Origin of the sequence: Croceicoccus mobilis, assembly GCF_001661965.1 — a bacterium.
Lineage (GTDB): Bacteria > Pseudomonadota > Alphaproteobacteria > Sphingomonadales > Sphingomonadaceae > Croceicoccus > Croceicoccus mobilis.
This window is the reverse complement of sequence record NZ_LYWZ01000022.1, coordinates 567695-680123: the sequence shown is the minus strand read 5'-3', so window position 1 is coordinate 680123 and position 112429 is coordinate 567695. Positions and strand designations below refer to the sequence as shown.

The following is a 112429-nucleotide window of genomic DNA, read 5'->3' as shown; positions in this document are numbered from 1 at the left end:
GGGCATGAGGAGGAGGCGAGGGCGAATGCCGACCTGCTCCTTGGCTTTGGCAAGATGACCTGGCCGCATCTGATGGTGCGCGCGATGCTGGCCGAACAGCTTTACCGCGCGACGACCATCGTTGCCGGTCATCCCTATCATCGGTCGGGATAGAGCCATGCGCCGCGCGCTTTATATCGTCTTGCCATTGGCGACGCTGGGTCTGCTGGTGCCGGCGGCGGCCCAAATGGGCGAGGCCATCAGCGCCGACAGCCTTGCTGAAGCCGAAGCGGCGCGTATCGCCGCGCAAAAGCGGGCAAGGGAACTCGCCGAGCGGGCGAAACGGATCGAGGATGACGCGCTGAAGGCCGAAGCCGAAGCCGAAGCCCTGTCTGCCGAAATCACCGAGACCGAGGCCCGTATCGAGGAGGCCCGCCAGCGCGAGACGCTGGCCGCCGACCGGCTGGGCCTGTTGCGTGAGCGGCTTGCGCGGCAGAGGGCACCACTCTCGCGCATGCTGGCGGCTTTGCAGCGACTGGCGCGCAGGCCGATGATCCTGCTGGTGCTGCGCCCCGCCTCGATCAAGGATTACGTGCGCACCCGCGCCATGATCTCCGCGCTCACCCCGCAGATCGCGCGGGAAACGGGCAGCCTGCGCTCCGATCTGGGCGAGGTTAAGCAGCTTGTCGCCAGCAGCGCGCAATCGCGTGCGCAGCGCGAACGGGCGAGCGAGGAGCTGGAACGCCGCCGCGCCGAATATCGCGCTAGCGGTGCGGAAAGCCGTCTTGCCGCGCGCGAGATGCAGACTGCGGCCGGAGAAGCGCGCCGCGAAGCCACCATCCGCGGAGTCGAGGCGCAAAGCATTGCCGCGCTCGTCACAAAGCAGGACGAGAACCGCCGGACAGGGGCGCGGCTGGCGGAATTCACCGGACCGCTGCTTCCTGAAAATCGCCCCCTTGCCTCTGCCCGGGTGCGGCCACAATTGCCCAGCACCGGCCGGATCGTCGCCGGTTTCGGCGAACGAGATGCCGCCGGGGGACGGGCGAGGGGGCTTACCATTGCGACCGCTCCTGCCGCGCCTGTCGCAGCGCCTCTGGCCGGAACGGTGGAATTCGCGCGCCAATGGCGCGGCTATGGCACGGTGGTCATCCTTCGCCATGCGGACGGCTATCTCTCGCTGGTCGCGGGCCTGGATGGCGCGCAGGTGAAACCGGGGCAAAAGGTGGCCAAGGGCGAAATGCTGGGCCGCACCGGACAGGCCAATCCGCGCCTTTTGTACGAGCTGCGCCGCAATGGCCGACCCGTGCACCCGCTGCTGGCGAACTAGGGACTGAAAAATTTGAAAAAATCGCCGCAATCTGGCGTTAAGCCGTGCTGCGCGATAGTATGAGCCGCAAATGAATGCATGGCAGGCACCGAATCCCGCCTGCCAGGAAAGGTCCGAACCCGAAAATGGCGATCCGTTTCGCACCCCTCATGCGCTCCGCCGCGCTTGTCACTGCACTGGCGCTGCTGCCTGCGACCACCGCAGGGCTGGCCGCGGTCGATGGCCGATCGGCACCCGAATTCGGTAAGCTCATGCTCGTCTATCAGCGGGTGCAGGCCTATTATGTAGACGATGTGGATGGCGACAAGCTGATCCGCGGCGCGATCGACGGCATGCTCGCCAGTCTCGACCCGCATTCGGCCTATCTCGACGGTACTGCGGCCGAAAGCCTGCGCACCCAGACCGAGGGGTCTTATGGCGGGCTTGGCCTGTCGGTCACGATGGAAGACGGCGTGGTCAAGGTGATCGCGCCGACCAAGAACACCCCTGCTGATCGCGCCGGGATCAAGGCGGGCGACTATATCACCCATCTCAATGGCAAGCTGCTTTATGGCGGCACGCTCGATGATGCCGTCGACCTGATGCGCGGACGTCCGGGCACGGCCATCGACATCACCATCTTCCGTCCGGGCCGTGACGAACCTTTCGACGTCAATGTCGAACGCGCCATCGTCGAGCTGACCCCGGTCGAATACAAGATCGATGGCAAGATCGGCATCATCTCGGTCTCCAGCTTCTCCGCCCATGTCGGGCGTGAGGTGCAGAAGGCGATGGCGGGCATCCGCACCGACCTTGGCGGACAGATGCCCGAAGGCATCGTGCTCGATTTCCGGTCGAACCCCGGCGGCCTGCTGGATGAGGCGGTGGCATTGTCCGACCTCTTCCTTGAAAAGGGGCAGATCGTGTCGCAGCGCGGGCGTTTCGCGCGCGACAATGAAAGCTATTCCGCGCGTCCCGGCGATATTGCCAAGGGTGTGCCGATCATCGTGCTGATCGACGCGGGCACCGCTTCGGCTTCGGAAATCGTGGCGGGCGCGCTGCAGGATCATCACCGCGCTCTCGTCATGGGCGAACGGAGCTTCGGCAAGGGCAGCGTGCAGACCGTCATCCAGATCAGCGCCGATAGCGCGCTGAAGCTGACGACCGCGCGCTATTACACGCCTTCGGGCCGTTCGGTGCAGGAAGGCGGGATCGAGCCCGATATCAAGGTGCCGCAGATGTCCGACCCCGATGCGCGCGCGCGTGCGAAAAGCGCGATCCGCGAATCGGACCTGCGCGGCCATCTCATCAACGAGATCGACCTCGACGACGAAGAGCTTGAGGAAGACAACGCCAAGGACCCGCGCTTCGACGTTACCGCCGAGGAGCTGGAAAAAGAGGGCATCGAGGATTTCCAGCTGCATTACGCGCTGCAGACGCTGCGCAATACGCGGCTGGCGCGCTTGACGGGTGGCAGCGCCGACTGACAATCAGCGAGCGATGACGACACCGAACACCCGTAATCTCGCGCTTGCGCGGGCGCTGGCCTTGCTTGTTCCGGCGGCACTGCTGGCGGGCGCCTATTTCTCGCAATATGTCGGCGGGCTCTACCCGTGTGAGATGTGCTGGTGGCAACGCTATGCCCATTTTGCCGCACTGGTGCCTGCGGTGCTGGCCTTTCTTGCGCCGGGCGCGCTTCGCCTGTGGCTGGTGCGGCTGGCGGGCGCCGCGATCCTTGTCGCCGCGCTGATCGGCGGCTTTCACGCAGGTGTCGAATATGGCTGGTGGGAAGGGATCACGACCTGCGCCACCACGGTGCAGGCCGGCGGCGACCCGCTGGAGGCGGTGCTGAACGCGCCCGTAATCCGCTGCGACGTCACGCCGTGGAGCCTTTTCGGCATATCGCTGGCGGGCTATAATTTCCTCATTTCCGGCGTGGCTGCTATCGCCGTCCTCGTGCTGTCGGCACGCAAATCACGCTAAAGCGTTAGGAAGCCATCATGGCCAAGGAAACCATCGAATCGATGATCCGCGTCGACCACGCGGGCGAATATGGCGCGACCCGGATCTATGCCGGGCAACTGGCCGTGATGGGCGACCGCGCCCCCGGTTCGGGCGAGATCGCCGCCATGGCGCTGCAAGAAGCCGAGCACCGCTCCAAATTCGACCAGCTGATCGCTGAACGCGGGGTGCGCCCCACCGTGCTGCAGCCGATCTGGGACCGCGCCGGTTTTGCGCTTGGCGCCGTGACCGCGCTGATCGGGCCGGAGGCCGCGATGGCCTGCACCGCTGCGATCGAGACCGAGATCGACCTGCATTACACCCAGCAGCTGGACGAGATCGGCGATAGCGATCCCGAACTTTCCGCCGTGGTCGAAAAATTCCGCGATGAAGAGCGTGAGCACCACGACACCGCGATCGAGCATGGGGCCGAGCGCGCGCCCGTTTATGGGCTGATGTATGGCGCGATCCGGCTGGGCTGCCGCGCCGCGATTGCTCTGTCCAAGCGGATCTGATCGCGGACAGCCGCTCAGAAACAAAATCCGCCTCTCCCGCGTTGATCTGGCGCAAGCAGGAAAAGCGCAGCGCGTGTTACCGAGTGTTGATACCCGATGATGCTCAGCAAGCGTTCACCTGCAATCGGGCCTAGGATAGCCCGTAGCCAGAGAGTAGGCTGGCCCTGAAATATTGGCCCTGAAATACTGGTCCTGACAGACCCGAAAGCGCTGGGAGGCGCTGCCATTATGATGAAGATCGCCCTTTTCGCCGCAGTCGCCCCGGTCCTCGGGATTGCCGCCGCCGTGACGCCCGCCCATGCGCAGGATGCGGATGGTGAGCGGGTGAACCAGGTCATCGTCTATGGCGACCAGCCTTGCCCCGAAGCCACCGACGACAAGGAAATCATCGTCTGCGTTCGGCAGGAAGATCCCTATCGCATCCCAACCGACCTGCGTCAGTCCGAGGACAAGGCGAACGAATCATGGGCCAGACGGGTCGAGGCCAATGCCGATGTCGGCAAGACGGGCGTCGGCAGCTGCAATAATGTGGGCGCGGCCGGACAGTCGGGCTGTTCGCTGAACGAGATCGACCGGGCCTATGCAGAAAAGCGCAATTCCGACACGGTCCGCATGGGCCAGCTCATCGCCGAGGAACGCGCCCGCAGGCTTGAGACCATCGACGCCGATGCCGACGCCGAACAGCAGCGGGTCGAGGCGTATGAAGACGAGTATCGCGCGCGCCAGCAGGAAGCGGGCGCGGCTCCTGCCCCGGCAACGGCAACTACAGCGGCACCGGCAGGCGATGCCGAAGTGGTCGCGGGCGAGGGGGAGTGACCGCCTTTACCGGCTGACGCGAACGGCCTGATTGCATGAATACGGCGCCGCGGGACCATGGGTCCGGCGGCGCTTTTCCATGGGGAGTCGGGCGCCGGGGGTGAAACCGGCGGGGGCTTGTCGCTGGCGGGGCACCTTTCGGCTTGTTGCGTTAACCTTTTCGATTTGCTCAAAGAAAAGACAAGTCGTTGAAAAGACGCGGCAAGATATGGCTGTCCGAACGTCGCAAAAGCATACCCTTTACGGTTAGGGCGAGGCGATAAGGCGTTATCAATCTTGAACTGCATCGCCTGCAGGGTCATTCTTCGCACTGCAACATGAGGGCGCACGCAATGTATCTCAACGCCAACAGCGGTCTGGCAACCGAAGCGGGAACGACCGATGCGCTGCCGCGCGTCGACGACAGGCGCATGCAGCGCCTGCGCTGTTATTTCACCCTGGCCCTGTCGGACCTCGTCTCGTTGGTGGTCGCCTTTATCGCGGCCAACACCATCTATCTGCAGGTCCCGGCCCATTCGCATGGCGTGACCCTTCTGGGCGTGATGGTGCCGATCTATTTCTGCTTTGCGGCCATCAACACCTCTTATGGCGGCGATGCGCTGCTGCGCTCTGAAAAGAGCTTCACCCGCTCGATGCAGGCGGTCGGCTTTGCCGGGGCTGCCGTGGCGCTGATCATCTATCTGATGAAGGCGGGGAATGATGTTTCGCGCGCGGTCTTCCTGATTGGCTGGGTCCTGTCCTTCGTGCTGCTGCCGCTGATGCGGCTGGCGATCGCCCGCCCGCTGCTCGCCCGCATGGGCGGCACGCCCTATTCCAAGGTCGTGATCGTCGATGGCGTCGATTACCACGAAGGCCCCGGTGAGATCGTGATTCCGGTCAACCACATCGGCTTCGATCCGACCTCGACCGATCCGCACGGGTTCCATGCGCTGGCCGCTGCCGTCACCAATGCCGACCGCATCGTCATTGCCACCGAACCGGTGCGCTATGCCGGCTGGTCCACCGCGTTGAAGGGCATTGCGGTCAAGGGTGAGATCCTGTCGCCGGGCGATGATCGTCTTGGCGTGGTCGGCGTCGGTCGCCACCAGAACCACCCGACCATGATCATCAGCCAGGGTCCGCTGACGCTGCGCGACCGCCTGATAAAGCGCGTGTTCGACCTTGTCGTCGCCAGCATCGGGCTTGTCTGCGCTTCGCCCATCCTGATCGCCACCGCCATCGCGATCAAGCTGGAGTCAAAGGGACCCGTATTGTTCATGCAAAAGCGGATCGGGCGCGACAACAAGATCTTTGAAATGCGCAAGTTCCGCAGCATGTACACCGACCGCTGCGACGCCAATGCATCGCAGCTGACGACGAAGAACGATCCGCGCGTGACCAAGGTCGGCGATTTCATCCGCCGGACCAGCATCGACGAACTGCCGCAGCTGATCAATGTGCTGCGCGGCGAGATGAGCATTGTCGGGCCCCGCCCCCATGCGATGAGCGCCAAGGCGGCAGATCAGCTCTATTGGGATGTCGATACCCGCTATCGCCATCGCCACTCGATGAAGCCGGGCCTGACCGGGCTTGCGCAGGTGCGCGGCTTCCGCGGTCCGACGGATCGCACCGAGGATCTGACGAACCGCCTTGCGGCCGATCTCGAATATGTCGATCGTTGGTCGCTATGGATGGATTTCTACCTGGTGATGCGCACGGCCACCGCCGTGGTGGGCAAGAACGCTTTCTGACCATTTCCGCCAATCGGCGGTCCCTTCTGATCGGATGCGCGGTGGGAACCCTTGCCGGGGTTTCCGCCGCGTGTGCGCAGTCGGGCAATAGTGCGGGCGATCCGCCATCCACTCCGTCCGATTGGCCCAACTGGGCTCCGGAACCCGCGCAATCATATCGTGTCATTGACCGGCTGAGCGGCGAGGCCGTGCAGTTGGCCGACTTTTTGGGCGGAGGCGACGACTGGGCGGCGGCGTTCGATGCAGCCATCGGCAGCGGGGCGAAGGCAATCGCCTTGCCATCCGGAAGGCCGATCCGCTTGCACCGCCAGGTCGCCATCGCGAATTCCATCGCCATTCTGGGCGCGGCGTCCGGGTCGGACATCGATTGGCGCGGCAGCGAGCACAGCGCCTTCCGCATAGAGCCGCCGCGTCAGGACCCCGACCTCTTCGTCAGCAATGTCGTGTTCGATCGTATCGCGATTTCCCGGCCAGCCGGGGAAGCGCCGGATGGCTTTCTGATTCACGCGGTCAATATTCGCGGGCTTACCGTGACCCGCTGCAAATCGGTCCGCATGAGCCTGGTGCATGTCGAACACATGCGCCAGCGGATGAAGCTCTATGACAGGCGCGGCGGCTCGATCGAGCGCGATCCCGCCGTGCTGGCCGGTTTCGCGGCGGATCATACCGACGATCTCAACGAAGATATCTCGATCATCGGCTGCGCGGTCGATTACACGGCTTACCAGGGCGCGATCATCCGCTTTGATTTTGCCAAGCGCGTTGCCGTTTATCGCTGCACCGGGCGATTTGCCAAGGTAAGCTGGTGGGGAGGCGGGGCGCGCGCTGCAGAAGGTGGCGACATTCGCCATCTGCGGCGCGTCCGCGATGTCTATGTCGCCGAGTGCGAGATGAGCGGCGCCAATGGCGGCGTTTACGGCAATAATGGGCAGAACTGCGTCGTCGCCCGCAACCGGGTTCGCGACATGCTGGATGTCGGCGTCGACTTCGAAGGCTGCCGCGACTGCATCGCCTATGGCAATGACGTCCGCAATGTCGGCAATTTCGCTTATGTCACATTCTATGCAGCGAAGAACATCGTGTTCCGCGACAATTACGCCGAACAGGATGGGTCTGCCTCCACGCTGAACCTGCGTTACGGGACCGGCAAATATGGCGCGATGCGCGGGATCTATTTTGCCGCCTTGCGCAGTTCGGGCTTCACGCGCGCCGATGGCTCGGTCGAGGTCGTATTCACCCGCAATCGCTTCATCTTCTCCGGCAAGGACCGGCTGGGCGCATGTGTGCCGAGCTATTTCACCAGCCTTGAATTCACCGATAACGAATTGATCAATGTCTGCTGCGATTGGCGCTATCGCGCAACAAAGACGATCCTGATCTCCGGCAACAGACTGCTTTTCGACCAGCCCGGCAACGAAGCGGTGACGCTTATGGCCGCCAGCGCGGTAGAAGGAACAATGACCGACAACCGGATCACCGTATCGACCGATCTGCCGGCGGGTTCGGTTGCAATCGGATATGATCTCACCTCACGCACTGGCCAGTGCCGGATCGAAGGGAACCGTGTCGATAATCGCGGCCATGCGCCGCTGCCGCTGACGGTTCAGACAGGAAAGGCATCGCTGGCCAAAGCGCAGATCACGAACAACACCGTCGATGCCATTGGTAACGACGGCGTCGGACAGTCGCTTTTGCGCCAATCGGGCAATCGCGGTCCCAATGGGCGCGGCCTGCATATGGGGCAGGGCGCTGCCATGCCGCGCTATCCGACAAAGCCCTGAATCGCGCAAAATTCGTCTACGCATCTTTTCAGCAAAGGCTGGCAGGTGCAAAGCGCATGGGTGATGGCAACCGTGTTCGTCCAGAAGTGAAGTCATTGACAACCGCGTTCGCACGCCGGTTCGAAGCCGGTGGGCTGCTGCATGGCATAAGCTGGTCGTTCGCCCTGCGCCTTATCGACGTGGGCCTTGCCTGGGTCCTTTCGGTGATGCTGGCCCGGTTCCTTGGTGTCGAGCAGTTCGGCCTCTACAGTTTTGCGCTCTCCGTGGTCGGCCTTCTCGCCTTGCCGGTCAATTTCGGGGTCCAGCCCCTGATCGTGCGCGAAACCGGGAGCGCCATGGCCGATGGCGAACCCGACCGGATTTTCGCATTGAAACGCTGGGCTTATACAAGGGTCATGGCGATCAGCCTGCCGATCGCGATCACGGCCGCGATCGTCATTCTTTTCGTACCGTCGCTGACGGATCCGTTCGAACGATCGATCCTGCTTGCAGGCCTTGCCCTGATCGTGGTCCAGCCCTTTGCCGAAATACGCTCCGCGCTGCTGCGGGGCATGAACCATATCGCCAAGAGCCAGCTTGCCAGTTCCATCGTGCGTCCCGGCGTAATGTTGCCGCTTGTCGGCGTGCTGATTGCGGGATGGGCCTATGGCTTTCGTCCGGGCGTCGAAGCAGGCGTTGCCGCCATGGCGCTCAATGTCGTCGCGGCGATCCTGGCATGGGCTGTGGGTGCAGCCTTGCTCGCCCGGGTGCTACGCGGCTGGACCCGGCCTGAATCGCCGCAAAAGCTCGACATATCTGGCTGGCGATCGAGCATGCTGTCCTTTGGCCTTGCCAACGGCATGTATGTGTTCGACAGCCAGATGGGCATTCTGCTTCTGGGGGTGTTCCTCGATGGCGCGGCGGTCGGCCCCTACAAGGTCGCGATGCAGGGCGCCGCACTTGTCGCGCTTGGCTATACCGCGACCAATACCCCGCTAACGCCCCAGATCGCGCGCGCATGGGCCGAAGGCAATCGTGAGAAGGTGAGGCGGCTCGTCAAGCGCGGCTCAAGCTTTGCCGTCCTGTTTGCCTTGCCCATCGCCATTGCCTTTCTTTTGGCGGGGCGGCCGCTGGTCCACCTGGTTTTCGGGGCAGACTTCGACGATGCGGTCATGCCGCTGATCATTCTGACCATGGGACAGCTGGTCAATTGCGCCTTTGGCGGCGCAACCGCGCTGCTGATCATGACCGGGCACGAACGCTACAACACCATCGCCTTTGCCGTGGCGCTGGGTTTCAACGTGGTGGCCGCGCTGATCTTGATCCCCGCCATGGGTGTCGTGGGTGCGGCGCTGGCCGCGGCGATGAGCGTGACCTTGCGCAACCTGCTGCTGTGGTGGTGCGCGCGGCGCGCCACGGGGATCGACACGGGCTTCTGGGCGCGGCTGAAGCCGTGACCCGTCAGTGGCTGCGGCCTAGCACCCGTTTCAACACCGCCTTCGCCTTAATGGCCCAGGTCCGCCAATAAAGCAGTCTTGCCCGTTCCAGCCGGGCGATCCTTTCCCGGACCTGCGCAATCGTCTCGATCCGCATCGGCGGAGTTGCAGGCGTTTCGAGCGGCACGCGGAAAAGCCCGCGCACATAGGGTGTGATCGCCACCGTCTCGAACCCATGTTTCGCCATGAGATTGCCGAGGCTTTCGGGCGTGAAGTGCCAGACATGGGCAAGCTGCAGCAGCCGCAGAACGTCTTTATTATACATCGTCGGCACGCTGGTCAGTCCGGGGACTTCGATAAACACCAGCGCTCCGGGCGATAGGCGCGCGCGCAGGGCGGCAAGCTCATCGTTAACGCCCACGATGTGCTCAAGCACCTGGACATAGCTGACAAGCACGGCTTCGCCCGCCTCGGCAAGGCCCGCAATGGTCGAGAGCCGGACGTCGAGACCGCGCGAGCGTGCATCGGCGGCATAATCCGCGTCAATTTCCAGGCCGATCCCAGTGTACCCGTTATCGACCAGCCCCTGCAGGAACCCGCCGGAGGCACAGCCGACATCGACGGCAAGGCCCGATGCCGGAACCCCGTTTTGCCGCAGCCAGCCCACCACCTCATGCGCAAGGCCGCGGCGCCCCTCGAACCGGGCGGTGGATGGCGATGTCGTGCCCCGGTGGAGGCGCGCGAAGATATTGGCGTAAAACCAGTCGAGCGATGATGCGTCGGGATAGGGATTGGTCTGCATCAATCCGCAATCGGTGCACACGCCCGTGGTGCAGGCGACGCCATATCGGTCGCGGGTCGCCACTGGCGACAGCGAACCGCCGCCGCATACCGGACAGTCGAGATGGACAAAGCGCATCTCGCCGGTCGCGATCCGGTCCTTCAGCTCGTCGAGAGCCTCGCGCTGGACCTTGCCGAGCGTGACGACAGATCGGTTGGATCGGGCGATGTCGAGCCGCGGCGTGAGCATGGCGCTTTGTCCTTCAGTCATGACGGCAATCCTATCCGGCTTCGCGCCCCGCAACCAATATCATCCCTCTAGCGACAATGCGGATTGCACGATGGTCCGGTTAAGGCATGTCTGGTCCCACAGGACCTGCCGCGCCGCTGCAATCGCTGCGCGCGTTGCGGTCAGGTCGCCCGCAATGGCATCGAATGCCGAACGCAGGCGTTCGCCGGTATCGTGATCTGTCAATTCAACGCCCCATTCGCGGTGTCCGATATCGTCAAGAAACCAGCCCAGCTTGTCATGCGCGATAAGCGAGAGGATCGGCGTTCCGAGACCGAAGGGGATCATTTGCGCGTGCCCACGCATGCCCGCGACCAGATCGACGCCAGCATAGAAATCGAGGATTTCGCTGGTGGGCGAGGATGCAAAATGCCTGACGCTCGCCTCGACGCCTGCGCGCTTCAGAAACGGCACGATCGCCTCGTCGTCATAGGAATGGCACGAGGCAATGATTTCCCATCCATTCGCCTTGGCGTGGGCCGCAAGCGAGGCGATCCCGCCCAGCGCATTTTCATATTGCCCCTGCAGCCGGTTGCCAAAGCGGTCGAAGGCTGCATTGATTACAAGCCGTTTGCGGCCATCGCCGGTTTCGCGCCGCGCAGGCGCCGCGCCCAGTTCGGTCAGCACGGTCGTGGGGCATGGCTGGAAATGGAGCTTGGCGCCAAGCTTTTCGGGAAGATAGGAGCGGAGTGCCGCGATACTGCCATGATTGCGGATGCCGACAAATGCCGCCTTTTCCACCAGCAGCTTCAGGCTATCGACAAAGGCCTGCGGAAATTCGCCCTGCCCGCGAAACCGGTTATAGCCCACCGCGAAGACGATGATGGGGACTTCGATCTCTCTTAGCGATTCAATCGGGCAAGGCCACTGCCAGCCCGATTTCGAACTGGAATCGAGATCCACGAGAAACAGCCCGCCGCCGCCGATGACCATGCCGCGCGATCGGTTGATCTCTTCTATCGTATCGGAGGTCACCGGCGCGCGAACGTCGCGCAGCACCCAGTCGCTCGAAGGCGAACCGTCGATGCACTGGCGCACGGTTTCGAACAGGACGAGATCGCCCGCGTTATCGGGCGCATGCACGCCGAAATGAACCAGCGAATGTTTCGCAATCACCGCCTTGCGGCGCAGGCGTGCAGCCTTGCGCGCATTGGCGAGACGGTGCCCGGCCAGCGGCGTTCCATGTCGTGTGCTGCGGGTCTGCCATGCGCCCGACAGCAACCTTTCCGGCATGGAGCGCAGTGCGCCTGCGCCTGACCACAGGGCGAGTTCGCCACGCCCGATGCTCCGACCGCGCATGGAACCGGGCGCGACCTTATAGGCCGCGATCCAGCATTCCTTGGCGAACAGATGCTGTTTCACGGCGGCAAAGCCTGCCGCTTTCAGCCGCCGGGAGGTGACCTTAACATATCGCGCCATTTGCGACATCGCCATGCCCGAGGTACCCGGACGGACCGTCAGCACCAGCATGCCATCGGAAGCGAGCATGTCCGACAGGCGCGCCAGTTCCTCTTCGCTGGGAACGACCGGCGGCAGGTCCTGCGACAGCAGCAGGTCGGGCTTTGCCGCTGCGTCGCCTTGCGCGCCGCCTGTCCGATAGGTTTCGGCGATGGCGGCATTCACATCCGCCATGCCGCCTGAAAACCCGACATCCCAGCCCAGACCGCTCAGCAATGGGAGCGGTGTCGCGAGCACGGGGTCGAACTCGATTGCCTTGCCCGGTTTGAAGGCCCGCTCACCCAAAAGCTCGCTCAGCGCTTCGAACCGCCAGACGGCCGAGAGTTGCGCGCGCTTGACCGTCTGAGGGCTATGAGCCTGCCCGTTCTGACCCTGCCCGCCCAGGGGCTTGGCAGAGAACGCAACGGGACTCGGTCGTGGATTGGCATTTTCGGGATTCATTGGAATGTCTGGGCTCATGTCCATCTGGCGCATCTTCAAGAGCGTTCGGTCAGTCGATCTGTCTTGGATAGACATGCACGCCCTGTCCTTCCAGATCGGGGCGCAGCGTGCCGGGATAGGCGTTGGAACGGTCTGCCCACTGCCGCTGCTGGCGCGCCATATTCCGCTCGGCAAATTGCGCGGTAAAGCGGTTATCCGCGCCAAAGGTGAAAAACACCGAATGGCGCGAGGCGATCCCGCGCAGCCGGTCATAGCCGGTCTTCAGCGCAAGGATCGAGGCGGGCTCGCCCGAGGGCCGTAATGCAGCGGGAAGCGACTTGCCGATGCGCGCGCCGATGCGGCTGGCCTTCTGCAGCGATTTCTCCACCCCGTCGCCGGGCCTGCCGCGGTGGGTGATGCGCACGTCGAACAGGATGACATCGCCGGCCTGCGAGGGGATCGCGACTGCATTGTCATTGCCGAGATCGTCTGCGAGGTGCGAGCCGGGCACGACGGATAGTCCGTTACCGTCGACATGATCCTGCAGATAGACCCCCATCTTGATCACGTTGCAGCCATCGGTGAAACAGTCTTCGGCGAAATAGCCATGACCGTGGCCGGTATCCTTGTGCCAGTCGCTGATCATGTCCTGATGGATGTCGCAGTGCCCGGTGAAGACGGGATTGTCGTCGCCGGTCGCGGCGCGAAAAGCCTCCACCACCTTTGGCGAAGAGATCAGGAAACCGATATCGGGGCAGACCATTGCTGCATTGGGCTGCGATTTGCCAAGATTATAGATCCGCCCGTTTCTCTCAAAGAAGCGGGCGAGTGTCAGGCGTAGCCGTTCGACTTCGTCGGTCGTCAGGAATCGCGGCAGGACGCAAAAGCCCTGCTCGACGATGTCCTGTCTGATTTGCGCACGATCCATCAAGGGACTGCTGGCAATTCCCCCTTGTCCGCTACCTCAGGCGGCAGCGGCGGGCTTGGGGCGGGGTCGCCATTTCAGCTTTTCGCGCTGGACCTTCTCGACGGGCAGGATTTCCTCGCCCTTGCAGCCCAGTGCCTTTTCGACATTGCGCAGGTCGCGGCACAGGCGGCGAAGCCCATCGGGTTCGAGCGAGGCGGCATGGTCGGTGCCCTTCCAGGTGCGGTCCAGCGTGAAGTGACGCTCGACCCAGGTCGCGCCCAGCGTCAGCGCCGCGACATCGGCCGCGATGCCAAGGTGATGGCCGGAAAAGGCGATCGCCTTGACCCGACCCTCGAACGCGTTCTTGAGCCGGGTGATTTCGCCAAGGCAGATATCCTGGAATTCGACCGGATAGCCCGAGGTGCACGAATAGATGACGAGATCCTTGGCCCGGCCATGCTCTTCGAAGAAGGAGACGATCTTCTCTTCCTCTTCATGCGTGGTCATGCCGAGCGAAAGATGGATCTCGCCGTCATAGTCCTTGGCCAGCACTTCCAGCATGTCGAAATGCAGATTGCATGCCGAGGGAACCTTGAGCAGCTTTGGCTTCAGCGTCGCCATGTCGCGCGCCGAGCTCGTGTCCCATACCGACGTCGAATATTCGATCCCGTTCTTTTCGCATTCGGCCATCAGCTCGCGGTGCTGCTCGAGCGAAAATTCGAGGAATTCGCGATGCTCGCCATAGGTTTCGCCATAGGAGTTGCGCGGATTGGGATGGGGCGCGTTATACTGCTCTTCGGTCAGCAGCTCGCGGTTGTTGCGCTTCTGGAACTTCACCACGTCGGCCTTCGCATAGACGGCGGCCACGCGAATATGTTCCTTCGCAATCTCCATATCGCCCTTGTGGTTGCAGCCAACCTCGGCGATTATCTTTACACCCATGAAAATGCTCCGAAAAAAGCGGATTTGATAAATTAGCCGCGTGGATATCACCGCTTGGGCCCTCTGCACAACCGCCACTGTCCCTCGCGTGGAAAGCTTGCGGGGGACTATGGCTTCAATGCGACGGTCCGAGCAGGGGCACCCTGTGAACGGCGGACCGCACCCCTTGCAAACAGGTTCCATGCATCTTAGCCATCCGCCTCAGGCTGTTGAAAGGCCTTGATCGCCCGGCTTGATCCGGCGACTGCAGCAGCCATTGGGATGAGACCGCGACCAGTCATGTCATCATCGGGTAGAGTTTACGATCCGACCGGCCGGTCGCAGTCCGACGCAATGTCCGGACGACACGGCGGTTCAAGGCGGCGCGGTCCGTCAAAGAGCGGTGGCCGGCGCGGCGGGCCGCGCAGATGGATGCCGACGGCGGATAATGCGCGCCTCGTCATGCTGGGCCTTGTCTTTGCCGCAATAGCCCTGTTCGGAGGCTCGGCGCGGCTCGACGTCAATCTTCTTCTCTTCCTGCGCCCGCTGTGCATGATCGCGATTGGGGTCCTTCTGGTCCTGCCGATCACCGCACCTGCTCGCCAGATGCGGGCGCCGACATTGTTGCTGGCCTTGCTGGCGCTTGCCATCGCGGTCCAGCTCGTGCCGCTTCCGCCATCGATCTGGACGTCGCTGCCCGGACATGAACGCTATGCCGAAGCGGCGCTTGCCGCCGGGCTCGATCAGCCATGGCGTCCCATTTCGCTGACCCCCTGGCGGACGTGGAACAGTCTTTTGACACTGCTTCCCGCCATTGCCCTGCTCATGTCCCTGCGCGGAATTTCGTATCGGCAGGAACCGCGGGTCATATACGGTTTTCTCGCCTTCCTCGCGATCTCGCTGGTGCTTGGCGTGTTTCAGGTGGGAGGGGTCATCGACGGCCCCCCGCTCCCCTATCGTTTCTTTGCCGAGGATTCGGTGGTGGGCTTTTTCGCCAATCGCAACCATGCCGCAGCCGTGCTGGCCACGGGCTTTCCGGTGTTGCGGATGTGGTCGCTGGCGCATGGCAAGAGCAAGCTGCCTTCCTCGCGTCGCCGCCTGATCGCCATGGTCAGCGCGCTGGTGCTGCTGGTGATGATCGTGGTGACCGGATCGCGAACGGGGATCGTGGTCGGCTTCGCTTCGCTGGCGGCATCGCTTGCCATGTCCCCGCTTGAGGAACTGGGCGCAGGCATGCGCAAATCCCACGCCAAATGGCTGCGCATCCTGGTGATCGCGGTGCCGACGCTGGTTGTCGCTCTCCTCGTTCTGTTCGGCAAGGCGCTGTCGATCGATCGCTTTGTCGGTGACGACCTGCTTGCGGAAAAGCGCCTGACTTTCCTGCCGGTCCTGCTCGACATCATTCGCGATTTCCTGCCTTTCGGATCGGGCTTCGGATCGTTCGATCCGGTCTTCCGCAGCTATGAGCCCGATTGGGGCCTTTCGCGGAAATATTTCAACAATGCCCATAACGACCTCATCGAGCTGGTCCTCACGGGAGGCATCCCGGCGCTGCTGGTCCTGCTGGGTTTTGTCGGATGGATTGGATGGCGCATCTGGCGCAGCTGGAAGAACGTGCCCAGCGGTGAGACGATCTCGACCCGTGCGGGTGCGATCATGGCCGGATCGCTGATGCTTGCCAGCCTGACCGATTATCCGCTGCGCACGCCGCTTGCCGGTGCGGTTCTGGTGTTCGCGACCTATCTGATGTCGCGCCCGATGCCATCCCACCGATCATCGACGGAGAAGAGTCGATGACGAAGAGGACGATTCCCAATCGCACGCGCTGGATTGCCGGCGGCGTGCTTGTCATCGCCGCAATCGGGCTGAGCGTGCCGGTCACCCTGCTGACCTTGCCCAATGTGCTGCCAGCCAAGATGCGGGCGAAGCTTGCCGACACGCCGATCGCATCAAGCCCGCCGGCCCGATCTTCCGCGGCAGCGCTGGCTTTTCAGGCCGATCAGTCGCCCCAGACCCTCGACAGGGTCGAAACGCTCGCCAGAGAAGCGATTTTGGACGATCCGCTGGAAGTGAGCGCGATCCGCTCGCTTTCCTTTGTAAAGGCGTATCGCGGCGACGGGGAAGGCGCCATGCGGCTGCTGCGCTATGGTGAGAACCTGTCGCGCCGCGATCTGATGACCGAACTCGCCCTTGCCATGGAGGCGAAGCGCATCGGCAATGGCGAGGAGATGATCCGGCATTACGGCCATGCCCTTGCCACCACCGGCCGCAGCTATGACCTTGTGGTAAGCCAGCTCATCGATGCTGCGGCAGACCCCGAAGTTGCGCGCGAATTGGGGCAGGCCATGGCCAGGGGGCCGGAGTGGCGAACCCGGCTCATGCCGCTGTTCGTAGTGCGCAACGAGGATAAGGCCAGTCTTTCGGCATGGGCCGAGGGCCTGTGGGGCAAAGGCGTACCCACTAAGGATCGCGCCAGCGCGGGCACTGTCGTCAACCAGCTCCTGAAGCTGGGGGCCAACGCCGAAGCGGCGCAGCTTATTCACGCGCTCGATGCCGGGGGTGACAAGGGCGCGGGGCGTACCCTCGTTCGCAATGGCGATTTCGAGGACAAGAACGTGGCGGCCCTTGGCTGGAGCTATCAATCGGGTGCGTCCTTATCGGCGATGCCGATGCCGGCGGAAGACGGCAAGGGACGCGTTCTCGAAATGCGTGCGGGGAGCGGCCATCTCGGTCAGGTCGCGCGGCAGGTCATGGCGCTGGGTGAGGGGCAATATGCCCTGTCGGCAAGGCTTTGGGCCAACAAGCAGGCCGACAAGGCCATGCCGCAGATCAGGCTCACCTGCGCTGGGACGGATAATGCGATCGCTGAGCTGAAACGTGACAGCGAACGCGAAATCGCTGCGGGCGAATTCACGATACCTGCAGATTGCGATGTCCAGTTTCTCGACGTGCGCTTCGGCTCATCCGTCTTCGTGACCGATAGCCGCGGCTATGCCGATGACATCGCGATCACGCCGCGTTAACTCTCCGAACCGGCTGAAGCGTGATCGTTTTCCCTGTCCCGGCGGGCTTTGCGAAAGCTGAAATACAGCCAGAGCATGGTCGGCCAGAACAGCGTGTTGAAAAGGTCCCCGGCGGTATCGTACCAGACCCAGTCATATTGGATCGGCCAGAAGTGATAGAGATCGGCAGCCTCTGTCAGCAAGGTCGCGGCCCATACGATCGCGAGCGGCAGCACGGATGCCGGGCCCCGGCGAAATAGCAATGTTGCCAAGAGCCACAGGGCCAGTCCGACATGGATGTGAATAAGCGCGCGCAGGTCTTCGCCCGGCGGGATATATTCCTGTTTGAGGTTTTCCCAGAAAGCGACAGCCGTTTCGATCATAGCGGGCCGCGCCCGGCTTTCAGCACGATGCCATCAATCGGCCAGCTCTGGCCATCGCGCGCGATCAGGCGGCGTCGCTTGGCGAACGGGCTTTACTGCGCCGCGCCGTGTCACGCGCGATCCTGCGTTTCCTTGCGACATGGAGCTCGAAAACAGCCAGGATCACGATCGGGACCAGCAGCAGGGCGCCTCCGATCAGAAATTCTTGCGACATTTATGTCTTTGCCTCGTGCTATTCACGTTTCGCGTAAATCACGGCTTTGCTTACGGACCTTTACGAACGGCGCAACCCCCGTAAGCCGAAAAACGCCCATCGTGCGGCGACACGAGTTGGAAATTTGATGCAGAACCTCTTGGATAATGCGGATGGAAGGGGCGTAATTGCCCTGGCCGGGGCGAGCGGGTCGCATCCGGCGCTCATCACCGCCATCGATCGCGCGCTCGGGGAATTGGAAGTGATGCGCTTCATTTTCGACCTGTCCGCATTCGATCGGCGCGGCAGTGCCGATTACGCGAAGCTGTCACCTGTCGAGCATGTCGAACCGGACGATGTCGGGTTGAGATCGAGGTTCACGACGGCAGCGCCCAATATCGTCATATCGGGGGGCATGCGCGCGTTCGCCCGGATGCAGCGGCATTTCGGCAAGATACTCGATGACAAGAATATCGGCGTCCTCATGCTCTGTCATCTCTGGGGCTATCCCGAGCAGGCACTGGCCAATGCCGCTCACAGCCGGGGCATTCCCGTTTTCCTTATCGACGAGGGACCGTTCAGCCTGCCGCTGCCGGGGGAAAAGGCGCTGGAAAGCTCACGCCTCGCCAATCGCATATTATTTGCCGGATTGCGGGCGCTCAAACTGCTGCCAAGGCGCGATCTTGGCGGCAAATCGGTCGATTTCGTCCTGTGCACCGCGCCGGGCCGGGTGGAACGGCTGGCCGCGCTCGGCATTCCGAAAGACAAGCTTATACCGGTTCCGCCGCCGCGTTTCGACGCGCTGGCGGTGACCGCGCAACAATGGCGGGAGCGCGAACATCGACAGGGGCCAAGGCGCATCCTCTGGCTGCACCAGCCTTTCGGACTGGACGGCAAGGTCGAGAAGGATGCGGTCGAGCAATCCGAACGGGTTCTGGCGCAAGCACTCTCGATCTGTGCCACGCGGCATGAAATCGCGGTCGTGCCGCGTATCCATCCGCGCGCCTCGCCGCAGGAGCGTATGCGGCTGGCGCAATTGCTTGCCGATCATGGGCTGACAGTGGCGGATGGCCTTGGCCCCCTGTACGACGATTTGCTCGCCTGCGATGCCGCCGTGGGTTTCTATTCGTCCGCCCTGCTTGAAGCGATGGTCTGTTCGATCCCGGTTGCGGCAAGCCTTATCGGGCGCGACAGCTTTCGCGAGGCGGCGGAAGCGGAGAAGGTCGAGCAGCTGGTCGCGCTTGGCATACCGGCATCGGACGATGCGGCGATATTGGCCCGCTATCTGGAACAGGGGCTGGAGATCGGCGTCGTCCCCGCGCCTGAAGGCCTGTTGCACGACGAGATCGGGATGATCGCCTCTGACGGTTCCTCGCAAGTGGCACAGCGGCTTATCGCGGCGTTACCCTAAGGTTTTATCGCGGCGAGCCTTTGTTCAAGTCCGGACATGCCGTGAACGACCGGCACCGGGTTCGCCTGCCAGCCCGATAGCGCGCGATGCATGCGCTCCAGCCCGAACAGGCGCGGCACGAACAGGCTGCGGTCGAACTGGCCAAGGTCGAGGAGCGCGGTCGAGGCGGCGGCGAGAAAACCGGCATAGCCATGCGCTTCGACATGCGGGGCGATGCCATGCGGCTGAGCGGCGATCTCCAGCCCGTCGATGGGGCCGATCATCGCGGTAAGTGCCGACGCATCCTCCCGCGGGTGGGGTAGATAGCAGGCAGGCACCGGCGAGGCGGCAGCGATTTTCGCCAGCCCTTCGGCTACGCGCGCGCGCGGCACGATGCCGTCCTCCGCCAGTGGAGAGCCGATGATCAGGATGCGATCCTCGGGCGGGGCGGGGTTCGGTTTCGGCAGCGAGAGGTCGCGGGCTTCGAACCGGTCACGCACGATCATCGCGGACCGGTCGGCGCGGCGGCGCATCGCGCCATGCGGATAAAAGCCGCTGGCGATCTGCACAGCCCCGCGCGCCGCATACCAGAGCGGGCTGGTGAGATCGACGTAATGCGAAAGCCCGTCTTCCCAAAGCTCCACCGGCCCTGCGAACCAGCGCACCAGCATGCGTTCCAGGGGTTCGCCTTCGAGGAACAGGATCAGCCGTTCGATCCCCAGCGGGGTGAGCATGCCGCGCACCGATGCGTAATAGCGGCTATTGGCGGCAAAGCGCGCAGGCAGCGCCAGCGGATTGCGCGGCGGGCGCTGTTCGCGGCCCAGCGGCACGCCCTTGCCCGGAAACAGCCGCTCAACCTGCCCTGCGATATGATCGTCGCGATAAAGGACATGGGTGACGCCCGGATCATTCGCGGCCAGTAGCTGGAGGTGCAGGCTAGAGCGGGGAAGGGCGGCGATGATCGTCATGGGCGCCGGATCAGCCGAGCGGCGCGATGCGGCCCGATGCGATCAGCAGGTCCGCCAGTTCACGGATCGCGCCGCGCCCGCCTTCGGCTTCGAGCACGAGATCGGCGGCGGAGCGTGCGGCTGGATGCGCATCGGCAGGGGCCACGGCGCAGCCCGCCGCTTCCATGCAGGGCAGGTCGTTGATGTCGTTCCCGATATAGAGCGCGTGTGCGGGATCAATGCCGCGCTCCTCCAGCCATTTGAGGAACAATGGCAGCTTGTCGTCGATGCCATGCGCGCATTCCAGCTTCAGCTTTTCGCAGCGCGTGGCGACGACCTTGTTCTGCTCCTTGGAAATGACGCACATGGCCAGCCCTGCCTTCCTCAGCAGTTCGATCCCCATGCCATCGCCGCGCGAACAGGCGACGCTCTCGACTCCTTCGGCCGACACGAAGACGCGGTCGTCGGTCAGTACCCCGTCGAAATCCATCACCAGCGCGGCGACGGTTTCGGGCAGGGCGGCATGGGCGGGCTGCGACCGGGCGAGCCGGGCCATGCGCTCCTCGGCGATGCGGAAATCGGCGGGGTCGTCGATCTCGTGCCAGTGCTCGACGGGGATCTCGTGCATGACGGTCTTGCCGAAAAAGCGAAACTTCGCCTCGCGAAAACCCTCGGCGCGCATCGCATAGACCGCGCCGGTTTCGACGAATTCCGGCTCCCTCTGCTGGCGCATCAGGCGAAAGCTCTTGTCATGGTTGATGCCGTTTGCCGCGCCATCGGCATCGGCGTGCCACAGGAAATAGTGGAAAGGCACCACGGCCAGCGCCGTGTCCGCGCCCTGTTCGTCCAGCGCGGCCAGCGTGCCGTCGATATCTTCAGGCGCGGTCAGCGGCGAGGTGCATTGGAGGAACGCGATCGCATCGGGCCGGTAGCCATCTTCTGCCAGCACATCCATCACATGCAGCAGCGCGTCTTCCGACCGGGCGACATCGCCCGCCAGATCATCGGGACGCATTACCACCTCTGCCCCGGCTTCGCGCGCGACATGGGCGATTTCGGCATCGTCGGTCGATACCACCACACGCCCGACGCGCCGTGCCGCCAGCGCCGCCAGGATCGTGTGCGCAATCAGGGGCTTTCCGCCCAGCGCCTTCACGTTCTTGCGCGGGATGCCCTTCGATCCGCCGCGTGCGGGGATGATCGCGAGTACTTCCATCAATCGTCCTTCAGGCCGCGCGCGATGCCAGCGCCCGTTCGTAGAGCACTTCGCGATAGCAATCGAGAATCGCGCGATTCATGCGTTCGCCGGTAAAGCGGGCGAGGAAATCATTGCGCCCTGCCTGCCCCATCTCGGCAAGCCTCTGCCGGTCCAGCTGTCGCAGCATGTCGGCAAGCGCCTGCGGATTTTCGGGCGGGAACAGCATGCCGGTCTGGCGATCCAGCACGACTTCGGGCAGCGCGTCGACAGCCGAAGCGATGACGGGCTTCGCCTGCCGCAACGCCTCGATCGCGGCAAGGCCGAAACCTTCCCAGCGCGAGGGGATGAGCACGGCATCGCACGCCTCGACAAAGCCCCAGATCGCCTCGCGCTTTTGCCAGCCGTAATGGGTGATATTGGGCAGACGGGTTTCACGGTGCCCTTCGCCGATCACGCTGGCGCCGATGACATGCAGGTGGATCGGCAGGCCCGTCAGCATCGACATCGCTTTTTCCGCGATATCCAGCCCCTTCTGCCGGTCCTTGCGCCCGATGAAGAGCAGGTTGATCCGGTCGCGCGGCATCGGCACCGGCGCGCTGGAGCCGGGGAAGACCCGCTCTGTCACGCCATTGTGCAGCACGGTCATGTTATGGGCCGGCATGCCGCGTTCGATCGCGCTGTCATGTTCATATTGCGAAATGCACACGACCCGGTCGGTCATGGTCGACAAATGGCGTTCGACCGCCGCGATCATGTCGCGCCTGCGGTTCGACCAGCGAATGTTGAAGGCCCACCCATGCGCGCAATAGACGACCGCGGGCCGCACCTCTTCCGGCAGGCGGGAGATCACGGGGCGCAGCATGCCGGCAAAGCTGGAATGAAGGTGCACGATATCGGGCCGGTCGGTCAGGATCGCCTGACGCGCATGGGCTGCAAAGCGCAGCAGCGCGCGGGGCGAGCGATTGGCATTTTCGAACAGGTGGAGCGAGGCATCGGGAAGATAGGGAAGGACGTAGCGCTCCTCTGCCGGGATGACCGCCGAAACGCGGCGCGGGCCCAGCACCTCGCGCTGAAAGGCGAGCACTTCGGACAGATAGGCGCCGACCCCGCCCGGCAGCTTCTGCGCGACATGCAGCACGCGGTAGTTTTCGGGGCCGGCCTCGCTCATGCCGGATATGCCGGGGATGGCGGGCGACGGCGCATCCGAGCCACCGAGGACGCATTTCGCGCGAGGCCAGCGGTCGTTTCCCTGAGGCCGCGGCGATAGATGAGCGCGTTCACGAAGAGGAATAGCGGGAAAACCGGCGGAAACAGGAATGCGCCATCCATGGCCGCCATGATGAGATAGCCGACCGCACCAAGGACCGCCGCACGCCGCATCGGCGAAAGGATGGTCCAGCGCATCGCACCATAGAAGATGCCATAGAGGAATCCGCCCATGGCGATGAGAAAGCCGATCATGCCGAAGCTGTAAAGCAGGCCGAAATACAGGATTTCGGGAATCGCGATCTGCTCGGCACCGGTAAAGTTCAATTCGAGTTTGACCAGGTAACGGATCCGTCCGCCAAGCTGGGTGTCGAACACATCGTCCAGCCCCGACCAGCCCAGCAGGGGCAGCACGGCAATGAGGATGCAGAAGGCAAAGCCGGCGAGCAGCCAGACCCTGAGCCGGTTGATCCGGATCTGCCCCATGATGCCCATCAGCATCAGGGTCGCGGCCAGCCCGAACCAAGCCGAGCGGCTGAGAGTGCAGAGCACGGCAACGATGAAGAGGCCCAGCCAGAGCTTCTTTTTTTCGAAGTGAAAATAGATCGGGGCAAGCATCACCATGCAGGTCCCGAAGATATTGCCGTTATTATACGTCGACACGAATTTCATGAGAGAGCCGCGCAGATTGTTCTTGCCCAGCGTCATCCCGACTTCCTGGCCGTTCACCGTGATATAGGGGATCTCGATGAATTTGCGCGCGATGATGAAGAGGACGAAATTCATCAGCCCCCAGATCAGCAGAAAGCGAATGCCAAGCCTGACGGCCCGGGCGATATCCTGCGCCCTTATCTGTTCGAGATAGGGCGTCATGATGCCCAGGATCGCGACCGGGAAAACGCCGAACAGCACGGCAAGCGGCAGCCACTCGCTGCCCGGCAGCGAATACATCTTGGCCTTGTAGAAGATCAGCAGCGCGATCGGCAGAAAGAAGCATAGTGCCTGGACCAGCGGTGCCAGCGATATGTCGGAACGCCGCACGAGGCCGATGAGCCCCAGTGGAGCGGCCGCGCAGATGGCGAGATAGCCCCAGGTGATGGGCAGGCCGTAGATGAACGTACCACCCTTGGGGAACACCAGATTGGTGAGTATCAGCGCGAGGAAGAAAACCCAGACGATGCCATTGACGGCCAATGCACTGCTGCGCTCGGCTCCGGCCTTTCGGGCCGGCAGGGCGCGGCGTTGGGCAAAGGCAGGGTTAGCGCTCTGAGCCATTGGCCTTAACCGCCGTGGCGCTCCTGCCCGCCGTAATTGTAATATTCATTATAGCCGTAATCGCCGTATCCGACGCGGCGGAAATCATACTTGGTCAGCACCGCGCCTATCACGTTGACACCCGCGGACAGCAGGCGGCGAAGGGCCGTCTTGGTCTGGCCCTGCGATCCGCTGCTCGCTTCGACAACGTAAAGCGCGCCATCGACTGCCGCTGCCAGCTGGGGCGCATCGGCAAGGCCGAGGACCGGTGGAGCGTCCAGCACGATGAGGTCGAAGTCCTTCGAAAGCTCGCCAAAGATGCGGTGCAGGGTTTCATGGTTCAGCAGGCGCGGCGGGCTCGGCGGGATGGGTCCGCTGGGGATGATCGAAAGATTCTCGATATCGGTCTTGTGAATTGCACCCGGCACCAGCGCGGGGCTGGTCAGCAGGGTCGAGAAGCCGAGCTTGTTGTCGATGCCGAAATTGTGATGGACCGACGGGCGGCGAAGATCGGCATCGACCAGCACGGTGCGGCGACCCGATTGCGCGAATTCGCGCGCCAGCGCCTGCGAGGTCGTCGACTTGCCTTCCGCGGGCCGGGTCGAGGTGACCAGCAGGGTCTGCGGCACGCCATCACGTGTCGACAGTTCGAGACCCGTGCGAAGCGCATAGATCGATTCCGACATCGACGAATGGGGATCGAGCAGCTCCTCGTCGATATTGGCCGAACTGTCCGGCTTGGGCGTGATGCCGAGCAGGGGAAGGCCGAGCTTGCGCTCGATATCCTCGGGTGCGCGGATCGAGTCGTCCAGCTTTTCACGGGCGAAGGCGAGCGCGGCCGCAAGCGCGAAACCGAGGATCGCGCCAAGGAAGGCGTTGATCAGCGGGCTCGGCCAGATCGGGCGTACCGGAACCTGCGCACGGTCGATGATGAGGATATTGTTCGCGGTGATGCCGGCGGCTGCATTCAGCTCGCGGAAACGCTGCAGCAGTGCGTCGTATAGCGCCCTGTTGGTGTCGGCTTCGCGCTGCAGGATGGTCAGCTGCACGCCGCGGCTCTGTTCGCCCAGCGCGGCACCCTGCAATTCGCGCACATTGGCCTGCAGCCCGTTTTCCTGCTGGACGGCAAGCTGGTAATTGTCGCGGATCGAATTGCGGATCTGCTGCGCCTGCGACTGGATCTGCTTGTCGAGCGCGGCCAGCTTGGCCTCGAGCTGCCTGACGGTGGGGTATCCGGGGCTGTGCCGGTCGCGCTCGCCTTCGAGTTCGGCTTCGGCCTGCGCCCGCTGGGCCTGCAGGGACTGGATGGCCGGATTTGCCAGCACTTCAGGCAGGCTCATCAGCGCGATCTTGCTTGCCTGTTCCCATTTCTGCTGGGCAAGGATGCGATCGGTCTGGGCCGTCGCATAGGCGGAGTTGAGCGCGGCAAGGTTCGAACCGGTCAGCGTCTGCCCCTTGCCATCGCCCTCGCCGTTCTCGTCGAGATTGGTGATGCCGGTACGGCGGGCATAATCGATCAGCTCACGCTCGCTCGCCTCGAGCCGCTCGCGCGTCTGGCCCAGCTGCTCGCGCAGGAAATCGCGCGAATAGGCCGACATGTCGAAGCGGCGCTGCAGAGTGCTGGCGATGAATTCTTCGGCAAAGGCGTTGGTGATCTTCGCCGCCTGGCGCGGCGACGGGCTGTCGAAGCTGACATCGACAAGCCGCGTTCCCTGGGTCGGCTCGATCGTGAGCCGTTCCTGCAACAGACCGATCACGGCGCGCTGCCACCCGCGCGAACCCGGCTCGCCATCGGGGACATCGACATCCATGTCCTCGAAAAAGCTCGGGTCCTGATAGAAATTGAGCGACCGTGCGACCCTGTCGGCCAGGGATTCGCTCTTCATCACCTCGATCTGGGTGGCAAGATAGACTTCGCTGTCGATGTTCTGACCGGTGGTGTCATCGGCTTCGGAGCCCAGCACTTCCGGCCCCTGCTGATCGATCTGCAGGGTCGTGGTGGCGCGGTAGACCGAGGTGGAGAGCAGCGCGATCAGCAGCCCGATGATGATGCCAAGGGCCGTGATGCCACCGATCATCCAGCGATTGCGATAGACCGCTGCGCGAATGTCCCGCAGGTCAAGCTCGCCCTGCGACATTGCGCTCAGCCGTTCGTCGGCGCTCGAATAGCGGTCATCCTCTGCGAATTCGCGGGGATCGGGGCCGTTCGCGATCGGTGCCTGGGTATTCATCGGTTCGTTCCCTTCCGACCGGATCAACTGTAGAGCGGCCGGAACACGGCAAACACGGGCACGATCTGGCGAATGTCGCGCCAGATCGACTTGGCTTCGGAGAAGCCGACGACAACGAGGTCATTGCCCAGGATCCTGGGGTCTTCCATCGCGCCCGACCGGATCGCGTTGACGTCGAAGCGGGCGGCCATGCGCTGCCCGTCGATCGTGCGGAAGATGATGACTTCGTCCATCTTGGCGACTTCGTTTTCGCCGCGGGCGAGGGCGATGGCTTCCAGCAGCGTCGTGCTGTTGCGGATCTCGAAAACGCCCGAGTAATTGACCTGTCCGGTGACGACCACCTTGCGATCGGCCGAATCCACGACCGAAACCGCAACTTGAGGGCGTTCGAGCAGGCGACCGCGGAACTGGTCCTCGATCTGGGTGGCCAGCTCCTTTGTGGTCAGTCCCTTGACGGTCATCGAACCGATGCCCGGAACGCCGATCTGGCCCGAGCGATCGACCTTGACCGCCTCGACCGAGAGTTCGGGTTCGAAGAAAGTGTCGATGCGGATCGTATCGTCCGGACCGATGCGATAGGGGGCCTCGGCCTCGGCCTGAGCTGCCTGGTCCATCAGCGCATAGGCTTCGCCTTGCGACGGGACCGAATCAATCGGTTCGTAACCGGATGCGCATCCAGCCAGAGCGAAGAGGACTGCCGCTGCCGGCAACCATTTGCGATTCACGAAGATCCTCCAAATTCGGTCGTGTCCGACCGCTCCCCGATAGGCCGCGCGATCCCTCTCGCGCATGCAGCGTAATTCATTGAAACATCGACATGGTGAGGTCAAGCAAGCTTGGCCGCAGAGCGATGAACCGTTTCGTCGCAGGGGACGATGCAGAACCCGTGCGGGCCCGCGCGCGAGGCGTCAGGAGAGGGCGATATCGGGGGCGTCTTCCTGCTTCATCCCGACGAGGTGGTAGCCGGCGTCGACATGGTGCACCTCACCCGTCACGCCCGAGGCGAGATCGGACAGGAGATAAAGCGCCGAGCCGCCGACATCGTCGATGGTGACATTGCGGCGCAGCGGCGAGTTCAGCTCGTTCCATTTCAGGATGTAGCGGAAATCACCGATCCCGCTCGCGGCCAGTGTCTTGATCGGGCCAGCCGAGATCGCGTTGACGCGAATGGCTTCGGGACCAAGATCATTGGCAAGATAGCGCACCGAGGTTTCGAGCGCGGCCTTGGCAACACCCATGACGTTGTAATGCGGCACGACCTTTTCCGCGCCGTAATAGGAAAGCGTCAGGATCGATCCGCCATTCGGCATCATCGCGCGGGCGCGCTTCGTTACCGCGACCAGCGAGAAGGCCGAGATATTCATCGTCATCAGGAAATTGTCGAGGCTGGTGTCGACATATTTGCCGCGCAGTTCGCTCTTGTCGGAAAAGCCGATGGCGTGGACGACGAAATCGATCGTGTCCCATTCCTTCTTCAGCTCTTCGAACGCGGCATCGACGCCCGCTTCGGTCGAAACGTCGCATTCGATCAGCAATTCGCTGCCAAGGCTGGCGGCCAGCGGACGCACGCGCTTTGCCAGCGCCTCGCCCTGATAGGAGAAGGCAAGGCTGGCCCCCTGCGCGGCAAGGGCCTTGGAAATGCCCCACGCCAGCGACTTGTCGTTGGCCAGCCCCATGATCAGGCCCCGCTTGCCCTGCATCAGATTGCCCTGAATCGCGCTGGCTGGTGCGGTTTCGGCTGAATCGGTCATGTGTCTCGAACTTCCTGCGAGGGCCTTACCCTTCGGGCGGCGCCTTTGGTTTGATGTTGTACTCGTCGCGGCCGATCATGTCGCGCTCTTCGGGCGTTTCCGCAAGTGCGGCATTCAGCTCTGCTCCGACGACGAGCCCTAGCCCGACAAGCCAGAAAAAGAAAAGGGCGATCATGAAGCCGGCAAGACTGCCATAGGTAAGATCATAGGAAAAAAGCGTCCGCAACGTGGGCGGAAGCAATACCGTGACCAGCACCCACCATCCCGTGACCAGCGCCGCGCCGGGCCATTTGGGATATTCGCGGGCGCGATAGGCGCTGGGGGTCAAGGCGATGAACAGCAGGTAGAGCGAGCCGAACAGGCCCAGCGCGGGGATAAAGCGCGAGAGCGCCAGCCGGCCGACCCATGCATTGGCCTGCGGGAACCAGGCCTCGATCACTTCCTGCGCCGCGGAGATCGCGAATTGCGCCACAAGTGAGGTCATCAGGAGCAGCACCGCCCCGATGATGATCCCTGCCGACAGCAGCCGATATTTGACAAAGCTCGCCGTGGGCCGCGTGCCATAGGCGCGGTGCAGGATGTCGCGGATCGTCTCGATCAGGCTGCCCACGGTCCACAGGCCGAACAGGGCGCCGACCCATAGCAGCCATCCGGTCCGCGCGCTGACGACATCGCGGGCGACCGGTTCGATCACATCGGCGACGACGCGCGGCACGGCCAGAAGAATCGCGTTGATTGCGGCGGTACGTTCATCCGCTTCGCCGAACAGCTGGAAAATCGCTGCGCCCGTGATGAAAAAGGGGAACAGCGAGAGGATCGACATATAGGCCAGATTGCCCGCGTGGATGAAGCCGTCCTGATAGACGCCGATCCACATGCGTTTCGCCACGGCGAATACGCGGGTGCCGGGACCGATTTCCCGCTTCACCGCATGCAGGGAGATAGGCTTGCGCTGCATCGCGGCGCGGCGGCGCGCCTCGGGCGTCAGGTTCGAGCGGGCCTCTCCGACGGGCTTGAGGTTTTCATCCTCTTCCAAAACTGTTCAGGTTCAGCCTTTCCTGGCGGCATGCGCCCGGCCCGGTCGATGCGACCGGCTCAGACGCCCATTCGTGACCTTATATTGCGCGTGTCGGTCCAACCCTTCAGCCTTTCGGCCAGTTCCGAACTATCGTCGGGCAGATCGATCTCCAGCGTGACCAGCTGGTCCCCGCGGCTGCCGTCCTTGCGGGTAAAGCCCTTGCCCTTCAGCCGGAGCACTTTGCCCGATGAACTGCCCGGACCGACGGTCAGCATGACCGCGCCCGAAGTGGTCGGGACCTTGACCTTGGCGCCATTGACCGCCTCGTCCAGCGTGATCGGCAGGTCGAGGCGCACATCGTCGCCGTCGCGCCTGAAGAAGGGGTGAGCCTGTTCGACGATGGTGACGATGGCATCGCCATTGCCCGCAGGCCCCGCCTCGCCCTTGCCCGCAAGGCGCATCTGCGTGCCGTCCTCGGCCCCGTTCGGAAGCTTGAGGTCGATGGTCTTGCCATCGGACAGGGTTATGCGCTGCTTTTCGAGATTCGCAATCGCCGTCAGCGGCACGGCAAGGCGGTACTGGACATTCGCGCCCTTGGTCGGGCGTCGCTGTCCGCCAAAGCCGCCACCGGCGAAACCGCCGAACGGGTCGTCGCCGCCGCCGCCCATGCCGCCGGGCCGCTGGCGGCGCTGTCCGCCGCCGAATATGCCTTCGAATAAATCGGACAGATCGACATCGTCGGGGCCCCCGCCGCCGCCGCCCATGCCGCCGCCAAAGGGGCCGCCCGCTCCGCCGCGATACTGGCCGCCGCTCCCGCCCCGGCCATAGCCGAAGGGCGACTTGGGATTGCCGTCCATGTCGATCTCGCCCCGGTCGAACCGGGCGCGCTTGTCCTTGTCGGACAGCAGATCATAGGCCTGCGTCACCTCGCTGAAGCGCTCGGAGGCCTTGGGGTTGTCCTTGTTGGCGTCGGGGTGGAACTGCTTGGCCAGCTTGCGATAGGCGGACTTGATGTCCTGCTCGCTCGCGCCGCGCGCCACGCCCAGAATGGAATAGGGGTCAGCCATGGGTGATAGCTAGGGTGCCGCGCGCGGCTTCGCAATCGCTCAGTTGCATGATGTGCACGCCAGATTGCATGAAAAAAGCTTACCCAAGCCACTTTGCGCATCGCGCGCTGTCCTATTATGATCGAATCTGAAAGCTGGCCCGTGCGAATGGTTCATACGCGCCGCAAACCCCGTGAGGACGAAGACTTGGAACCCGAACTCCTGGCTGAAGACGCGATCCCCGTAAGCGATCCGTTCATGCTGTTCGACGAATGGCTGGCCGAGGCAAAAGCGAATGAGATCAACGATCCCACCGCCATGGCGCTGGCGACGGCCAGCCCCGGCTGCGCGCCGTCCGTGCGCATGGTCCTGCTGAAAGGTCACGGTTCGGATCTGGGCCCGGGCGGGGGTTTCGTGTTCTACACCAATCAGGCCAGCCGCAAGGCTTCCGAGATCGCCGCGAATCCGCAGGCCGCGCTGCTGTTTCACTGGAAATCGCTGCGCCGCCAGATCCGGATCGAGGGGCAGCTGGAGCCGGTGAGCACCGAAGAGGCCGACAAGTATTTCGCGAGCCGCGCCCGCGATTCGCAACTGGGCGCGCATGCATCGGACCAGTCGGCCCCGCTTGCGGACCGCCGCGAATTCCTCGACCGGTTCGAGGAAGTGCGCAAGCGTTACGAGGGCAAGCATGTGCCCCGGCCCCAGCATTGGGGCGGCTATCGCCTTGTCCCGCAGGCGATCGAATTCTGGCACGACCGCCCGTTCCGCCTGCACGAACGTCGCCGCTTCACTCGCGCTGGCAGCAATTGGGCCAGCACCCTCCTCTATCCATAAGGCATAAAGACACCGCAAACATGGCGAGCGTCTCCACCAATAATCCGGACCGGCGCTCTGCCCTGACGCGCAGCGCCGCCTTTGCCAGCATCTCCGTCGCGGTGCTGCTGCTGGGGCTGAAGATCTATGCAGCCATCGTCACCGATTCGGCGGCGATGCTGGGCAGCCTTGCCGATACGGCGCTGGATCTTGTCGCCAGCCTGTCGACATTGGTCGGCGTGTGGGTCGCATCGCAGCCCGCCGATGCCAACCACCGTTTCGGCCATGGCAAGGCAGAGGCGCTGGCCGCGCTGGTGCAGGTGATCCTGATCTCGATATCCGCCGTGGGCATTGCGGCGCGCGCGATTTCGCAATGGCTGGGCAATGTCCGGCCCGAAGAGGCGGAGACCGGCATCGCCGTTTCGGTGATCGCGCTGGTCGCGACTCTCGCCCTGCTGGCGTGGCAGCGTTACGTGATCGCCCATACCTCCAGCGTCGCGATCCGCACCGATCATGTGCATTACCAGTCGGACATTCTTTTGAACCTTGGTGTCATTGCCGCGCTGGCGCTGGACCGCTGGATCGGGTTTTCAGGAGCGGACCCGCTATTCGCGCTGGGCATCGCTGGCTGGCTCGCGTGGAATGCGTTTCAGGCGAGCCGCGAGGCGGTCGACCATCTGATGGACAAGGAATGGCCCATTGAAAAGCGCGAGAAGCTTTTGGAACTGATGCGCGGCACGCCGGGGCTGGAGGGTGTGCACGACCTGCGCACCCGCACCAGCGGCAATCAGGATTTCGCGCAGTTCCACGTCTGGGTTGATGCGAACATGACGGTCAAGGATGCGCATGACGTGATGGACCGGATCGAGGACGAGCTGCATATCGGCTTCCCCGATACCGAGTTCCTGATCCATCCCGATCCGCTGGGTATCGAGGAAGACGGCCCTTATTCGCAGGTCGATCTGCTTGAGACCGGGCCAGAGCCCGATATCGTCGGCATGAGCGAGGAGAAGGGCTGATGCCCGCGATTCCCTATTGGCATGTCGATGCCTTCGCACCGCAGGCATTCGCCGGCAATCAGGCTGCGGTCATGATTTACGAAGACGGGTTTCCGCCCGATGCGATCATGCGCAAGATCGGCAATGAGAATAATTTCGCCGAGACCGCCTTCCTCGTGCCCCACGACGGAGAGGATGCCGACTGGCAGCTGCGCTGGTTCACGCCGGAGTGCGAGATCCGCATGTGCGGCCATGCGACCCTCGCATCGGGGCATGTTATCCTGGAGCAGGGCGGCGGCGATGTCGTGCGTTTCCTGACCCGGGAAGTGGGCGTGCTGACCGTGCGCAAGGCGGAGATCGGCTATGAACTCGCGCTGCCCGCCATCCCGACGCAGCCGGGCGAATGGCCCGAGGCGATCGCCGCTTTGGGCGCGGAGCCGGTGGCGGTGATGCGCTCGCCCGATCGCTACAACATCTTCCTGTACGAAAGCGACGCGCAGGTCCGCGCGCTAAAGCCCGATTTCACCGCGCTCGGCGCGATGGGCGATCACCAGTTCATCTGCACCGCGCCGGGCGAGGCGACCGATATCGTCAGCCGCGTGTTCGTGCCGGGCGCGGGCGTGCCCGAAGATAGCGTGACCGGCTCCGCCCATGCCGCGCTGACGCCGTTCTGGGCCGAGCGTCTGGGGCGCACTGGGTTCACTGCGTTTCAGACATCGCAAAGGGGCGGGCTGCTGGCCTGCACTCTGGAAGATGGCACGGCATGGCTGGGCGGCCCCTGCACCACGGTGGTGGAGGGGATGTTCCGCTACTGATCGGCGGGGAAAGTTTCCTCGATCCAGCCGCCGCCGATGACGCGCTCCCCGGCATAGATCACTGCCGCCTGTCCGGGCGCAACGCCATATTCGGGCTGCGCAAAGCGCACGCGCACCTCGCCATTATCGCCCAGCGGCCCTTCCAGCGTTATGGGCACGGGCTTTGCCAGCGAACGCACCTTGGCGGTGAGGCCCGTGGTGGGAAGCGGGCCGATGCGATTGGTCTCGATCACGCGCATCGCGCCGACGGCGAGCAGGCGTTTCGGCCCCACGACCACCGCGCCTGCTTCGGCATCGATGCGGATGACGTAAAGCGGTTCGGGCTGTCCGCCGATCTCGATCCCGCGGCGTTGGCCGACGGTGTAATGCACGATGCCGCGATGGCGGCCCAGCACTTCGCCGGTCTCGGCATGGACGATATCGCCTGCGTCCCCCGCCTCTGGCCGCAGCTTTTTCACCAGAGAGGCATAATCGCCATCGGGCACGAAGCAGATGTCCTGGCTGTCGGGCTTGGCCGCGACGACAAGGCCGGTTTCCTGCGCGATGCGGCGCGTTTCCGATTTCGGCAATCCGCCCAGCGGAAAACGCAGGAATTCGAGCTGCTCTTCGGTGGTGCCGTACAGGAAATAGCTCTGGTCGCGGGCCGGATCGACGGCGCGGTGCAGTTCCGGGCCGGCTTCGCCCATCACCCGGCGCACGTAATGGCCGGTGGCAAGGCAATCCGCGCCCAGATCGCGCGCCATCTTGAACAGATCGGTGAATTTCGGCCCCATGTTGCAGCGAATGCAGGGGATGGGAGTGCGCCCCGCCATATATTCATCGGCAAAACCGTCGATGACGGATTCGCGGAAGCTGCTTTCATGGTCGAACACGTAATGCGCGATGCCCAGCCGGTCGGCGACAAGGCGCGCATCGCGGATATCGTCGCCCGCACAGCACGCGCCCTTGCGCTTCACCGCCTCGCCATGGTCGTAGAGCTGCAGCGTGACGCCGATGACTTCGGCCCCGCTCTGCGCCGCCAGCGCCGCGACGACGGACGAATCGACGCCGCCCGACATGGCCACGACGATGCGCCGCGCCGACATGGGCGCGGGAAGATCGAACAATGCGCCCGGATCGACCGGAGCGCCCCCGTTTTCAGGGAGAGGAGGAGATTCGGCAGTCATGTTCATATGTCACGCGCCCTTACACCCGCGCGTCTCCAGAGTGAACCCGCCCCGTTTTCGGTTCATCCACCCGCAAGCTTCACCATTTGTTGACCACTTGTCAGCATAGTCAGCGCCATGTTCGCAAAGTTTCCGAATTTGCCCGACACGGGAAAAGAGGGACCCCCCGATGCGAAAGATGCTGCCGGTCATGGCGTCAAGCCGCTCGACTGGCTGGCCCTGAGGGCCCGTCTTGCTGCGGAAAGGGATCTGCGCGGCGCACTGATCGAGGACAATGCCGCCATGGCCTGCTGGATGCGGGCCGAGGGCAGTTTCGATCCGCGCGCGGCAGAGGCGCTGCATGGACGGCATGGCGAAGGTCACGAAGCAGATGCACGGGTCGTTCCGGGCGATGCACCGCTGGCCGAGCAGGAAACGACTGCGCGTTTACCCGATCCTAAGGCTTCGCGGACTAATGATGATTTCGGATGCTTCGCCCCCCAAGGCGGGGCCGACGAAGCAACCGGGACGAGTGTCGAGGACTAGATGATCGAGAATCAGGACATCAGGCCATCGATGGTGATCGGGCCGCTTGGCGAGCCCCTCACGATCGAGGATCTGCCCCCTCCTTCCACCAAGAGGTGGGTCGTGCGCCGCAAGGCCGAAGTGGTTGCTGCCGTCAATGGCGGCCTGTTGTCGATCGACGATGCGTGCGAACGCTATGACCTGACGCTGGAAGAATTCGCGTCATGGCAGCGCGCGGTCGAAAGGTCGGGCATGAAGGGCCTGCGCGTCACCCGCATCCAGCATTACAGGGACCTCTACGAACGTCAGATGAAATACTGACCAGGGGCCGCCGCTCACGATAGTTAATGCAGACTTGCGATTTCACGGAACATCGCAGCCAGCCAACCGTTCACCCCTCATTCCCAAGATGAGGAGAGAACCCGTGGGTTTGATTATTGCACTTATCGTAGGCGGCGTCGCAGGCTGGCTTGCCAGCATGGTGATGAACCGCGATGCCTCAATGGGCATCATCTGGAACATCATCGTCGGCTGTGTTGGTTCGCTGATCGGCAACTTCCTGCTCGGCCCGCTGATCGGCGTCGACACCACCGTACAGGCGTTTTCGCTTTCCGGCCTGATCGTCGCCTTTATCGGTGCCGTCGTGCTGCTGGCGATCGTCAACCTGGTGCAGCGGGGACGCGTTCGCTGACGAACCGCTGATTCCGCTCCACGAACGCATTTGTTTCGCTGGAGCGTCGGTGATAACAGACGTAACAAGTTGAAGGGCTCGTCGCCTGAAGCGACGGGCCCTTTTTCTTGCGTATGGAATTGGACGAAATTCAAGACTATGCGCCGGGCCGACTTCCCGCAGGGGGCGAGGAAGATCCCTTTTGGGCCTTGTCCTTGAGAGAAGGGCAGAGGTGGGCGAATTTCGATGAAGTATGATAAGACAATCACGGCCGAAGGGGTCGAAGAGGCGATGCACGACCGGACCATGAATCCCGAGCTTACCGTGGACGAGTATGCGGACTCTGCGCGCAAGAAGCGGCTGATCACCATCGGTGCGATTGTCGCAGTCTTGGTCGCCGCGATCGTTGGCGTGCTCCTCTGGCTCAGCTCCGCTCCGCCAGAGGCGGGCGAGGCTCAGCTTCCCGTGGTGACCGTGGCCGCGCCCGGCCGCACCACCGTAACCGGCACAATCACCGCCACCGGCACCTTTGCCGCGCGCCGCCCCATGCCGGTCGGCTCGGTCGGTGAGGGCGGTTCGGTGGTCGATGTTCGCGTCGATGCCGGCGACTGGGTCCAGCCAGGCGAGGTACTCGCGGTCATCGATCGTTCGGTGCAGTCGCAGCAGGCCGCCGCACAGGCCGCGCAGGTCGAGGTTGCGCGAGCCGACGCGCAGCTGGCGCAGGCCAATCTCGACCGTGCTCTAAGGCTCGTTGATCGCGGCTTTATCTCCACCGCCGATGTCGATCGTCTGACTTCGACCCGCGATGCCGCGGTCAGCCGGGTAAAGGTCGCCGAGGCGACGCTCAACGAATTGCGTGCCCGCAATGCCCGGCTCAACATCGTCGCGCCCGCCGGCGGTCTCGTGCTCGAACGCAATGTCGAGCGCGGGCAGGTCGTGGGCGGCGGCAGCGGTGCCCTTTTCGTGCTGGCCCGCGGCGGCGAAATGGAACTGAGCGCGCGCGTCGGCGAGGCTGACCTGTCGCGCCTCAATGTCGGCGTGAATGCCGAAGTCACGCCGGTCGGCAGCGACAAGACCTTCACCGGCCAGATCTGGCAGCTTTCGCCCACTATCGACGCGACATCGCGCCAGGGCGTCGCGCGCATCGCGCTTCCCTATGACCAAGCGCTGCGGCCGGGCGGCTTTGCCACCGCAGTCATCGCCGCGGGTACCGTGACCGCTCCCGTTCTTCCGGAATCGGCCATACTGTCGGATGCAGATGGCAGCTATGTCTTCATCCTGGGCGCCGATGACCAGGTCGAACGCCGCGCGGTCGAACTTGGCATCATTACCGCGAAGGGCATCGTCATCGCCGAAGGGCTCGACGGGAGCGAAAAGGTCGTGCTGCGCGCTGGCGGCTTCCTGAGCGCGGGCGACAAGATCAATCCCAGCGTCACGAAAACGATCGACTGAGGGACGAGGGCGATGAGTCTGCGCAACATCTCGGCCTGGTCGATCCGCAACCCGGTCGTGCCACTGGTCCTGTTTGCCGGCCTGATGCTGGCCGGCATCGTAAGCTTCATGCGGATGGATATTCAGAACAACCCGGATATCGAATTCCCGCTGGTGATCGTCGTCATCTCGCAGCCGGGCGCCGCCCCGACGGAGATCGAGAACCAGATCACCCAGATCGCCGAAGCCGCGATCCAGAATGTCGAAGGCGTGGTCACCATCAATTCGACCGCGCGTGAAGGCTCCTCGCAGACGCAGGTCGAGTTCGAGATCGGCACCGACATCAGCCAGGCGGTGAACGAGGTGAAAGCCTCGGTCGACCAGATCCGCGGCCAATTGCCCGACGGCATTCTGGAGCCGCGCATTTTCCGGGCGCAGACGTCATCGCAGCCGATCGGCTATTTCGCGATCAGCGCGCCCGATATGACGATCGAGGAGCTGAGCTGGTTCGTCGATGATACCGTGGCGAAACGACTGCTCTCGATCGACGGCATGGCCGAGGTCAATCGCAATGGCGGCGTCGATCGAGAGATTCTCGTGGTGCTCGACCCTGCGCGCATGCAGTCGCTGGGCGTCACCGCCAGCCAGGTCAATGCGCAGCTGCGCCAGCTGAACATCAATGCCGCGGGCGGGCAGGCAGAGGTTGCCGGATCGCGGCAATCGGTGCGCGTGCTCGGCAATGCCGATACGGCCTATGACCTGTCGCAGCTGCAGATTCCGATCGGCAATGGCCGTTCGATCCGCCTTAACGACATCGCCACGGTGCAGGACCGCTATTCCGAGATTACGTCGCTTTCGAAGATGGATGGCCGGCAGGTCGTGACCTTCTCGATCAGCCGTGCGCGCGGCGCATCGGATGTTGCCGTCTATGACGACAGCGTCGCCGCACTGGAAAAGATCGAGGAAAGCAATCCCGGCATCAGCTTCGACCCGCTCTACACCTCGGTCGAATACACGCGTGAGCAATACGAAAGCTCTATGCATGCGATGATCGAGGGTGCGGTGCTGGCCGTGCTGGTCGTGCTGTTTTTCCTGCGCGACTGGCGCGCGACGATCATCGCGGCGCTCGCCATTCCGCTCTCGGCGATTCCTACTTTCTTCTTCATGGACCTGCTCGGCTTCTCGCTCAACACCATGTCGCTGCTGGGCCTGGGGCTTGTCGCGGGCGTGCTGGTCGATGACGCCATCGTCGAGATCGAGAATATCGTGCGCCACATGCGCATGGGCAAAAGCGCCTATCAGGCCTCGATCGACGCCGCCGATGAAATCGGCCTTGCCGTCGTGGCGACGACATTCTCGATCGTCGCGGTGTTCCTGCCGGTCGGCCTGATCAGCGGCGTCGCGGGTGAATTCTTCAAGAATTTCGCGCTGACCGTCGTCGCCTCCGTGCTGATGAGCCTTGCCGTCGCCCGCCTGATCACGCCGATGGCAGCGGCTTACTTCCTGAAATCCAAGGGCCATGCCGCCCATGGCGAGGGGAAGTGGATGGACCGCTATATGAAGGTGCTATCCTGGTCGCTGGATGAAAGCAAATCGCTGGCCCACAAGCGGACACTGACGCGCGAGCCGAGGTCCGTTCGCTCGGTGCTGGTCGAAATCGTCTTCTTCCTGCTGGTATTCGCTGCGGCCGGGCTGGGTCTCTTCGTCGGTTTCAAGTTCATCTATGGAAATCTCAATCTCGCAACGGTTCTGCCGACGACCACCAACAGCTTCCTGATCCCCCTGATCGGCCTCGCCAAGCTGCTGATCGAGGCGGTGTTCTTCCTGGCCGTGATGGTCCCGCCGATCGTGCTGACATTCGTGACGGTCAAGGCACTGAGCGCGCTGCTGTCGATGATGGGCGGCCATATCGCGCGTTATCACGCATGGATCGCCGGCCGCGTGGCGGCCCGCCTTCGCGACCATCGCATGTGGATGCTGGGCGTTGGTTTCGGCGCGCTGATCTGGTCCGGCATGCTCATGGCATCGCTGCCCAACCAGTTCATGCCCGAGGAAAACAGTGATTTCAGCCGCGCCCGTATCGAAATGGTGCCCGGCACCACGCTGGAACAGACGGAAGCGGTCGCGGATCGCGTCGCGAATATCATCAACGAGCAGCCCGAAGTGTTGAGCGCGCTGGAAAGCGTGAGCGAGGGCAGCGCGCGCCTGTTCATCAACCTCGATCCCGATCGCTCGATCTCGCTGCAGGAATTCGAGCGCCGGATGACCCCGCAGCTCCAGGATATCGCCGATGCGCGTGTCTCTTTCCTGGGGCAGCAGAATACCGGCACGGGCCGGCCGATCTCGGTCATGCTCTCGGGTTCCGATCCGGAGCTTCTGGACCAGACCGCGCGCATCCTCGCCGACCAGATGCGCGGCGTCCCCGGCGTCGTGGCGCCGCGGGTGGAGGCTGACCTCCAGCGCCCCGAGCTGATCATCAAGCCGCGTGCCGACCTTGCCGCCAGTCTCGGCGTGACGACGGCGGCGCTCAGCCAGACGATCCGCATCGCAACGCTGGGCGATATCGATCAGAACGCCGCGAAATTCTCGCTGTCCGACAGGCAGGTTCCGATCCGCGTGCGCCTGTCCGAAAGTTCGCGCCGCGATCTCGACGTGATCCGCAATCTTCCGGTCCAGACGACAACCGGCACGTCGGTTCCGCTGGAGCGCGTGGCCGAGATCTCTTTCGGGTCGGGTCCGACCACGATCCAGCGCTATAACCAGCAGCGGCGCGTGTTCGTGGGCGCCGACCTTGCGATGGGGGTGGCCAAGGGGGATGTCGATGCCGCGATTCAGGAGCTGCCGATCATGCAGAACCTGCCCGCAGGTGTTTCCAACGCTCCCTTCGGATCGGACCAGTGGCAGCAGGAGATGGTCGGCAATTTCTTCATCGCGCTGGCTGCCGGCGTGCTGCTGGTCTTTGCCGTGCTGGTATTGCTTTATCACCGCGTGATCTCGCCGCTCGTCAATATGAGCTCGCTGTTCCTGGCGCCGCTGGGCGGGGTGATCCTGCTGCTGATCTTCGGTTTCGCCATGACCCTGCCGGTGTTCATCGGCGTCCTCATGCTGTTCGGCATTGTCGCCAAGAACTCGATCCTGCTGATCGATTTCGCGATCGAGGAAATGGCACGCGGCGTTGCGCGCAAGGATGCGATCATCGATGCGGGCCACAAACGCGCGCAGCCCATCGTGATGACGACCGTCGCCATGACCGCCGGCATGCTGCCCACTGCGCTCTCGCTATCGGGCGACAGCGCGTTTCGCGGCCCCATGGGCGTCGTCGTGATCGGCGGGCTCGCCGTTTCGACGATCCTGACGCTGCTTATCGTTCCCGCAGGCTTCAGCCTTGCCGATGGTTTTGAAAAGCGTGTCGGGCCGGCGCTGCGCAGGCTGTTCTTGACCTATGACCCCGCGCTTCACAAAGAAGAGGGGTCACGGCCCGGCACCATCGATGGCGATGGGGTTCCGGCCGAATAAGGGCAGAACGGTTAGGGGCAATTGGATTTAACGAATACCAGCAGGGCTTCCACATCTGCGCCTCCGGCTGACCGGGCGCGCCGCATGCGGATGATCGCGACCGGCCTGCTGGTGCTGATGGCGGTGGTTTTCGTCGTCTCGCGCCTGTTTCAGGATCGCGTCACCGGCCTCGATTTCGTGACCGCCTTTGCCGAGGCGGCGATGGTCGGCGCACTGGCCGACTGGTTCGCCGTCACCGCCCTGTTCCGCCATCCGCTGGGCATGCCGATCCCGCATACCGCGATCATCCCCACCAACAAGGACCGCATCGCCGACACCATGGCGGGCTTCCTGAAAGCCAATTTCCTGACCCCGGCTGTCGTCGCGCGCCGGATGCAGGCAATGAACGTGGCGCGGGCTGCGGGCGATTACCTCGCCGCCCCTTCGCGCAGTTCGACAGGCGTTCGCGCAGGCGCTGCCGAGCTTTTCGCCGAGGCGCTCGAATCGCTCGACCCGCAAAGACTGGGTGAGCAGGTGCGCCATGGGCTGGCCGCACAGCTATCGCGGCTGGAGGTTGCGCCGCTCTTGGGACAGATGCTGACTGCCGCGATCGCCGATAAGCGCCACCTGCCGTTGATGGAGGCGATGATCCGCTGGGCCGGCAAAGCGCTGGAGGCGAACGAGTCGCTGGTGCGCGAGATGATCCACGAGCGTGCCAATGCGCTGCTGCGTTTTACGGGGCTGGACGAGCGGCTGGCCAATTCGGTGCTTGATGGGCTTTACCGCCTGCTGGCCGAAGTGCTGGTCAATCCCGACCACCCGCTGCGCGCCAAGGTGGAAGAGGGGCTGGAGAGCCTTGCTCACGATCTGATCCACGATCCCGCGACCCGCGCCAAGGTCGAGGGTATGAAGCAGGAGCTGATCGCCAATCCCGCCGTCGCCACATGGTGGCAGGGCGTGTGGGAGCGTCTGCGCGCATCGCTGATCGCGGCGGCGCGTGATCCCGGCTCGCAGATGGGTGGTCAGTTCGCAGGCGCCGTGGCGGAACTGGGCGCGGCGCTGCAGGGCGATGCGCGGCTGCAGCGGCAGGTCAATCGTTTCGCCCGCCGCAGCGCGGTCGGCATCGCCAGTCGCTATGGCGACCAGATCGTGCGGCTAGTCTCCGAAACCGTAAAGCGCTGGGACGCGACCACGATCACCGCCCGGGTCGAAGGCGCAGTGGGCCGCGACCTGCAATTTATCCGCATCAATGGCACGCTGGTCGGCGGCCTTGTCGGCCTGATCATCCACGCGGTGGATGTCTGGGTGTTCTGATCAGTGCAGGCCATGAAAAGCGGTGGCATGACATAGCGGACGGTATTGACCATCACCCCTGCCATTGGCTGACCGCAACCGCCTTCATGGCCGCTCCTTACATGCGATAGATGATCCGCTGGATCGCATAGGAAGCAAACGGCTCCCCTTGTGCATACAGCGCGGGCGCGTATCGCGCACCGGTCTGCCAGATGCCGCATGCCGCCTGTTCAAGGTCCGGATTGTCAAATGTCGAACCGGCCGTGCAATTGGTCACCGCCCCGTCCGCATCGACCTTGAGGATCAGCGTGACGAAAGCCCCCCTGCCATCGCGCTCCGCCCTGTCGGGATAATCCGCCTGTATTTCCCGCGCGAGGGATTTGAACAGATCGCGATCCATGATGGGGCCGGTCTGCCGCGTACTCTCTTTTTCGGGGTCGAGCCCGCGATGGGTGAGGAGCATGTCTTGGCACTTCTCCATCGCCGCAAAGGCCTTGTCGAAGGTCGTGGTCGATAGAAACAGGTCCCGCTTCAGCCCCTCCATCAGCAGGCCGCTGGTCCCGGCGAAGTTCTTCACCGTGAAGCCGTATTTCTCCCAGATCTGCTGCGATGTCAGATCGCCGGCAGAGTCTCTGGCCGCAGTGTTGACGAGATATTCCGAAAAGATCAGCGGCACGCCGTCCCGATCACCGGAAACGGCGCGGTAATAGCCCTTGGGGCCGTTTTCCGGGAAGCGGAAGTCGATCCGGTTGCTGGGCCCTGGATCGTTGAGAGCCGATCCGATCCGCTGGACCTTTGCGTGCTGGCCGATCATCAGGAAGCTTACGCGGTCACGCGGGAACCTGCGGCCGAGATTGGTCTCGACCTTGTCATCGCCTTCGCCGAAAGTCCGCACCAGCACGCAGCGGTCCGGCTCTGCGGCGACGCTCCACGCGGAGCTTGGCTCCAGCACGATGGGTGCGTCCTGCGCAGTAGCGGCTGGCGCCTGCGCCAGCAAAGCGAGAGGGGCAAAAAGCCCCGGCGTATTTCGGATTTTCATGCGACCTCCGGATTGAATATGCCGGGGGTAACAAGAAAAACCTTGTTTATCCATGACTACACGGAGGTGTTTTTGGGGCGCCGGGGCTGACAAATATTTGTTTGGAAACGAAAAACCCGGCAACCGCATGCGCGGCGCCGGGCATCTCGTTTCTCGCTCACGCACTGCCGAAGCGGTGCGAAAGGATCAGGCGGCTTCCTTGACCTGACCCACGATCTTCTTGGCCGCATCGCCCAGATCGTCGGCCGGAACGATCGGCAGACCCGAGTTGGCGAGGATCTCCTTGCCCTTCTCGACATTGGTGCCTTCGAGGCGAACGACGAGGGGAACCGACAGGTTCACGTCCTTGGCCGCCTGCACGATGCCGTCGGCGATGATGTCGCACTTCATGATGCCGCCGAAGATGTTGACGAGGATGCCCTCGACAGCCGGATCGGACAGGATGATCTTGAAGGCCGCGGTCACCTTCTCGGTCGTGGCGCCGCCGCCAACGTCGAGGAAGTTTGCCGGGAACGCGCCGTTCAGCTTGATGATGTCCATCGTCGCCATGGCAAGGCCGGCCCCGTTCACCATGCAGCCGATGTTGCCGTCGAGCTTGATGTAGGCGAGGTCGTACTTCGACGCCTCGACTTCGGCCGGATCCTCCTCGCTGATGTCGCGCAGTTCGGCGACATCGGGGTGGCGGAACATGGCATTGCCGTCAAAGCTCATCTTGGTGTCGAGGACGAGCAGGTTGCTGTCCTTCGTTTCCACCAGCGGGTTGATCTCAAGCATTTCGCAATCGAGCGCGGTGAAGGCTTCGTACAGCTGCTTCGCCAGCTTCTGCGCCTGCTTGTTCAGCTCGCCCGAAAGCTTGAGGCCGAATGCCACGGCGCGGCCATGGTGCGGCTGGAAGCCTTCGGCCGGGTCGATGGTGATGGTGGTGATCTTTTCAGGGGTCGAGTGAGCGACCTCTTCAATGTCCATGCCGCCTTCGGTCGAGACGATCAGGGCGATGCGGCCGGTCGCGCGATCGACGAGCATCGAGAGGTAATATTCCTCGGCTATGTCGACGCCGTCGGTGACATAGAGACGGTTGACCTGCTTGCCGGCATCACCGGTCTGCACGGTCACCAGCGTGTTGCCGAGCATTTCCTCGGCATCGCTCTTCACGTCGTCGAGGCTCTTGGCGAGGCGGACGCCGCCCTTGGCTTCCGCGCCCAGTTCCTTGAACTTGCCCTTGCCGCGGCCGCCGGCGTGGATCTGCGCCTTCACGACATAGAGCGGTCCGGGAAGCTTTTTCGCGCCCTCGACGGCTTCTTCGACGGTAAGCGCGGGGTAGCCGGTCGGAACGGCAACGCCGTATTTCGCGAGCAGCTCTTTCGCCTGATATTCGTGAATGTTCATCGGAATTTTCCTCGCCAATGGCTGTTGCGGCGCGAGACGCCGTCGTGGAAGGTCTGCTTGGCAAGCCTCTAAGCATAGGTAAGCCCGCTTGAAAAGGGCGGTTCGCTGCGAAAAAGGACAGGTGCGACGAAAGTTGTGAGATGTTGCAAATCAATAGCAACAAGCGATGCCAGCCATGCTATGTATGCAGGCTCCCTCTCTCCCGCCAAAGTCCCCGGTAATGCTTGATTATACGCGATTCGACACGATTCTGGCCGAGGCCGCGAAGATAGCCATGTCCGAATTCCCCGGCATCGGCAATTCGACGATCAGCTGGCGCAAGGAAGACGACACGCCGGTTTCGGCGGCCGATCTTGCCGTGAATCGCTTTTTGCACGAATCGCTGGGGGACCTTCTTCCGGCTGCGGGATGGCTCTCGGAAGAAACCGCCGATGATCCCGCGCGGGTGAAGGACGGGCTGATCTGGCTGGTCGATCCAATCGACGGCACGCGCGATTTCGTGCGCGGACGTCCGGGCTGGGCCATATCGATCGCGCTGATCAGCAATGGCAGGCCGCTGATAGCCCGCCTTGTCGCGCCCGCTCGCAGCGAAGTCTGGGCAGCGGAAGCCGGAAAGGGCGCGCGCCGCAATGGCGTCAGGCTACAGGCGAGCAGCCGCAGCACTTTCACCGGGGCGCGGATTCCCGCCGATGCGCAAATGGCGCTACCGCCGCTCGTCAATGTCGAGAAGCCCAATTCGATCGCCCTGCGCATCGCGTTGGTCGCGAGCGGCGAGGCCGATATCGCGGCCAGTACGCGGCTCGGCTATGAGTGGGACATAGGCGCTGCCGCGCTGATCGCTCGCGAAGCCGGGGCCCGCGTCACCGACGCGCAGGGCGCACCGCTAGCCTTCAACAAGCGCGATCCGCGTGCCTTGGGCGTGCTGGCGACCGCGCCTGCCATTCATGCCGATGCGACCGACTGGCTTGCCGAGATCGGAAAGAAGCTGGGTGGCCGTACCGCCGGATGAAAAAAGCCCGGCAGGAGCATCACGCTCCCACCGGGCTATCCAATATTAGCTGATCAGGCGATCAGTTCTGCGCGGCAGATACGTCCTCCTGCGAGATCGGCAGAATCTTGATCTCGACACGGCGGTTCATCGCGCGGCCTTCCTCGGTGTCGTTGCTGGCGACGAAATAGTTCGGATCCTCGCCAAAGCCCTTGGTCGCGATACGGGCCGAGGGCACGCCCTTGTAGATCAGGTAATCGGCAACCGCCTTCGCACGGCGTTCCGAAAGCTGTAGGTTATAGCTTTCCGAACCGGTATTGTCGGTGAAGCCGTACACGTCGATCAGGCTGTCGGGATACTGGATCAGCGACTGCGCAATGGAATCGAGCGTGGTCTTGAAAGTCGGCGTGATCGTCGCGCTGTCGACGGGGAAGGTGACGCCATTGGGCAGGTTCACCTTGATGTAGTCGCCGTCCTGCGTGACGTCGACGCCGGTGCCTGCGGTCTGTTCCTTCAGCTCCTTGATCTGCTGGTCCATCTTGTAACCGACCACGCCGCCTGCGACGCCGCCGATGCCTGCACCCACGATGCGGGCGGTCTTGCCGCCGATGATGCCGCCCAGCAGATAGCCCGCGGCCGCGCCGCCAGCGCCGCCAAGGACAGTGCGCGAAACTTTCTTGTCACCGGTGTTCGGGTCGGTCACGCAGGCTGAAAGGCTGACGAGCGAAGTGGCGGCGAGTGCGATGCCAATAAAACGGGTCTTCATAGGATTGCGGTCCTCTTTTTGTCTGCCCGCTCCACCTGCTTCCCGATTGAAGCATGGGTCGGGTCTGTGATCTGCGTATAAACGCGCATCATGACGGCTGTGTTCCCGAAGCCGCATTTATGCAGCCTGTCCGGAATTGGATAACGCAATCGCTTGCCCAGAATGACCAAATGCCGCTAATCGCTGTTTCGAGATGATCGCAACGACCTGCCGAGCTCGCCTTGTCCCCCTTTCCCTGGACTGACCTCCTTATCATAGCGGGGCTGATCGTGCTGAACGGTCTGTTCTCCATGTCGGAGCTGGCCATCGTGTCGGCGCGTTCGGCGCGTCTGCGCAAGATGGCCGACGATGGAAGCAAAGGTGCGAAGGCTGCGCTGAACCTTGCCGCCGATTCGGGCAAGTTCCTCTCCACCGTACAGATCGGCATCACGCTGATCGGCATCGTGGCGGGTGCCTATTCGGGCGCGAGCCTGGGCTCGCCGGTTGGCGAGCGTCTCGAACGATTCGGTCTTGACCCGGACACGGCGCAGCAGGCGGGCTTCATCCTCGTCATCGTGCTGACGACCTATTTCTCGCTGGTCGTGGGTGAACTCGCGCCCAAGCAGATCGCCTTGCGCGGGCGGGAAACCATCGCCAGCCTTGCCGCACCGCCCATGGCGATGCTGGCTAGGATCGCCGCGCCGCTGGTCTGGCTGCTCGATAAATCAACCGACCTGATGCTCTCGTTGCTGGGCATGCGTAAGCAGCGCGAGGCAGGGGTGACCGCTGACGAGCTGCATCTGATCATTTCGGAAGCCACGCGTTCGGGCGCAATCGAAAAGGCCGAGCAGTCGATCATGGCTGAAGTCATGCGCCTTGCCGAACGCCCGGTGCGCGAATTGATGACGCCTCGGACGGAAATCGACTGGCTGGAACGCCGCGCCTCGGAAGAAGAGATTCGCAAGGCCATCGAGAAATCGCCCCATTCGCTGCTGCCGGTGGCACAGGGGTCGGTCGATGACGTGATCGGCGTGGTCAAGGTGCGCGAACTGCTGGCGGCGCTGGTCCGCGGCAAAAAGCCGCAGATGGGCCGCCTGCTTAAAAAGGCGGAGATCATTCCCGACCAGATCGACGCGCTGGATGCGCTGCGCATCATGCAGCGCGGCGATGTCGCCATGGCGCTGGTGCATGACGAATACGGCCATTTCGAAGGGATCGTGACGCCTGCCGACCTGCTGGCGGCGCTGGTCGGCCAGTTCGTGGCCCATGTCGATGAAGGCGACGATCCGCTGCTGGTCGAGCGTGACAATGGTTCGCTACTGGTGGCGGGCGGGTGCCCGGCGGACCGGCTTGCCGACAGGCTGGGCATTGACCTGCCCGACCCGCGCGATTTCGCGACGGTGGCGGGCTATGCGCTCTGGGTGCTGAAGAAGCTGCCGATCGAGGGTGAGAGCTTTATCGAACAGGGCTGGCGCTTCGAGATCGTCGATATGGACGGGCGCCGTATCGACAAGCTGCTGGTCGAAAGCGCGGGCGCTCCGGCCCCTGCCGAAACGCCGGAAGAATAAGGCGCGGGGCACGCCCGCGCCTCAATCGGATCAGCTTGGGATCACGGCCTGCGAATCGCGGCCATCGCCCTGCGGAGCGGCGATGATGTCGCGTGTGACCAGACCCTTGTCGACCGTGTTGGTATCGGGATCGCCGACTGCCGAACGGATCGCCGGATCAGCCGTGCCCGCATTGCTCAAGGCACTGGTCTCGACCGAGCTGCGCGCGGCCTGACCGCCGAACAGCGTTTCAAGCGCCTGCTCGCTCGCGCTGGGCGTCTGCGGGCGCGGGGCGCCGGGCTGCGGCGGGGTCAGCGCGAAATCGGGCGGCACGGCCAGCGGCGCCTGGCGCGAAACGGCCATCTCGTCCGGGGCCGAACGATTGAACAGGTTCATGCCGCCACCGCAGCCGGCCAGCATGGCCAGCGCCGGAAGGACGCAAAGGGCGGGTTTGATACGCATGGATCCGTTACTCCGTGGCCGAACCGGCCGAAACTTGTGCAGTCTTGCTCTCGCTCTTGTCGCGTATGAAGAGCGTGCGGGCAAGCAGCAAGACCACCCCCAGGGTTATTGCCACATCGGCAAGATTGAATACGGCAAATGGCCGCCAGTCGCCGATATGGAAATCGGCATAGTCGATGACATGGGTGAGCCGCAGGCGATCGATGATGTTCCCGATTGCCCCGCCCAGCACTAGCGACAGCGCGAAGATGTCAGCCCGTGCCTTTTCGAAAAACATCCAGATCAGCACGCCCAGCGCGATAACGCCGGTGATGGCGAACAAGGCGATGCGGCTTTCCAGGCTTTCGGCCGCGAATAGGCCATAGCTGATGCCCGGATTGGTCGCATAGCGCAGGTCGAAGAAGGGCAGCACCTCGATCACCTGCCGCTCATACAGACGCATGGGGCCAAGCATGAACAGCTTTACGGCCTGATCCGCCGCCACCGTTCCCGATGCCAGCGCGAGGCCGAGGATGTGGTTCTTCGTGATGCGGTCTTTGAGGCTCATGGGTTAAAGGCTCACGCCTCCTCCATTTCGGCCACGACTTCGGCGCAGCGGTCGCACGCGTCGCCATCCTCGGCCACTTCGGGCAGATGGCGCCAGCAGCGGCCGCACTTGGCCATGTCGGTCGGTTTCACGCTCACCGCATCGACCTGCCCGCGCGACACTGTCGCAGTGATGAACAGATCGGCCAGATCCTCGTCGCTGAAGCCTTCGGGCACCGCGTCGGCGGGCACGGTGACTTCGGCGGCGGTGCTCGACCGGATCGTTTTTTCGCGGCGGAAAGGCTCGATCGCCTCGGTCACGCGTTCGCGCAGGTTGCGCAGCGCTTCCCAGCGTTCCTTGCTCGCCTCTGCCGCGGGCACTTCGGGCCATTCGAGCAAATGCACGCTGCCGCTATCGGGATAGCGCGTACCCCATACTTCCTCTGCCGTGAACACCAGCACCGGCGCGGCATAGCGCACCAGCGCGTGGAACAGCACGTCAAGCACGGTGCGATAGGCGCGGCGGCGCATATCGTCCGGCGCATCGCAATAGAGCCGGTCCTTGCGGATATCGAAGAAGAAGGCCGACAGGTCTTCGTTACAGAAATCGACCAGCGCGCGGACATAGCTGTTGTAGTCGAAATCATCGACCGCCTGCCGCAGCGTCCTATCGACCTCGCCCAGCAGCGAGAGGACGTAACGCTCCAGCTCGGGCATTTCCTCGACGCCGACACGCTCTTCCTCGCTAAACCCGTCCAGCGCGCCCAGCAGATAGCGGAACGTGTTCCTGAGGCGACGATACTGGTCGCCCACGCCCTTCAGGATTTCGGGGCCGATGCGGTGGTCTTCGGTATAGTCGACCGACAGCGCCCACAGGCGGATGATGTCCGCGCCATAATCGCGCATGATGTCCAATGGGCTGACCGTATTGCCCAGCGACTTCGACATCTTCATGCCCTTGGCGTCCATGGTGAAGCCATGGGTCAGCACCGCGTCATAGGGCGCACGGCCCCGCGTGCCGCAGCTTTCCAAGAGCGAAGACTGGAACCAGCCGCGATGCTGGTCGCTGCCTTCCAGATAAAGGTCGGCAGGCCATTTCAGTTCGGGCCACTTGCCCGATTCCAGCACGAAGGCATGGGTAGAGCCGGAATCGAACCAGACGTCGAGAATGTCGGTCACCCGCTCAAAATCGTCGAGGTCGTAATCGGGGCCGAGGATGGCTTCTGCATATTCCTCGTCCCACCCGTCGACGCCGTGGGTGCGGATGGATTCCACGATGCGCGCATTGACGGCATCGTCGACAAGATATTCGCCGGTCTTGCGGTCGACGAACAGGGTGACCGGCACGCCCCATGCGCGCTGGCGCGAGAGCACCCAGTCGGGGCGGCCCGCGACCATCGAGCCGATGCGGTTGCGCCCCTTTTCGGGCACGAAGCGGGTGTTGCGGATCGCGTGCATCGCGGCTTCGCGCAGCGTGCCCTTGGGTTCGGGGTGGCCGCCTTCGTTTTCCCAGCGGGCCTCGGCATTATTGTCGACGATGTCGACCATGCCGGGCTTGTCCATCGGCACGAACCATTGCGGCGTGCAGCGGAAAATCACCTTCGCCTTGGACCGCCAGCTATGTGGATAAGAGTGTTCATAATCCGTGGACGCGCTGAGGAGAGCGCCCGCATCGCGCAGGTCCGAACAGACCGGGCCGTCGGGCGCGTTGAACTTGGGATTGATGACCGACATGTTGCGTTCATCGCCCCGGCCCAGCCACGGCCAGTCCTCGCGGTAGCGGCCATCGCCTTCCACCACGAATTTCGGATTGATGCCGTTCGCCTTGCACAGGTCGAAATCGTCCTCGCCATGATCGGGCGCCATGTGGACAAGGCCGGTGCCGCTGTCGGTGGTGACGAAGGTGCCCGCCAGCATGGGGCGCAGTTCGGCATAGAACCCGCCGAGATGGTGCATCGGGTGGCGGACCTTGGTGCCGGCGAGGTCTGCGCCGAGTCCGCGCCATACGATATCGGTCGACTTGTCCGGCGTGCTGTCGAAAGCGCGAGCGAAGACGCCCTTGGTCAATTCCGGCGCGCTTCCGATCAGAATTACGCGGCCATTGACCTTATAGGCGACATACTCAACCTCCGGCCCATAAGCCAAAGCCTGGTTCACCGGGATCGTCCAAGGCGTCGTCGTCCAGATCACCGCATGCGCGCCGACCAGCTCTTCCACCGGCGACTCAACAATCTCGAACGCCACGTCGATCTGGGTCGAGGTGATGTCCTCATACTCCACCTCGGCATCGGCGAGCGCGGTCTTCTCGACCGGCGACCACATCACCGGCTTCGCGCCGCGATAAAGCTGGCCGCTTTTCGCGAATTTCAGCAGTTCGCCCACGATGGTCGCCTCGGCATCCGGGTCCATCGTCAGGTACGGCTTGTCCCAGTCGCCATTGATGCCAAGGCGCTTCAGCTGTTCACGCTGGACGTCGACCCAATGCGCGGCATAGGCGCGGCATTCGGCGCGGAATTCCTTTTGCGGAACCTCGTCCTTGTTCTTCTTCTTCTTCCGGTACTGCTCTTCCACCTTCCATTCGATCGGAAGGCCGTGGCAGTCCCAGCCGGGCACGTATGGCGCGTTCTTGCCCAGCAGCGACTGGGTGCGCACCACCATGTCCTTCAGCACATGGTTCAGCGCATGGCCGATATGCATGTCGCCATTGGCATAGGGGGGGCCGTCGTGCAGGATGAAGGTCTCGCGCCCTTCGCGGGCCTTGCGCAGCTGCGCGTAAATATCCTCGTCCTGCCAGCGCGCCAGAATGCCCGGCTCCTTCTGCGGAAGGCCGGCTTTCATCGGGAACGAGGTCTTCGGCAGGAAGACCGTGTCTTTGTAGTCGCGCTTTTCGTCGGTCATAACCGGGGCGCGTTAGCGTGTCGGCAGGGCCGTGGAAAGCCCGTAGGTGGTAACAAAGCGCGTTTGGCGCTTACGAAATGACCTGGCCGAGCAGACGGCGCGCCTCGGCGCAGTCCTTTTCCATCTGCGCGACCAGCTCGTCCAGCGAATCGAACTTCGCTTCGGGGCGCAGGAAATGGTGGAAGGCGACCTCGATCTCCTCGCCATACAGATCACCGGAGAAATCGAAGAAATACGGCTCCAGAAGCTCGATCGGCGGGTCGAAACTGGGGCGGATGCCGATATTGGCCGCGCCCTTCAGATCGGTGCCCGCCAATGGCCCGGTGATGACCCGGCCCGTCACCGCGTAAATGCCGAAACGCGGACGCAGATAGCGCTCCAGCGTCAGGTTCGCGGTTGGATAGCCGATGGAACGGCCCAGTTTCGCGCCATGCTCGACCGTGCCGCGAATGGCGAAGGGGCGGGTGAGGAGGCGGATCGCTTCCTGCGGATCGCCCGCCTTCAGCGCCTCACGCACGCGGGTGGAGGAGACGACTTCGCCATCCAGCAGCACCGGCTCCACCGTGCGGGTGGAAATGCCAAGATCCGCGCCGCGGGCGTGCATCATCTCGATATTTCCGGCGCGCCCTTTGCCAAAGGTGAAATCGCCGCCCGTGACAATGCCGCCCGCGCCCAGCCTGTCGGCCAGGATCTTCGAAATGAAATCCTCCGCCGTGGTCGATGCCAGCGCGTCGTCGAAGTTGAAGACCATCATCGCATCGGCGCCCAGCCCTGCGTAAAGCTCCTGCCGCTGGTCCAGCGTGGTCAGGCGAAAGGGCGCGGCGTCGGGTTTGAAATGGCGGACGGGATGCGGATCGAAGGTGGCGACGATCAGCTTTCGCCCCTGGGCCTGAGCCAGTTCGCGCGCGACACCGATCACCTGCTGATGCCCCAGATGCACGCCATCGAAATTGCCAAGCGCGATAACCGCGCCGCGCAATTCATCGGGAACCGGATCGAGGGAGGAGAGGCGAATCATGGATTGCGGCGGTCTAGTCGCCCCCGCGCCTGCCCTCAAGCGCGGGTTACGGCTCAGCCTTTGCGCTTCAGCGTGACGAAGCTGTAGCCGGGGCGGGTGCCTTCCTCCGGATGGTCGGTGCGGGCGATCTCTTCCCATTCGTCTGCGGCAAGCGGCGGCATGGTGACATCGCCATCGTAATCGCGGTGGATTTCGGTCAGTTCGATCCGCCGGGCAAGGGGAAGGGTCTGGGCGAAAAGATCCGCGCCGCCGATCACCGCGATGCGCGCGGCATTGGCCATGTGGATCGCGGATTCGAGGTCATGCGCGACCTCGGCATCCTCGCCCTCCCACTCCGCATCGCGGGTCAGCACGATATGGCGGCGGCCCGGCAATACGCCGGGCAGGGAATCGTAAGTGGCGCGGCCCATGATCATGGGGGTGCCCATGGTCAGCCGCTTGAAATGGGCAAGGTCTGCCGGGATGTGCCAAGGGAGCCGCCCCTTTGCACCGATCACCCCGTTCTGCGCACGCGCGAAAACGAGGAAAAGTTCAGGCCCCGTCATCGCACCATGCTCCCCATCATTCCATGACCCCTCGTTCAGGTCGACCCGTCCGTCAGCAGGCGAGTGACATGGCCCATCTTGCGGCCATCCCGGATCTCGTCCTTGCCATATAGATGCAGGTGATTGGCCGGATCGGCCAGCAACGCAAGCCATTCGCGCGCTTCGTCACCAATCAGATTGTCCATCCGTGCCGATGGCACGATCAGATCGGTCAGCCCCAGCGGCAATCCGCAGATCGCGCGGATATGGTTTTCGAACTGGCTCGTGCGCGCGCCCTCTATCGTCCAGTGCCCGGAATTATGTACGCGCGGGGCCATCTCGTTGAAGACGGGGCCACTGTCGGTCGCGAAGAATTCCAGCGTCAGCACACCGATATAGCCCAGCGCTTCTGCCACCTTTGCGGCCAATGCACGGGCCGCGGGGACCTGCGCGTTGATGGCATCGCCTGCCGGCACGGTGGAGCGCGAGAGGATGCCTGCCTTGTGTTCGTTATGGGCGCTGTCCCAGAAACGGATCTCACCATCCATGCCGCGCACGAGGATCACCGAGAACTCGGCGGTGAAATTGACGAAGCCTTCGTAGATCAGCCTGGTATCGGGAAGGACGAGGTCTTCCGAGTCCTTGGGCGACATGATGCGCCACTGGCCCTTGCCATCATAGCCGTCGCGGCGCGTTTTCAATATGCCGGGCGTGCCGATCTCTTCGATGGCGGCGTTGAATTCGGCTTCGCTGGCCACCGCCTTGAACGGGGCGGGGGCGCCGCCCTGATGCGCGACGAACCGCTTTTCGGCTAGTCGGTCCTGCGCGATCTCCAGCGCGCGGACGGGCGCGCGCAGCGGCGTATCGCCAAGGAGCGACATCGGGCCGACCGGCACGTTCTCGAATTCATAGGTGATGACATCGCAGGCCGCGGCGAAACGCTGCAGCTTTTCGGTGTCGCCATAGGGGCCGCAGGTAAAGGCGGCGCTCACCTCTGCGGCGACACTGTCCTTTTCGGGCGCATAGACATGGCAGCGATAGCCAAGCTGCGCAGCCGACATCGCCAGCATCCGGCCCAGCTGGCCACCGCCAAGGATGCCGATAGTGCTGCCGGGCGGGAGAGGGACGCTGGTCATGGGTCTATGCGCTCAGTCGACGGGCCGTTCGGCCACGGCATCGGTCTGGCCCTGCCGCCATTCTTTCAGCCGCGTGGTCAGCGCTTCGTCACTGGTGGCAAGGATCGCGGCGGCCAGCAGCCCCGCGTTTTTCGCGCCGGCTTCGCCGATGGCCAGCGTGCCGACCGGAACGCCGCCCGGCATCTGCACGATGGACAGCAGCGAATCGTGGCCCGACAGCATGCTGGATTTTACCGGCACGCCCAGCACGGGAAGATGCGTCATCGCCGCGATCATGCCCGGCAGATGCGCCGCGCCGCCTGCGCCCGCGATAATCACCTTGAAACCTTCGCCGTGCGCCCCATGCGCGAAATCGGCCATGCGGTCGGGGGTGCGATGGGCCGAAACAATGCGGCAGTCATGCGCGACGCCCAGCTCGCCGAGCACTTCGGCGGCGCATTTCATGGTCGGCCAGTCCGACTGGCTGCCCATCACGATGGCGACAGGTGCGCTCATGCCCTCAGCCTTCGGAAAGATAGGACCGCTCGCCCGCAGGCGCGCCATCCTTGAACGGGTAGACGATGGGCTGGCCGGTCGGAATCTCGAGGCCGGTGATGTCCTCGTCCGAAATGCCCGAAAGGTGCTTGACCAGAGCGCGCAGCGAATTGCCGTGGGCGGAGATGATGACCGTCTCGCCCTTCTTCAGCTGCGGCACGACCTGCTCCTCGTAATAGGGCAGAACGCGGGCGATGGTGTCCTTCAGGCTCTCGGTCAGGGGCACGTCGATCCCGGCATAGCGCGGGTCGTTGCCGGGGTCGTACTGGCTGCCCTTTTCGATGGGCGGCGGCGGGGTGTCAAAGCTGCGACGCCAGATATGAACCTGCTCGTCGCCATGCTTGTCGCGCGTCTCCTGCTTGTCGAGGCCGGTGAGCCCGCCATAGTGACGCTCGTTCAAGAGCCAGCTCTTGGTCTCGGGGATCCACGACCGGCCCGCATTGTCCAATGCCATGTGCAGCGTGCGGATCGCGCGGGTCTGCAGCGAGGTGAAGGCGACGGTGGGCAGCACGCCCTTTTCCAGCATCAACTTGCCTGCGGCCACGGCCTCGGCCTCGCCCTTTTCGGTGAGATCGACGTCCCACCAGCCGGTGAAGCGGTTTTCCAGGTTCCACTGCGATTGTCCGTGGCGAACGAGGATAAGGGTGGCTTCGGTCATGGTCGGGAACGGCTCCTTCGAAAGGCAGGCATTTCACTCTTTCAGCAGCCCCTAACGGCGGGGCGCTGATTTGAAAAGGGCGCGTGAGGGGGAGCGGGCCTGTTGCGCCCGCGCGGCCCGCCGCGCAGCGGGGCCGCCAGCGCCCCGGCTGAAGAAACCGGTCTTTGGCGCAAGGACGGTCAGCCCGTAGCGATCCGTTCAATGTGACAGCTGCGGCTTTGCCGTGGCTGCGGCAGCTTTCGGGTGTCGCAAAATTTATGGGCTAATGGCTGAAATGGGGTGGGTAGCGGACGTGACGTTCAACTGTTTAAGCGATGCTCTGGCAAAGAATTTATGACAGCAGACGAGACACACTGAGAGTTCGGGTGCTCAAGTTCAAATGTGATGATGCCCCACTCATGCTGAGCATCGGCATACCAGCATAAAGCATCGCGGCACGACTGCTCTGGCTCATTCGCATCGAAATAGGACGCCACTCTATCCGCTCTGATGCAGGTATCGCTGAAGCCTTCCAACACGAAAATTATCCCATCTGCTTGTTGTCTAAGGTTGCCGCCATCAATGCGCAGTCCGCCAATTTTCATGGCTTCGAAGAAGCAAGATTTGTGCTGGCAATCGTCAGGCAGGCCGAATGAGGCGATAATATCTCTAGCTCGCGGCGGTTCATGCGTCACCGCTGCGTCTAGCTTTGAAAACAGCAGGCGTTCGTCGGTTGTAAGCGATCGGTTTTGTGACCACCACAGAGCACTCACAGCAACCACCGGAACTGCAAGTGTAACGATAAATCCAAGACCTTTCATGCGCTTGAAATGACATGTGCTGAGAACGTCCGCAATCGGTCGTTAACCGACAGTCCGCTTTTGGCCAGAAATGTCGCAAAACTGCTATTCGGCCATTGGAAGAGGCACTCGCAGCCACCGCAGGCGAGCGGCAGCCCATCCGCTGCGGAACCGAAACGGGGGTGCGGGCGTCGATAAGCGACGCAGCAACAGGAGACACGCCCCATGGACGACAGCAAACACGGGAAGGGAAATTACAAGAGATTCATGGCGATGGTGGGCACGTCCACCGTCATCATGTTCGGGCTGATGTATCTCAACACCTATGCGCTCGACCATGTGATGTGGAGCGAGACGCGTTTCTGGATGATGTTCGTCATGGGCGCGGTCATGGCGGTCGTCATGCTGCTGTTCATGTGGGGCATGTATCGCAGCACGGCCAAGAACTGGACGATCATCGGCGTCGCGGTCGTGACTTTCGCGCTGTCGCTGTTCCTCGTGCGCAGCCAGGTCACGGTGGATGACAGCGAATACATGTCCGCCATGATCCCGCACCATTCCATCGCGATCATGACCAGCGAACGCGCGGGGATCAAGGATGCGCGGGTGCGCGAACTCGCCAATGGCATCATCCGCGCCCAGCGCAAGGAGATCGCCGAGATGAAATGGCTGATCGACGATATCGAGGCGAACGGCGTCGCCGCCACCCGCGAAGAGGCGCTGCAGCGCCCGGTGCCCAAGTTCGAGGGCGAGCTGAACGAGGGCGATTGGGAGCCGAACCTGCCGTGACACGGCTGGCCGCAGCCGGTTCGTGACCGGCCGCGGCGCTTAGTCGATAAACAATAAAGCCGGAGTTTCGAGCAGGCGCTTCATCGCCTGCACGAATTGCGCGGCTTCATAGCCATCGACGATGCGGTGATCGAAGCTGGATGACATGTTCATCACCTTCCGCGTCACGATTTCGCCATTCACGCGGGTCAGTTTCTCGGTGATCTTGTTCGGGCCGACGATCGCGGTTTCCGGCGCATTGATGATCGGCGTGGTGGTAACGCCCGCGATCGGCCCCAGCGAGGTGATTGTGATGGTCGATCCGGTCAGTTCCTCGCGGCTGGCCTTGCCGTCACGCGTGGCGGCGGAGATGCGGGCGATTTCCTCGGCGCATTTCCAAAGGTCCATGGTTTCCGCGTTTTTCAGCACCGGAACGGCCAGCCCCTTTTCGGTCGCGGTGGCGATGCCGCAATGGATGGGATTATGCTGGCGAAGCAGTCCCGCTTCATCGTCGTAATGCGCATTGCAATGCGGGAAATCGGGCAGCGCCTTGACCAATGCGCGCACGAAGAAGGGCAGGATCGTCAGCTTGGGCTGGTCGCTCGCGCGGCTGGCGTTCAAGGCCGCGCGGGTGTTTTCCAGCTCGGTGACGTCGATTTCCTCGACATAGGTGATGTGCGGGATGCGCCGCCATGAATCTTCCATTTTCTGCGCGATGCGGCGGCGAAGGCCCATGATCTCGATCTCTTCCACGCCAGAGCGCGTGGCATAGCGATCGTCGCCGCCCGCCAGATAGCGGTCGATATCCTCGGGCGTGATGCGCCCGTTTCGGCCCGTGCCCCGGATCCGTTCGAGATCGATGCCCAGCTTTGCCGCGCGGCGGCGCGTTGCAGGCGCGGCCAGCGGGAAGCTGGCGGGCGCGCTGCTCGACGGGCTGGGGGCAGGCTTTGGCGCTGGGGTCGGTTTGGGCGCAGGTGTCGGGGCCGGGGCCGGTGCTGGCGCGGGCGCGGGCGCCGGAGCGGGAGCGGTCGCTTCCTCCTTGGCCGCGGGGGCGGCATTGCCTTCACCCTCGACCTCCAGCTCGACCAGAACCGAGCCGACGGCACGCATCTCGCCCACCTTGCCGTGAATCGCGGTTACGGTGCCGCCGACAGGCGTGGTCATGTCGACGGTGGCCTTATCGGTCATCACGTCGCACAGCGGATCGTCTTCCTCGATTCTGTCGCCGACAGAGACGTGCCAGACGGTAAGCTCGGCCTCGGCCACGCCTTCGCCGATGTCGGGCAAGCGGAAATGATAGGTCCCCATCAGCGATACTCCACGGCAGTTTTCAGGGCGCGGGCGAGACGGATCGGGCCGGGGAAATAATCCCATTCGAACGCATGCGGATAGGGCATGTCATAGCCGCAGACCCGTGCGATCGGCGCGCGCAGATGGTCGAAGCAACGCTCCTGCACCAGCGCCGATAGTTCCCCGCCGAACCCGCCATAGCGCGATGCTTCGTGCAGGATGATGCAGCGGCCGGTCTTTTTCACGCTGCGCACGATGGTGTCGATGTCGAGTGGCACGATGGAGCGCAGGTCGATCAGCTCGGCATCGACGCCGCTGTCCTCGATCCCGGCCTTTGCCACATGCACCATGGTGCCATAGGCGAGCACGGTGGCCTCGCGGCCGGGGCGCAGGATCGCGGCCTGACCCAGCGGAACCTCGTAATGGCCCAGCGGCACTTCGGCGCTGTCATCGCCCGAATTGGCCCACGTCTTCAGCTCCTCGTCGGGGCGGCCATAAAACGGGCCGTTATACAGGCGCTTGGGTTCGAGGAAGACGACCGGGTCGTTGCTCTCGATACTGGCGATCAAGAGGCCCTTGGCGTCATAGGGGTTGGACGGGATCACCGTCTTCAGCCCCGTGACATGAGCAAAGATCGCCTCGGGGCTCTGGCTGTGCGTCTGCCCGCCGAAGATGCCGCCGCCATAGGGGGTGCGCACCGTGATCGGGGCCCAGAACTCGCCGTTGGAGCGGTAGCGCAGGCGCGCCGCCTCGCTCACCAGCTGATCATAGGCGGGGAGGATATAGTCCGCGAACTGGATCTCGGGCACCGGACGCAGGCCGTATGCGCCCATGCCGATGGCGCTGCCGATGATGCCGCCTTCGGTCAGCGGCGCGTCGAAGCAGCGTTTCAGGCCGTACTTGTTCTGCAGACCCTCGGTCACGCGGAAGACGCCGCCGAAATAGCCGACATCCTCGCCAAAGATCAGGACATCCTCGTCCTTGCCCAGCATCACGTCCAGACCGCTGTTAAGCGCCTGGATCATGTTCATTTTCTTGGAATAGGTTTCGGTCGCCGCGTCGTTAACGGAAGGCTGGTTCTCTACCATGATCAGTCCCTCCCTTCACGCCGGCTATGCAGCTCGGCCTTCTGTTCCTTGAGCCTCCAGTCCAGCTCCTCGAACACGTCCTCGAACATCTCGTCGATGGGCGGTTTCGACTGGCCCAATGTGCCGATGGCTTCGGCTTCCTTGACCGCGACCTTCACCTTCTCCTTCAGCTCGCCCGCCAGCGCTTCGTGCTGTTCCTCGCTCCATTCGCCAAGCGCGATGAGGTGGCCCTTCAACCGCTCGACAGGATCGCCCAGCGGCCAGTGCTTCGCCTCGTCCTTGGGGCGATAGGCGCTGGGATCGTCGGAGGTGGAATGCCCCTCGGCGCGGTAGGTGTAGAATTCGATCAAAGTCGGCCCGTTGTTGGTGCGCGCGCGCTCGGCGGCCCACTGCGTGGCACCCCACACGGCGAGGAAGTCGTTGCCGTCGACCTTGATGCCGGGGAAGCCGTAGGCCAGCGCCTTGGCGGCGAACGGCAGGCGTTCGGGCGCGGCGAACCCGGCAAAGCTGGAAATTGCGTATTGGTTGTTCGTCACGCACAGGATCGTCGGCGCGCGATAGGCGGCGGCGAAGGTCATCGCCTCGTGGAAATCGCCCTCTGCCGTGGTGCCGTCACCGACGTAAGCCAGCGAAATCTTGGTGTCGTTCTTATAGGCCGACGCCATCGCCCAGCCCACGGCGTGGACGAAACGCACGCCCAGATTGCCGCTGATCGAGTAGAAATCATATGCCCGCGCCGAATGCAGGATAGGGAGCTGCTTGCCAGCCAGCGGGTCTTCCGCGTTGGAGAAGATCTGGTTGCAAAGCGTCGTCAGCGGATAGTTGCGCGCATGCAGCCACGCCAGGGCGCGATAGGTGGGGAAGAACATGTCCCCCTTGTCCAGCGCCATCGATTGCGCGGCGGCAATCGCCTCTTCGCCGGTCGATTTCATGTAAAAGCTGGTCTTGCCCTGCCGGTGCGCGCGGAACAGGCGGTCGTCGAAAGCGCGGGTCAGCATCATCGCGCGCAGGCCCTTGATCAGCGTGTCGGCAGACAGCTTCGGGTCCCACGGGCCGACCGCGGCATTCTCGTCGTCCAGCACGCGGATCAGCTCATAGGGCAGATCGCGCATCTCGGCTTCGGGCGCGGCAATGTCGGGGCGGCGCACGGCGCCTGCCTTGCCCCGGTTCACATGGCTGAAATCGACCTCCGTATCGGGCCGCGAAGGCGGCTCCGGGATATGGAGTTCGAGCCTGGGGAGGTTTGATCCCTTCACGTCGACATTCCTCTCACGCGTCTTGTTTTCTCATCTTCGTGCCTGCGAAAGCGGAAGAATGAAATTTTATAATCGTGAAATTATATTACCGTGTTTTCACGGCTTTTCCAAGGGATAAGCGCATGCAGGCGGTGAGAGTTCCGAGCCTGACGGGGCCGATCAAACGGCTTCGGGCGCGGGGCGCATCTCGAAACGGGCGCCCATGGTGGAGGGCGCGAGGCGCAGTTCCATATCATGCCGGATGGCGATGGCGCGGGCGAGCGCAAGGCCGAGCCCTGCGCCGCGGCTGTCGTGATTGCCGTGTTCCGCTCCGCGGCCAAAGCGGCGGAAGATGGTCTCGCGGAATTCCTCGGGAATACCGGGCCCATCATCGGCAACGATGATGCGCGGGCCATGGCGTACGATCAACCGAACGGTCCCGCCAGCGGGCACATATTTGAACGCATTGTCGAGGAGATTGGTGATGAGGCGCGATAGCTGGATCTCGTCACCCAGCATGGTCACGCCTTCCTCGGCCTCCAGCAGGAAATTATGGCCGGTTTCTTCCGCGCTGGCGCCGTAAAGATCGGCGATGCGGGTGGCGAGCGCGGTGAGATCGACCTGCTCCAGCCCGCGCGGATTACCGACATCGGCTTCGCTATGCGCGATGTCGAGAAGCGATTCCAGCGTGGCGACCACGCGGCGGATCTCGGCGCGGGCGTCGATCAGCCTTTCGGTGGTCTCCGGATCGGGGGTCTTCGCGGTTTCCTGCGCCTGGATCGCCTTTATCAGCCGATTGTCGAGATGCATCAGCGGGGTGCGCATCTCATGCGCGATCTGGTCGGTGGTATCGCGCTGGGCGCGCATCAGCCGGTCGAGACGGGTAAGCGCGGCACTGGAATGGCGCGTGACCTCGCCGATCTCGTCGCGCTCGGCATGGCCGGTGCCAAGCGCTGCCAGACGCTTCGGTTCGGGATGGCGGAAGGCGGCGTTGATCAGACGCACCCGCTTCGCCAGCCGGCGCGCCGTGATATAGCCGGTGACGCCCACCGCCAGCACGACGAACAATCCGCCCCCGACAAAGGCGAGGCCGATCTGGTTCACCTGCAGCAATTGCGTGCTCGTCTCCCTGGCGACGACCAGCATCAGCCCCGGCTCCAGCTCCAGCCGCCAGGCATAGGCCGGGACCCGGCCGGGCAGCACGATATCGCCGCCGATCTCGTCTTCGGGGATGGCGGGGATCGCAGCCAGATCGCCGGCGAGGCGGTTGCCGTCTTCATCGAGCAGCAGGTAATGCGTGGCCGAACCTGTGGGGGCGCGAATGCTGGCAGCATCCTCGATATAGACGACAAGCTCGTCCCGCCCGCGCTCCTCCAGAACGTCGGACAGGCGGTCCATCTCGTTATGGATCGCCCATCGGACGGTATCATCGCTGATCTGCTGGAACTTGGCCGTGACGATCCAGCCGAGGATGAGCACCACCGCGATCGAAATCGCGATCGCCCAGGCGACAAGCCGGGTGAAGATCGAATCGAAGAGGCCGGTGCGTTCCATCTGGGCCATGGCTCTATCCTGCCTTCAAGCCCTGCGCCAAGCGCACTTATCGCCCGTCAAGCAGGCGGTAGCCGGTGCCCCAGATCGTTTCCAGCGCAGGCGAGTTGAACCCGTCCTCAAGCTTCCGACGCAAGCGACCGATATTGACGTCGACGACATTGGTCTGCGGATCGAAGCTCATCTTCCAGACATCGCGCAGCAGCATTTCGCGCGTGACGACATCGCCCGCATTTTCGATCAGATAGCGGAACAGCTCGAATTCCTTCGGGCTTAAAGGCAGGTGCTTGCCCCCGCGAAAGGCGGTGCGTGCCTTTACATGGCATTCGAACGCGCCGTGGATGATCACCGCACTATGCGTCGCGCCCGATGCGCGTCGATGCAGCGCGCGCAGGCGTGCCAGCAGTTCGGCTGCCTCGAACGGTTTCGCCAGATAATCGTCCGCGCCTGCGTCCAGCCCTTCGGCCCGGTCGACCGTGCGGCCCAGCGCAGACAGCATCAGCACCGGCGTTCCGACGCCCGAATCGCGCAATTGCTTCACCACGGTCAGCCCATCGAAATCGGGCAGCATGCGGTCGAGGATGATGACATCGAAATCGCCCACGCCCGCCTGGCGCAGCCCGTCGGAGCCGGTGGCGGACCAGGTGATACGGTCGCCCGTCGCCTTGACCAGCTCTTGCAGGTCGGCGGCGGTGCGCTTGTCATCCTCGATATGCAGGATTTCAAGACCGCTGGCTGACATTCGTTGTATTCCCCCTACGACACGGGTCGATGTGCCACTGCCCCCTTTTTGGCGCAATACGCGGCAAAACCGATCCCGATGTGCCCGCCGACATTACTGCGGGCGCATTCCTAATGGGGCCACATTTGCCGTCAGGGAAATGACACGCGCTGTCATGGATTGGCCCGTCCCGAAATGGGAAGCTTTTTCAGCCCTCTAATCAGCCTGCGTCGATACGCCACAGGATCGCCTCCAGCCGCGCCTTCATCGCCGGATCGCGCGCTTCGGGCGCGGTCATGATCGCGCCGTCCAGAGCGGTGTCGATGGGTGAAGGCGCGCGCTGTGCCGGAAGGGCGGCCAGGAACCTGTCGATCGTGGCGAGCGCCAGCGCGCTATTGGCATGGAGCCGCGCGACGATTTCGGCGACATCGACATCGTGCCCATTGTCGCGCCAGCAGTCGTAATCGGTGACCATGCCCAGCATCGCATAGGGAAGCTCGGCTTCGCGGGCGAGCTTCGCTTCGGGAAGCGCGGTCATGTTCACCCCGTCGCCGCCCCATTGCCGGTACATGTGGCTTTCGGCGCGGGTGGAGAATTGCGGCCCCTCGATGATGACGCAGGTTCCGCCGCGCGCGCAGGTGCCGCCCGCTGCCTCCACCGCATCTGCCGCCATGGCGGCAAGGCGTGGGCATACGGGATCGGCCATCGGCACATGCGCGACCATGCCGGTGCCGAAAAAGCTCGCCTCGCGCCCGCCCGGCCCCGAATGGGTGCGGTCGATGAACTGGTCGAAAGCGACAAAATGCCCCGGCTCCAGCTCTTCACGCAGAGACCCGATGGCCGAAACGGCAAGGATGTCGGTGCAGCCTGCGCGTTTCAGCGCATCGATATTGGCGCGGGCATTGATGTCGCCCGGCGCGATGCGGTGCCCGCGTCCGTGGCGCGGCAGAAAGCGCAATTCGACATCGCCCAAGGAGCCGAACAGGATCTCGTCCGATGGCTCGCCAAAGGGAGAGCTGACCGGCAGCCACTCGCCATGCTCCAGCCCCTTTAGCCGATAGAGCCCCGATCCGCCGATGATTCCGATGGTCCATTTTCCCATGCCCGGCTCGATACGCGCATGTGGCAATGCTGGACAAGAGCGCGTTTCTCGTCTTGAGGGCATGCCATGAGCCGCTGGGATGAGCGATTGGCCGCAAGGCTGGACGAGCTGGATGCAAAGGGGCAGCGCCGTTCCTTGCGCGCCGCCGCGCTGATGCCGCACGGCCGCATGGTGCGGGACGGGCGCGAGGCTCTCGACTTTTCGAGCAATGATTACCTCGGCCTCGCACTGCATCCCATGCTGGGCCAGCGCGCTGCCGATTACGCCACGCTGTATGGCGCGGGATCGGGTGCGTCGCGGCTGGTGACGGGCACGCATGATGCGCATCTGGCGGTAGAGGCGCGGATCGCCGCGCTGAAGGGAACCGAGGCGGCGCTGCTGCTGGCCAGCGGATGGCAGGCGAATGCGGCATTGGTGCCGGCGCTGGTCAAGGCGGTGCCGGGCGCGGCGGTCTTCACCGACCGGCTGGTGCATGCCAGCATTCATCACGGCTGCGCGGCGGCTGGCGTGCGGCAGAAACGATTCCGCCATAACGATCTTGCGCATCTGGGTGAGCTGCTTGCCGCCGAGGCCGACGCCCCGGCGCGCATCGTGCTGACCGAAAGCGTGTTCTCCATGGACGGCGACCGCGCCGATTTGGCGGGGCTGGCCGCGCTGGCCCGCGAACATGACGCGCTGTTGGTGGTGGACGAAGCGCATGCGACCGGCGTGCTGGGGCCGGGCGGCGCGGGGCTGACGCATGGGATCGCGGATGTCGACATCGCCATGGGCACGTTTAGCAAGGCGCTGGGCGGATTTGGCGGCTATCTCGCCTGTTCGCAGGTGATGAAGGACTGGCTGGTCAATGCCTGCGGCGGCTTCATATTCACGACCGCGCCGCCGCCTGCCGTGCTGGGCGCGATCGACGCGGCGCTGGACCTGCTGCCGACTTTGGATGACGCGCGGGCGCATCTGCTTTCGCTGGGCGCGCAATTGCGTGCAGGGCTGGCGGGTCTTCGCATTGATTACGGCGCATCCACCACGCAGATCGTGCCCGCCATCATCGGCGATGAAGAGGATGCGCTGCGCATGTCGGCACAGCTGGAGGCGCGCGGCATGATCGCTGCCGCCATTCGCCCGCCCACCGTGCCCGCAGGGTCGAGCCGTCTGCGCATTGCGCTAAGGGCGGGGCACTCAGCCGAAGATGTCGATGCGCTGCTCTGCGCGCTGGAGGCCTGCCGGTGAAGCTGTTTGCGGTGCATGGCTGGGGCTTTGATGCTGCGGTCTGGGACAGGCTCGCCGATTGCCTGCCCGAATGGGAAGTGCTGCGCGCCGACCGGGGCTATTTCGGGGCGGCGGACTGGCCCGAGGTGGAGGGGCCGTGCATCGCAGTCACGCACAGCTTTGGCGCAATGGCTTTGCTGGCCCATCCGCCTGCCGGGTGTGCCGGGCTGGTCGCGATCAATGGCTTCGACCGCTTTACCGCCGATGGTGAAAGGCCCGGTGTCGCGCCCCGCGTGGTGACGCGCATGATGGCGCGTTTCGGCGCTAACCCGGCGGCAGTGCTAAAGGATTTTCGCAGCCGGATCGGTGTCAGCGATGCTGCCCCCGACCCCCAAAGTGGCCCGCTGTTGGCAGACCTTCGCGCCATGCGCGCCGATGATTGCAGCGCTGCGGTAAAGGGCTGGAAAATATTGGCTATCGACGGAGACGCAGACCCCCTGCTGCCAGCCGACATGCGCGCCGCGCAATTTGCTGCTGCCGCTGCCGAACGGCTCACGATCGGGGGCGCAGGCCACCTGCTGCCGATCACCCATGCCGCCGAATGCGCCGCCCATATCCGCCGCTTTGCCGAGGCCTTGTCATGAGCGCGAAAAGGCAGGCCGAGATCGCCCGAAGCTTTGGCGCGGCCAGCGATTATGCTGCGCAGGCCCGCATGCAGCGCATCGCGGCCGACATGCTGGCGCAGCGGGTCGCGGCCTTGGGGCTGGATGCGCCGCACCTGCTGGAGATTGGCTGCGGCACGGGGTTCCTGACCAGCGCCATGCGCATGCGCGGCATGGGCGGCGAATGGCTTGTCACCGACCTGTCCCCCGCGATGGTGGATCGCTGCCGGGAAACGATGGGCGACGATCCCGCGCTGCATTTTGCCCGCTTCGATGCTGCATCGGGCGATGCACCGTCGGGTGGACCGTTCGACATCGTCACCGCCAGCCTTGCCGTGCAATGGCTCGGCCCGCTGGAGCCGGTGGTGGAGCGCATGCTGGGCTGGTTGAAACCGGGCGGGCATCTGATCTTCAACACGCTTGGCAGCCGCACCTTTGCGGCATGGAACGCGGCGCTGGCACAGGCAGGCGCAAAGCCGGGCACGCTGCCGCTGGAGGATGCCGCCCATATCGCCGCCATCCGGCCCGACCTGCAGGCAGCGGCCACGCACATCGAATTGCTGCAAGAGGACCATGCCGACGCGCGCGCTTTCCTGTCGGCGCTGCGGGGCATCGGCGCGACCGTGCCCGCCCCCGGCCATCGCCCGGTATCAGCTGCCGCACTGCGCGGCGCGATGCGTCAGCTTGACGCGGATGCGCGGGAAGATGGCGTGGTGCGCATTGGCTATGAGCTTGTGACCTGCCATTACACGCGTCCCTTATGACCGACACCAAGCATCCCATCATCATCGTCGCCGGCACCGATACCGATGTCGGCAAGACTGTCTTTGCCGCCGCGCTGACCCATGCGTTGGGGGCCTATTACTGGAAGCCGGTGCAGGCGGGCTTTGACCCGGATGAGACAGGCCGCATGTGCAGCGATGGCGACCGTGCTGCGCGGCTAGGCGCGATCCCGGCAGAGCGGCGCGTGCCAGATGCCTATAGCCTGCAGACGCCCTGCTCCCCGCATCTGGCGGCAGAGATCGACGGGGTAGCAATCGACCCCGATGCGCTGGAATTGCCGCAGGTCGATGGGCCGCTGGTGGTGGAGATGGCGGGCGGGCTGATGGTGCCCCTCAATCGCGAAACAACCTTCCTCGACGTGATCGCCCGCTGGAACGCACCCGTCGTGCTGGTCGCGCGCACGAAACTTGGCACGATCAACCATAGCCTGCTGTCGATAGAGGCGCTGCGCCGCCGCGAGATACCGATCATCGGTATCGCCTTCATGGGCGAGGAAGTCGCCGACAGCGAGCGCACGATCTGCGAAATGGCGGGCGTGAAGCGGCTGGGCCGGATCGACCCGCTCGACCCGTTGACCCATGAATCGCTGGCAGCCGCCTTTGCGAAAACCTTCGATGCTGCAGATTTCGGGGGTGCAGCATGAGCGCTGTATGGCACCCCTTTACCCAGCACGGACTGGGCGAGGACTTTCCGCTGATCACCCGCGGTAAAGGCGCGGAATTATTCACCAAAGACGGCGGCGCGATCATCGACGCGATTTCGTCATGGTGGGTGACGACGCATGGCCACGGCGATCCGCGCATCGCAAAAGCGATTGCCGATCAGGCGCAGCAATTGGACCAGATCATCTTCGCCGGTTTCACCCATCAGCCAGCCGAAGACGTGGCGGCAGGCCTGCGCGCGATCATGCCCGAGAGCCTGACCCGCGTGTTCTTTTCCGATTCCGGTTCGACCAGCGTGGAAGTCGCGCTGAAGATGGCGCTAGGCTTCTGGACGCATAGGGGCGAAAGCCGAAGCCGCATCGTGGTGATGGACAACAGCTATCATGGCGACACCATCGGCGCGATGAGCGTGGGGGCGAGGGGCGTGTTTAACCAGCCTTATGATCCGCTGCTGTTCGACGTGACCTCGATCCCCTTTCCCGAAGGTGATGCCCAGCCCACGTTCGATGCGTTGGAAGCCGCCTGCCGCGATGGCGCCGCGGCCCTGATCGTGGAGCCGCTGGTGCTGGGCGCGGGCGGGATGAAGTTCTATTCGCCGCAGGTGCTGGCCGAAATGCGCGCGATCTGCGCGCGGCACGACACGCTTTTCATCGCGGACGAAGTGATGACCGGCTGGGGCCGCACCGGCACGCTGCTCGCGTGTGAGCAAGCGGGGGTGGTGCCCGACATTCTCTGCCTGTCGAAAGGGCTGACCGGCGGTGCGATCCCCTTGGCCGTCACCATGGCGAGCGAGCCGATCTTCGAGGCGCATCTGTCCACCGACCGGGCGAAGATGTTCTTCCATTCGTCGAGCTATACCGCAAACCCCATCGCCTGCGCCGCCGCCAATGCCAATCTCGCCATATGGCGCGAGGAGCCGGTGCTGGAGCGTGTCGCCACGCTCGCATCGCGGATGAAGGCGAGAGTGGACGCGCTGGGCGAGACGCTCCCGATCCGTAACGCCCGCATTTCGGGCGGGATCGCCGCATTCGAGATGGGTGAGGGCGATGGCTATATGGCTGGCGACGTGCCCGCGATGATGCGTCACTGCCTCGAACGGGGAGTTTTGCTGCGGCCATTGGGCAGCACGATCTATCTGATGCCTCCCTATTGCATAACCGAAGGCCAGCTCGACACCGTGTTCCAGGCCGTCGCAACGATCTGATCGCATGTCCCATCGCTGGACGCTCGCATCAGCCGACTCGCATTACTCCCGAAGATCAGTTGGAAGGGGGCGAGGGCGCACGTAAATTCCATCCTAGGTCGCGCCGGCTGGGAGAGCCGCAAGTCATCCGTGATGTGCGGCCTGCCAGCGAAGTGGATTTCCGGGGGGAATGAAATGCGCGTACTGCTTACAGGGTCGGACGGTTACATCGGGGCAATCGTCGGGCCAGACCTGATCGCCCATGGCTTCGAAGTCGTGGGTATCGATAATCGTTACTATAGCGCGGGCTGGCTTTACCCGTCGTCCGATCCGGTGCCCATGTCCTTTCGTAAGGATATTCGCGAGCTGACGGCGCATGATCTCGCCGGGTTCGATGCGGTGGTGCATCTGGCTGAACTGTCGAACGATCCGCTGGGGCAGCACGATCCGTTCATCACCTACAAGATCAATCACGCCGGATCGGTCAGCCTTGCCAAGGCCGCGCGCGAGGCCGGGATCAGGCGTTTCGTCTATACCTCGTCCTGCTCCGTCTATGGCGCGGCGGATGGTGAGAACGAGTACGTGGACGAGACCACGCCGCCCAATCCGCAGACCGCCTATGCCGAGTGCAAGGTGAAGGTGGAGGAAGACATTGGCGCGATGGCGGGGGATGATTTCGCGCCCTGCTTCCTGCGCAATGCGACCGCATACGGGGCCAGCCCGCGCATGCGTTTCGACATCGTGCTCAACAATCTGTGCGGCCATGCGAAGACATCGGGCAAGATCGTGCTGACCAGCGACGGATCGCCGTGGCGCCCGCTGGTGCATATCCGCGACATCGCGCAAGCCATCCGCATGTCGCTGCAGGCACCAGAGGAGGCGATCCGGGGCCAGATCTTCAACGTCGGCGATACCGATTCGAACTATCGCATCATCGAGGTGGCGCGCATCGTTTCGGAAACCTTCCCCGGTTGTGAGCTGATCGTGGGGCAGTCGGATGGCGACAACCGTTCCTACAAGGTCGGTTTCGACAAGATCGGCAAGGTGCTGCCCGGCTTCCAGTGCCAATGGGACGCGGAAAAAGGCGCGCGCCAGCTGCGCACATTGTTCGACGCGATCCACCTGTCGAAGGAAGATTTCGAGGCCGTGCCCTTCACCCGGTTGAAGAGCCTGCTCTTGAACAAGGAGCGTGAGCTACTCGATTCGGAACTGAGCTGGACGCTGCCTGCTGTTTGACAGGCCCGGCGGTCTAACGGGCTTCAGAGTTGGAGAGGGGGTGGGCGCGTCGCCATGCAATGGTGCGTGCCAGCCCTTCTTCCAGCGGAGTCTTTACCTGCCAGCCGGTCTCGGCATGGGTCTTGGCCATGTCGGCTGCGATCAGCGGTGCCTCGTTCGGGCGGTCTTCCAGCGCGCCGATCTTCAGCCGGTCTTCCGCATCCATCAGCGCGCCGACCTTGCGCGTCAGATCGCGCAGGGCGATGGCCTCGCCGCTGGCGATGTTGAACGCTCCGCCAGCACCCGCATCGCCCAGCGCGACCAGCCCGTTGCCGACATCGTCGCTCAATGAAAAATCGCGCTCGACCAGCCCCTGCGTCGTCTCCGCCGCCTTGCCCGCCAGCAACCTGTCGATGACAGAGGCGACAAGGCGGGAGCGGGCCTCGTGCGGGCCATAGAGGTAGAAGAGCCTCCCCCAAGCAAGCTGCATCCCCAGTGCATCGGCGCGTTTCAGCGCGCGGGTCGCAAGCTCGGCCTTGGCCCGGCCATAGATCGACGTGGGCGCGATCGGGGTGACATCTTCACGGCAGGGCGTTTCGCTGCGGCCATATTCGGCGCAGCTGCCGCAAGCGACGATCTGCTGCCCGCCTTCGGCCCAGAAGCTTTCGAACAGGTCCATGCCTGCATCGGTCCATGCCAGATTGTCCTCGGCATTCCATAATCCGCCGGGCCGGGTGCGGGCCCATGCGGTGTGGATCAGCATGTCGGGCCGGTGCCGCGCCATGGCAAGCCGCGTGGCGGCGGGGTCGAGCAGGTCGAATTTGTCCCATGCGATGCCGTCATCAGCGCCGGTGTCAAAGGGCGTGCCGATCGCCACCACCGGCCTGTGCTGCGCCCTTAAGGCGCGCAGCACGGCGCGGCCGACAAAGCCGCTTGCGCCGGTGACCATGACAACGCCCTTTTGCTGCAATTCATCTACCCCCTAGGATGGCGTTTTACCCCGCATGCTCCGCGCGCGGCGCTTGAAACGATAACCTGCATCGAAGAAAATCGGGCCTGAGGATTCGGGTTATTTCGCTTGGGGGGTAAGCGGTGAAAGTAGTCATTCTGGCAGGTGGTTTCGGTACTCGCATCAGCGAGGAAACGGCTATTCGTCCAAAACCGATGGTCGAGGTCGGCGGCAAGCCGATATTGTGGCATATCATGCGTCACTATGCTCATTACGGGCTCAAGGACTTCGTGATCTGCTGCGGTTACAAGGGTGAGGTGATCAAGGAATATTTCCTGCATTATCGCAGCCTGGCAAGCGATTTCACCATCGACATGGGTTCGGGTGACGTCACCTTTCACGCTCCTCCGGATGAGGACTGGAAGGTCACGCTGATCGATACCGGCCCTGATTCCATGACCGGCGGGCGGGTGCGGCGCGCGCGTCATGCCATCGGTAACGAACCGTTCTGCCTGACCTATGGCGACGGGCTTTCGAATGTGCCGATCGACCGCCTGCTCGACTTCCATCAAAAACAGGGCAAATGGGCCACCGTCACCGCCGTGCGCCAGCCGGGCCGTTTCGGCGCCCTGGGGATGAGCGAGGATGGCCACACCGTCACCGGCTTTCGCGAAAAGGGTGTGCATGACGGCGGCCATATCAATGGCGGCTTTTACGTGTGTCAGCCCGAGGTGATCGACCTGATCGAGGGCGATTCGACCATCTGGGAGCGCGGGCCGATGGAAAAGCTGGTCGAGCTGAATCAGCTGTCATCCTTCCGCCACGACGATTTCTGGCAGTGCATGGACACTTTGCGCGACAAGAGCGTGCTGGAGGAAATGTGGGCCAGCAATGACTGCCCGTGGCGCATTGTCTATGCGTCCTGATTGACGCGGCGATCCGCGGCGGCCTGCCCTCAATCGAAGCGGGCCCACGGATTGCCGCATGCCTCGGACAGTCCGAAGAATTCGATCGGCTCGTCGGATGAGCTGCGCGAGAACATGCTGGATGACAGCATGAAGCGCGTCGCCACGCGCCGGGTAAAGGAATGGAACGCGGCTTTCCCGTCCAGCGCGGCGGCCATGGCGGGAAAGCCCGCGACACTGCTCATCCAGACAAGCGGCTCGACCTTGGCCGAGGCTTCGTGCCCGCTGGCGTGATATTCGCGGCCAAAGGCGCTGGCGGCATCGGGCGCCAGCGGTTCTTCGGCAAGATAGTGACGCACCAGCGCGGCATAGAGCCGTTCCGCGCTGCCGCTCATCGCCAGTCCCCCGGCGCCGCCTGCGACCAGCACCGACATGCCGCCGCCGATCAATGCGCTTCTGCGTGAGATATTGATCATGCCTCCTGCCTCCACATCCGGTCTGCCGCGCGCAGCGACAATGCTGCGGCGCTGAGAGAAGGGTTCGCGCTGCCGGCGGTGGGGAAGATCGACGTTCCCACCACCACCAGATTGCGCGTCGAATGGGCGATGAGATCGCTGTCGATCACCGAGTTTTCGATATTGGTGCCCATGCGGCACGTGCCCTGCATATGGCCCAGGGTCGGCTTGATGACCGGCTTGCCCACCTCTTCCACGGGCAGGGCCGAGACGATACCGGGCAGGGCTTCCATCGCATGGTCGAGCGTGCGCATGGCAAAATCGGACCATGGCTTGAACCGGATGACCGGCCTGTCGCCGCCTTCGTCAAAGACGCCATTGTCGTAATCGAACAGGTCTTCGGCATAGACCTCCACCGGCAGGGTCTGGCGCCATCGGCCCGGCGGATCGAGCCGCAATCCCGGATAAAGGCTGTTGTCGAAGATATAGACCGCCGATCCGCGCGATGCGTCCCGCTCTTCCTGCAGCAGCGACAGGTTGAGCGCGGTGGCGGCGGTGCCCCCATCGAAATGATCCAGCCCGTCGAGCTTTACCTCGATGCGGGCCAGCATCTTCTCTCCGAAATAGCGGCCAAGCCCGTGCCCGCCGATCCCCGATCGCAGCATGATGAAGGGAGACTGCATCGCATTGGCGCCCATCACGCACAGGTCGCATTTCACGGTGTAGTCCCGGCCCGCATTGCTGAACTTCACCGATTTCACCACACCATCGGCGACGTCCAGCATCTCCACCGTGGATTTCAGGCAGATCGAGACGGCGGGATGCGAAAACACCGGCTGCATGCCGTTGAGCGCGGTGAACTTCGCCTCGGTCGGACAGAGATTGCAGGTGGAATTGGAACAGCACCGCCCCCGGCTGCCGACGGCGCGCGAAAGCTTGGCCGTGGGCATCGGATAGTGATGGTGGCCGGGCCGGGCGCGGATCATCTCATCGGCGGTGGTCAGGTGATGGGCCGGCTGCACATATTTCGTGCCGGGGTAGATCGCGTCCAGCTCGTCCGACCCTGCGATCATCATGGTCTGTTCGGCCTGCTGGTAGAACGGCACGAGATCGTCATAGCGGACCGGCCAGTCGGCCCCGACGCCGGTGCGGGTAAAGATATCGAAATCGCGCGGATGCAGCCGCGGCGTCAGGCCCCACCAGCAATTGGTCGACCCGCCAAGCCCGATGGTGAAATCCCATTCCTTGTCATTGCCGGCGCGCGCATAGACATCGGTTTTCTCGATGTCCGAATTCTCTTCAAATGCCAATTGCCAGTCGTGGCGATTATGACGCCCGCGTTCGAGCACCAGCACCCGGTCACCCGGCCTGTGTTCAAGGTATTTTTGCAGGAAGAATACCGCCCCGAAACCGGACCCGACGACGACTACGTCCCAATGTTCTGCCGCAGCATGCTGCGCTTCCACGAACTTCATCAACCGCCCCCTCTGCAGGTCGATGAAGGCCGATTTCCCCTTACTCGGCCTTCGTCATATCATTCCCTCGGGCGGCGATGTCGGAGGTGAAGACGAGAACCCCGTCCTCCGGCTTTTCGCCCGTATCGTATCGTGCGACCGTTTCGGCATCGAGCTGCTCTCCATCGCTGATGCGGCGGAAATCGCGTAGCGCGGTGCCGGTCGATTCGTTGTCGACATTGAGGGCGCCAATGCCCTCCTTCACATGCTGCGCATCCACGATGCGGAAATCGATGCTGAAACGGGTCATCCCCGTCACATTGTCCGACGTCGCATGCAGCTGGTTGGCAGAGAAGATCACCGCCCCGCCGACGGGCAGCACCACCTGCACCGCACCGGGATGGTCGAGCGGGCCGTGGGGCTGCGGAATGCCGCGCTTGTCCTCGCCCTGCTTGTGCTGCGCCGCCTTGGCGCGGCCATGTGCGTTCCAGCGGTAGATGTTGAAATCGGACGAGCTATTGTCGACGCCCGTCTCAACGTAATGCGGATAGAATTCCATCGAGCATTCCCGGCTCATCGGAAAGACCGGCATCCAGAACTGGATCTGCTGCATCGGCGCCGACCACCAGGTATCGCGGTGCGGCGGCTGTTTGTGCCCCACGCCCGATGTCAGATAGCCGTCGGACGACACCACCCGCATGCGCGGCACGTCAAGATAGGTGCGTTCCGGATCGAAGCCCAGCTCCGCCAGATAGAGCTTTTGCAGGCGGCGCGTTTCGGGGTCGTGGATGAAGCGCGGCTTCACGATGGCGGCGCGCTCCACGAATTCGTCGACCGACAATTCGTGCTGCGCGGTGCGCGGATCGTGGGGTGCGAACACTTCCTCGACCATGCGGCGGGCATGTTCGCACAGGGCCAGTCCCGCAGGCGTGGGCGGCAGCAGCGTGATCTGCCCGTCATAGATCGCCCTCTCCTCCGCCTCGATCCCGTTGTTGATACCAACGGTCACGGCCATCGAATGGCGATCGGCAGAGCGTTTGGTGGGCATTTACAGTGTCTCCGTCTTGAGGCGATGGGCAGCGACAGGCAGATATTGCGCTTCGGTTACGGCGCGAAGCAGCATGCCGGCGCCGGTCTTGGCCGCACGGCGCGGTTCGCGATAGCGCCACGCATTGGCGAGAAGATGGCGGCCATTGACCAGCTGCGCGCTTGACGCGTTAAGCTTGTCGCCATGCACGCCCTTTGCGCCATAGATCAGCATCTTGCGCGGGATGTCGCTGTATGAATTGATCAGCGCATCCATTTCCGTCTTGGGCGTCACGCCGCCATCGGCAAAGGCCTTGTATACCACGCCGGTGGCATGCGGGCGCGTATGCAGCATCACGATTTCATCGATGATCGCCGATTTATAGCACGGATCGGGCATGGTCACCGTCCAGATCCGGTCCATGCCCCAGCCCGATTGCACCTTTGCCATGCGCGGCATGAAGCTGCGCAGGTAATCGGTGTGGATCGCGGCGGCCATGCATTCCACGAAATTCGAATAGCGCAGCTTCGTGTGGGGGCAGTGAAGCAGGATCGAATAGCAGAAATAGCTGTCGTGATGGAGCGAGGGCTGGGCGACGCGCAGACCCTCCTCCTTGCAGATGTCGAAATAACGGTTCAGCGCGCCTTTTTCGAAAAGCACGTCGTCATCCATGAAGGCGATATAGCGATAATCGTCCATCACCTGCGGGTTCGCGGCGAGATAGCGATAGATGCTGTCCCACTTCGTACCCTTGTCGACAGAGAGTGGCAGGTCGCTGCCCTCTGCGATCGACGGATCGTCTTCCCATGTGCTGATCTGCAGGTCCCAGTTGCGATATTCATCCGCATCGAACCACTGCCGGTGCAGCGAGCTTTTCCCCGCACGGACAAAGACCAGATTTTCCCTCTTTGCGCTCATCCAAATTCCCCCCGGAATGTCTGAGTGGTGCAACCCAAAAGCGATATTCTATAATCTATCCAGAGCTTTACGCGCGGCATGCTCGCCACTGGTGAAGGCCTGGTCGGTCCAGATGTAACCCCAGTCGCCGAAGCGCCCGCAGTACCCCACACCGATCTCGTCGAGATATTCGTGAATCAACTTAACCGCTGCCGGGCGGTCGTGATCGAAGATGATGTTCGCGAAGGGCGCGACGATGGTGCTGGTGTGGATCACCTGGTCGCGCCCGTCGATCAGCCCGGATTCGAGAAGACCCGCGATCACCGGCTCGATATAGGTCTCGGGCGCCTGCGTCCTCGGCTTGTATTTCGGGCTGAAATAGACCTCTGCCTGCAATGCGCTGCACCCCTTGGGCGCGACATTGGGTGAGAAATTCGACGGGTAGGAGAGGCGCGTGAACGCGATCTCGTCGTCGTAGAAATAGGTCCAGTGCGCGTCGCGGACATGCGGCTTGGTCACGCCAACATTGACCAGCACGACTTCGGTGCAGGCAAGCTTCGATGCCGCCAGCTTTACGTCGTCGGGCGCGCCGTCGATCAGCGGGATCAGCTTGGGCAGCGGCGCCGAAGAGATCACCGCATCATAGCCGACCACGCGGCCATCAGACATGCGCAGCGTTTTTGCCTTGGGATCGATGCCGATAATCTCGGAATTGATCGCGACATTCGACCGCGCGCGGAAACCGTTCAGATAGCTGACGAAACCGCCATGCGTCGGATAGCGGAAATGATCGACGTAATGCACCTTGGGCGGCATCGGGTTCAGCGCGCCGGTCAGCATCTCACGCAGGGAAGGGCGATAGAGCCGCGGGCCGAGCCAGTCCGTCGTCAGGTTCTTCGCCTCGGTCGTGTGATATTTGCGCGTGTACTGGCCGGGAAAGGTTTTCGCGAAAGTCTTACCGAAAGCCGCCAGCAGCCATTGTTCGTAATCGGTGATCTTCGTTTCATCCACCGGCTCACGCGAAGCGGCGACGAAATCGTCGATGCAGTCGACGATCAGATCGGTCGGCAGGCCATTGAGATTGGTCTGGGCCGGATGGGTGATCCAGTGCCCCTTCCAATAATTGTCGACGCTGGCGCGCAGCTTTTCATATGTGCCACCGATCGAATCGGCGAACAGTTCCTGCAGCCGCTCATCCATGGTGAAGGAGATGTGCGGCCCTTCGTCGAACAGGAAACCGTCGTCATAGGCATGGGTCGAGGTATGACCGCCGTGGACGGGCCGTTTTTCATAGATGGTGACATCGGCGCTTTCCCCCGAAAGCGCGTGCGCCGCCCCGAAACCGGCGAAACCGGCCCCGATGATGGCGATATTCGGCTGGACCCCCACGCGTTACCTCAATCCTCGATTTTCGCCAGCGGCACCGGGGTCACGAACTTGCCGCCCCAGTCACGCACCGCACTCATTTGCTCCATGATCTCGTCCTTGAGATTCCAGGGCAGGATAAGCACGTAATCGGGCTTGGTGTTGAGGATCTCGGAAGGGTCCAGAATCGGGACGTGCACGCCGGGCAGCAGGCAGCCCTTTTTCGAGGGCGCCCGGTCGACGGTGTAATCGAGGAAATCGGCCCCGATCCCGCAATAATTCAGCAAAGTCACACCCTTGGCCGGAGCGCCATAACCGACGATGGTCTTCCCCTCGCGCTTCAGCTTGAGGCACATTTCCATCAGCGCCAGCTTCGTTTCCTGCACATCGGCGCGCCAGGCCTCGTAAACTTCGCGCCTGTCGAGGCCATATTCGGCTTCTTCGCCGCGCATCGCGTCCAAGGAGGCCTCGTCCGCTCGGCTCGATTCGGCGCGGCAGACGTAAAAGCGGACCGAGCCGCCATGGGTGGGCAGATTATCGACCGCAAAAACGCGCAGGCCCGCTGCGGCAAACAGCTTTTCCGCTGCCAGCAGCGAGAGATAGCTGAAATGCTCGTGATAGATCGTGTCGAACTGGCGGCCTTGCATCAGGCGCAAAAGATGCTGCACCTCGAATGTGGCGACGCCTTCGGGGTTCAGGATCGCCGCGATGCCGCGCACGAAATCATTGATGTCGGGCACATGGGCGAGGACATTGTTCGCGGTGACGAGGTCGGCCGTCCAGCCGCTCTTGGCCAGAGCCTGCCCGTAATTCTCGGTCATGAACTCGACCACGACCTCGATGCCCAGATCGCGCGCCTTTTGCGCGGGACCGGCGGTCGGCTCGACGCCAAGGCAGGGGATGCCCGCCTCCTTAACATATTGAAGCAGATAGCCATCGTTGCACGCAACCTCGACCACGCGGCTATCGGCATCCAGATCGAAACGTTCGATCATGTGGTCGACATAGGCTTTCGCATGGGCGAGCCACGTCGAGGAGTGCGAGGAGAAATAGGTGTAGTCGGCGCGGAAGATCGCATCGGCGGGCAGCACGTCGGCGGCCTGCGCCAGCCAGCAGGTGCCGCAAACGCTGACCTTCAGCGGGTATAGCGTTTCGGGCTGGCCCACCATGTCGGGCGTGATCAGGTCATTGGCGACAGGCGAATAGCCAAGATCGGCCAGCACGATGTCGAGCGGTTCGCCGCAATGGCGGCAGCACGGCTTTGCGGCCAAGTCGCCCTCCTCGCCGCCGGTCAGTTCGATCGCATTCTTGCCGGACCATTCGACATTCATGTCCAATTCCCCCTTTTCGCCCGTGGCCCACTTTCGCTCGCAATTGCGGGCGCCACATGGGCCTGGGCGCAATTCTTACCCCCGGTGCAAGGTGGAGATGGGCGCCGCCTGTTTGCGTCGATGCTTTCGCCACACGAACAAGTGCGCGGCGTCAGACGCTGACGAGCTACCAAATCCCCCTGGTCACCCCATGCGCAGCAGGCAATTCCCGCACTCTGCCGCGCATCTGCATTGGACGCTCTGGGGGGGATTCCCGCAAGGCGTTAATAGGTAGATAACCCTAAGGTAGCGGCCCGTGAGGGTGCTTCGGGATTCTGTCTAGAGATCCAGGATCTTGGTGGGATGCGCCCGCCCGCGGATCATGTCGGCAAAGGCCAGCAGATTGCCGCGAAGCCGTCCGCGCCGGTCGATCGTGGGTTCCGGCTTGATCGAGTGGGCGAGATTGGCCGCGACATTGCGCGCCATCAGTTCCCAGCCGTGATAGGACCCGATCGTCCCCTTCTTGCGAAGATAGACAATATTGGCGACCTGCGAATAGCCGAGGCGAAAGCCCGAGGTGCGCCCGCCGCGCGTACCCATGTGCACGCCGGTCATCTGTGCCGTGCGAATCATCGACCCGCGCCGCGCCAGCTGTTCGGAAAAATCGACATCTTCCTGCCAGCCATAAAGCGGCAGGTTCTCGTCGAAGGTCAGCCCCTCGCACGCGCTCATGCGGAAGGCCATGTTGCAGCCATACAGCCAGCTGGTCGGCTCATCCGCCTTGTCCGGGCGGAAATCGGGGGCATCCAGCATCGCGGCCGATTCTTCGAAAGTCAGCCCGCCGGTCTGCGCGCCATCGGCGACCAGCCAGCCGGTGAGGCCCACCAGCTTCGGATCGGCGGTGAACATCTTTTCCATCTTTTCGATGATGTCGTCGGAAACGACGAAGTCATCGTCGAAGAACACCACCACGTCGGCCTTGTCGCGCAGATGCGACAGCGCGACATTGCGCTGGCAGCACAGGCCCTTTTTATGGCTGATCACGGCGAGCGGCGGATGGGGCAGCTTGTCGAGACCCACGATGTCTTCCGGAGCCGCGCCCACCACGATGATGCCATCGGGCTTGCGCGTCTGGCGGTCGAAACGCTCGACCACCTGGCTCATGATCTTGGGCCGGCCGGTCGTGGCAATGGCGACGTGGATGCGCATCTGTGGGGGCTGCTCCGCAGTTCTCGATTAAAAAGGTGGTTCGCGGAGAATCCGCACCGCCAAGCCCCAAGATGCACAATCGCCTCGCTTTTCGCCATGCTTATAAGGGTTGAGGCCCCAAAGGGGTATCGCGATCCATCCCTTGGGCGCGGTGCAGCCGAAGGGGTGACGGAATCGGTTAATCCGGCGCGGCGTCATGTGCGCATGCCGCGACAAGCCGTGCGCTCTAGCCGTGGGGATTAATCCAGAGTGCCGCCGGGATAATGCGCAAAGTTAACCCGCAAAGCCTCAGGCACTGATATAAGCCAGCCCATTATCGGATCAGATTCAAGATTTCTCGAAAGGCAGGTTGCATGGCTCCGTTCCCCGTTCTGGTGACAGGTGGCGCAGGATATATCGGGAGCCACGCCGTGTTGGCGCTGGTCGATCGCGGCTGGCCGGTGGTGGTGCTTGACGATCTGTCGACCGGCTTTCGCTGGGCCGTGCCCGATGGCGTCCCGTTCTATGAGGGCGATGTCGTCGACACCGATCTGGTCAAGCGGATCTTCGAAGAGCAAAAGATCGGTGCCATCATGCATTTCGCCGGATCGATCATCGTGCCCGAATCGGTCGAAAACCCGCTGAAGTATTACGACAATAACACGGGCAAGAGCCGCACGCTGATCCAGGCGGCGGTCGAATCGGGTATCCCGCACTTCATCTTCAGCTCCACCGCCAGCGTCTATGGCGAGGCGGAGGCGAAGCCCTTGTCGGAAGACGAACCGCTGGCCCCGTTCAATCCCTATGCCATGTCAAAGGCCATGACCGAGCGCGTGCTGGCCGACACCGCCAAGGCGCATGACATGAACTATTGCGTGCTGCGTTACTTCAACGTGGCGGGCGCGGACCCCGAGGCGCGCAGTGGCCAGTCCGGCGTGGGCTCGACCCATCTCATCAAGGTCGCGCTGGAAGCGGCTTTGGGCAAACGCAGCGAAGTGGCCGTGTTCGGGCAGGATTATGCCACCCGCGACGGCACCGGCATCCGCGACTATATCCATGTCAGCGATCTTGCCGCCGCCCATGTCCATGCGCTGGAGGCCCTGATCGCTCAGCCTGCGCGCAATCTCACCATGAACGTGGGCTATGCGAAGGGTTTTTCGGTGCTGGAAGTGCTGGACGCGGTCGACAAGGTCGTCGGAAAGCCGGTCCCGCGCCGCATGGAAGGCCGCCGCGCGGGCGATGTCTCGGCGCTGCTGGCCGATAATTCGAAGCTGCTCGCCACTACGCCATGGCAGCCGCAGTTCGACAATCTGGAGCAGATCATTACCGATGCCCTGCGTTGGGAGACCAAGCTGCAGGCGATCCGGGAATCGGAAAGCCAGACCGAAAACGCCTGATTCGCGTCGTTCCGGCAAACTCCGGGTGCAATCCCGGCTTGACTCGAATCCCTGTGGCCCCTAACGGGCCAGCCTTGAATTTCGCCCGCCCGCGCCCATTTGATGGCGCAGCAGGCGGGGCATGATACTGACATCGGAACATTGACATGAAGATTCGCAACAGCCTCAAGTCGCTGAAGAACCGTCATCGCGACAACCGCGTGATCCGCCGTCGCGGCCGCACCTATGTGATCAACAAGACCGTTCGCAAGTTCAAAGCCCGCCAGGGCTGAGGCTGCACCGCGGTTCCGCCCGGGGGCGGGCTGCGAACGGCCGTCTTCTGCGCTTCCGGTCCTCACGATCCATAGATCGCCCAGATTTCTTTGGGTTTTGGGGTCCGGTTCTCGAAGCCAGCCATTCTCGCTCCACCCCGACCAGAACCGCGCCGCACCCTCCCGCCGACACTTTCGGCGCGTTTGAATCTGATGACCCAGCAACCCGTCCGCAACGTCACCTTTGACGTCGGGCGGGTTCTGTTTTGCTGGGACATGCGTATTCTGTTCGAGCGACTCGTCGACGATCCGGCAGAGCTGGAATTCGTCCTGACCCATGTCGTCACCGAGGAGTGGCACTACCAGCATGACGCGGGCCGCGCGCTGGATGACATGGTCGCCGAGCGCAAGATCCTCTTCCCGCAGCACGGCGCGGTGATCGATGCCTACGCCACCCGCTTCCTCGAAACGATTCCCGGGCCGGTGCCCGGTTCGATCCCTATCGTGGAAGAGCTGGACGCGAGCGGCATGCCTTTGTTCGCGATCACCAATTTCGCCGATCTGTTCTGGAAACAGTTCCGCCCGACCCAGCCCGTTTTCGACCGGTTCCGCGACATCGTCGTGTCCGGCACCGAAAAACTGGCGAAACCGGGCGAGGAAATCTTCGACCTTGCCGCCAGCCGATTCGGCGTGGACCCGGCCGAAACGCTGTTCATCGACGATAATGCCGCCAATATCGCCACGGCCCGGCGGCTGGGCTGGCAGGTGCATCACTTCACCGATGCCGCCACGCTTCGTTCCGACCTGTCGGAGCGGGGATTGGTCGCGGCCTGATCTTCCCTGTCGGTCCGCGCCGCGCTAGACGAACACCGCGATGACCCGCTTTACCGTCAATGACCGCCCGGTCCATTTCCTGATGGACCCGGAAACGCCGCTCCTTTGGGCGCTGCGCGATGCGGCCAATCTGACCGGAACCAAATATGGCTGCGGCAATGGCGATTGCGGGTCCTGCACCGTCATTATCGATGGTGAGGCGATCCGGTCATGCCTTGTATCGCTTGCCGATGTCGAAGGCCGCTTCGTCACCACGATCGAGGCGATCTCCCCCGACCGTTCGCATCCCGTGCAGCAGGCGCTGGTTGCCGAAGGCGCGATCCAGTGCGGCTTTTGCACGCCCGGCGTTGTCATGGCGGGCGCGGCCCTGCTGGCGAAGAATCCCCGCGCGGGGCGCGAACAGATATCCGAAGCGGTGAAGAACCTGTGCCCCTGCGGCGCGGGCCCGCGCATCATTCGCGCCATCGAACGCGCAGGCCGTGCCATGCGCCGACGCGAAACCATACAGAGCCTGCCCGCATCCGGCATCGACCCGGCCACTGCGGCGCAGGACGTTCCGGCCATCAGCGCCGACACCCCCCAGACACCAGCGGAGAGCGAAGAATGAAGGCCACCATCTGGCACAACCCGAAATGCGGCACGTCGCGAAAGACGCTCGCCATCCTGGAGGAAACGCCGGGTGTCGAGGTCGAAGTGGTCGAATATCTGAAGAACCCGCCCAGCGCGGCCAAGCTGGCGCAGCTTTACAAGGATGCCGGTATCACCCCGCAGGCGGGCCTGCGCATGCGCGGCACCGATGCGGCCGAACGCGGCTTGCCGGATGCGGATGACGCCACCGTGCTGGCCGCGATGGAGGCCGAGCCCATCCTGATCGAACGCCCGCTGGTCGAGACCGACAAGGGCGCGCGCCTGTGCCGTCCGCAGGAAAAGGTGCAGGAAATCCTGTAATGCATCTGCAATCCCGGCCTGCCATCGCCTGTGGCGAAAATGGCCGGTGAAACTTGCAATGCAGCCGAAGGTTTGCCACCCCGGCGCGCAGTCAATTCAAGCGGCCTCGCGAGGACACGAAGATTTCATGAGTGGTACCGAACTGGCGCGCAAATCCGCCGTCACGCGCGCAAAGCGCCGGCTGGAAGACAAGCTTGGCCCGTGGGCCGTCTTCTTCAAGGGTTTCGTGCAGCACCCGGTGATGGTCGGCTCGATCATCCCGTCCTCGCGCTTTACCATCAATCGCATGCTCTCGCGCACTGACTGGGACCGCTGTAAGCTGTTCGTCGAATATGGTCCGGGCGTCGGCACGTTCTGCCAGCCTGTGCTTGACCGCCTGCGCCCCGATGGCGCGCTGATCGTGATCGACACCAACCCGCTCTATATCGATTACCTGAACCGCACGATCCACGATCCGCGCTTTACCGCGGTTCTGGGCAGCGCCGCCGATGTCGAGACGATCATCAAGGACCATGGCCACGATGGGGCGGATTACATCCTGTCGGGCCTGCCGTTCTCGACTCTGCCCGATGGCATTGGTCCCGCGATCGTGGATGGTACGCACAAGGTGCTGCGCCCGGGCGGCGCGTTCCTGGTCTATCAATTCTCGGCCGCGGCACGCGATTTCATGGCGAAGAAGTTCGAGCGCATCGATTCCGATTTCGAACCGCTGAACATCCTGCCGTGCAAGCTGTTCTGGGGCCACAAGGACTGACCCCGGCGGCGCAAGGCGATCAGCCTTTCGGCTTCAATTGCGCCCATGCCGCCGTCAGCACGGCAGTCGAGATCAGCGAGAAGATCGCGGCGATCAGGCTGCCCATCACCGCCGATACGATCTTGCCCGCCAGCTGCCCGCCCAGCACGATGGCGATGGCCGCCGGAATGCTGGTCGCGACCAGATAGATCACCGTATTGGCCAGCAGCAGCAGCAGGAAGAACCCCAGCAGCCGCCCGGCATTGCCCCGGCTCATCTGCCAGCTTTTCATGATCGCCTCGAACGGGTTTCTCAGCCCCTCTCCAGCCAGCACGGGCGCGATCAGCAATGTGCGCGCATAGATCCACGCGGCAAAGACCAGCGCGCCGATCAGCCCGACGCCCGCCAGCGCCTGCCCGCCCAGCGAAAAGGGCACCATGATCAGCAGCATGCCCAGCCCGACGCCTGCCACCACGACCAGCTGCGCCGCGATCAGCGAGGGGAGCGCCTTGAGCCCGCGCTGAAGCGCTTCGCCCACCGTGGGGCGGTCACGCCCTGTAATCAGCACGATCATCGCCAGCATGCCCATGCCGATCGCGATCAGCCCGATCAGCCAGACCGGCCACCAGCTGGACAGTATGGCAAGGATCGCCTCGGCCTGCGCGTCCTCTTCCAGACCGGCGGGCGGTTCGGGAATCAGGAAGGCGATGACCAGTTGCGGCAGCAGGAAAAACAGGCCCGCGATAACGGTCAAAAGCTCGCGATTGGCCTTGATGATGGCGACCGCGCTGGTCCAGGCGGCGCCCGCGTCGAAACGCGGCATTCCGGGCGGCGGGGAAGAGGGCTTTACGGGGGGAACGCTCATGCCTCTTGATTGGCATGACGTTTCGTTCCACGCAACGCGCATGGCGAGCCAGACACAGAATTCACCATCCATCCCCGCCGGTATCGAATGGCGCGTGAGCGGCGCTCAGGTCCCTTATCGCGAGGCGCTGGCGGAAATGCAGGAGCGCAATGGCGCGATTCATAAAGGTGAGGCGAAGGAGCTGATCTGGCTGCTCGAACATCCGCCCGTCTATACCGCGGGCACTAGCGCGAAGGATGCCGACCTCCTCGACCCGCGGTTCGACGTGGTGGAAGCCGGGCGCGGCGGGCAGTTCACCTATCACGGGCCGGGGCAGCGGATCGGCTATGTCCTGCTTGACCTGTCACAGCGCGCGCGCGACGTGCGCGGTTTTGTCCATGCGCTGGAAGGCTGGGTGATCGACGCGCTTGCCGATTTCGGGATCGAGTGCTGGCGGGCCGAGGGGCGCGTCGGCATCTGGACGCGCGACATCGACGGGGGCGAAGCGAAAATCGGCGCCATCGGGGTGCGCGTGCGGCGCTGGGTCACCATGCACGGCTTTTCGGTCAATATCGCGCCCGATATTTCCCATTTCACCGGCATCGTGCCCTGCGGCATCAGCGAATATGGCGTGACCAGCATGGAACGGCTGGGCAAACCCGCGACCATGGCCGAATTCGACGAGGCGCTGCTGCGCCATGCACCATCTTTCCTTGCCGCGCTGGACCGCGCCTGCCCCAGGGACTAGCCATCAAGCCATGCGAATCACCGGAAAATCCCTGCTCGTCACCTCCATCCTTGCGTTGTCCCTGTCCGCCTGCGGCGACACGGCAGAGCGAGCCGAGAACGACACCCGCGAAGCCGAGGGCGAAGTGCTGGAAGGATCGATCAGCGACGAGATGATCCCGCTGGATCAGCTCCGTTCCGAAGGCGATATGGAAGAGCCGGAAGCTGCCGAGGGTGAGGCTGGCGCCGCTCCCGCAGCCGACGAACCGGCCGCGCAGGCAGAGCCCGACGCAGCCGTGCCCGGCGAGGGCTAGGACCCGGTCGGACCACGCCGCCATGCATGATGCGTTGAGCGGCACGCCTCGCAGGCGTTTCGCCATTGGCCCGATGGCGATGCTGATCGCGGGCAATGCCGCGCTGGCGCTTGGCCCGTGGCTTGTCCGCATTGCCGATACAGGGCCCGTCGCCGCGGGTTTCTGGCGGCTGGCGCTGGCCTTTCCCGTCATCCTCGTTCTTGCGCTTCGCGAAGAGCGGGCGGGGTTTGCGCATATCGGGCGCGCAGGGATCGCGCTGATGGTGCTGGCCGGGCTGTTCTTCGCCGCCGATCTTGCCAGCTGGCACATCGGGATAGAGCGCACTCGCATGGGCAATGCCGCGCTCTTCGGCAATTCGGGCAGCGTTATCCTGATGGTCTGGGGCCTGTTCGTCGCATGGCGCAGGCCGCATCATTTCGAATTGCTTGCCATAACCGCTGCGATCGGCGGGGCGCTGATCCTTTTGGATGGCTCACTGGCCATTTCCCGGCAGAACCTGATCGGCGATCTGTTCAGCCTGGCCGCAGGCATCTTCTATGCGGGCTATCTCCTCGCGCTGCGATCCGTGCGGCCGCATCTGGGACCATGGCAATTGCTGGCGGTCACCGGGATCACCGGCGCGCCGGTCCTGCTTGTGATCGCCCTGATGCTGGGCGAACGGATCCTGCCGCATGAATGGAGCGCCCTGTTCCTGCTAGCCCTGTCGAGCCAGATGGTGGGGCAGGGGCTGCTGATCCGCGCATTGGGCTGGTTCAGCCCGCTGGTGATCGGCGTCTCGCTGCTGACCGAGCCGGCGGTCGCAGCGCTGATCGGTCATGTTTTCTTTGACGAAGTGCTGTCAGCGATGGACATGCTGGGCATGGCGATGGTCGCATCGGCGCTGGTGCTGGCGCGGCTTTCAGAAACCGCGCCGGGGCGCAAAAGGATTTAAGCGAGCGCCTTTTTCCACTCCGCGTGGCGGCGGCGCACATCCTCGATGTTGGGGCCGGTCAGCTCCTCCTCCGCCTGTTGCAGCAGGCGGTCGCCTTCGCGCATCAGCACTGTGCGACGGCCCGGATCGGTAACGGCGAGATAACAGTTCTCCAGCGCATCATACATCGACATCGCGGCCTTACGGCTGGTCGCGACGGCAGAGCGGGCGGAACCGAAGCCGGCTGCGACATAATCGGCGAAATCATGGGTGATCGGAACGACATCGCGCTCGTCGCGATCGACGGCCTCGTCATTGGCGGATTCGCGCAGGATACGCGTGCCCAGTTCCGCCGTGGCCGCGCCAATCCAATGCAGCGCGGTGACAGCGGTGAAGGGATCGTTGATCCCCGGCGACAGGGCGCGCAGCGCGATCTCGACCAGCTCGTCCAGCAGGAAGCGCAAATCCTGCGTCGGAGTCCTGAGGCCTGAAAGGACGAAGCAGTCGCGTACTCTCTTGCCAATCTCATCGGGGTCGTCCGCGCCGATGATCCGCAGCAGCGGGCGCGGCGGGTGGACAAAATCGCCGGCCTCGACCTCCATCACGATGCGGACGTCTTTTTCCTCTGCGATCTCCTCCAGCCCGTCGAAATCGATGATCTCGATATAGCCTGCACGCTCCACATTCACCGGCTCTCCGCCCGACGTATCGGGCTGTTCGCCATCGCAGCCTTCATGCGGAAAGCGGCGCTGGACCTGTTTGATCAGGCGCTTGCCAATGTCTTCGAGCACGGTGTTGATGCGGATGGAATCGGGAACATGGTTGAGGAAATAGACCAGCATCCCGATCGCGCCGAGCATCATGGCCGTGGCGACCAGCAGAGACAGCTGCGGCGTGAACCCCGGTGCCGAATCCGATGCACCCAGAATGACCGGGGCCTCATCCTCTCGCCGCACGACACGCAGCACCATCACCGTGTAGACGAAGGTGCTGATAAAAGTGGCCAGAGCGAGCTGGTTACCCTTGTCCTCCATGAAATTGGTAAGGAGGCGCGGGCCATAGGTCCCGCTGGCGTATGACACCGCGACGATCGTGATGGAAAAGACCGTGGCCGCGACCCCGATGGTGGAGCCTGCGATGACCTGCAGCATGTCGCTTGCCCCGCCGGGCCGTGCAGGCACCAGCCATGACACATGGCTGAGCACATCGGTCATCGGCCCCCGGTCCAGCGCGATCGTCCCCAAAGCGAGGAAAAAGGCAAGGATCGAGAACAGCGCCGGATAGAACCAATAGCTGGCGTTAATCCGGCCCCACAAGGACAGAAGACGGGCGGTCATGCCCGACAAAACGCATCAGCGCGCGATTGGTGCCGTTTAGCGGCCCTGTTCGGATCCCGCCTCGAAAATACCGGTTTCGCGAAGGCCCGTGCTGTCGGCGCGGGCGCGATACATGCCCGGCGTGTTGAAGGCGAAGGCGGTAGTCCCATCGGGCGCGGCGACGATCACGCCGCCGGTGCCGCCCAGATCGCCGACCTCGCCGATAACATGGGCGGCGGCGGTCGGCGCGTCCTCGCCTGCAAAGCGCATGCGGGCGCAGATCTGATGCGCGACGCCCAGCCGGATGAAATATTCGCCCGCGCCAGTCGCCGATACCGCGCAGGCCCGGTCGTCGGCATAGGTGCCTGCTCCGATAATGGGGGAATCGCCGATCCGGTCCCAGCGCTTGCCGGTCAGCCCGCCGGTGGAGGTGGCGGCGGCGACATGGCCGTCTGAATCCACCGCGACAGCGCCGACGGTGCCATATTTGAGATCTGCGTCGAACCATTCCTCGCCCGCGGCGAGGCGGCTCATGAACTCCTCCCACTGGCGGTGGCGTTCGGGGGTGGAGAAATAGGAGGGGTCGACCTGTTCCAGCTCCTGCTCCCGCGCGAACTGGTTGGCCCCGTCGTTCGAGAGCAGCACATGCGGGCTGTTTTCCATCACCGCGCGGGCGACCAGGACGGGATTCTTCGTGGAGGTGATGCCGGTGACTGCGCCTGCGGCCCGCGTCGTGCCGTCCATGATCGCGGCATCCAGCTCGTTCGTGCCGTCGAAGGTGAAGACCGCGCCGCGCCCGGCGTTGAAATGGGGATCGTCCTCCAGCACCATGACGGCGGCTTCCACCGCATCCATCGCGGTTCCGCCCGCTTCCAGCACCTTCGTGCCCGCCTCCAGCGCAGCGTCGAGCGCGGCGTGATAGGAGGCCTGCCCTTCCTCGTTCAGCCGTTCGCGGGTGAGGGTGCCTGCGCCGCCATGGATGGCGATCGACCAGCGGGGGGATTGGGTCATGTCATTGTCCTGTGCCTGAGTAGGCGCGGCCCCTAACGCCAATGCGATGCCGATGATAGCTCTTGCGAATCTTGTCATCGCCGACTCCCCCGAACCTGTGTGCCGGGCTTACGCCCGCCCGAGATCGCCCTTGCCGATCGTCCCGCTCGCCATCTCGATCATCTTGTCGAGGCTTTGCTTGGCTTTCAGGCGCAGCCCTTCCTCGATCTCGATCCGCGGCTCCAGGTCGCGCAGGGCGAGGTAGAGCTTCTCCATCGTGTTCAGCGCCATGTAGGGGCAGATGTTGCAGTTGCAGTTGCCGTCCGCCCCCGGCGCGCCGATGAAGGTCTTTTCGGGAAGCGCCGTTTCCATCTGGTGGATGATATGCGGCTCGGTCGCGACGATCAGCGTGTCGCCTTCCATCGTCTTCGCATATTGCAGGATGCCGCTGGTGGAACCCACGTAATCGGCATGGTCGACGATATGCGGCGGGCATTCGGGGTGCGCGGCGATGGGCGCGTCCGGATGCTGTTCCTTCAACTTCAGAAGCTCGGTCTCGGAAAAAGCCTCGTGCACGATGCACACGCCCGGCCACAGCAGCATGTCGCGGTCGAACTTGCGGTTGAGATAGCCGCCCAGATGCCGGTCGGGGCCGAAGATGATCTTCTGGTCCTTCGGGATCTGGGCAAGGATCGTTTCGGCGCTGGAGCTGGTGACGATCACGTCGGACAGAGCCTTCACCTCGGTCGAGCAGTTGATATAGGTGAGCGCGATATGGTCCGGGTGCCGTTCGCGGAAAGCCTTGAACTTTTCGGGCGGGCAGGAATCCTCAAGGCTGCAACCGGCGTCCAGATCAGGGAGGACCACGATCTTCTCGGGGCTCAGGATCTTGGCGGTGTCGGCCATGAATTTCACGCCGCAAAAGGCGATGACATCGGCATCGGTCGCGGCCGCCTTTTTCGAAAGCTCCAGCGAATCGCCGACGAAATCGGCGAGGTCCTGCAATTCCGGCTTCTGGTAATAATGCGCGAGGATCACGGCGTTGCGTTCCTTGCGCAGCCGCTCGATCTCGGCGCGAAGGTCGAGGCCGGACAGGTTTTCGCGAGGTTGGGCAGTCATTCAGGCGCTCCAGAGGCAAGTTTTCTTTGAAGTCCAGATGGACGCGCCAGCGCGCAAGTGCAAGGAGCGTGCGCAAGTGCAAGGACTTGGGTCCGGTTGCTCCGCCGGCAGTTACATCGCAAAGCCGGGCGGCAGGAACGCTTCCATCGGTCGCTCGGCCCCCGGCGTCCCGGCAAGGAAGTCGCGCGTGAAGGCGATGCCGAATTCGGAATAGGCGACCAGATCGGCCAGCCCCTGCGCCACCAGCAGCGCCCCTGCACCCCACAGCCAGGCCGGATGCACGCGCCCGGTCTTTACCAGGTCGCGGATCATGCCGATGATCGGCCATATCAGCACCACCAGCACCATGATCCGCCACGCATAGGGGATCATCAGCGGCAGCGGGATCAACCGCCCCAGCCCCGGCCCCGACAAAACCGCAAAGCCCATCAGCATCAGCCGCCGGTGCCAGCCCGAATAGCGGCGCGACTTCAACGCGGCAAAGGTCAGCCCGGCGAACAGCAGCAGGTGCACGGGGTTCGAAAACAGGAATTCATTCTGGTCGAAGAAGAAAGGCCCGCCATTGCGCCGCATCACCACGACCATAAGCCAGATGCCCAGCACCACCATCACCGGCACCAGCCCGGCCGAGATCATGCCGAGCCGGGCATGCAGCGCCCTGTTATCGGCTGCGATCAGCCCGCTCTGCGTGATGAAAAGGCCGGTCCAGGCGAAGAACGCGATGCCATGGGCATGATAGATCAGCGGCACGGCAAGGCTCGATCGCCCCATCGCGAAATTCAGCGAAAAGCCCGCGACGATGGTGATCGCGATGGCCAGCGCGAGATAGAAAAAGAACTTTCGCTCCGCGATTTCGCGCGTGCGCGCATCCCCGTTCGCCACAGTGGTCGTTGCCACTTCCCTCTCCCCGTTTTTCTCCGACCCTTGGGCGTTCAATACTACGGTCTTGGGGGGAAGGGAAATATCAGTCGGTCAGCCGCCAATGGTCGTTGGTCGAACAGACGGTCCCGCGCGTTTCCAGATCGACGAGATGGGCCATCACCGACATGCCGGCTGCGCCGACCAGCCGGGAATCGAGGCCGACATACATCGCCTGCACCAGCTCGGGGATCGTCTTCGCGCCGGTACCCAGTTGCTTCAGGATCTGGCGCTCGCGCTGGCGGCGGTGGCCGATCATACCGCGCACCAGCTGGCGCGGGTTGGTGACCGGCGCACCATGGGCGGGGTAATAGATGCGGTCCTCGCGTTCATGCAGCTTTTCCATTGACGCCATGTATTGCGCCATGTCGCCATCGGGCGGGATCACCACCGTGGTCGACCAGCCCATGACATGGTCGCCGGTGAACATCGCGCCGGTTTCCTCCAGCGCGAAGCACAGATGGTTCGATGTATGCCCCGGCGTGGCGATGGCGGTCAGCGTCCAGCCATCGCCTTTGAGCTGTTCGCCATCGGCCAATACGCGGTCGGGTGCATAGCTGTCGTCAAATGGCGCATCGCCGCGTGGCCCGATGCTGTCGAGCGCCAACGCCGCGCAGCCGATAACCGGCGCTCCGGTCGCCTGTGCCAGCGGTGCGGCCAGCGGCGAATGGTCGCGGTGGGTATGGGTGCACAGAATCGCCGCGACCTTGCGGTCTCCGATGGCGGCGATCAGCGCGTCCAGATGCTCATCCTCGTTCGGGCCGGGGTCGATGACGGCGACATCGCTGCCCGCGCCGACCAGATAGGTCTGCGTCCCATGCAGGGTAAAGGCGCTGGGATTATCCGCGAGCACGCGCGCGACCAGCGGTTCAAGCTCTATCGCGGTGCCGACGGGCGGGGCGGGTTGGTCCTTGGAAGCCATGAAGGCGATATGGAGAGCCGGGCCTACTCTGTCGACCCGTGACCAAGTGCTCGGCAGGCCGGATCCTTCATCACGCGGATCGTGCGCAGCCGCGGGGCGAGCCCGTCGAAGAGCTGCAATTGCCCCCATTGCGGATCGCCCAGCGCCGAAACGCCATCCAGCGCGATGCGGATCGCCATCATCGCGGCCATGCTGCCCGCCATGCCGGTAAAGGCGCCCAAGACGCCATCGGCGGCGCAGGTGTCGCAATCCTCGGCGTCGAAGGCGTCGCCGACCCAGCAGCGATAGCAGGGCTGATCGGGCAGGTGCCCCGCGAAATTGGCGGTCTGCGCCTGAAAGCGCCCGACCGCCGCGCTGGTGAGCGGGATGCCGAGCGCGGTCGCGGCGTCGGATACGGCAAGGCGAGTCGCGAAATTGTCGCAGCCGTCGAGTATCTGTCCGGTGTCGCTGATCAGGTCCCGCACATTACCGGCGTCGATCCGCGCCCGGACGGGAATGACGTCGAGCGCGGGGTCGAATCGCCGAACCCAATCGGCGGCGGCCTTCGCCTTGGGCGCGCCGATGTCGCTTTCGGTATAGATGGTCTGACGCTGGAGATTGCTCGCCTCGACCACGTCATCGTCGATGATGGTCAATTTTCCGATGCCTGCCGCCGCCAGATACTGGATCGCAGGCGCGCCGATGCCGCCTGCGCCCACCACCAGCACATGCGATGCCGCCAGCCGCGCCTGCCCCGCGCCGCCGATTTCGGGCAGGACGATATGGCGGGCGAATCGCTCCAGCCTTTCGGGGTTTGCCAGCGGATCCTGAATGGAGCGCGGGTCTGAATTCGTGTCGGTCATTGCATCCGCCCTTGCCGTGCGCGCCGCGCAAGGGCAAGGGGGCGCGGCAGTGCAGCGCAGCCGCGCGCGAATCCTTGACGATTCGCAGATCGGCCGCTATGCGCCGCGCTTTCTCGCGAGGAACACCCGTTTCGTCGGCTGATTTCGCGCGCGATTTCAAACGGAATTATCGGGCTGCTGATCAAATCAGACGGGCAGCCGCCAACCAATGGCTGCCCACAGCCGAAAAGGAAGTAAGACATGGCCAATACGCCGCAGGCGCGTAAGCGCATCCGCCGCAACGAGCGGCGCGCCGAAATCAACGGCAACCGCATGAGCCGCATCCGCAGCTTCGTGAAGAAGGTCGAAAGCGCGATCGACGCTGGCGACAAGGAAGCTGCCAGCACCGCGCTCGCTTCGGCACAGCCCGAACTGGCTCGCGGCGTTGCTCGCGGCGTGATGCACAAGAACACCGCATCGCGTAAGATGAGCCGCCTGACCAAGCGCGTCGCCGCTCTGTAAATTCGAGCTTTCCGATCGCATGGCGCGCAGGCCCCCTGGGGCCGCGCCGCGATTCAGGGCACGGATCGGAAAACCCCGTCACCGGCTTGTCCGGTGGCGGGGTTTTCGCATGCCAGCCGTTCGCGAGAGCGGATTTGGCGACGCAGCGGGCGGGCCCCATCTGGCGACTGTTCGGATGGCAGCTTCCGCGCGACTTCTGCTCTTTGGCGATTCGGACTGATTCGGTCCGAATCGGGTATCGATCTTGCCGATTTGGGACCGGGCGTTGCGATGCCGACAGTCTATGTTGCATCGCAGCATGGCCGGGCCATTCTGTTTTGCACTGCAATATCGACGCAATTCCCACGATTCGCGGGGGGTGCGGCCCGAAAATCGGCGCGATTCAGCCGTTTAAGTGGGAAGCGCAGCATTTCTGCGGCCTTGCACGAGTCAACACGCATTATTTCAGATTTTTTACGCCTCAACCCTTGCCGCTCAGCCATCCACAGTCTTAGAAAAATGGCACGCCGGTCGGGATCGCGATCGGCATCAATGGACACAGCAGATTCATCTTCCTGCCGTTAGAAGGGGGCGGCGGAGGACCGGTGGTTTTTGTCATTTATAGACGATTATGCCGGTAGCGGGAATTGCAATGGTCAGGACGGGATCGGAGCACAAGATAGTGATGGGACGAACGGGGGCTGGCTCGCTGGCGGGGAACAAGGCCGTATCGCAGGGTGAATTGGCGCGTAACGGTATGAATGATAAAGCGAGCGAAATGATGGAAGAAGAACGTGAAGCCCTCGCGGCCGATTGGGCCGATATCTGCGTGGGGCTTCGCAAGGACCTCGGCCAGCAGCTGTATGGCCAGTGGATTCGCCCGGTGGAACTGGGCAATTTCTGCCGTGAGACCGGCACGCTGGATCTCTACCTGCCGACCGAATTCTCTGCGAACTGGGTGAACGACCGTTTCGCCGACCGCTTGTCGCTCGCGTGGAAGATCGCGCGCAGCGAAGTGCGGAACGTGCGCATCTCGGTCCATCCCGGTCGCCGCAAGCTGCCCGACATCCATGTCGGTCCGGCCGCGGCCAATGATCACACGCCGCAGCCGACCAATCCGGCCGATGCAATCGCGGAACTGGGCAGCGCGGGTCTCGATCCTTCGCTGACCTTCGCGACCTTCGTGACGGGTGAAGGCAATGTGCTCGCTTATAATGCCGCGCAGCGCATGGCAGCATCCGAAACGCCGCAGTTCTCGCCGCTGTATCTGAAGGCCGCGACGGGGCAGGGCAAGACGCATCTCCTCCACGCGATCGGCCACCAGTTCGCCGCCGCGAAACCGGGCAGCCGCATCTTCTACTGCTCGGCCGAGCGTTTCATGGTCGAGTTCGTGCAGGCTTTGCGCCAGAACCAGATGATAGAGTTCAAGTCGCGCCTGCGCGGTTTCGACATGCTGCTGGTCGATGACATCCAGTTCATCATCGGCAAGGCCAGCGCTCAGGAAGAGCTGCTCTACACGATCGATGCGCTGCTCGCCGAAGGCAAGCGGCTGGGCTTTGCCGCCGACCGCGCACCTCAGGCGCTGGACGGGGTGGAGCCGCGCCTCTTGTCGCGCCTGTCGATGGGTCTGGTCGCCGATATCCAGGCTGCCGACATCGATCTTCGCCGCAAGATCCTCGAACATCGCCTGACGCGTTTCACGTCGAATGACGTGCCCGACGATGTGATCGAGTTTCTGGCCCGCACCATCAGCCGCAACGTGCGTGAACTCGTCGGCGGCCTCAACAAGCTGATCGCCTATGCGCAGCTGACCGGCCAGCCGGTTTCGCTGAACCTTGCCGAAGAGCAGCTGACCGACATTCTTTCGGCCAATCGCCGCCGCATCACCATCGACGAGATCCAGCGCACGGTCTGCCAGTTCTACCGGCTCGACCGCAGCGAGATGGCATCGAAGCGCCGCGCGCGCGCCGTGGTCCGTCCGCGTCAGGTGGCGATGTATCTCGCCAAGGTGCTGACCCCGCGAAGCTACCCTGAAATCGGGCGCAAGTTCGGCGGCCGCGACCATTCGACCGTGATCCACGCCGTGCGCCTGATCGAGGATCTGCGCGCCCGCGACGCTGACATGGATGGCGATGTGCGTTCGCTGCTGCGCCAGCTGGAAAGCTGATCGATCTAGTCACATGAAAACCGATAAGGGCGGTGCTCGCAAAGCGCGGGTGCCGCCCTTATATATTGGCCCGCATGCCTGAACTTCCCGAAGTAGAGACGACGATTCGCGGCCTTGCCGGATTTCTGGAAGGCGAGACGATCGCCCGCGCCCGCGTCAATCGTCCGGATCTGCGCCGCCCGTTCCCGCCCGATCTGGTGCAGGTGCTGACGGGCGCAAAGGTCACCCATCTGTCGCGCCGCGCCAAATATGGCCTCATCCATCTCGACCGGCAGCAGGCGATGATCTTCCACCTTGGCATGAGCGGGCGCTGGCGGATCGATCCCGAAGAGATCGGCAAGCATGACCATCTGGTGCTGGAGACAGGTGCAGGCCATGTGTTGGCCCTGAACGATGCCCGCCGTTTCGGCTCGGTCGATCTGGTGGATGAGGCGGCGCTGGACCAGTTCGCACCCTTTGCCGCGATAGGGCCGGAACCGCTTGGCCCCGATCTCACGCCGCAGCACCTGAAACGCGCCTTTGCGGGCAAGATCACGGCAGTCAAAGTGGCGCTGCTCGACCAGCGCCTCGTCGCCGGGCTGGGCAATATCTATGTGTGCGAGGCTTTGCACCGCGCCGGGATCCGCCCGGACAAGCCGGCGGGCGCCGTCAGCCTGCCAAAGCTGAAGCTGCTTGTTCCCGCGATCCGCGATGTGCTCAATGAATCCATCGCGGCGGGCGGATCGTCGATGCGCGATTATGCCAAACCCGATGGCGAGCTGGGCTATTTCGCCACCAGCTGGCGCGTCTATGGCCGCGAGGGACAGCCCTGCCATTGCGGCGGCACGGTCGAGCGTTTTGTCCAAGGCGGACGCTCCACATTCTGGTGCCGCAAATGCCAGAAATAAAAGCCGCCTCTTTTCCTTTGCCTGAGCGATAGAAGGCCCTAAACCGCCAGCCATGACCACGGACAGCAGCCCCGATACCGCCACCGCCTCCTTCGGCTATGAAGAAATCCCGGCAGAAGAGAAAATCGTGCGCGTCGGCGCCGTCTTCTCGGGCGTGGCGAAGAAATACGACATCATGAACGATGCGATGTCGGGCGGCATGCACCGGCTCTGGAAGGATCGCTTCGTGCGCCGGGTGAAGCCGCGTGCGGGTGAACGCATTCTCGACATGGCGGGCGGCACGGGCGACATCGCCTTTCGCATGGCGCCATCGGGGGCCGAAATCACCGTTTCGGACATCAACCAGGACATGCTCGACGTCGGGCTTGAGCGAGCGGTGAAAAAGGGGCTGACCGATTTCGTCTGGTCCTGCCAGAACGCCGAGGAGCTGAACTTCCCGGATCGCCAGTTCGACGCCTATACCATCGCATTCGGTATCCGGAACGTCACCCATATCGACCGCGCATTGGCTGAGGCCTATCGCGTCTTGAAGCATGGCGGGCGCTTCTTCTGCCTTGAGTTTTCGACCACGACATGGCCGGGGTTCAAGGAAGTCTACGACAATTACTCGCACAAGCTCGTGCCGCAGATCGGCAAGATGATCGCAGGGGATGAAGACAGCTATCGCTATCTCATCGAATCGATCCGCCGTTTCCCGCCCATGCCCGAATTCGAAGCCATGATCCGCAAGGCCGGCTTTGTTCAGACGAGGGTGGAGCCGATCATGGGCGGCCTTGTCGCGATCCATTCGGGCTGGAAGATCTGATACAGCCGTGACCAGACCCGCAACGCATATCTGGCGCCTTGGCAAATGGGCGCGCACGCTGGCGCGATATGGCGCGCTGCGCGGGATCGAGCGCGATCCCAACACGCCGCTGCCCGTAAAGCGCCTGATCAGCATCTTCAGCCTGTTCACGGTGAAGCAGCGCGACCCCGATTACGCCGCCGCCTTCCAGAAAATCGGTCCCGCCGCGATCAAGTTCGGCCAGACGCTGGCAACCCGCCCCGACCTTGTCAGCGAGGACGCGGTCAAGAACCTGCTCTCGCTGCAGGACAGCCTGCCGCCGGTCGATTTCGAGGCGATCAAGAGGCAGATCGAGACGAGCTTCGAGCGCCCGATCGAGGATCTGTACGACAGCATCGACCCTGTGCCCGTGGGCGCGGCGTCGATCGCACAGGTGCACAAGGCGATTACCACCGATGGCCGCACCGTTGCGGTCAAGGTGCTGCGCCCCGGCATACGCGAGCAGTTCAACCGCGATATTGAGACCTATGAATGGGCCGCCGCCCATCTGGAGGGGCTGGGCGGTGAAGCCAAACGCCTGCGCCCGCGCCTCACCATCGCCAATTTCAAACGCTGGACCAGCCGTGAGCTGGACCTGCGGCGCGAGGCGGCATCGGCGAGCGAGCTGGCCCAGTCCATGACCGCGGTGCCCGGTTTTCGCGTGCCGGATATCGACTGGGACCGCACCAATGGCCGCGTGATGACGATCGAATGGATCGACGGGCTGAAACTGTCGGACCGCGAAGGGCTGCGCGCAGCAGGCCACAATCTCCCTGATCTGGCGCAGCGGCTGGTACTGGCGTTTTTGCGTCAGGCGATCAGCGGCGGGTTCTTCCATGCCGATATGCACCAGGGGAACCTGTTCGTCGATGCCGACGGCACCATCGTCGCCATCGATTTCGGCATCATGGGCCGCATCGACCGCCGCGCCCGCGCATGGCTGGCCGAGATTCTATACGGCCTGACCACCGGCAATTACCGCCGCGTGGCCGAGATTCATTTCGAGGCGCAATATGTGCCCAGCCACCATTCGGTCGACGATTTTGCCACCGCTTTGCGCGCCGTGGGCGAACCGATGCGCGGCAAGCCGGTATCCGAACTTTCGGTCGGTCAGATGCTGGACGGATTATTCGCCATCACCCGCGATTTCGACATGCAGACACAGCCGCACCTGCTGCTCCTGCAAAAGACGATGGTCATGGTCGAAGGGCTGGCGACATCATTGGATCCCGGCATCAACCTGTGGGATACGGCAGCGCCTTTCGTGAAGGAATGGATCCGGGACGAACTTGGCCCCGAATCCTTTATCGCCGACCGCATCCGCAAGGATACCGAGACGCTGCTCAGGATCCCCGACCTCGTCCGCCGGATCGAAGAACAATTTCCCGCCCGCGGCGGCGCCCCCGAACCGCCGCCTTTGCCCGAGGTCGAGCTGGTCTGGGAAAGGAAGGCGAGAAAAGCCGGGAGCGGCGGTTCTCTCTTCCCCTATCTCGTCAGCGCGGCGGTTGGCGCAGCGGCAGTCTATGGCGCTGTATTCGCAGGCTGGATCGGCTAGGCTGCGGCCATGGGCAAGAAAGTTCTCCTCATCATCGGTGGCGGCATCGCGGCCTATAAGGCGTGCGAACTCGTCCGCCTGATCCGTAAAGGCGGGGGCGAGGTGACCTGCGTCGTCACGGAAAGCGGGCAGCAGTTCGTGACCCCGATGACGCTGGCGGCGCTGTCGGAAAATCCCGTCTACACCACGCTCTGGGACCTGAAGAACGAGGCCGAGATGGGCCATATCCAGCTCAGCCGGGAGGCCGATCTGGTGGTGGTGTGCCCCGCGACCGCGAACCTGATGGCGAAGATGGCTGGCGGCATTGCCGATGATCTTGCCACCACGCTGCTGCTGGCGACGGATAAGCCCGTGCTGGCCGTTCCAGCCATGAACGTGCGCATGTGGGAGCATCCAGCAACCCAGCGCAATGTGAAGCAGCTTCGCGCCGATGGCATCACGGTCATGGAGCCCGACGAAGGCCCGATGGCTTGCGGCGAATTCGGTGCAGGCCGCCTGCCCGATCCCGCCGCCATCTGGCAGGCGATCAGCAGTTTTGGCACGGCCGACCCTCTGGCGGGACAGCCCGATTTTGCGGGAGAAAACCATCGGTCGTTGCATGGCCGCCATGTGCTGGTGACCGCTGGCCCCACGCATGAACCCATCGACCCGGTGCGCTATATCGCCAACCGGTCGAGCGGGAAGCAGGGCTTTGCCATTGCCGCTGCCGCCGCTGCCGCTGGTGCGCGGGTCACCTTGGTCGCGGGGCCGGTGCATCTGGAAACGCCGCCGGGAGTCGATCGCTATGACGTCGAATCCGCGCGCGAAATGCTGGACGCGGTGAATGGGGCACTGCCCGCCGATGTCGCCATCATGGTCGCCGCTGTCGCCGACTGGCGCGCCGCCGATACCGCCGGGCAAAAGATCAAGAAGGACGGATCGGGCGAGGTGCCGCCGCTTTCCCTGGCCGAGAACCCGGACATCTTGAAAAGCGTGGCCGCATCGCCTGCGCGCCCGCACCTGCTGATCGGTTTTGCCGCCGAAACCCATGACGTCGTCGCCCATGCGCAGGCCAAGCGCACCCGCAAGGGCGCCGACTGGATCGTTGCCAATGACGTGTCGGGTGACGTGATGGGCGGCGATGCCAATACGGTCCATCTCGTCACGGCGAGCGGGGTGGAAGACTGGCAGCCCATGCCCAAGGGCGAGGTCGCACATGCGCTGGTCGAGCGCATCGCCAGCCATTGCATGAAGGAAGAGCGATGAAACCGCATGAGCCTGTTCCCGTTCCCGTGATGCGGCTTCCCGGAAACGACGATTTGCCGCTCCCCAGCTATGCCACCGATGGCGCGGCGGGGATGGATGTGGTCTCTGCCGAGGACCGGATCATCAATCCCGGCGAACGCGTGGCGGTGGCGACCGGCCTCGCCATGGCGATCCCCGAAGGATACGAAATCCAGATCCGTCCCCGTTCGGGGCTGGCGCTAAAGCACGGGATCACCGTGCCCAATACGCCGGGCACCATCGATTCCGACTATCGCGGCGAGCTGAAGGTCATCCTGATCAACCACGGCATGGAGCCATACGAGGTCGCGCGCGGTGACCGCATCGCGCAGGCGGTGCTGGCCCCGGTGGTGCAGGCCAGCTGGCTTAAGGTCGAGCATCTCGACGACACAAAGCGCGGGGCACGGGGCTTTGGCTCCACCGGTTTCGGCGCGGCCAGCGTCGACCCCATCGACAAGGGGCATGGCTGAACGCCATTCCTGACGCGAAGATGAAAAGACCCGGCAAGCACAAGGCCTGCCGGGTCTTTTCACTTATGTTTTTCAAAAAAGCCCGACCGTCCCTCAATGATCCGATCGCCCAAGGGGGACAGGGCAAAATATCTCAACGGCCGGGCAGGAACAGGAACGGGTGTGGCCTCTGCAATGGAGCCCGCCCCTGCGGGGAAACGCACCGCCCCTGAGACGGCGCGCTTCAAAACTTCAACGTCTGATCAGTCGACGCGTTTCACTTTTTTCGCGCGATCTTCCGGTGCGATGGAAATGCGCAGCGTCTCACCCGAATTGCCCGGGAAATCGGTGAACATCGCATCGACGAGATTCGGCACGAGATATTGCAGGCGATTGGAGCGCGAGACCGCTTCGGCCTTGCCTTCGAACAGCCGTTCACCCGTGGCGCGGCGGTCGATCTTGAGGTCGATGCCGCTGGTATAGACGGTTACGCTGTCGATATCCGGGCCGCGGCTGAAGAACGGATCGTACCAGCCATAACCCCATGCCGAGCTGCGATAGAAGCGGCGACCGTAATAGCCGCGATACCACGGATCATAGAACGGATCGCGAGAGAAGGCCGAGGTGAAGATCTTTTCGCGGCCATCGTCGACACCATAGTCGAAGCGCACCAGCAGGTCGGCGGTTTCGGGCGAAGCCTGCGTATAGCCCAGCCCTGCCATCTCTTCCTCGACATAATCGGCGTAGGTCGCGAATTCGAGACCGCCCGTCAGCGCCGGATCGTCGGCGACGACGGCGAAAGTCTTGCCGTCAGGCGCGGGAAGCTGCGCCTGAAAGCGCGAGACATCGGCCTGAAACGGCGTGGCGCAGGCGGCGACGCCCGCGATCAGCAGCGGCGCGGCAATCAGCTTGGCCCATCGCGTGACGGACTTGGGGGACCAGCGGGAATTCATGGACGAAGCCTCCGAAAAATCGCTTGGACGTTCGCGGCAGACTGATCGTCAAAGCTGATAACAGGCTGACAGAAACAACGCGAAACGCCGCAGATATTGCACATCTTGTAGCGATTCGGGGCTGAATGTCAGTTGAATGTTTGTAACAGCCCCGCGCCTTTCCCGTGGCATTCCATTAACTTAGCGCAATAGCCCCAATGCACTATAAGCATTCGCCAGCGTCGGTGCGGCTGCTTCGCGGGCACGGAAGGCCCCTCGGGCAAGAATCGCGTCGATCTGCTCTTCGTCTTTCTTCAACTCGTTGAAGCGTTCGGAGATGGGGCGCAGATGCTCCACCAGCAATTCGGCCAGCGCCGGCTTGAACTTGCCGAAACCCTCGCCGCCGAATTCGGCCAGCACGTCGGCGACCGATTTCTCCGCGACCGAGGCGTAGATCGAAACGAGGTTCAGCGCCTCGGGACGGCCTTCCAGCCCCTTGGCCTCAGACGGCAGCGGTTCGGGGTCGGTCTTCGCCTTCTTGATCTTTTTCAGCATGGTATCGGGATCGTCGTTCAGATTGATCCGGCTCATTTCCGAAGGATCGGATTTGCTCATCTTGGCCGTGCCGTCGCGCAGGCTCATGATCCGCGCCGCTTCGGGCGGGATCATCGGGTCGGGCAGGGTAAAGACCGGATCTTCTTCAGAAGCGAAGTCATTGTTGAACTTTTGCGCGATGTCGCGGGCCAGCTCCAGATGCTGCTTCTGGTCCTCGCCCACCGGAACATGCGTCGCCTGATACAACAGCACGTCGGCAGCCTGCAGCACCGGATAGGTAAACAGCGCGACGCTTGCCCCTTCGCGGTTCTTGCCCGACTTGTCCTTGAATTGGGTCATGCGGTTCATCCAGCCCATGCGGGCGGTGCCGTTCAAAAGCCATTGCAGCTCTGCATGCGCGGGCACTTGCGCCTGGTTGAAGACGGCGGACTTGTTCGCGTCCACGCCGCAGGCAATGACGGCGGCGGCAATCTCACGCGTGGCACCGGCCAGCTGCGATGCATCATGCGGCATCGAGATCGCGTGCAGATCGGCGATGAAGAAGAAGCATTCGCCGCCCTCTGCCGTCACCTGTTCCTGCAGGCGCACCCAGTTGCGGATCGCGCCGAGGTAATTGCCGAGGTGGAGATTGCCGGTGGGCTGGATGCCCGAAACGATACGCATGAATGCTGCCTCTTTGGCCTTATTCGGAAGGTCTGGCGGTTTTCGCCGCCCGCTTGCGCCGTAGCTGCGCGATGAGGTCCTTGTCGATAGCGCCGATGATCCACGCGACCGCAAAGAACACGATGGCCCCTGCGCCCACCAGCACGGCCAGCGACCAGACCCGTTCGACGACGCTGGCGCCATAGCGATCCGCCATCAGCGGCACCAGCAGCCAGAGCACCGCGCCCATCGCCGCGCTGGCGATGATCTGCCGCCCGATCCGGCCCGCCAGCTTCCACGTGAAATGGAACCAGCCCCGCGCCTGCAAGATGGTGTAGAGCGTCAGCACGTTGAGCGTCGAGGTGAACGCCGTCGCGCCTGCCAGCCCGACGATGCCGTAACGCGGCACGACATAGAAATTGATCGCGATATTCACGATCAGCGCACCGCCCGCGATCCAGACCGGGGTCTTGGTATCCTCCCGGCTGAAGAAGGCGGGCTGAAACACCTTGACCAGCACATAGGCGGGAAGCCCCGCGACCAGCGCCATGACGATCTGGCCCATGATGAGGCCATCGGTTGCGGTCATCTTGCCGCCGACGAAAAAAGCGGTGGTGAACGCAGGCGCGCAGATCGCCAGCGCCGCGGCGGCGGGCAGGGTGAGCAGGGTCGCCATCTCCACCGCATTGGCCTGCAGGCGCTGCGCTTCACGAGTGTCGCCGGTCTGGATATGGCGCGCCAGCATCGGCAGGATCGCGGTGCCCAGCGCAATGCCGACAATGCCCAGCGGCATCTGGTTCAGCCGGTCCGCCAGCTTCAGCAGCGTCAGCGATCCCTGCGGCAGGCTGGTCGCGAAAAACGTGTCGACGAACTGGCTGATCTGATAGATCCCCGCGCCAAAGGTGGCGGGCAGGATCAGCATGCCCAGCCGCTTGACCTCGGGCGTGAAACGCGGGCGGGTGATGCGCAGATGAACCCCCGCCTTGCGAACGGCCCAGGCCATATAGGACAGCTGCGCAACGCCTGCCGCCGGAACCGAAATGGCCAGCGCGGTGGCGATCGCCGCCTCGCTCCCCCCGGTGTGGCCGATATAGAACCCAGCGCCCAATCCGGTGATCAGCACGATATTGAGGAGAACCGGCACGAACGCGCCGGGCGCGAATTTCGACCGCGCGTTCAAGAGCCCCGACAGCATTGCGACAAGGCTGACGAGGCCAAGATAGGGAAAGGTGATGGTCGAAAGCGTCACCGCCAGTTCGAACTTCCCCGGCACCTCCTGGTATTCGCGGGCCAGCAGCCACACGATCCCCGGCATCGCCAGCATGGCAAGCGCGGAAAAACCCAGAAGCACCCAGACGAACACGGCCAGCGTGTCATTGGCAAAACGGTTCGCCGCCTCCTCGCCTTCATCCGAATGGAGGCGGCGCGAATACATCGGGACAAAAGCGACCGAAAACGCGCCTTCGGCAAACAGGCGGCGGAAGGTGTTGGGCAGGATGAAGGCGAGCTGGAACGCGTCAGCGGCCGCGCCTGCACCCAGCACGCGGGCGAGCAGCATGTCGCGCGCGAATCCGAACACGCGCGACAATGCGGTCAGCCCGCCGATCGTGCCGACGTTCTTGACGAGGCTCATGTGCCCGGCCCGTCAGTGCGTGGGATCAGGCTTCGCCCATCGGCTGGCCGGCGGCGGCCTGCTGCTGGCGGCGCTGTTCCATCTGCTGCTGGTAGAGCCCTGCGAAATCGATCGGATCGAGCAGCAGCGGCGGATAGCCCGCATCGCGCACGGCGTCCGAAACGATTCGGCGCACGAAGGGGAACAGGATGCGCGGTGCCTCGGCATAGAGGAAGGCGTGGCCCTGTGCTTCGGGCACGTTGCGCATGCCGATGAGGCCGCAATAGGTGAGCTCGATGATATAGACCGTGCCCTGCGCCGTCTTGGACGTGATCACGACCTTCAGCGCGACCTCGCTCACTTCCTCGTCGATGCCGGTGGCATTGATGTTGAACTGGACATCCAGCTCGTGCTGGTCGGTCCACTGATAGCTCTTGGGCGAATTCGGGTTCTCGACCGAAAAGTCCTTAACGTACTGGGAAATAAGACCGATCGCGGGGGAAGTGTCCGCGCCATTGCCCGCATGCGGGTCGCCCGCGCCGCCAGCAGGTCCATTGCCAAGGTCGGTGAGGATGTTGCCTTCGTCGGCCATGATGCTCTTTCGTGTCTGAGAAACCGGAATTTGCGGCAAGCCGCCACATGGCTGCGGCGCGTAGCACCGCGCGCACGCATGGGCAACAGCGGGGGTGCGCAGCTCTGCCCGTTGGGCGGGAACAACACGGCTTTCGGCGGATTGCCATGGTCACGGGATGTTCACCCCGTTTGTATATTTGTGTTTCGTTCCTATTTCAGGCACGTTCGCTTTTTCGCCGGAATCATCCGGTTTCATACTAGACTACGGATGGATCACTCGTGATCGTCGAAATCGTAATCCTCGCCATGATCGCCGCCTTTCTGGGGCTGCGCCTCTATTCCGTCCTTGGCCGCCGGGCCGAGCATGAGGAGGAGATGCTGGGCCGCATGTCGCATTCGCCCGAGGCGCCGCAATCGCCGCGCGCCGAAACCGGCGATGCCAGCGGACAGCCGGGCGAACGATCGGTTCCGGGTCTGGAACGTGCGCTTGCCAATATTCCCGTCGGCGCGCAGGCCGCCGTGCGCGAAATCGCGCAGGCCGACCGTCGCTTTTCTCCCTTTGCCTTTATCGAGGGGTCAAAGGCTGCTTACGGCATGATCCTCGAAGCGTTCTGGAAGGGCGACCGCGAGACATTGAACGAGCTGTGCGACGATGACGTCTATGCCAGCTTCGCTTCGGCCATCGACGCGCGCGAGGCAGCGGGTGAGACCAATCACAACCGCCTGATCCGTATCGAGGAAGCCGAGATCGTCGGCGCCGACTTCGAGTCGCCGATGGCGCGCATCACCGTGCGCTTCGTCGCCGACATCGCTGCCCTGACCAAGGACAAGGACGGCAATATGATCGCCGGCTCGCTGGACGATGCGGTGCAGTCGCGCGATGTCTGGACTTTCAGCCGCAAGGTCACCGCGATGCGCCCCGACTGGCTGCTCGACGAAACCGACGAAGGCTGATCCCGCATACCGGGGGGAGAGTACCCGTGCCCTTCCTCCATCTGCGCGCGCGTCTGCTGGTCGCCATGGCCACCGGGGTCGCCGTTGCATCCTGCGCGCCGCCGCCGGAGCCTGCCCCACCTCCTGAACCGACCAATGCGCTGGAAGCCGGGGTTGCCATTGCGCCTGCGCTCAACCCTGCCGCACTGCCGCCCACCGATGCCGCCGCCGCTCTGGCAAGCTTTGTCGAGAGCTGCCCGAAACTGCTGACCCGCACCGATGCAAGCGCCCTGACGCAGGCCGCCGACTGGAAGCTTGCCTGCGATGCCGCCGCGATCTGGCCTGCCGCCAAGGCGCGCGATTTCTTCTCCGGCTATTTCACGCCTGTTCTGGTGGAGGGCGGCGAAGGCTTCCTCACTGGCTATTTCGAACCGCAGATCGCGGGCGTGAAAGTCAGGGCCGAGGGATTCGACGTGCCGGTTTATGGCATGCCAGGCGATCTGGTCCGCCAGCCCGACTACAATGGCGAGGGCCGTGCCCCGCTGGGCCGCGTGACCGAGGATGGCGGCTTCACCTATTATTACGAACGGTCCGAGATCGAGGCGGGCGCGATCGAGGGGAAGGCCCCGGTCATCGCCTGGGCCAAGGATCCGATCGACTTCTTCTTCCTGCAGATACAGGGTTCGGGCCAGCTGCGCGCGCCCGACGGCACGGTCACGCGCATCGGCTATGACGGGCAGAACGGGCGCGAATATGTCGCCATCGGCCGGATCTTGCGCGAACGCGGCGTCTTCGCACCGGGGGAGGCGACCATGCAGGGCATCGTCGACTGGCTGCGCGCCAATCCCGATGAGGCGAAGGAGGTCATGGACGCGAACAAGAGCTGGGTATTCTTCCGCGAGCTGACCGGTGATGGCCCGCTGGGCGCATTGGGCGTGCCGGTGCGCGGCCATGCCAGCGTCGCCGCCGATCCCAAATTCGTGCCTCTGGGTGCGCCGGTGCTGATTAATGCCGATCGTGACGAAGCCGATGGCATCTGGATCGCGCAGGACACCGGCGGCGCGATCAAGGGCGCGAACCGGCTGGATACGTTCTGGGGTGCAGGCGAAACCGCGAAAGCCATCGCGGGCGGCATGTCGAGCGATGCGCATATCACCCTGCTATTGCCCCTGACCGCCGCCGCGCGCCTGCAATCCGCGCCATGAGCCGGAGGAGGGGGCCGCGTGAACTGAGCGAGGAGGAGCGCCGCGCCTGGGCGCATCTAGCCTCTACCGTCACGCCCATGGCTGGGCGCAAGCGGCCCGATACCCCAAAGGCCCCCGTCGCGCCGCCGCCTTCACCCCCGCAAAAGCAGCCGCGCCGGATGAAGCAGCCACGGGTCCAGCGCCCCGTCGCTCCGCCGCCCGCCCCGGTACTGGCGGAAAGTGGCGGCGGTCTGGATCGGGGCTGGGACAAGAAGCTTACGCGCGGCACGGTCGAACCCGATTTCACGCTGGACCTGCACGGCCACGGTCTTGACGCGGCATATCGCCGGCTGGATGCGGGCCTGTCGCAGGCCATCGCGCAGGGGGCGCGCGTATTGCTGGTGGTGGCGGGCAAGCCGCGCCCGGTGCACGCGGCGGACAGGGCCGAAAGGCGCGGCGCGATCCGGGCGAAGCTATTGGACTGGATCGCGGCGGGGCCGCATGCCTCGCGCATCGCGGCGGTGCGCGGCGCGCATCCCCGGCATGGCGGGCGCGGGGCGCTCTATCTGATCCTTCGGCGGCCCAGATAGAAAAAGGGCGACCCCGCATGGCAGGGCCGCCCTTCCTCACAGACTTCGATGTCTTGTTACGCCGGCTGCGGCTCCTGCGCGGCCTGTGCGATCTCGTCCGCAGGTTCGGTGCGGATCAGGTAATCGAAGGCCGAAAGCCCAGCCGTTGCGCCCTGACCCATCGAGATGATGATCTGCTTATAGGGCACATTGGTCGCATCGCCTGCGGCAAACACGCCCGGCAGATTGGTCGCGGCCTTGGCGTCGGTCACGATCTCGCCGTGCTTCGACAGTTCGAGGCCCGAATCTTTGAGCCATTCGGTGTTGGGCACGAGACCGATCTGCACGAACACGCCCTGCAGTTCGACCTTGCGCGTCTCGTCCGTCTCGCGGTTCTTGTATTCCAGCGCGCTCACACGCTCGCCATCGCCATGGATTTCCGTGGTCGCGGCAGAGGTGATGATGTCGACATTCTTCATCGAGCGCAGCTTGTCCTGCAGCACCTGGTCGGCGCGCAGCTTGCTGTCGAACTCGATCAGCGTGACATGGCCGACGATATTGGCAAGGTCGATCGCGGCTTCCACGCCCGAATTGCCGCCGCCGATGACCGCGACATGCTTGCCCTTGAACAGCGGGCCGTCGCAGTGCGGGCAATAGGCCACGCCCTTGTTCCGGTACTCCATCTCGCCGGGCACGCCGAGGTTACGCCAGCGTGCGCCAGTGGTCAGGATCAGGCTGCGCGCCTTCAGCGAAGCGCCGTTTTCCAGCACGACTTCATGCATGCCGCCCGCCTGTTTCGCCGGGATCAGCTTCGCCGCATTCTGCAGGTTCATGACGTCGATGTCATATTCGCCGACATGGCTTTCCAGAGCGGCCGCCAGCTTCGGCCCTTCGGTATAGGGGACGGAGATGAAGTTCTCGATCCCCATGGTGTCGAGGACCTGCCCGCCGAAACGCTCTGCCGCGATGCCGGTCGAGAAGCCCTTGCGCGCGGTATAGACCGCAGCCGAAGCGCCAGCCGGGCCGCCACCGACGACGAGGACCTCGAACGGGGCCTTGCCCTTGATCTTCTCGGCCTGCTTCGCCGTCGCGCCGGTATCGATCTTGGCGAGGATTTCTTCCACGCTCATCTTGCCGCTGGCGAACATCTCGCCATGCAGGAAGGTGGCGGGGACGGCCATCACGCCGCGCTCCTCGACTTCGTCCTGATAGGTGCCGCCCTCGATCAGGGTCGCGGTGACGCGCGGGTTGTAAAGCGCCATCAGCGTCAGCGCCTGCACGACATCGGGGCAGTTGTGGCACGACAGCGAGAAATACATCTCGAAATCGAAATCGCCTTCCAGCGCCTCGATCTGCTCGATCACCTCGGCTTCCACCTTGGGCGGGTGGCCACCGGCCCACAGCAGGGCGAGGACGAGCGAGGTGAATTCATGGCCAAGCGGGATACCGGCAAAGCGGACCCATTTGGCGGGATCGCTGGCGCGGCGGATGATAAAGCTGGGCTTGCGATCATCCTCGCCGTCAAAGGTCGCGGTGACCTTGTCGGAAAGCTCGGCGATTTCGGTCAGCAGTTCGCGCGTGTCATCGGACTTCTTGCCCTCGCCGAGCGAGGCGACGAGTTCGATCGGCTCACGCAGGTTCTGAAGATACTGCTGGAGCTGTTGTTTCATGGTTGCTTCAAGCATGGCGGGGGCCTCCTGTTTTCATCTGTTCTGGACGCAAAAGCGGCCCGGACGGCGGGACCATCCGGGCCGCTCCGCTTTTCAGTGCCCCTTCAAGGGAAGAGGGCAATAGGCTGATCAGATCTTGCCGACGAGGTCGAGCGAGGGAGCCAGCGTTTCGCTGCCTTCTTCCCACTTCGCGGGGCAGACCTGGCCGGGGTTGTTGCGCACATACTGCGCGGCCTTGATCTTGCGGACCAGTTCCTTGGCGTTACGGCCAACGCCTTCGCAGGTGATTTCCATGATCTGGATCACGCCATCGGGATCGACGACGAAGGTCGCGCGGTCGGCAAGGCCCATTTCCTCACGCAGGACGCCGAAGTTGTTCGACAGCGTGTGGAGCTGGTCGCCGAGCATCGGGAACTTGATCTTCGAGATCTTGTCCGAAGTGTCGTGCCATGCCTTGTGGCTGAAGTGCGTGTCGGTCGAGACGCCGTACACTTCGACGCCCATGCCCTTCAGGGTTTCGTACTGCTCGGCAAGGTCTTCGAGCTCGGTCGGGCAGACGAAGGTGAAGTCGGCCGGGTAGAAGAAGAAGACGGCCCAGTCGCCCTTCACGTCGCTGTCGCTGACGTCAAAGAAGTCCTTGCCTTCCTGGAAGGCGGTGGCGGTGAACGGCTTGATGGTGCTGCCGATGATACCCATTCGGAAAATCTCCATTCGTGTTGGGCCCGGTGTGAATCGGGCGGTGAATTCGTTGCAATGCACAGATAGGCGCTGCACCTGCGAACCCCAAGTGGAGAAAGCCGATAAGTTTGATAGATTAATTCAATCAGCCAGAACTAATCGGATGAGCCGATCACAAACACGGCTCGCCGATTGATATGAATCAGGCGCGAAATCAGTCCGTTTCGGCGCTGCAGCAGGGGAAATCCCGGATTTTCAACCGCACTGGCCGCGGTGCAGCAGGAAGTGATCCGCCAGCACCAGCGCCATCATCGCCTCCACAACCGGAACGCCGCGCAGGCCGACGCAGGGATCGTGGCGCCCCTTGGTGACGATTTCCCCCGATTCATATCCGCCGTCACCGGTCTTTTTCACCGTGGGGACGGGGACCATGATCGAACTTGTCGGCTTGAACGCGACGCGCAGGCGCACCGGCTGGCCAGTGGAGATGCCGCCCGCGATGCCGCCGGCGTGGTTCGCGTCGAACGAAACGCCATCCGCATCGGGGTGCATCGGATCGGCGTTCTGTTCGCCGCTCAATCGCGCGGCTTCGAAACCGTCGCCGATCTCGATGCCCTTGACCGCATTGATACCCATCATCGCGGCGGCAAGGTCCGCGTCCAGCTTGCCATAGATCGGCGCGCCCCAGCCTGCGGGCACGCCCGTGGCTTCGCAGGTGACGACCGCGCCCAGCGAGGACCCGGCCTTGCGCGCGATGTCCAGCTTTGCGCTCCAGCGTTCGACCGCGACCGGGTCGGGGCAGAAGAACGGGTTGTCGCCAATGATGGAGGCGTCGAAATTGGCAGGGTCGATCGCATCGCCGCCCATTTCCGAAACCCACGCGCGTATGGCGACACCGGGAATGACCTTGCGCGCCACTGCGCCTGCGGCCACGCGAGCCGCGGTTTCGCGCGCGCTCGACCGGCCGCCGCCGCGATAATCGCGCAGGCCGTATTTTGCGTCATAGGCGTAATCGGCATGTCCGGGGCGATAGCTTTTCGCGATCTCGGAGTAGTCCTTGGACCGCTGATCGGTGTTCTCGATCATCAGGCTGATCGGCGTGCCCGTCGTCTGCCCTTCGAACACGCCCGACAGGATGCGCACCTCGTCCGGTTCGCGCCGCTGCGTCGTGAAACGGCTGGTGCCGGGGCGGCGCGCGTCGAGGAAGGGCTGGATGTCGGCTTCGGAAAGCGCGATCTGCGGCGGGCAACCGTCGACCACCGCGCCCAGCGCCGGGCCATGGCTTTCGCCCCAGGTGGTGAACCGCAGCATGCGGCCGAAACTGTTCACGCTCATCGCTTCATTCCTTGTCGCCCGCGTTTGCATCGCTGCGGTGCGGCCCGCGCTTTTGACGGTTTCGTCGCAAAAGTCCACATGGGGCGCATAATCCGATGCGCAAACGCCCATCATCCCGCAATGAAGAGAATGACATGACCACCCTTTACGGCATCCCCAACTGCGACACGGTGAAAAAGGCCCGCAAATGGCTGGAGGGCGAAAACATCGCCTATGTCTTTCACGACTACAAGAAATCGGGCGTACCCGAGGATCACCTTGCCGCATGGATCGCGGACAAGGGGTGGGAGCCGATCCTGAACAAGCGCGGCACCACGTTTCGCAAGCTGCCCGATGCCGACAAGGAAGGGATCGACGCGGGCAAGGCCAAGGCGCTGCTGATCGACAATCCCTCCATGATCAAGCGCCCGGTGGTGGAGCATGACGGCGGCCTGCTCGTCGGGTTCGACGAGGCCGAATGGACCGCATCGCTAAAATAGTTTTTGCGAACCCCTCGCAATTATCTGGCGATCGGTCTATATCGGTTGAGCAAGTCAACTGAAGAACGAATCACGCAGGAAGCATATGGCCCGACCCGAACCGCGCACTCTTGAAGTCATCGCCCGCGAGCAGCTTACCCCGAACATGATCCGCATCACGCTGGGCGGTCCGGGCATGGAAGGTTTTCCCGAAGGCCAGCAGGGCGGCTATGTAAAGCTGCGCCTGTCCGAAGGGGGTGAGGGCGAGAAGCCGATCGTGCGCACCTATACGATCCGCGAACAGCGCGGCAGCGGTGCCGATGGGCAGATCGTGCTCGACTTCGTGGTGCATGGCGCGGGCAAGGGCGCGAGCCATGGCGTGGCAGGCCCCGCCGTCACCTGGGCGATGGAGGTCGAGCCCGGCGCTGCGATCACCGTTGGGGGGCCGGGCCCGGCAAAACCGCTGCCGGAAGGGTTCGACCGCTATCTGGTCGCAGGCGACATGACCGCGCTTCCCGCCATTTCGGTCAATCTGGAAAACCTGCCCGCCGATGCGCGCGGAACCGTTCTGATCGAGATCCAGGATCCGGATGACGCTCAGGACCTGATCCGGCCCGAGGGCATGGACATCATCTGGCTGGTCAATCCCGAACCGGGCAACCGACCCGACCTGCTTGCCGCCGAACTGCGCGATGCGGGCTGGGAAGAGGGCACCTATGGCTGGGCCGCCAGCGAGTTTTCCGCCATGCGCGAGATGCGCGATTATCTGCGCGACGAATGCGAAATGAACGCGCAGAGCCTCTACATCTCCAGCTATTGGAAGCTGGGCGAGAACGAGGACAGCCATAAGGTGGTAAAGCGCGCCGATATGGAAGCGGCGGGCTGATCGACCCCCTGCCTATGCATGAATAACGCAATTTCAGGACTTCGCCTCTAGAGGGCTGGGTGGCACCGATGGTGCCGACAGTTCTCTAAGGGGTCCGAAATGAAATTCGCCATCACATCTGCCGCGCTCGCCGCGGCAGTCATCGCCATGCCTGCCGCCGCGCAGGAAGCCACGCCCGATGCCGGCCCCGATGCGGCCACAGTGGCGCAGGCGCGCGAGGCCGCTGCGCATATCCTGCCCGACGGCACCTATGCCCGCATGATGGAAGGCACGTTCGAACAGCTGATGGACCAGATCATGGCCTCGGTCATGGATATGCCGATGGGCGATCTGGCCGCCATGGGCGGTATCGCGCCCGAGGAGATGGCCGGGATCGAAACCGGCACCATGCGCGAGATGATGGCGATCATCGACCCGCATTACGAAGAGCGTCAGAAAATCTCGATCCGGATCATGATGGAAGACATGGTCGGCCTGATGACCCAAATGGAGCCCGCCATGCGCGAAGGGCTGGGCGATGCCTATGCCAATCGCTTCAGCGCGGACGAGCTGGCGCAGCTCAATGCGTTTTTCGACACGCCGGTGGGCCGCAAATATGCAGCCAACTCGCTCAGCATCTTCATGGACCCGGCCTTCATGTCGAAAACGCAAGAGATGATGCCCCAGCTGATGAAGGCAATGCCGGGCATCGTTGAGCAGATGCAGGAAGCCACCGCCGACCTGCCGCCCGCCCGTTCAATCGACGAATTGAGCGATGAAGAGCGCGAGAAGCTGGCCGCCGTGATGGGCCGCGCCGTCGATGCGGAGGACTGAGCCTTAGCCCCGCCGGGCGGTGGTGATGAAATTGAGCGAGCTGTCGTCCGAAAGCTCCAGCCCGCGCAGGGCGGAGAAGGCGATGCCTCGCACTTCGCCCATCACTAGCCCCGCGGCGCGAAGCAGTTCTTCCAGCTCTTCCGGAGTGACGAAATCGTCCCAGTGATGCGTGCCGCGCGGCACCATCCCCAGACGTTCGGCCCCTTCGACCAGCAGTAGCTTCGATTTCAGCGTGCGATTCGGCATCGACAGGATCATCAGTCCGCCATCGGCCAGTCGGTCGGCGAGCTGGCCGATGAAAGCCTGCTTGTCGGCGACATGTTCCAGCACCTCCATTGCGGTGACAAGGTCGTAGGTGCCGGGAACCAGCGTCCCCAGTTCCCCGTCGTGATAGCTGACCTGCAGGCCCACCGCATCGGCATGGGCGCGCGCCGCGCCGATATTCTCAGGCGCGGCGTCCACGCCGGTCACATCCGCGCCCAGCCTCGCCAGCGGTTCGCACAAGAGGCCCGCGCCGCAGCCGACAT

At 63.5% G+C, this 112429-nt stretch carries 111 protein-coding genes (2 of these 111 cut by a window edge); 54 read left to right on the top strand and 57 right to left on the bottom strand.

What is annotated here, in order from left to right:
• The 9 genes from A9D13_RS10785 to A9D13_RS10745 form a co-directional block, all read left to right on the top strand.
• A protein-coding gene (locus A9D13_RS10785; protein WP_066773287.1) for a 23S rRNA (pseudouridine(1915)-N(3))-methyltransferase RlmH crosses the window boundary here: on the top strand, nt 1-153 show its final stretch. Its footprint begins 270 nt before the window's first position; 153 of the gene's 423 nt are visible here — the last part of the coding sequence; the start codon falls outside the window, past its left edge; it ends in the stop codon at nt 151-153.
• 4 nt (nt 154-157) lie between these two features.
• The gene (locus tag A9D13_RS10780; RefSeq protein ID WP_066773284.1) at nt 158-1306 is read left to right on the top strand and encodes a murein hydrolase activator EnvC family protein; all 1149 of its coding nucleotides are present in this window, start codon (nt 158-160) and stop codon (nt 1304-1306) included.
• A gap of 125 nt (nt 1307-1431) precedes the next feature.
• Nucleotides 1432-2772: a S41 family peptidase gene (locus tag A9D13_RS10775; protein ID WP_066773281.1), complete on the top strand. Its 1341-nt coding sequence runs from the start codon at nt 1432-1434 to the stop codon at nt 2770-2772.
• A 13-nt stretch (nt 2773-2785) separates the two neighbouring features.
• Entirely contained in the window at nt 2786-3268 is a 483-nt protein-coding gene (locus tag A9D13_RS10770; RefSeq protein WP_066774030.1) for a disulfide bond formation protein B, read from the top strand.
• A 17-nt stretch (nt 3269-3285) separates the two neighbouring features.
• Entirely contained in the window at nt 3286-3801 is a 516-nt protein-coding gene (locus A9D13_RS10765) for a demethoxyubiquinone hydroxylase family protein (RefSeq protein WP_066773278.1), read from the top strand.
• Between the two features lie 231 nt (nt 3802-4032).
• Nucleotides 4033-4617, top strand: a complete 585-nt coding sequence (locus tag A9D13_RS10760) for a hypothetical protein (RefSeq protein WP_156522009.1) — start codon at nt 4033-4035, stop codon at nt 4615-4617.
• A 332-nt stretch (nt 4618-4949) separates the two neighbouring features.
• Entirely contained in the window at nt 4950-6347 is a 1398-nt protein-coding gene (locus A9D13_RS10755; RefSeq protein ID WP_172808150.1) for a sugar transferase, read from the top strand.
• Between the two features lie 194 nt (nt 6348-6541).
• Nucleotides 6542-8128 (top strand): right-handed parallel beta-helix repeat-containing protein, encoded by a 1587-nt coding sequence (locus tag A9D13_RS10750; protein WP_172808149.1) that lies wholly within the window; start codon nt 6542-6544, stop codon nt 8126-8128.
• 95 nt (nt 8129-8223) lie between these two features.
• Nucleotides 8224-9564 (top strand): flippase, encoded by a 1341-nt coding sequence (locus A9D13_RS10745; RefSeq protein ID WP_172808148.1) that lies wholly within the window; start codon nt 8224-8226, stop codon nt 9562-9564.
• A 4-nt stretch (nt 9565-9568) separates the two neighbouring features.
• Here the strand turns inward: A9D13_RS10745 and A9D13_RS10740 are convergent, their stop codons facing one another.
• The 4 genes from A9D13_RS10740 to A9D13_RS10725 are packed head-to-tail and all read right to left on the bottom strand — an operon-like array spanning nt 9569 to nt 14339.
• Nucleotides 9569-10594: a class I SAM-dependent methyltransferase gene (locus A9D13_RS10740; protein WP_066773267.1), complete on the bottom strand. Its 1026-nt coding sequence runs from the start codon at nt 10592-10594 to the stop codon at nt 9569-9571.
• Between the two features lie 39 nt (nt 10595-10633).
• Nucleotides 10634-12535 (bottom strand): polysaccharide pyruvyl transferase family protein, encoded by a 1902-nt coding sequence (locus tag A9D13_RS10735; RefSeq protein WP_172808147.1) that lies wholly within the window; start codon nt 12533-12535, stop codon nt 10634-10636.
• A 25-nt stretch (nt 12536-12560) separates the two neighbouring features.
• Complete coding sequence (locus tag A9D13_RS10730) at nt 12561-13418, bottom strand: phytanoyl-CoA dioxygenase family protein (protein ID WP_066773262.1); 858 nt, start codon at nt 13416-13418, stop codon at nt 12561-12563.
• Nucleotides 13419-13454: 36 nt separating this feature from the next.
• On the bottom strand, nt 13455-14339 hold the full coding sequence (locus tag A9D13_RS10725; protein WP_066773260.1) for an N-acetylneuraminate synthase family protein: 885 nt from the start codon (nt 14337-14339) through the stop codon (nt 13455-13457).
• Between the two features lie 411 nt (nt 14340-14750).
• On the opposite strand from A9D13_RS10725, the gene A9D13_RS10720 reads away from it, so the two are divergent.
• The gene (locus A9D13_RS10720) at nt 14751-16115 is read left to right on the top strand and encodes an O-antigen ligase family protein (RefSeq protein ID WP_066773258.1); all 1365 of its coding nucleotides are present in this window, start codon (nt 14751-14753) and stop codon (nt 16113-16115) included.
• Nucleotides 16112-17341 (top strand): hypothetical protein, encoded by a 1230-nt coding sequence (locus tag A9D13_RS10715; RefSeq protein ID WP_066773255.1) that lies wholly within the window; start codon nt 16112-16114, stop codon nt 17339-17341. Before A9D13_RS10720 ends, A9D13_RS10715 begins: the two co-directional genes overlap by 4 nt.
• On the opposite strand, the gene A9D13_RS10710 is transcribed toward A9D13_RS10715, so the two are convergent.
• Nucleotides 17338-17703, bottom strand: a complete 366-nt coding sequence (locus A9D13_RS10710) for a hypothetical protein (protein WP_066773252.1) — start codon at nt 17701-17703, stop codon at nt 17338-17340. The genes A9D13_RS10715 and A9D13_RS10710 overlap by 4 nt on opposite strands.
• A gap of 64 nt (nt 17704-17767) precedes the next feature.
• Entirely contained in the window at nt 17768-17917 is a 150-nt protein-coding gene (locus tag A9D13_RS20500; protein WP_156522007.1) for a hypothetical protein, read from the bottom strand.
• 127 nt (nt 17918-18044) lie between these two features.
• On the opposite strand from A9D13_RS20500, the gene A9D13_RS10705 reads away from it, so the two are divergent.
• Nucleotides 18045-19307, top strand: coding sequence for a polysialyltransferase family glycosyltransferase (locus A9D13_RS10705; RefSeq protein WP_066773250.1), 1263 nt, complete (start codon nt 18045-18047; stop codon nt 19305-19307).
• Here the strand turns inward: A9D13_RS10705 and A9D13_RS10700 are convergent.
• From A9D13_RS10700 to A9D13_RS10660, 9 genes are all read right to left on the bottom strand, one after another.
• A complete protein-coding gene (locus A9D13_RS10700) occupies nt 19304-20254 on the bottom strand; it encodes a hypothetical protein (RefSeq protein ID WP_066773247.1) in 951 nt (316 codons plus the stop codon). The genes A9D13_RS10705 and A9D13_RS10700 overlap by 4 nt on opposite strands.
• A gap of 10 nt (nt 20255-20264) precedes the next feature.
• Nucleotides 20265-21449 carry an acylneuraminate cytidylyltransferase gene (locus tag A9D13_RS10695; protein WP_066773244.1) on the bottom strand — a complete coding sequence of 395 codons (1185 nt, stop codon included), beginning with the start codon at nt 21447-21449 and terminating at the stop codon, nt 20265-20267.
• Between the two features lie 10 nt (nt 21450-21459).
• Nucleotides 21460-22599, bottom strand: coding sequence for a glycosyltransferase (locus A9D13_RS10690; protein WP_066773241.1), 1140 nt, complete (start codon nt 22597-22599; stop codon nt 21460-21462).
• The gene (locus A9D13_RS10685) at nt 22596-23912 is read right to left on the bottom strand and encodes a V-type ATP synthase subunit I domain-containing protein (RefSeq protein ID WP_156522006.1); all 1317 of its coding nucleotides are present in this window, start codon (nt 23910-23912) and stop codon (nt 22596-22598) included. The genes A9D13_RS10690 and A9D13_RS10685 overlap by 4 nt, the downstream gene beginning before the upstream one ends.
• Before the next feature lie 5 nt (nt 23913-23917).
• Nucleotides 23918-26122, bottom strand: a complete 2205-nt coding sequence (locus tag A9D13_RS10680; protein ID WP_156522005.1) for a GumC family protein — start codon at nt 26120-26122, stop codon at nt 23918-23920.
• Nucleotides 26123-26145: 23 nt separating this feature from the next.
• The gene (locus A9D13_RS10675) at nt 26146-26847 is read right to left on the bottom strand and encodes a polysaccharide biosynthesis/export family protein (protein ID WP_066773235.1); all 702 of its coding nucleotides are present in this window, start codon (nt 26845-26847) and stop codon (nt 26146-26148) included.
• 183 nt (nt 26848-27030) lie between these two features.
• The gene (gene fabI, locus A9D13_RS10670; protein ID WP_066773232.1) at nt 27031-27873 is read right to left on the bottom strand and encodes an enoyl-ACP reductase FabI; all 843 of its coding nucleotides are present in this window, start codon (nt 27871-27873) and stop codon (nt 27031-27033) included.
• 25 nt (nt 27874-27898) lie between these two features.
• On the bottom strand, nt 27899-28909 hold the full coding sequence (locus A9D13_RS10665) for a YihY/virulence factor BrkB family protein (RefSeq protein ID WP_066773228.1): 1011 nt from the start codon (nt 28907-28909) through the stop codon (nt 27899-27901).
• Nucleotides 28910-28968: 59 nt separating this feature from the next.
• Complete coding sequence (locus A9D13_RS10660; protein WP_066773225.1) at nt 28969-29958, bottom strand: DnaJ C-terminal domain-containing protein; 990 nt, start codon at nt 29956-29958, stop codon at nt 28969-28971.
• Between the two features lie 186 nt (nt 29959-30144).
• Between A9D13_RS10660 and pdxH the strand changes: the two genes are divergently transcribed.
• The 3 genes from pdxH to A9D13_RS10645 are packed head-to-tail and all read left to right on the top strand — an operon-like array spanning nt 30145 to nt 32563.
• Nucleotides 30145-30771: a pyridoxamine 5'-phosphate oxidase gene (gene pdxH / locus A9D13_RS10655; protein WP_268235779.1), complete on the top strand. Its 627-nt coding sequence runs from the start codon at nt 30145-30147 to the stop codon at nt 30769-30771.
• Nucleotides 30772-30791: 20 nt separating this feature from the next.
• Nucleotides 30792-31769: a cation diffusion facilitator family transporter gene (locus A9D13_RS10650; protein WP_066773222.1), complete on the top strand. Its 978-nt coding sequence runs from the start codon at nt 30792-30794 to the stop codon at nt 31767-31769.
• Nucleotides 31769-32563, top strand: a complete 795-nt coding sequence (locus tag A9D13_RS10645; RefSeq protein ID WP_066773218.1) for a PhzF family phenazine biosynthesis protein — start codon at nt 31769-31771, stop codon at nt 32561-32563. The genes A9D13_RS10650 and A9D13_RS10645 overlap by 1 nt, the downstream gene beginning before the upstream one ends.
• On the opposite strand, the gene mnmA is transcribed toward A9D13_RS10645, so the two are convergent.
• Nucleotides 32557-33729: a tRNA 2-thiouridine(34) synthase MnmA gene (gene mnmA / locus A9D13_RS10640; protein ID WP_172808165.1), complete on the bottom strand. Its 1173-nt coding sequence runs from the start codon at nt 33727-33729 to the stop codon at nt 32557-32559. The two genes, A9D13_RS10645 and mnmA, sit on opposite strands and share 7 nt — an antisense overlap.
• A gap of 138 nt (nt 33730-33867) precedes the next feature.
• Here mnmA and A9D13_RS10635 point away from each other — a divergent pair, with 138 nt between their 5' ends.
• The 6 genes from A9D13_RS10635 (at nt 33868) to A9D13_RS10610 (ending at nt 41143) form a co-directional block, all read left to right on the top strand.
• A complete protein-coding gene (locus A9D13_RS10635) occupies nt 33868-34254 on the top strand; it encodes a hypothetical protein (RefSeq protein ID WP_156522004.1) in 387 nt (128 codons plus the stop codon).
• Nucleotides 34255-34554, top strand: a complete 300-nt coding sequence (gene sciP / locus A9D13_RS10630; protein WP_066773211.1) for a CtrA inhibitor SciP — start codon at nt 34255-34257, stop codon at nt 34552-34554.
• 103 nt (nt 34555-34657) lie between these two features.
• A complete protein-coding gene (locus tag A9D13_RS10625) occupies nt 34658-34924 on the top strand; it encodes a GlsB/YeaQ/YmgE family stress response membrane protein (RefSeq protein WP_066773208.1) in 267 nt (88 codons plus the stop codon).
• A 225-nt stretch (nt 34925-35149) separates the two neighbouring features.
• Entirely contained in the window at nt 35150-36355 is a 1206-nt protein-coding gene (locus A9D13_RS10620) for an efflux RND transporter periplasmic adaptor subunit (protein ID WP_066773205.1), read from the top strand.
• Between the two features lie 12 nt (nt 36356-36367).
• A complete protein-coding gene (locus A9D13_RS10615) occupies nt 36368-39850 on the top strand; it encodes an efflux RND transporter permease subunit (protein WP_066773203.1) in 3483 nt (1160 codons plus the stop codon).
• 84 nt (nt 39851-39934) lie between these two features.
• On the top strand, nt 39935-41143 hold the full coding sequence (locus tag A9D13_RS10610) for a DUF445 domain-containing protein (RefSeq protein WP_066773196.1): 1209 nt from the start codon (nt 39935-39937) through the stop codon (nt 41141-41143).
• Nucleotides 41144-41240: 97 nt separating this feature from the next.
• On the opposite strand, the gene A9D13_RS10605 is transcribed toward A9D13_RS10610, so the two are convergent.
• Nucleotides 41241-42161 (bottom strand): energy transducer TonB, encoded by a 921-nt coding sequence (locus tag A9D13_RS10605; RefSeq protein WP_066773193.1) that lies wholly within the window; start codon nt 42159-42161, stop codon nt 41241-41243.
• A 186-nt stretch (nt 42162-42347) separates the two neighbouring features.
• Nucleotides 42348-43547, bottom strand: a complete 1200-nt coding sequence (sucC, locus tag A9D13_RS10600; protein WP_066773190.1) for an ADP-forming succinate--CoA ligase subunit beta — start codon at nt 43545-43547, stop codon at nt 42348-42350.
• Nucleotides 43548-43767: 220 nt separating this feature from the next.
• On the opposite strand from sucC, the gene A9D13_RS10595 reads away from it, so the two are divergent.
• Entirely contained in the window at nt 43768-44556 is a 789-nt protein-coding gene (locus A9D13_RS10595) for a 3'(2'),5'-bisphosphate nucleotidase CysQ (RefSeq protein WP_066773187.1), read from the top strand.
• Between the two features lie 61 nt (nt 44557-44617).
• Here the strand turns inward: A9D13_RS10595 and A9D13_RS10590 are convergent, their stop codons facing one another.
• Nucleotides 44618-45301, bottom strand: a complete 684-nt coding sequence (locus A9D13_RS10590) for a YiaD family glycine zipper/OmpA-like lipoprotein (protein WP_066773183.1) — start codon at nt 45299-45301, stop codon at nt 44618-44620.
• A gap of 221 nt (nt 45302-45522) precedes the next feature.
• On the opposite strand from A9D13_RS10590, the gene A9D13_RS10585 reads away from it, so the two are divergent.
• Nucleotides 45523-46848: a hemolysin family protein gene (locus A9D13_RS10585; RefSeq protein ID WP_066773180.1), complete on the top strand. Its 1326-nt coding sequence runs from the start codon at nt 45523-45525 to the stop codon at nt 46846-46848.
• A gap of 30 nt (nt 46849-46878) precedes the next feature.
• On the opposite strand, the gene A9D13_RS10580 is transcribed toward A9D13_RS10585, so the two are convergent.
• The 9 genes from A9D13_RS10580 to A9D13_RS20495 all read right to left on the bottom strand — a co-directional run bounded on the left by A9D13_RS10580 (nt 46879) and on the right by A9D13_RS20495 (nt 55382).
• Nucleotides 46879-47289, bottom strand: a complete 411-nt coding sequence (locus A9D13_RS10580) for a DUF3035 domain-containing protein (protein WP_066773177.1) — start codon at nt 47287-47289, stop codon at nt 46879-46881.
• A gap of 7 nt (nt 47290-47296) precedes the next feature.
• On the bottom strand, nt 47297-47836 hold the full coding sequence (lspA, locus tag A9D13_RS10575; protein WP_066773174.1) for a signal peptidase II: 540 nt from the start codon (nt 47834-47836) through the stop codon (nt 47297-47299).
• 11 nt (nt 47837-47847) lie between these two features.
• A complete protein-coding gene (gene ileS / locus A9D13_RS10570) occupies nt 47848-50712 on the bottom strand; it encodes an isoleucine--tRNA ligase (protein ID WP_066773170.1) in 2865 nt (954 codons plus the stop codon).
• 70 nt (nt 50713-50782) lie between these two features.
• Nucleotides 50783-51730 carry a bifunctional riboflavin kinase/FAD synthetase gene (locus A9D13_RS10565; protein WP_156522003.1) on the bottom strand — a complete coding sequence of 316 codons (948 nt, stop codon included), beginning with the start codon at nt 51728-51730 and terminating at the stop codon, nt 50783-50785.
• A gap of 53 nt (nt 51731-51783) precedes the next feature.
• Nucleotides 51784-52275 (bottom strand): dihydrofolate reductase, encoded by a 492-nt coding sequence (locus A9D13_RS10560; RefSeq protein ID WP_066773167.1) that lies wholly within the window; start codon nt 52273-52275, stop codon nt 51784-51786.
• 35 nt (nt 52276-52310) lie between these two features.
• Entirely contained in the window at nt 52311-53390 is a 1080-nt protein-coding gene (locus A9D13_RS10555; protein ID WP_066773164.1) for a 5-(carboxyamino)imidazole ribonucleotide synthase, read from the bottom strand.
• Nucleotides 53391-53402: 12 nt separating this feature from the next.
• Nucleotides 53403-53885: a 5-(carboxyamino)imidazole ribonucleotide mutase gene (gene purE, locus A9D13_RS10550; RefSeq protein ID WP_066773161.1), complete on the bottom strand. Its 483-nt coding sequence runs from the start codon at nt 53883-53885 to the stop codon at nt 53403-53405.
• A gap of 4 nt (nt 53886-53889) precedes the next feature.
• Nucleotides 53890-54582: a 2,3-diphosphoglycerate-dependent phosphoglycerate mutase gene (gene gpmA, locus A9D13_RS10545; RefSeq protein WP_066773158.1), complete on the bottom strand. Its 693-nt coding sequence runs from the start codon at nt 54580-54582 to the stop codon at nt 53890-53892.
• Nucleotides 54583-54881: 299 nt separating this feature from the next.
• Nucleotides 54882-55382, bottom strand: a complete 501-nt coding sequence (locus A9D13_RS20495; RefSeq protein WP_156522002.1) for a hypothetical protein — start codon at nt 55380-55382, stop codon at nt 54882-54884.
• Nucleotides 55383-55586: 204 nt separating this feature from the next.
• On the opposite strand from A9D13_RS20495, the gene A9D13_RS10540 reads away from it, so the two are divergent.
• Nucleotides 55587-56150 carry a DUF305 domain-containing protein gene (locus tag A9D13_RS10540; protein WP_082922275.1) on the top strand — a complete coding sequence of 188 codons (564 nt, stop codon included), beginning with the start codon at nt 55587-55589 and terminating at the stop codon, nt 56148-56150.
• A 39-nt stretch (nt 56151-56189) separates the two neighbouring features.
• Here A9D13_RS10540 and A9D13_RS10535 read toward each other — a convergent pair whose 3' ends face one another.
• The 6 genes from A9D13_RS10535 to A9D13_RS10510 all read right to left on the bottom strand — a co-directional run bounded on the left by A9D13_RS10535 (nt 56190) and on the right by A9D13_RS10510 (nt 63116).
• Complete coding sequence (locus A9D13_RS10535) at nt 56190-57437, bottom strand: dihydrolipoamide acetyltransferase family protein (protein ID WP_066773156.1); 1248 nt, start codon at nt 57435-57437, stop codon at nt 56190-56192.
• On the bottom strand, nt 57437-58450 hold the full coding sequence (locus A9D13_RS10530; RefSeq protein WP_066774020.1) for an alpha-ketoacid dehydrogenase subunit beta: 1014 nt from the start codon (nt 58448-58450) through the stop codon (nt 57437-57439). The genes A9D13_RS10535 and A9D13_RS10530 overlap by 1 nt, the downstream gene beginning before the upstream one ends.
• A 59-nt stretch (nt 58451-58509) precedes the next feature.
• Nucleotides 58510-59763: a thiamine pyrophosphate-dependent enzyme gene (locus A9D13_RS10525; protein WP_066773154.1), complete on the bottom strand. Its 1254-nt coding sequence runs from the start codon at nt 59761-59763 to the stop codon at nt 58510-58512.
• A gap of 159 nt (nt 59764-59922) precedes the next feature.
• On the bottom strand, nt 59923-61305 hold the full coding sequence (locus tag A9D13_RS10520) for a sensor histidine kinase (RefSeq protein WP_082922273.1): 1383 nt from the start codon (nt 61303-61305) through the stop codon (nt 59923-59925).
• A gap of 37 nt (nt 61306-61342) precedes the next feature.
• Nucleotides 61343-62035 carry a response regulator transcription factor gene (locus tag A9D13_RS10515; RefSeq protein WP_066773152.1) on the bottom strand — a complete coding sequence of 231 codons (693 nt, stop codon included), beginning with the start codon at nt 62033-62035 and terminating at the stop codon, nt 61343-61345.
• A gap of 199 nt (nt 62036-62234) precedes the next feature.
• Complete coding sequence (locus A9D13_RS10510; RefSeq protein ID WP_066773150.1) at nt 62235-63116, bottom strand: phosphorylase family protein; 882 nt, start codon at nt 63114-63116, stop codon at nt 62235-62237.
• Between the two features lie 66 nt (nt 63117-63182).
• On the opposite strand from A9D13_RS10510, the gene A9D13_RS10505 reads away from it, so the two are divergent.
• The 6 genes from A9D13_RS10505 to A9D13_RS10480 all read left to right on the top strand — a co-directional run bounded on the left by A9D13_RS10505 (nt 63183) and on the right by A9D13_RS10480 (nt 68845).
• Nucleotides 63183-64340, top strand: coding sequence for an aminotransferase class I/II-fold pyridoxal phosphate-dependent enzyme (locus A9D13_RS10505; protein WP_066773148.1), 1158 nt, complete (start codon nt 63183-63185; stop codon nt 64338-64340).
• Nucleotides 64337-64963 carry an alpha/beta fold hydrolase gene (locus A9D13_RS10500; RefSeq protein ID WP_066773146.1) on the top strand — a complete coding sequence of 209 codons (627 nt, stop codon included), beginning with the start codon at nt 64337-64339 and terminating at the stop codon, nt 64961-64963. The genes A9D13_RS10505 and A9D13_RS10500 overlap by 4 nt, the downstream gene beginning before the upstream one ends.
• A complete protein-coding gene (locus A9D13_RS10495; protein WP_066773144.1) occupies nt 64960-65745 on the top strand; it encodes a methyltransferase in 786 nt (261 codons plus the stop codon). Before A9D13_RS10500 ends, A9D13_RS10495 begins: the two co-directional genes overlap by 4 nt.
• On the top strand, nt 65742-66407 hold the full coding sequence (bioD, locus tag A9D13_RS10490; RefSeq protein WP_066773142.1) for a dethiobiotin synthase: 666 nt from the start codon (nt 65742-65744) through the stop codon (nt 66405-66407). Before A9D13_RS10495 ends, bioD begins: the two co-directional genes overlap by 4 nt.
• Nucleotides 66404-67630 carry an adenosylmethionine--8-amino-7-oxononanoate transaminase gene (locus A9D13_RS10485; RefSeq protein ID WP_066773140.1) on the top strand — a complete coding sequence of 409 codons (1227 nt, stop codon included), beginning with the start codon at nt 66404-66406 and terminating at the stop codon, nt 67628-67630. Before bioD ends, A9D13_RS10485 begins: the two co-directional genes overlap by 4 nt.
• Before the next feature lie 174 nt (nt 67631-67804).
• Nucleotides 67805-68845: an NAD-dependent epimerase/dehydratase family protein gene (locus tag A9D13_RS10480; RefSeq protein ID WP_066773138.1), complete on the top strand. Its 1041-nt coding sequence runs from the start codon at nt 67805-67807 to the stop codon at nt 68843-68845.
• Nucleotides 68846-68858: 13 nt separating this feature from the next.
• On the opposite strand, the gene A9D13_RS10475 is transcribed toward A9D13_RS10480, so the two are convergent.
• Nucleotides 68859-69773 (bottom strand): NAD-dependent epimerase/dehydratase family protein, encoded by a 915-nt coding sequence (locus A9D13_RS10475; protein ID WP_066773136.1) that lies wholly within the window; start codon nt 69771-69773, stop codon nt 68859-68861.
• 143 nt (nt 69774-69916) lie between these two features.
• Here A9D13_RS10475 and rfbF point away from each other — a divergent pair, with 143 nt between their 5' ends.
• A complete protein-coding gene (rfbF, locus tag A9D13_RS10470; RefSeq protein WP_066773134.1) occupies nt 69917-70699 on the top strand; it encodes a glucose-1-phosphate cytidylyltransferase in 783 nt (260 codons plus the stop codon).
• Nucleotides 70700-70728: 29 nt separating this feature from the next.
• On the opposite strand, the gene A9D13_RS10465 is transcribed toward rfbF, so the two are convergent.
• The 7 genes from A9D13_RS10465 to A9D13_RS10435 form a co-directional block, all read right to left on the bottom strand.
• Nucleotides 70729-71154 (bottom strand): hypothetical protein, encoded by a 426-nt coding sequence (locus tag A9D13_RS10465; protein ID WP_156522001.1) that lies wholly within the window; start codon nt 71152-71154, stop codon nt 70729-70731.
• Nucleotides 71151-72608, bottom strand: a complete 1458-nt coding sequence (locus tag A9D13_RS10460) for a GMC oxidoreductase (RefSeq protein WP_066773125.1) — start codon at nt 72606-72608, stop codon at nt 71151-71153. The genes A9D13_RS10465 and A9D13_RS10460 overlap by 4 nt, the downstream gene beginning before the upstream one ends.
• A 40-nt stretch (nt 72609-72648) precedes the next feature.
• Entirely contained in the window at nt 72649-73635 is a 987-nt protein-coding gene (locus A9D13_RS10455; RefSeq protein WP_216635498.1) for a phytanoyl-CoA dioxygenase family protein, read from the bottom strand.
• Nucleotides 73636-74532 carry a DUF707 domain-containing protein gene (locus A9D13_RS10450; protein ID WP_066773123.1) on the bottom strand — a complete coding sequence of 299 codons (897 nt, stop codon included), beginning with the start codon at nt 74530-74532 and terminating at the stop codon, nt 73636-73638. It lies immediately after the preceding gene.
• 48 nt (nt 74533-74580) lie between these two features.
• The gene (locus tag A9D13_RS10445; RefSeq protein ID WP_066773120.1) at nt 74581-75900 is read right to left on the bottom strand and encodes a protoporphyrinogen/coproporphyrinogen oxidase; all 1320 of its coding nucleotides are present in this window, start codon (nt 75898-75900) and stop codon (nt 74581-74583) included.
• Nucleotides 75901-75908: 8 nt separating this feature from the next.
• On the bottom strand, nt 75909-77207 hold the full coding sequence (locus tag A9D13_RS10440; protein ID WP_082922271.1) for a class I SAM-dependent methyltransferase: 1299 nt from the start codon (nt 77205-77207) through the stop codon (nt 75909-75911).
• A 318-nt stretch (nt 77208-77525) separates the two neighbouring features.
• Complete coding sequence (locus A9D13_RS10435; protein WP_066773118.1) at nt 77526-78395, bottom strand: glycosyltransferase family 2 protein; 870 nt, start codon at nt 78393-78395, stop codon at nt 77526-77528.
• 353 nt (nt 78396-78748) lie between these two features.
• Here A9D13_RS10435 and galE point away from each other — a divergent pair, with 353 nt between their 5' ends.
• The 6 genes from galE to A9D13_RS10405 all read left to right on the top strand — a co-directional run bounded on the left by galE (nt 78749) and on the right by A9D13_RS10405 (nt 82558).
• A complete protein-coding gene (galE, locus tag A9D13_RS10430) occupies nt 78749-79771 on the top strand; it encodes a UDP-glucose 4-epimerase GalE (protein ID WP_066773116.1) in 1023 nt (340 codons plus the stop codon).
• Nucleotides 79772-79917: 146 nt separating this feature from the next.
• Complete coding sequence (gene ykgO, locus A9D13_RS10425; RefSeq protein ID WP_066773114.1) at nt 79918-80043, top strand: type B 50S ribosomal protein L36; 126 nt, start codon at nt 79918-79920, stop codon at nt 80041-80043.
• A gap of 192 nt (nt 80044-80235) precedes the next feature.
• Nucleotides 80236-80856, top strand: a complete 621-nt coding sequence (locus A9D13_RS10420; RefSeq protein WP_066774012.1) for an HAD family hydrolase — start codon at nt 80236-80238, stop codon at nt 80854-80856.
• Between the two features lie 40 nt (nt 80857-80896).
• Complete coding sequence (locus A9D13_RS10415; protein WP_066773112.1) at nt 80897-81463, top strand: (2Fe-2S)-binding protein; 567 nt, start codon at nt 80897-80899, stop codon at nt 81461-81463.
• A complete protein-coding gene (gene arsC / locus A9D13_RS10410; RefSeq protein ID WP_066773110.1) occupies nt 81460-81804 on the top strand; it encodes an arsenate reductase (glutaredoxin) in 345 nt (114 codons plus the stop codon). The genes A9D13_RS10415 and arsC overlap by 4 nt, the downstream gene beginning before the upstream one ends.
• A gap of 127 nt (nt 81805-81931) precedes the next feature.
• Nucleotides 81932-82558: a class I SAM-dependent methyltransferase gene (locus A9D13_RS10405; RefSeq protein ID WP_066773108.1), complete on the top strand. Its 627-nt coding sequence runs from the start codon at nt 81932-81934 to the stop codon at nt 82556-82558.
• A gap of 19 nt (nt 82559-82577) precedes the next feature.
• On the opposite strand, the gene A9D13_RS10400 is transcribed toward A9D13_RS10405, so the two are convergent.
• On the bottom strand, nt 82578-83402 hold the full coding sequence (locus tag A9D13_RS10400; RefSeq protein WP_156522000.1) for a hypothetical protein: 825 nt from the start codon (nt 83400-83402) through the stop codon (nt 82578-82580).
• 40 nt (nt 83403-83442) lie between these two features.
• Here A9D13_RS10400 and lipB point away from each other — a divergent pair, with 40 nt between their 5' ends.
• Genes lipB through A9D13_RS10385 form a run of 3 tightly spaced genes read left to right on the top strand, consistent with a single transcriptional unit; the run spans nt 83443 to nt 85352 of the window.
• Complete coding sequence (gene lipB / locus A9D13_RS10395; protein ID WP_066774006.1) at nt 83443-84129, top strand: lipoyl(octanoyl) transferase LipB; 687 nt, start codon at nt 83443-83445, stop codon at nt 84127-84129.
• Nucleotides 84130-84139: 10 nt separating this feature from the next.
• Entirely contained in the window at nt 84140-84421 is a 282-nt protein-coding gene (locus A9D13_RS10390) for a hypothetical protein (RefSeq protein WP_066773104.1), read from the top strand.
• A 34-nt stretch (nt 84422-84455) separates the two neighbouring features.
• Entirely contained in the window at nt 84456-85352 is an 897-nt protein-coding gene (locus A9D13_RS10385) for a DMT family transporter (protein ID WP_229665233.1), read from the top strand.
• On the opposite strand, the gene A9D13_RS10380 is transcribed toward A9D13_RS10385, so the two are convergent.
• The 6 genes from A9D13_RS10380 to A9D13_RS10355 form a co-directional block, all read right to left on the bottom strand.
• Complete coding sequence (locus A9D13_RS10380; RefSeq protein ID WP_066773100.1) at nt 85349-86668, bottom strand: DUF2254 domain-containing protein; 1320 nt, start codon at nt 86666-86668, stop codon at nt 85349-85351. The two genes, A9D13_RS10385 and A9D13_RS10380, sit on opposite strands and share 4 nt — an antisense overlap.
• Before the next feature lie 36 nt (nt 86669-86704).
• Nucleotides 86705-87658 (bottom strand): isoaspartyl peptidase/L-asparaginase family protein, encoded by a 954-nt coding sequence (locus A9D13_RS10375; protein WP_066773098.1) that lies wholly within the window; start codon nt 87656-87658, stop codon nt 86705-86707.
• Nucleotides 87659-87766: 108 nt separating this feature from the next.
• Entirely contained in the window at nt 87767-88756 is a 990-nt protein-coding gene (gene nadA, locus A9D13_RS10370) for a quinolinate synthase NadA (protein ID WP_066773096.1), read from the bottom strand.
• A 111-nt stretch (nt 88757-88867) separates the two neighbouring features.
• Entirely contained in the window at nt 88868-89653 is a 786-nt protein-coding gene (locus tag A9D13_RS10365; RefSeq protein WP_082922270.1) for a hypothetical protein, read from the bottom strand.
• A 67-nt stretch (nt 89654-89720) separates the two neighbouring features.
• Nucleotides 89721-90596, bottom strand: a complete 876-nt coding sequence (locus A9D13_RS10360) for an MBL fold metallo-hydrolase (RefSeq protein ID WP_066773095.1) — start codon at nt 90594-90596, stop codon at nt 89721-89723.
• Between the two features lie 23 nt (nt 90597-90619).
• On the bottom strand, nt 90620-91438 hold the full coding sequence (locus A9D13_RS10355) for a HesA/MoeB/ThiF family protein (protein ID WP_066773094.1): 819 nt from the start codon (nt 91436-91438) through the stop codon (nt 90620-90622).
• Here A9D13_RS10355 and A9D13_RS20490 point away from each other — a divergent pair.
• The 8 genes from A9D13_RS20490 (at nt 91428) to dut (ending at nt 99083) form a co-directional block, all read left to right on the top strand.
• The gene (locus A9D13_RS20490; RefSeq protein ID WP_156521999.1) at nt 91428-91580 is read left to right on the top strand and encodes a hypothetical protein; all 153 of its coding nucleotides are present in this window, start codon (nt 91428-91430) and stop codon (nt 91578-91580) included. The two genes, A9D13_RS10355 and A9D13_RS20490, sit on opposite strands and share 11 nt — an antisense overlap.
• A 98-nt stretch (nt 91581-91678) precedes the next feature.
• Complete coding sequence (gene rpsT, locus A9D13_RS10350) at nt 91679-91939, top strand: 30S ribosomal protein S20 (protein ID WP_066773093.1); 261 nt, start codon at nt 91679-91681, stop codon at nt 91937-91939.
• A 760-nt stretch (nt 91940-92699) separates the two neighbouring features.
• Nucleotides 92700-94085, top strand: a complete 1386-nt coding sequence (dnaA, locus tag A9D13_RS10345) for a chromosomal replication initiator protein DnaA (RefSeq protein ID WP_066774004.1) — start codon at nt 92700-92702, stop codon at nt 94083-94085.
• A 74-nt stretch (nt 94086-94159) separates the two neighbouring features.
• Entirely contained in the window at nt 94160-94972 is an 813-nt protein-coding gene (mutM, locus tag A9D13_RS10340) for a bifunctional DNA-formamidopyrimidine glycosylase/DNA-(apurinic or apyrimidinic site) lyase (protein WP_066773092.1), read from the top strand.
• A 52-nt stretch (nt 94973-95024) separates the two neighbouring features.
• On the top strand, nt 95025-95777 hold the full coding sequence (locus tag A9D13_RS10335) for a class I SAM-dependent methyltransferase (RefSeq protein WP_066773090.1): 753 nt from the start codon (nt 95025-95027) through the stop codon (nt 95775-95777).
• A gap of 7 nt (nt 95778-95784) precedes the next feature.
• Nucleotides 95785-97350, top strand: a complete 1566-nt coding sequence (ubiB, locus tag A9D13_RS10330; RefSeq protein WP_066773088.1) for a 2-polyprenylphenol 6-hydroxylase — start codon at nt 95785-95787, stop codon at nt 97348-97350.
• 9 nt (nt 97351-97359) lie between these two features.
• Complete coding sequence (gene coaBC, locus A9D13_RS10325) at nt 97360-98595, top strand: bifunctional phosphopantothenoylcysteine decarboxylase/phosphopantothenate--cysteine ligase CoaBC (RefSeq protein WP_066773086.1); 1236 nt, start codon at nt 97360-97362, stop codon at nt 98593-98595.
• Nucleotides 98592-99083 carry a dUTP diphosphatase gene (dut, locus tag A9D13_RS10320; RefSeq protein ID WP_066773084.1) on the top strand — a complete coding sequence of 164 codons (492 nt, stop codon included), beginning with the start codon at nt 98592-98594 and terminating at the stop codon, nt 99081-99083. Before coaBC ends, dut begins: the two co-directional genes overlap by 4 nt.
• Nucleotides 99084-99325: 242 nt before the next feature.
• On the opposite strand, the gene A9D13_RS10315 is transcribed toward dut, so the two are convergent.
• The 4 genes from A9D13_RS10315 to secB form a co-directional block, all read right to left on the bottom strand.
• Entirely contained in the window at nt 99326-100015 is a 690-nt protein-coding gene (locus tag A9D13_RS10315) for a DUF4136 domain-containing protein (RefSeq protein WP_066773079.1), read from the bottom strand.
• A 180-nt stretch (nt 100016-100195) separates the two neighbouring features.
• Nucleotides 100196-101212 (bottom strand): tryptophan--tRNA ligase, encoded by a 1017-nt coding sequence (gene trpS, locus A9D13_RS10310; protein ID WP_066773078.1) that lies wholly within the window; start codon nt 101210-101212, stop codon nt 100196-100198.
• Between the two features lie 19 nt (nt 101213-101231).
• The gene (gene murJ / locus A9D13_RS10305) at nt 101232-102824 is read right to left on the bottom strand and encodes a murein biosynthesis integral membrane protein MurJ (RefSeq protein ID WP_066773077.1); all 1593 of its coding nucleotides are present in this window, start codon (nt 102822-102824) and stop codon (nt 101232-101234) included.
• Between the two features lie 25 nt (nt 102825-102849).
• A complete protein-coding gene (gene secB / locus A9D13_RS10300) occupies nt 102850-103395 on the bottom strand; it encodes a protein-export chaperone SecB (protein WP_066773076.1) in 546 nt (181 codons plus the stop codon).
• Nucleotides 103396-103655: 260 nt separating this feature from the next.
• Between secB and A9D13_RS10295 the strand changes: the two genes are divergently transcribed.
• From A9D13_RS10295 to A9D13_RS10285, 3 genes are read left to right on the top strand one after another with little or no spacing between them, the layout of a single operon-like run.
• Nucleotides 103656-104330 carry a Tim44/TimA family putative adaptor protein gene (locus A9D13_RS10295; protein WP_066773075.1) on the top strand — a complete coding sequence of 225 codons (675 nt, stop codon included), beginning with the start codon at nt 103656-103658 and terminating at the stop codon, nt 104328-104330.
• A 26-nt stretch (nt 104331-104356) separates the two neighbouring features.
• A complete protein-coding gene (gene mltA / locus A9D13_RS10290) occupies nt 104357-105514 on the top strand; it encodes a murein transglycosylase A (RefSeq protein ID WP_229665232.1) in 1158 nt (385 codons plus the stop codon).
• On the top strand, nt 105511-106083 hold the full coding sequence (locus A9D13_RS10285) for a Smr/MutS family protein (RefSeq protein WP_066773073.1): 573 nt from the start codon (nt 105511-105513) through the stop codon (nt 106081-106083). Before mltA ends, A9D13_RS10285 begins: the two co-directional genes overlap by 4 nt.
• Before the next feature lie 56 nt (nt 106084-106139).
• Here A9D13_RS10285 and ahpF read toward each other — a convergent pair whose 3' ends face one another.
• The 3 genes from ahpF to aroC all read right to left on the bottom strand — a co-directional run bounded on the left by ahpF (nt 106140) and on the right by aroC (nt 109745).
• Nucleotides 106140-107747, bottom strand: a complete 1608-nt coding sequence (gene ahpF / locus A9D13_RS10280; RefSeq protein ID WP_066773071.1) for an alkyl hydroperoxide reductase subunit F — start codon at nt 107745-107747, stop codon at nt 106140-106142.
• A 114-nt stretch (nt 107748-107861) separates the two neighbouring features.
• Entirely contained in the window at nt 107862-108428 is a 567-nt protein-coding gene (gene ahpC / locus A9D13_RS10275; protein WP_066774002.1) for an alkyl hydroperoxide reductase subunit C, read from the bottom strand.
• A gap of 237 nt (nt 108429-108665) precedes the next feature.
• Complete coding sequence (gene aroC / locus A9D13_RS10270; protein ID WP_066774001.1) at nt 108666-109745, bottom strand: chorismate synthase; 1080 nt, start codon at nt 109743-109745, stop codon at nt 108666-108668.
• A gap of 134 nt (nt 109746-109879) precedes the next feature.
• Between aroC and A9D13_RS10265 the strand changes: the two genes are divergently transcribed.
• The 3 genes from A9D13_RS10265 (at nt 109880) to A9D13_RS10255 (ending at nt 111902) form a co-directional block, all read left to right on the top strand.
• Nucleotides 109880-110224 carry an ArsC family reductase gene (locus A9D13_RS10265; protein WP_066774000.1) on the top strand — a complete coding sequence of 115 codons (345 nt, stop codon included), beginning with the start codon at nt 109880-109882 and terminating at the stop codon, nt 110222-110224.
• Between the two features lie 85 nt (nt 110225-110309).
• Nucleotides 110310-111089, top strand: coding sequence for a siderophore-interacting protein (locus A9D13_RS10260; RefSeq protein WP_066773069.1), 780 nt, complete (start codon nt 110310-110312; stop codon nt 111087-111089).
• Nucleotides 111090-111188: 99 nt separating this feature from the next.
• Entirely contained in the window at nt 111189-111902 is a 714-nt protein-coding gene (locus tag A9D13_RS10255) for a DUF2059 domain-containing protein (protein ID WP_066773067.1), read from the top strand.
• 3 nt (nt 111903-111905) lie between these two features.
• On the opposite strand, the gene ubiG is transcribed toward A9D13_RS10255, so the two are convergent.
• Nucleotides 111906-112429, bottom strand: partial view of a bifunctional 2-polyprenyl-6-hydroxyphenol methylase/3-demethylubiquinol 3-O-methyltransferase UbiG gene (gene ubiG, locus A9D13_RS10250; RefSeq protein WP_066773065.1) — the 3' portion only. It continues 214 nt past the right edge of the window; only the last 524 of its 738 coding nucleotides appear in the window; its start codon lies beyond the right edge, outside the window; the stop codon is at nt 111906-111908.

What these genes read in the sequence shown, in the direction of transcription:
- A9D13_RS10780 (WP_066773284.1), top strand. Translation starts at nt 158, where the DNA reads ATGCGCCGCGCGCTTTATATCGTCTTGCCATTGGCGACGCTGGGTCTG.
- A9D13_RS10775 (WP_066773281.1), top strand. Translation starts at nt 1,432, where the DNA reads ATGGCGATCCGTTTCGCACCCCTCATGCGCTCCGCCGCGCTTGTCACT.
- A9D13_RS10770 (WP_066774030.1), top strand. Translation starts at nt 2,786, where the DNA reads ATGACGACACCGAACACCCGTAATCTCGCGCTTGCGCGGGCGCTGGCC.
- A9D13_RS10765 (WP_066773278.1), top strand. Translation starts at nt 3,286, where the DNA reads ATGGCCAAGGAAACCATCGAATCGATGATCCGCGTCGACCACGCGGGC.
- A9D13_RS10760 (WP_156522009.1), top strand. Translation starts at nt 4,033, where the DNA reads ATGAAGATCGCCCTTTTCGCCGCAGTCGCCCCGGTCCTCGGGATTGCC.
- A9D13_RS10755 (WP_172808150.1), top strand. Translation starts at nt 4,950, where the DNA reads ATGTATCTCAACGCCAACAGCGGTCTGGCAACCGAAGCGGGAACGACC.
- A9D13_RS10740 (WP_066773267.1), bottom strand. Translation starts at nt 10,594, where the DNA reads ATGACTGAAGGACAAAGCGCCATGCTCACGCCGCGGCTCGACATCGCC.
- A9D13_RS10735 (WP_172808147.1), bottom strand. Translation starts at nt 12,535, where the DNA reads ATGGACATGAGCCCAGACATTCCAATGAATCCCGAAAATGCCAATCCA.
- A9D13_RS10730 (WP_066773262.1), bottom strand. Translation starts at nt 13,418, where the DNA reads ATGGATCGTGCGCAAATCAGACAGGACATCGTCGAGCAGGGCTTTTGC.
- A9D13_RS10725 (WP_066773260.1), bottom strand. Translation starts at nt 14,339, where the DNA reads ATGGGTGTAAAGATAATCGCCGAGGTTGGCTGCAACCACAAGGGCGAT.
- A9D13_RS10720 (WP_066773258.1), top strand. Translation starts at nt 14,751, where the DNA reads ATGCCGACGGCGGATAATGCGCGCCTCGTCATGCTGGGCCTTGTCTTT.
- A9D13_RS10715 (WP_066773255.1), top strand. Translation starts at nt 16,112, where the DNA reads ATGACGAAGAGGACGATTCCCAATCGCACGCGCTGGATTGCCGGCGGC.
- A9D13_RS10710 (WP_066773252.1), bottom strand. Translation starts at nt 17,703, where the DNA reads ATGATCGAAACGGCTGTCGCTTTCTGGGAAAACCTCAAACAGGAATAT.
- A9D13_RS20500 (WP_156522007.1), bottom strand. Translation starts at nt 17,917, where the DNA reads ATGTCGCAAGAATTTCTGATCGGAGGCGCCCTGCTGCTGGTCCCGATC.
- A9D13_RS10705 (WP_066773250.1), top strand. Translation starts at nt 18,045, where the DNA reads ATGCAGAACCTCTTGGATAATGCGGATGGAAGGGGCGTAATTGCCCTG.
- A9D13_RS10700 (WP_066773247.1), bottom strand. Translation starts at nt 20,254, where the DNA reads ATGACGATCATCGCCGCCCTTCCCCGCTCTAGCCTGCACCTCCAGCTA.
- A9D13_RS10695 (WP_066773244.1), bottom strand. Translation starts at nt 21,449, where the DNA reads ATGGAAGTACTCGCGATCATCCCCGCACGCGGCGGATCGAAGGGCATC.
- A9D13_RS10690 (WP_066773241.1), bottom strand. Translation starts at nt 22,599, where the DNA reads ATGAGCGAGGCCGGCCCCGAAAACTACCGCGTGCTGCATGTCGCGCAG.
- A9D13_RS10685 (WP_156522006.1), bottom strand. Translation starts at nt 23,912, where the DNA reads ATGGCTCAGAGCGCTAACCCTGCCTTTGCCCAACGCCGCGCCCTGCCG.
- A9D13_RS10680 (WP_156522005.1), bottom strand. Translation starts at nt 26,122, where the DNA reads ATGAATACCCAGGCACCGATCGCGAACGGCCCCGATCCCCGCGAATTC.
- fabI (WP_066773232.1), bottom strand. Translation starts at nt 27,873, where the DNA reads ATGACCGATTCAGCCGAAACCGCACCAGCCAGCGCGATTCAGGGCAAT.
- A9D13_RS10660 (WP_066773225.1), bottom strand. Translation starts at nt 29,958, where the DNA reads ATGGCTGACCCCTATTCCATTCTGGGCGTGGCGCGCGGCGCGAGCGAG.
- A9D13_RS10650 (WP_066773222.1), top strand. Translation starts at nt 30,792, where the DNA reads ATGGCGAGCGTCTCCACCAATAATCCGGACCGGCGCTCTGCCCTGACG.
- A9D13_RS10645 (WP_066773218.1), top strand. Translation starts at nt 31,769, where the DNA reads ATGCCCGCGATTCCCTATTGGCATGTCGATGCCTTCGCACCGCAGGCA.
- mnmA (WP_172808165.1), bottom strand. Translation starts at nt 33,729, where the DNA reads ATGACTGCCGAATCTCCTCCTCTCCCTGAAAACGGGGGCGCTCCGGTC.
- sciP (WP_066773211.1), top strand. Translation starts at nt 34,255, where the DNA reads ATGATCGAGAATCAGGACATCAGGCCATCGATGGTGATCGGGCCGCTT.
- A9D13_RS10620 (WP_066773205.1), top strand. Translation starts at nt 35,150, where the DNA reads ATGAAGTATGATAAGACAATCACGGCCGAAGGGGTCGAAGAGGCGATG.
- A9D13_RS10615 (WP_066773203.1), top strand. Translation starts at nt 36,368, where the DNA reads ATGAGTCTGCGCAACATCTCGGCCTGGTCGATCCGCAACCCGGTCGTG.
- A9D13_RS10610 (WP_066773196.1), top strand. Translation starts at nt 39,935, where the DNA reads ATGCGGATGATCGCGACCGGCCTGCTGGTGCTGATGGCGGTGGTTTTC.
- A9D13_RS10605 (WP_066773193.1), bottom strand. Translation starts at nt 42,161, where the DNA reads ATGAAAATCCGAAATACGCCGGGGCTTTTTGCCCCTCTCGCTTTGCTG.
- sucC (WP_066773190.1), bottom strand. Translation starts at nt 43,547, where the DNA reads ATGAACATTCACGAATATCAGGCGAAAGAGCTGCTCGCGAAATACGGC.
- A9D13_RS10595 (WP_066773187.1), top strand. Translation starts at nt 43,768, where the DNA reads ATGCTTGATTATACGCGATTCGACACGATTCTGGCCGAGGCCGCGAAG.
- A9D13_RS10590 (WP_066773183.1), bottom strand. Translation starts at nt 45,301, where the DNA reads ATGAAGACCCGTTTTATTGGCATCGCACTCGCCGCCACTTCGCTCGTC.
- A9D13_RS10580 (WP_066773177.1), bottom strand. Translation starts at nt 47,289, where the DNA reads ATGCGTATCAAACCCGCCCTTTGCGTCCTTCCGGCGCTGGCCATGCTG.
- lspA (WP_066773174.1), bottom strand. Translation starts at nt 47,836, where the DNA reads ATGAGCCTCAAAGACCGCATCACGAAGAACCACATCCTCGGCCTCGCG.
- ileS (WP_066773170.1), bottom strand. Translation starts at nt 50,712, where the DNA reads ATGACCGACGAAAAGCGCGACTACAAAGACACGGTCTTCCTGCCGAAG.
- A9D13_RS10565 (WP_156522003.1), bottom strand. Translation starts at nt 51,730, where the DNA reads ATGATTCGCCTCTCCTCCCTCGATCCGGTTCCCGATGAATTGCGCGGC.
- A9D13_RS10560 (WP_066773167.1), bottom strand. Translation starts at nt 52,275, where the DNA reads ATGACGGGGCCTGAACTTTTCCTCGTTTTCGCGCGTGCGCAGAACGGG.
- A9D13_RS10555 (WP_066773164.1), bottom strand. Translation starts at nt 53,390, where the DNA reads ATGACCAGCGTCCCTCTCCCGCCCGGCAGCACTATCGGCATCCTTGGC.
- purE (WP_066773161.1), bottom strand. Translation starts at nt 53,885, where the DNA reads ATGAGCGCACCTGTCGCCATCGTGATGGGCAGCCAGTCGGACTGGCCG.
- gpmA (WP_066773158.1), bottom strand. Translation starts at nt 54,582, where the DNA reads ATGACCGAAGCCACCCTTATCCTCGTTCGCCACGGACAATCGCAGTGG.
- A9D13_RS20495 (WP_156522002.1), bottom strand. Translation starts at nt 55,382, where the DNA reads ATGAAAGGTCTTGGATTTATCGTTACACTTGCAGTTCCGGTGGTTGCT.
- A9D13_RS10540 (WP_082922275.1), top strand. Translation starts at nt 55,587, where the DNA reads ATGGACGACAGCAAACACGGGAAGGGAAATTACAAGAGATTCATGGCG.
- A9D13_RS10535 (WP_066773156.1), bottom strand. Translation starts at nt 57,437, where the DNA reads ATGGGGACCTATCATTTCCGCTTGCCCGACATCGGCGAAGGCGTGGCC.
- A9D13_RS10530 (WP_066774020.1), bottom strand. Translation starts at nt 58,450, where the DNA reads ATGAACATGATCCAGGCGCTTAACAGCGGTCTGGACGTGATGCTGGGC.
- A9D13_RS10520 (WP_082922273.1), bottom strand. Translation starts at nt 61,305, where the DNA reads ATGGCCCAGATGGAACGCACCGGCCTCTTCGATTCGATCTTCACCCGG.
- A9D13_RS10515 (WP_066773152.1), bottom strand. Translation starts at nt 62,035, where the DNA reads ATGTCAGCCAGCGGTCTTGAAATCCTGCATATCGAGGATGACAAGCGC.
- A9D13_RS10510 (WP_066773150.1), bottom strand. Translation starts at nt 63,116, where the DNA reads ATGGGAAAATGGACCATCGGAATCATCGGCGGATCGGGGCTCTATCGG.
- A9D13_RS10505 (WP_066773148.1), top strand. Translation starts at nt 63,183, where the DNA reads ATGAGCCGCTGGGATGAGCGATTGGCCGCAAGGCTGGACGAGCTGGAT.
- A9D13_RS10495 (WP_066773144.1), top strand. Translation starts at nt 64,960, where the DNA reads ATGAGCGCGAAAAGGCAGGCCGAGATCGCCCGAAGCTTTGGCGCGGCC.
- bioD (WP_066773142.1), top strand. Translation starts at nt 65,742, where the DNA reads ATGACCGACACCAAGCATCCCATCATCATCGTCGCCGGCACCGATACC.
- A9D13_RS10485 (WP_066773140.1), top strand. Translation starts at nt 66,404, where the DNA reads ATGAGCGCTGTATGGCACCCCTTTACCCAGCACGGACTGGGCGAGGAC.
- A9D13_RS10480 (WP_066773138.1), top strand. Translation starts at nt 67,805, where the DNA reads ATGCGCGTACTGCTTACAGGGTCGGACGGTTACATCGGGGCAATCGTC.
- A9D13_RS10475 (WP_066773136.1), bottom strand. Translation starts at nt 69,773, where the DNA reads ATGGTCACCGGCGCAAGCGGCTTTGTCGGCCGCGCCGTGCTGCGCGCC.
- A9D13_RS10465 (WP_156522001.1), bottom strand. Translation starts at nt 71,154, where the DNA reads ATGATCAATATCTCACGCAGAAGCGCATTGATCGGCGGCGGCATGTCG.
- A9D13_RS10460 (WP_066773125.1), bottom strand. Translation starts at nt 72,608, where the DNA reads ATGAAGTTCGTGGAAGCGCAGCATGCTGCGGCAGAACATTGGGACGTA.
- A9D13_RS10455 (WP_216635498.1), bottom strand. Translation starts at nt 73,635, where the DNA reads ATGCCCACCAAACGCTCTGCCGATCGCCATTCGATGGCCGTGACCGTT.
- A9D13_RS10450 (WP_066773123.1), bottom strand. Translation starts at nt 74,532, where the DNA reads ATGAGCGCAAAGAGGGAAAATCTGGTCTTTGTCCGTGCGGGGAAAAGC.
- A9D13_RS10440 (WP_082922271.1), bottom strand. Translation starts at nt 77,207, where the DNA reads ATGAATGTCGAATGGTCCGGCAAGAATGCGATCGAACTGACCGGCGGC.
- A9D13_RS10435 (WP_066773118.1), bottom strand. Translation starts at nt 78,395, where the DNA reads ATGCGCATCCACGTCGCCATTGCCACGACCGGCCGGCCCAAGATCATG.
- galE (WP_066773116.1), top strand. Translation starts at nt 78,749, where the DNA reads ATGGCTCCGTTCCCCGTTCTGGTGACAGGTGGCGCAGGATATATCGGG.
- ykgO (WP_066773114.1), top strand. Translation starts at nt 79,918, where the DNA reads ATGAAGATTCGCAACAGCCTCAAGTCGCTGAAGAACCGTCATCGCGAC.
- A9D13_RS10420 (WP_066774012.1), top strand. Translation starts at nt 80,236, where the DNA reads ATGACCCAGCAACCCGTCCGCAACGTCACCTTTGACGTCGGGCGGGTT.
- A9D13_RS10415 (WP_066773112.1), top strand. Translation starts at nt 80,897, where the DNA reads ATGACCCGCTTTACCGTCAATGACCGCCCGGTCCATTTCCTGATGGAC.
- arsC (WP_066773110.1), top strand. Translation starts at nt 81,460, where the DNA reads ATGAAGGCCACCATCTGGCACAACCCGAAATGCGGCACGTCGCGAAAG.
- A9D13_RS10405 (WP_066773108.1), top strand. Translation starts at nt 81,932, where the DNA reads ATGAGTGGTACCGAACTGGCGCGCAAATCCGCCGTCACGCGCGCAAAG.
- A9D13_RS10400 (WP_156522000.1), bottom strand. Translation starts at nt 83,402, where the DNA reads ATGAGCGTTCCCCCCGTAAAGCCCTCTTCCCCGCCGCCCGGAATGCCG.
- lipB (WP_066774006.1), top strand. Translation starts at nt 83,443, where the DNA reads ATGGCGAGCCAGACACAGAATTCACCATCCATCCCCGCCGGTATCGAA.
- A9D13_RS10390 (WP_066773104.1), top strand. Translation starts at nt 84,140, where the DNA reads ATGCGAATCACCGGAAAATCCCTGCTCGTCACCTCCATCCTTGCGTTG.
- A9D13_RS10380 (WP_066773100.1), bottom strand. Translation starts at nt 86,668, where the DNA reads ATGACCGCCCGTCTTCTGTCCTTGTGGGGCCGGATTAACGCCAGCTAT.
- A9D13_RS10375 (WP_066773098.1), bottom strand. Translation starts at nt 87,658, where the DNA reads ATGACCCAATCCCCCCGCTGGTCGATCGCCATCCATGGCGGCGCAGGC.
- nadA (WP_066773096.1), bottom strand. Translation starts at nt 88,756, where the DNA reads ATGACTGCCCAACCTCGCGAAAACCTGTCCGGCCTCGACCTTCGCGCC.
- A9D13_RS10360 (WP_066773095.1), bottom strand. Translation starts at nt 90,596, where the DNA reads ATGGCTTCCAAGGACCAACCCGCCCCGCCCGTCGGCACCGCGATAGAG.
- A9D13_RS10355 (WP_066773094.1), bottom strand. Translation starts at nt 91,438, where the DNA reads ATGACCGACACGAATTCAGACCCGCGCTCCATTCAGGATCCGCTGGCA.
- rpsT (WP_066773093.1), top strand. Translation starts at nt 91,679, where the DNA reads ATGGCCAATACGCCGCAGGCGCGTAAGCGCATCCGCCGCAACGAGCGG.
- dnaA (WP_066774004.1), top strand. Translation starts at nt 92,700, where the DNA reads ATGGAAGAAGAACGTGAAGCCCTCGCGGCCGATTGGGCCGATATCTGC.
- mutM (WP_066773092.1), top strand. Translation starts at nt 94,160, where the DNA reads ATGCCTGAACTTCCCGAAGTAGAGACGACGATTCGCGGCCTTGCCGGA.
- A9D13_RS10335 (WP_066773090.1), top strand. Translation starts at nt 95,025, where the DNA reads ATGACCACGGACAGCAGCCCCGATACCGCCACCGCCTCCTTCGGCTAT.
- coaBC (WP_066773086.1), top strand. Translation starts at nt 97,360, where the DNA reads ATGGGCAAGAAAGTTCTCCTCATCATCGGTGGCGGCATCGCGGCCTAT.
- dut (WP_066773084.1), top strand. Translation starts at nt 98,592, where the DNA reads ATGAAACCGCATGAGCCTGTTCCCGTTCCCGTGATGCGGCTTCCCGGA.
- A9D13_RS10315 (WP_066773079.1), bottom strand. Translation starts at nt 100,015, where the DNA reads ATGAATTCCCGCTGGTCCCCCAAGTCCGTCACGCGATGGGCCAAGCTG.
- trpS (WP_066773078.1), bottom strand. Translation starts at nt 101,212, where the DNA reads ATGCGTATCGTTTCGGGCATCCAGCCCACCGGCAATCTCCACCTCGGC.
- murJ (WP_066773077.1), bottom strand. Translation starts at nt 102,824, where the DNA reads ATGAGCCTCGTCAAGAACGTCGGCACGATCGGCGGGCTGACCGCATTG.
- secB (WP_066773076.1), bottom strand. Translation starts at nt 103,395, where the DNA reads ATGGCCGACGAAGGCAACATCCTCACCGACCTTGGCAATGGACCTGCT.
- A9D13_RS10285 (WP_066773073.1), top strand. Translation starts at nt 105,511, where the DNA reads ATGAGCCGGAGGAGGGGGCCGCGTGAACTGAGCGAGGAGGAGCGCCGC.
- ahpF (WP_066773071.1), bottom strand. Translation starts at nt 107,747, where the DNA reads ATGCTTGAAGCAACCATGAAACAACAGCTCCAGCAGTATCTTCAGAAC.
- ahpC (WP_066774002.1), bottom strand. Translation starts at nt 108,428, where the DNA reads ATGGGTATCATCGGCAGCACCATCAAGCCGTTCACCGCCACCGCCTTC.
- aroC (WP_066774001.1), bottom strand. Translation starts at nt 109,745, where the DNA reads ATGAGCGTGAACAGTTTCGGCCGCATGCTGCGGTTCACCACCTGGGGC.
- A9D13_RS10265 (WP_066774000.1), top strand. Translation starts at nt 109,880, where the DNA reads ATGACCACCCTTTACGGCATCCCCAACTGCGACACGGTGAAAAAGGCC.
- A9D13_RS10260 (WP_066773069.1), top strand. Translation starts at nt 110,310, where the DNA reads ATGGCCCGACCCGAACCGCGCACTCTTGAAGTCATCGCCCGCGAGCAG.
- A9D13_RS10255 (WP_066773067.1), top strand. Translation starts at nt 111,189, where the DNA reads ATGAAATTCGCCATCACATCTGCCGCGCTCGCCGCGGCAGTCATCGCC.